General features: G+C 38.6%; 92 protein-coding genes, 1 tRNA gene, 5 pseudogenes and 1 other annotated feature (2 of these 99 cut by a window edge). Of the genes and pseudogenes, 53 read left to right on the top strand and 45 right to left on the bottom strand.

Translation table 11 applies throughout. The features are described from left to right. The 8 genes and pseudogenes from NG743_RS03575 to purC all read right to left on the bottom strand — a co-directional run. On the bottom strand, window positions 1-643 hold the 5' portion of the coding sequence (locus NG743_RS03575) for a DNA cytosine methyltransferase (RefSeq protein WP_257121530.1). Its footprint begins 659 nt before the window's first position; only the first 643 of its 1302 coding nucleotides appear in the window; it begins with the start codon at window positions 641-643; its stop codon lies off the left edge, out of view. Next, a pseudogene (locus NG743_RS03570) lies at window positions 643-1436 on the bottom strand (DUF4351 domain-containing protein). Before NG743_RS03570 ends, NG743_RS03575 begins: the two are co-directional and overlap by 1 nt. 130 nt (window positions 1437-1566) lie before the next feature. After that, complete coding sequence (gene lpxB, locus NG743_RS03565) at window positions 1567-2733, bottom strand: lipid-A-disaccharide synthase (protein WP_027404826.1); 1167 nt, start codon at window positions 2731-2733, stop codon at window positions 1567-1569. Between the two features lie 212 nt (window positions 2734-2945). Next, window positions 2946-3764: an acyl-ACP--UDP-N-acetylglucosamine O-acyltransferase gene (lpxA, locus tag NG743_RS03560; protein WP_027404827.1), complete on the bottom strand. Its 819-nt coding sequence runs from the start codon at window positions 3762-3764 to the stop codon at window positions 2946-2948. A gap of 132 nt (window positions 3765-3896) precedes the next feature. Next, the gene (gene fabZ, locus NG743_RS03555) at window positions 3897-4406 is read right to left on the bottom strand and encodes a 3-hydroxyacyl-ACP dehydratase FabZ (protein ID WP_027404828.1); all 510 of its coding nucleotides are present in this window, start codon (window positions 4404-4406) and stop codon (window positions 3897-3899) included. A 163-nt stretch (window positions 4407-4569) separates the two neighbouring features. Next, window positions 4570-5418, bottom strand: a complete 849-nt coding sequence (gene lpxC / locus NG743_RS03550) for a UDP-3-O-acyl-N-acetylglucosamine deacetylase (protein ID WP_257121529.1) — start codon at window positions 5416-5418, stop codon at window positions 4570-4572. A 166-nt stretch (window positions 5419-5584) separates the two neighbouring features. Next, window positions 5585-7924 (bottom strand): BamA/TamA family outer membrane protein, encoded by a 2340-nt coding sequence (locus NG743_RS03545; RefSeq protein WP_257121528.1) that lies wholly within the window; start codon window positions 7922-7924, stop codon window positions 5585-5587. 51 nt (window positions 7925-7975) lie between these two features. Further along, window positions 7976-8719, bottom strand: coding sequence for a phosphoribosylaminoimidazolesuccinocarboxamide synthase (gene purC, locus NG743_RS03540; protein WP_027404831.1), 744 nt, complete (start codon window positions 8717-8719; stop codon window positions 7976-7978). Between the two features lie 200 nt (window positions 8720-8919). Between purC and metH the strand changes: the two genes are divergently transcribed. The 3 genes from metH (at window position 8920) to NG743_RS03525 (ending at window position 13746) form a co-directional block, all read left to right on the top strand. Beyond that, on the top strand, window positions 8920-12462 hold the full coding sequence (gene metH, locus NG743_RS03535) for a methionine synthase (RefSeq protein ID WP_257121527.1): 3543 nt from the start codon (window positions 8920-8922) through the stop codon (window positions 12460-12462). Between the two features lie 260 nt (window positions 12463-12722). Beyond that, complete coding sequence (locus NG743_RS03530) at window positions 12723-13361, top strand: transaldolase family protein (protein ID WP_027404834.1); 639 nt, start codon at window positions 12723-12725, stop codon at window positions 13359-13361. A 130-nt stretch (window positions 13362-13491) separates the two neighbouring features. Continuing rightward, window positions 13492-13746 carry a hypothetical protein gene (locus NG743_RS03525; RefSeq protein ID WP_257121526.1) on the top strand — a complete coding sequence of 85 codons (255 nt, stop codon included), beginning with the start codon at window positions 13492-13494 and terminating at the stop codon, window positions 13744-13746. Window positions 13747-14336: 590 nt separating this feature from the next. Here NG743_RS03525 and NG743_RS03520 read toward each other — a convergent pair. Further along, entirely contained in the window at window positions 14337-15050 is a 714-nt protein-coding gene (locus NG743_RS03520) for a rubrerythrin family protein (RefSeq protein ID WP_027404836.1), read from the bottom strand. Window positions 15051-15213: 163 nt separating this feature from the next. Between NG743_RS03520 and NG743_RS03515 the strand changes: the two genes are divergently transcribed. Further along, complete coding sequence (locus NG743_RS03515) at window positions 15214-16599, top strand: aldehyde dehydrogenase (RefSeq protein ID WP_027404837.1); 1386 nt, start codon at window positions 15214-15216, stop codon at window positions 16597-16599. Window positions 16600-17017: 418 nt separating this feature from the next. Here the strand turns inward: NG743_RS03515 and rpmF are convergent, their stop codons facing one another. Both rpmF and NG743_RS03505 read right to left on the bottom strand, forming a co-directional pair. After that, entirely contained in the window at window positions 17018-17194 is a 177-nt protein-coding gene (gene rpmF, locus NG743_RS03510) for a 50S ribosomal protein L32 (RefSeq protein WP_027404838.1), read from the bottom strand. A 234-nt stretch (window positions 17195-17428) separates the two neighbouring features. After that, window positions 17429-17875, bottom strand: a complete 447-nt coding sequence (locus tag NG743_RS03505) for a hypothetical protein (protein ID WP_027404839.1) — start codon at window positions 17873-17875, stop codon at window positions 17429-17431. Window positions 17876-18162: 287 nt separating this feature from the next. Between NG743_RS03505 and NG743_RS03500 the strand changes: the two genes are divergently transcribed. Further along, entirely contained in the window at window positions 18163-20010 is a 1848-nt protein-coding gene (locus tag NG743_RS03500; protein ID WP_257122115.1) for a caspase family protein, read from the top strand. A 64-nt stretch (window positions 20011-20074) separates the two neighbouring features. Here NG743_RS03500 and NG743_RS03495 read toward each other — a convergent pair whose 3' ends face one another. Continuing rightward, on the bottom strand, window positions 20075-20452 hold the full coding sequence (locus tag NG743_RS03495) for a Mo-dependent nitrogenase C-terminal domain-containing protein (RefSeq protein WP_027404841.1): 378 nt from the start codon (window positions 20450-20452) through the stop codon (window positions 20075-20077). Between the two features lie 1693 nt (window positions 20453-22145). Between NG743_RS03495 and NG743_RS03490 the strand changes: the two genes are divergently transcribed. After that, a complete protein-coding gene (locus NG743_RS03490) occupies window positions 22146-23192 on the top strand; it encodes a PstS family phosphate ABC transporter substrate-binding protein (protein ID WP_257121525.1) in 1047 nt (348 codons plus the stop codon). Between the two features lie 593 nt (window positions 23193-23785). Continuing rightward, window positions 23786-24400: an FkbM family methyltransferase gene (locus tag NG743_RS03485; protein WP_051424460.1), complete on the top strand. Its 615-nt coding sequence runs from the start codon at window positions 23786-23788 to the stop codon at window positions 24398-24400. 485 nt (window positions 24401-24885) lie between these two features. Here the strand turns inward: NG743_RS03485 and NG743_RS03480 are convergent, their stop codons facing one another. The 3 genes from NG743_RS03480 to NG743_RS03470 all read right to left on the bottom strand — a co-directional run bounded on the left by NG743_RS03480 (window position 24886) and on the right by NG743_RS03470 (window position 28870). Continuing rightward, entirely contained in the window at window positions 24886-26652 is a 1767-nt protein-coding gene (locus NG743_RS03480; RefSeq protein WP_027404845.1) for a ribonuclease J, read from the bottom strand. A gap of 208 nt (window positions 26653-26860) precedes the next feature. Then, window positions 26861-27763: a 4-hydroxy-tetrahydrodipicolinate synthase gene (dapA, locus tag NG743_RS03475; RefSeq protein ID WP_027404846.1), complete on the bottom strand. Its 903-nt coding sequence runs from the start codon at window positions 27761-27763 to the stop codon at window positions 26861-26863. A gap of 93 nt (window positions 27764-27856) precedes the next feature. Then, complete coding sequence (locus tag NG743_RS03470) at window positions 27857-28870, bottom strand: aspartate-semialdehyde dehydrogenase (protein ID WP_193964408.1); 1014 nt, start codon at window positions 28868-28870, stop codon at window positions 27857-27859. 1137 nt (window positions 28871-30007) lie between these two features. On the opposite strand from NG743_RS03470, the gene tig reads away from it, so the two are divergent. The 7 genes from tig (at window position 30008) to NG743_RS03430 (ending at window position 39607) form a co-directional block, all read left to right on the top strand. Further along, window positions 30008-31405 carry a trigger factor gene (tig, locus tag NG743_RS03465; protein WP_027404848.1) on the top strand — a complete coding sequence of 466 codons (1398 nt, stop codon included), beginning with the start codon at window positions 30008-30010 and terminating at the stop codon, window positions 31403-31405. 379 nt (window positions 31406-31784) lie between these two features. Beyond that, window positions 31785-32462, top strand: a complete 678-nt coding sequence (gene clpP, locus NG743_RS03455; protein ID WP_027404850.1) for an ATP-dependent Clp endopeptidase proteolytic subunit ClpP — start codon at window positions 31785-31787, stop codon at window positions 32460-32462. A gap of 30 nt (window positions 32463-32492) precedes the next feature. Beyond that, window positions 32493-33836: an ATP-dependent protease ATP-binding subunit ClpX gene (gene clpX, locus NG743_RS03450; protein WP_027404851.1), complete on the top strand. Its 1344-nt coding sequence runs from the start codon at window positions 32493-32495 to the stop codon at window positions 33834-33836. 90 nt (window positions 33837-33926) lie between these two features. Next, window positions 33927-34766 carry an alpha/beta fold hydrolase gene (locus tag NG743_RS03445; protein ID WP_257121524.1) on the top strand — a complete coding sequence of 280 codons (840 nt, stop codon included), beginning with the start codon at window positions 33927-33929 and terminating at the stop codon, window positions 34764-34766. A gap of 339 nt (window positions 34767-35105) precedes the next feature. After that, window positions 35106-35555 carry a DUF29 domain-containing protein gene (locus NG743_RS03440; RefSeq protein ID WP_027404853.1) on the top strand — a complete coding sequence of 150 codons (450 nt, stop codon included), beginning with the start codon at window positions 35106-35108 and terminating at the stop codon, window positions 35553-35555. A gap of 37 nt (window positions 35556-35592) precedes the next feature. Then, window positions 35593-36039: a DUF29 domain-containing protein gene (locus NG743_RS03435; RefSeq protein WP_027404854.1), complete on the top strand. Its 447-nt coding sequence runs from the start codon at window positions 35593-35595 to the stop codon at window positions 36037-36039. Between the two features lie 91 nt (window positions 36040-36130). Further along, window positions 36131-39607 carry an Eco57I restriction-modification methylase domain-containing protein gene (locus NG743_RS03430; protein ID WP_257121523.1) on the top strand — a complete coding sequence of 1159 codons (3477 nt, stop codon included), beginning with the start codon at window positions 36131-36133 and terminating at the stop codon, window positions 39605-39607. Between the two features lie 89 nt (window positions 39608-39696). Here NG743_RS03430 and NG743_RS03425 read toward each other — a convergent pair whose 3' ends face one another. Together NG743_RS03425 and NG743_RS03420 are read right to left on the bottom strand one after the other, a co-directional pair. Next, complete coding sequence (locus NG743_RS03425) at window positions 39697-40047, bottom strand: type II toxin-antitoxin system RelE family toxin (protein WP_257121522.1); 351 nt, start codon at window positions 40045-40047, stop codon at window positions 39697-39699. After that, window positions 40037-40279 carry a type II toxin-antitoxin system RelN family antitoxin gene (locus tag NG743_RS03420; RefSeq protein WP_027404857.1) on the bottom strand — a complete coding sequence of 81 codons (243 nt, stop codon included), beginning with the start codon at window positions 40277-40279 and terminating at the stop codon, window positions 40037-40039. Before NG743_RS03420 ends, NG743_RS03425 begins: the two co-directional genes overlap by 11 nt. 172 nt (window positions 40280-40451) lie before the next feature. Here NG743_RS03420 and NG743_RS03415 point away from each other — a divergent pair, with 172 nt between their 5' ends. From NG743_RS03415 to NG743_RS03405, 3 genes are all read left to right on the top strand, one after another. Next, a complete protein-coding gene (locus tag NG743_RS03415) occupies window positions 40452-41354 on the top strand; it encodes an Rpn family recombination-promoting nuclease/putative transposase (protein WP_027404858.1) in 903 nt (300 codons plus the stop codon). 284 nt (window positions 41355-41638) lie between these two features. Next, window positions 41639-41929, top strand: coding sequence for a nucleotidyltransferase family protein (locus NG743_RS03410; protein ID WP_193896423.1), 291 nt, complete (start codon window positions 41639-41641; stop codon window positions 41927-41929). 57 nt (window positions 41930-41986) lie between these two features. Continuing rightward, window positions 41987-45400: a helicase-related protein gene (locus tag NG743_RS03405; RefSeq protein ID WP_257121521.1), complete on the top strand. Its 3414-nt coding sequence runs from the start codon at window positions 41987-41989 to the stop codon at window positions 45398-45400. Here NG743_RS03405 and NG743_RS03400 read toward each other — a convergent pair. Further along, a complete protein-coding gene (locus NG743_RS03400) occupies window positions 45397-46383 on the bottom strand; it encodes a GntR family transcriptional regulator (protein WP_027404861.1) in 987 nt (328 codons plus the stop codon). The genes NG743_RS03405 and NG743_RS03400 overlap by 4 nt on opposite strands. Before the next feature lie 266 nt (window positions 46384-46649). Here NG743_RS03400 and NG743_RS03395 point away from each other — a divergent pair, with 266 nt between their 5' ends. The 3 genes from NG743_RS03395 to NG743_RS03385 all read left to right on the top strand — a co-directional run bounded on the left by NG743_RS03395 (window position 46650) and on the right by NG743_RS03385 (window position 51473). Then, entirely contained in the window at window positions 46650-47417 is a 768-nt protein-coding gene (locus tag NG743_RS03395) for a dienelactone hydrolase family protein (protein WP_193964640.1), read from the top strand. A 341-nt stretch (window positions 47418-47758) separates the two neighbouring features. After that, entirely contained in the window at window positions 47759-48661 is a 903-nt protein-coding gene (locus NG743_RS03390) for a S1 RNA-binding domain-containing protein (RefSeq protein ID WP_027404863.1), read from the top strand. Window positions 48662-49229: 568 nt separating this feature from the next. Continuing rightward, window positions 49230-51473 carry an FdhF/YdeP family oxidoreductase gene (locus NG743_RS03385; protein ID WP_257121520.1) on the top strand — a complete coding sequence of 748 codons (2244 nt, stop codon included), beginning with the start codon at window positions 49230-49232 and terminating at the stop codon, window positions 51471-51473. A 551-nt stretch (window positions 51474-52024) separates the two neighbouring features. Here the strand turns inward: NG743_RS03385 and NG743_RS03380 are convergent. Next, complete coding sequence (locus NG743_RS03380; RefSeq protein ID WP_027404865.1) at window positions 52025-53089, bottom strand: mannose-1-phosphate guanylyltransferase; 1065 nt, start codon at window positions 53087-53089, stop codon at window positions 52025-52027. Window positions 53090-53433: 344 nt separating this feature from the next. Here NG743_RS03380 and NG743_RS03375 point away from each other — a divergent pair, with 344 nt between their 5' ends. From NG743_RS03375 to NG743_RS03335, 9 genes and pseudogenes are all read left to right on the top strand, one after another. Next, a complete protein-coding gene (locus NG743_RS03375; protein ID WP_027404866.1) occupies window positions 53434-54939 on the top strand; it encodes an LCP family protein in 1506 nt (501 codons plus the stop codon). An 86-nt stretch (window positions 54940-55025) separates the two neighbouring features. Continuing rightward, a complete protein-coding gene (locus tag NG743_RS03370; RefSeq protein WP_027404867.1) occupies window positions 55026-55532 on the top strand; it encodes a pentapeptide repeat-containing protein in 507 nt (168 codons plus the stop codon). 49 nt (window positions 55533-55581) lie between these two features. Beyond that, window positions 55582-57186, top strand: coding sequence for a murein biosynthesis integral membrane protein MurJ (murJ, locus tag NG743_RS03365; RefSeq protein WP_257121519.1), 1605 nt, complete (start codon window positions 55582-55584; stop codon window positions 57184-57186). Window positions 57187-57574: 388 nt separating this feature from the next. Further along, window positions 57575-58924 (top strand): magnesium transporter, encoded by a 1350-nt coding sequence (gene mgtE / locus NG743_RS03360; protein ID WP_027404869.1) that lies wholly within the window; start codon window positions 57575-57577, stop codon window positions 58922-58924. Window positions 58925-59016: 92 nt separating this feature from the next. Next, window positions 59017-60022, top strand: a pseudogene (locus NG743_RS03355) (aspartate carbamoyltransferase catalytic subunit). A gap of 517 nt (window positions 60023-60539) precedes the next feature. After that, window positions 60540-61448, top strand: coding sequence for a hypothetical protein (locus tag NG743_RS03350; protein ID WP_051424461.1), 909 nt, complete (start codon window positions 60540-60542; stop codon window positions 61446-61448). A gap of 77 nt (window positions 61449-61525) precedes the next feature. Next, on the top strand, window positions 61526-62518 hold the full coding sequence (locus tag NG743_RS03345) for a pentapeptide repeat-containing protein (RefSeq protein ID WP_027404872.1): 993 nt from the start codon (window positions 61526-61528) through the stop codon (window positions 62516-62518). A 103-nt stretch (window positions 62519-62621) separates the two neighbouring features. Further along, window positions 62622-63347, top strand: a complete 726-nt coding sequence (locus NG743_RS03340) for a hypothetical protein (RefSeq protein ID WP_027404873.1) — start codon at window positions 62622-62624, stop codon at window positions 63345-63347. A gap of 129 nt (window positions 63348-63476) precedes the next feature. Next, window positions 63477-64997, top strand: a complete 1521-nt coding sequence (locus NG743_RS03335; protein WP_027404874.1) for a bifunctional ADP-dependent NAD(P)H-hydrate dehydratase/NAD(P)H-hydrate epimerase — start codon at window positions 63477-63479, stop codon at window positions 64995-64997. 130 nt (window positions 64998-65127) lie between these two features. On the opposite strand, the gene rplL is transcribed toward NG743_RS03335, so the two are convergent. After that, complete coding sequence (rplL, locus tag NG743_RS03330) at window positions 65128-65517, bottom strand: 50S ribosomal protein L7/L12 (protein ID WP_027404875.1); 390 nt, start codon at window positions 65515-65517, stop codon at window positions 65128-65130. Window positions 65518-65603: 86 nt separating this feature from the next. Further along, window positions 65604-66155 (bottom strand): 50S ribosomal protein L10, encoded by a 552-nt coding sequence (gene rplJ / locus NG743_RS03325; protein WP_193964095.1) that lies wholly within the window; start codon window positions 66153-66155, stop codon window positions 65604-65606. Between the two features lie 16 nt (window positions 66156-66171). On the opposite strand from rplJ, the gene NG743_RS03320 reads away from it, so the two are divergent. Next, entirely contained in the window at window positions 66172-66654 is a 483-nt protein-coding gene (locus NG743_RS03320; RefSeq protein ID WP_257121518.1) for a hypothetical protein, read from the top strand. Then, window positions 66599-66766: a sequence feature (ribosomal protein L10 leader region), on the bottom strand. Its footprint overlaps the gene before it by 56 nt. A gap of 109 nt (window positions 66767-66875) precedes the next feature. On the opposite strand, the gene rplA is transcribed toward NG743_RS03320, so the two are convergent. The 6 genes from rplA to rplS all read right to left on the bottom strand — a co-directional run bounded on the left by rplA (window position 66876) and on the right by rplS (window position 69768). Further along, window positions 66876-67592, bottom strand: coding sequence for a 50S ribosomal protein L1 (gene rplA / locus NG743_RS03315; RefSeq protein WP_027404877.1), 717 nt, complete (start codon window positions 67590-67592; stop codon window positions 66876-66878). 124 nt (window positions 67593-67716) lie between these two features. Next, complete coding sequence (rplK, locus tag NG743_RS03310; protein ID WP_027404878.1) at window positions 67717-68142, bottom strand: 50S ribosomal protein L11; 426 nt, start codon at window positions 68140-68142, stop codon at window positions 67717-67719. A 6-nt stretch (window positions 68143-68148) separates the two neighbouring features. Continuing rightward, window positions 68149-68781 (bottom strand): transcription termination/antitermination protein NusG, encoded by a 633-nt coding sequence (gene nusG / locus NG743_RS03305; RefSeq protein WP_027404879.1) that lies wholly within the window; start codon window positions 68779-68781, stop codon window positions 68149-68151. Continuing rightward, the gene (gene secE, locus NG743_RS03300) at window positions 68781-69002 is read right to left on the bottom strand and encodes a preprotein translocase subunit SecE (protein ID WP_015078220.1); all 222 of its coding nucleotides are present in this window, start codon (window positions 69000-69002) and stop codon (window positions 68781-68783) included. Before secE ends, nusG begins: the two co-directional genes overlap by 1 nt. 181 nt (window positions 69003-69183) lie before the next feature. Beyond that, window positions 69184-69256 (bottom strand) — tRNA-Trp (locus NG743_RS03295). A 149-nt stretch (window positions 69257-69405) separates the two neighbouring features. Continuing rightward, window positions 69406-69768: a 50S ribosomal protein L19 gene (gene rplS / locus NG743_RS03290; protein WP_027404880.1), complete on the bottom strand. Its 363-nt coding sequence runs from the start codon at window positions 69766-69768 to the stop codon at window positions 69406-69408. Window positions 69769-69995: 227 nt separating this feature from the next. On the opposite strand from rplS, the gene hflX reads away from it, so the two are divergent. Both hflX and NG743_RS03280 read left to right on the top strand, forming a co-directional pair. Further along, complete coding sequence (gene hflX, locus NG743_RS03285) at window positions 69996-71732, top strand: GTPase HflX (RefSeq protein ID WP_027404881.1); 1737 nt, start codon at window positions 69996-69998, stop codon at window positions 71730-71732. A gap of 281 nt (window positions 71733-72013) precedes the next feature. Then, the gene (locus tag NG743_RS03280) at window positions 72014-72583 is read left to right on the top strand and encodes a Uma2 family endonuclease (protein WP_027404882.1); all 570 of its coding nucleotides are present in this window, start codon (window positions 72014-72016) and stop codon (window positions 72581-72583) included. 533 nt (window positions 72584-73116) lie between these two features. Here NG743_RS03280 and NG743_RS03275 read toward each other — a convergent pair. The 5 genes and pseudogenes from NG743_RS03275 to NG743_RS03255 all read right to left on the bottom strand — a co-directional run bounded on the left by NG743_RS03275 (window position 73117) and on the right by NG743_RS03255 (window position 79783). Next, window positions 73117-73314: a hypothetical protein gene (locus NG743_RS03275; RefSeq protein ID WP_027404883.1), complete on the bottom strand. Its 198-nt coding sequence runs from the start codon at window positions 73312-73314 to the stop codon at window positions 73117-73119. A 223-nt stretch (window positions 73315-73537) separates the two neighbouring features. Further along, the gene (locus NG743_RS03270) at window positions 73538-74746 is read right to left on the bottom strand and encodes a NupC/NupG family nucleoside CNT transporter (RefSeq protein WP_027404884.1); all 1209 of its coding nucleotides are present in this window, start codon (window positions 74744-74746) and stop codon (window positions 73538-73540) included. Window positions 74747-75304: 558 nt separating this feature from the next. Next, window positions 75305-76993: a serine/threonine-protein kinase gene (locus NG743_RS03265; RefSeq protein ID WP_257121517.1), complete on the bottom strand. Its 1689-nt coding sequence runs from the start codon at window positions 76991-76993 to the stop codon at window positions 75305-75307. Window positions 76994-77143: 150 nt separating this feature from the next. Then, window positions 77144-78484, bottom strand: a pseudogene (locus tag NG743_RS03260) (universal stress protein); the annotation flags it as partial. Window positions 78485-78664: 180 nt separating this feature from the next. Further along, a complete protein-coding gene (locus tag NG743_RS03255; RefSeq protein ID WP_257121020.1) occupies window positions 78665-79783 on the bottom strand; it encodes an RNA-guided endonuclease InsQ/TnpB family protein in 1119 nt (372 codons plus the stop codon). A 61-nt stretch (window positions 79784-79844) separates the two neighbouring features. Between NG743_RS03255 and NG743_RS03250 the strand changes: the two genes are divergently transcribed. Then, complete coding sequence (locus NG743_RS03250) at window positions 79845-80012, top strand: hypothetical protein (RefSeq protein ID WP_168465365.1); 168 nt, start codon at window positions 79845-79847, stop codon at window positions 80010-80012. Window positions 80013-80054: 42 nt separating this feature from the next. Here NG743_RS03250 and NG743_RS03245 read toward each other — a convergent pair. Together NG743_RS03245 and NG743_RS03240 are read right to left on the bottom strand one after the other, a co-directional pair. Next, a pseudogene (locus NG743_RS03245) lies at window positions 80055-80825 on the bottom strand (cation:proton antiporter); the annotation flags it as partial. Between the two features lie 220 nt (window positions 80826-81045). Continuing rightward, window positions 81046-82650, bottom strand: a complete 1605-nt coding sequence (locus tag NG743_RS03240) for a peptide ligase PGM1-related protein (RefSeq protein ID WP_027404887.1) — start codon at window positions 82648-82650, stop codon at window positions 81046-81048. Window positions 82651-83011: 361 nt separating this feature from the next. Here NG743_RS03240 and NG743_RS03235 point away from each other — a divergent pair, with 361 nt between their 5' ends. The 8 genes from NG743_RS03235 to coaBC all read left to right on the top strand — a co-directional run bounded on the left by NG743_RS03235 (window position 83012) and on the right by coaBC (window position 88810). Continuing rightward, window positions 83012-83638 carry an alpha/beta hydrolase gene (locus tag NG743_RS03235; RefSeq protein WP_027404888.1) on the top strand — a complete coding sequence of 209 codons (627 nt, stop codon included), beginning with the start codon at window positions 83012-83014 and terminating at the stop codon, window positions 83636-83638. A gap of 504 nt (window positions 83639-84142) precedes the next feature. After that, window positions 84143-84355 carry a protein IsiD gene (gene isiD, locus NG743_RS03230; protein ID WP_027404889.1) on the top strand — a complete coding sequence of 71 codons (213 nt, stop codon included), beginning with the start codon at window positions 84143-84145 and terminating at the stop codon, window positions 84353-84355. Between the two features lie 248 nt (window positions 84356-84603). Then, window positions 84604-85248: a DUF262 domain-containing protein gene (locus tag NG743_RS03225; RefSeq protein WP_257121516.1), complete on the top strand. Its 645-nt coding sequence runs from the start codon at window positions 84604-84606 to the stop codon at window positions 85246-85248. A 3-nt stretch (window positions 85249-85251) separates the two neighbouring features. Continuing rightward, window positions 85252-85701, top strand: a complete 450-nt coding sequence (locus tag NG743_RS03220) for a hypothetical protein (protein WP_257121515.1) — start codon at window positions 85252-85254, stop codon at window positions 85699-85701. Then, window positions 85695-85937 carry an AAA family ATPase gene (locus NG743_RS26650; protein WP_306459825.1) on the top strand — a complete coding sequence of 81 codons (243 nt, stop codon included), beginning with the start codon at window positions 85695-85697 and terminating at the stop codon, window positions 85935-85937. Before NG743_RS03220 ends, NG743_RS26650 begins: the two co-directional genes overlap by 7 nt. An 81-nt stretch (window positions 85938-86018) precedes the next feature. After that, window positions 86019-86813: an AAA family ATPase gene (locus NG743_RS03215; RefSeq protein ID WP_306459824.1), complete on the top strand. Its 795-nt coding sequence runs from the start codon at window positions 86019-86021 to the stop codon at window positions 86811-86813. Beyond that, entirely contained in the window at window positions 86814-87599 is a 786-nt protein-coding gene (locus NG743_RS03210; protein ID WP_257121514.1) for a hypothetical protein, read from the top strand. Further along, window positions 87599-88810: a bifunctional phosphopantothenoylcysteine decarboxylase/phosphopantothenate--cysteine ligase CoaBC gene (gene coaBC, locus NG743_RS03205; RefSeq protein ID WP_257121513.1), complete on the top strand. Its 1212-nt coding sequence runs from the start codon at window positions 87599-87601 to the stop codon at window positions 88808-88810. Before NG743_RS03210 ends, coaBC begins: the two co-directional genes overlap by 1 nt. A 38-nt stretch (window positions 88811-88848) precedes the next feature. Here coaBC and NG743_RS03200 read toward each other — a convergent pair whose 3' ends face one another. Further along, the gene (locus NG743_RS03200) at window positions 88849-89271 is read right to left on the bottom strand and encodes a PIN domain-containing protein (RefSeq protein ID WP_027404894.1); all 423 of its coding nucleotides are present in this window, start codon (window positions 89269-89271) and stop codon (window positions 88849-88851) included. Window positions 89272-89273: 2 nt separating this feature from the next. Beyond that, window positions 89274-89534 (bottom strand): type II toxin-antitoxin system Phd/YefM family antitoxin, encoded by a 261-nt coding sequence (locus tag NG743_RS03195; protein WP_027404895.1) that lies wholly within the window; start codon window positions 89532-89534, stop codon window positions 89274-89276. Between the two features lie 207 nt (window positions 89535-89741). On the opposite strand from NG743_RS03195, the gene NG743_RS03190 reads away from it, so the two are divergent. Together NG743_RS03190 and NG743_RS03185 are read left to right on the top strand one after the other, a co-directional pair. Continuing rightward, the gene (locus NG743_RS03190) at window positions 89742-90449 is read left to right on the top strand and encodes a hypothetical protein (RefSeq protein ID WP_027404896.1); all 708 of its coding nucleotides are present in this window, start codon (window positions 89742-89744) and stop codon (window positions 90447-90449) included. A gap of 51 nt (window positions 90450-90500) precedes the next feature. Next, entirely contained in the window at window positions 90501-90875 is a 375-nt protein-coding gene (locus tag NG743_RS03185; RefSeq protein WP_027404897.1) for a hypothetical protein, read from the top strand. Window positions 90876-91111: 236 nt separating this feature from the next. Here the strand turns inward: NG743_RS03185 and NG743_RS03180 are convergent, their stop codons facing one another. After that, window positions 91112-92293 carry a hypothetical protein gene (locus NG743_RS03180; RefSeq protein ID WP_027404898.1) on the bottom strand — a complete coding sequence of 394 codons (1182 nt, stop codon included), beginning with the start codon at window positions 92291-92293 and terminating at the stop codon, window positions 91112-91114. Further along, window positions 92290-92793 carry a DUF4365 domain-containing protein gene (locus tag NG743_RS03175; RefSeq protein WP_193963622.1) on the bottom strand — a complete coding sequence of 168 codons (504 nt, stop codon included), beginning with the start codon at window positions 92791-92793 and terminating at the stop codon, window positions 92290-92292. Before NG743_RS03175 ends, NG743_RS03180 begins: the two co-directional genes overlap by 4 nt. A 358-nt stretch (window positions 92794-93151) precedes the next feature. Between NG743_RS03175 and NG743_RS03170 the strand changes: the two genes are divergently transcribed. Next, a complete protein-coding gene (locus NG743_RS03170; RefSeq protein ID WP_027404900.1) occupies window positions 93152-94369 on the top strand; it encodes a glycoside hydrolase family 10-like protein in 1218 nt (405 codons plus the stop codon). Between the two features lie 181 nt (window positions 94370-94550). Here the strand turns inward: NG743_RS03170 and NG743_RS03165 are convergent, their stop codons facing one another. After that, window positions 94551-96029 (bottom strand): site-2 protease family protein, encoded by a 1479-nt coding sequence (locus NG743_RS03165; RefSeq protein WP_027404901.1) that lies wholly within the window; start codon window positions 96027-96029, stop codon window positions 94551-94553. Window positions 96030-96346: 317 nt separating this feature from the next. Here NG743_RS03165 and purH point away from each other — a divergent pair, with 317 nt between their 5' ends. The 3 genes from purH (at window position 96347) to rppB (ending at window position 100602) form a co-directional block, all read left to right on the top strand. Beyond that, window positions 96347-97870, top strand: coding sequence for a bifunctional phosphoribosylaminoimidazolecarboxamide formyltransferase/IMP cyclohydrolase (gene purH, locus NG743_RS03160; RefSeq protein WP_257121512.1), 1524 nt, complete (start codon window positions 96347-96349; stop codon window positions 97868-97870). A gap of 635 nt (window positions 97871-98505) precedes the next feature. Continuing rightward, entirely contained in the window at window positions 98506-99192 is a 687-nt protein-coding gene (gene rppA / locus NG743_RS03155; RefSeq protein WP_027404903.1) for a two-component system response regulator RppA, read from the top strand. Window positions 99193-99216: 24 nt separating this feature from the next. After that, entirely contained in the window at window positions 99217-100602 is a 1386-nt protein-coding gene (rppB, locus tag NG743_RS03150) for a two-component system sensor histidine kinase RppB (protein ID WP_257121511.1), read from the top strand. Here the strand turns inward: rppB and NG743_RS03145 are convergent. The 5 genes and pseudogenes from NG743_RS03145 to NG743_RS03125 form a co-directional block, all read right to left on the bottom strand. Continuing rightward, entirely contained in the window at window positions 100562-101863 is a 1302-nt protein-coding gene (locus NG743_RS03145) for a hypothetical protein (RefSeq protein WP_257121510.1), read from the bottom strand. The two genes, rppB and NG743_RS03145, sit on opposite strands and share 41 nt — an antisense overlap. A 115-nt stretch (window positions 101864-101978) precedes the next feature. Further along, the gene (locus tag NG743_RS03140; protein WP_257121509.1) at window positions 101979-103070 is read right to left on the bottom strand and encodes a PLP-dependent cysteine synthase family protein; all 1092 of its coding nucleotides are present in this window, start codon (window positions 103068-103070) and stop codon (window positions 101979-101981) included. 353 nt (window positions 103071-103423) lie between these two features. Then, complete coding sequence (locus NG743_RS03135) at window positions 103424-103708, bottom strand: RNA-guided endonuclease InsQ/TnpB family protein (protein WP_257121508.1); 285 nt, start codon at window positions 103706-103708, stop codon at window positions 103424-103426. Between the two features lie 112 nt (window positions 103709-103820). Next, window positions 103821-105367: pseudogene (locus NG743_RS03130) on the bottom strand (group II intron reverse transcriptase/maturase). A gap of 535 nt (window positions 105368-105902) precedes the next feature. Continuing rightward, window positions 105903-106727, bottom strand: coding sequence for an RNA-guided endonuclease InsQ/TnpB family protein (locus tag NG743_RS03125; RefSeq protein WP_257121507.1), 825 nt, complete (start codon window positions 106725-106727; stop codon window positions 105903-105905). Between the two features lie 53 nt (window positions 106728-106780). Between NG743_RS03125 and NG743_RS03120 the strand changes: the two genes are divergently transcribed. After that, window positions 106781-106969, top strand: coding sequence for a hypothetical protein (locus NG743_RS03120; protein WP_306459806.1), 189 nt, complete (start codon window positions 106781-106783; stop codon window positions 106967-106969). A 717-nt stretch (window positions 106970-107686) separates the two neighbouring features. Here the strand turns inward: NG743_RS03120 and NG743_RS03115 are convergent. Further along, window positions 107687-108067: a hypothetical protein gene (locus tag NG743_RS03115; RefSeq protein ID WP_027404907.1), complete on the bottom strand. Its 381-nt coding sequence runs from the start codon at window positions 108065-108067 to the stop codon at window positions 107687-107689. A 696-nt stretch (window positions 108068-108763) separates the two neighbouring features. Between NG743_RS03115 and NG743_RS03110 the strand changes: the two genes are divergently transcribed. From NG743_RS03110 to NG743_RS03090, 5 genes are all read left to right on the top strand, one after another. Continuing rightward, complete coding sequence (locus NG743_RS03110) at window positions 108764-109243, top strand: YbjN domain-containing protein (RefSeq protein WP_027404908.1); 480 nt, start codon at window positions 108764-108766, stop codon at window positions 109241-109243. A gap of 35 nt (window positions 109244-109278) precedes the next feature. Continuing rightward, window positions 109279-110004 carry a lipoate--protein ligase family protein gene (locus NG743_RS03105; protein ID WP_257121506.1) on the top strand — a complete coding sequence of 242 codons (726 nt, stop codon included), beginning with the start codon at window positions 109279-109281 and terminating at the stop codon, window positions 110002-110004. A 624-nt stretch (window positions 110005-110628) separates the two neighbouring features. After that, window positions 110629-111477 carry a transcription factor RcaD gene (locus NG743_RS03100; RefSeq protein WP_257121505.1) on the top strand — a complete coding sequence of 283 codons (849 nt, stop codon included), beginning with the start codon at window positions 110629-110631 and terminating at the stop codon, window positions 111475-111477. Between the two features lie 58 nt (window positions 111478-111535). Beyond that, window positions 111536-113644 carry an ATP-binding protein gene (locus tag NG743_RS03095; protein WP_193962175.1) on the top strand — a complete coding sequence of 703 codons (2109 nt, stop codon included), beginning with the start codon at window positions 111536-111538 and terminating at the stop codon, window positions 113642-113644. Between the two features lie 31 nt (window positions 113645-113675). After that, window positions 113676-115343 carry the 5' portion of a DNA translocase FtsK gene (locus tag NG743_RS03090; RefSeq protein WP_257121504.1) on the top strand. Its footprint extends 1062 nt past the window's final position, so only the first 1668 of its 2730 coding nucleotides appear in the window; its start codon is at window positions 113676-113678; the stop codon falls past the right edge of the window.

The following is a 115343-nucleotide window of genomic DNA, read 5'->3' as shown; positions in this document are numbered from 1 at the left end:
CTTGTAATGCTTCCCAAACTGTAGGAGTTATGACTAATTTAGTTTCGGAAGATTGATTAGATTTTGCTGGGAATGTGATTTTTTCTGGATATTTAGGTAATTCTAAATCTTCACGCGCACCTAGTAAAAATAACCTTTCTCGATTTTGGGGTACTCCATAATTAGCTGCATTTAAAACTTGGTAATTTGCATTAACTTGATAACCACTTTCGGAAAATTGACTAATGATTTCAGCAATAAATTCTTTGTGTTTCCCAACTGTCATTCCTTTGACATTTTCCAGCACAAAAAACTTGGGTTGTAATTCTACAACTAATCTAATAAAATGGAAAACTAAAGAGTTTCTTGGATCATCAAAAGAACGTTTTCCCATTAATGAGAAACCTTGACAGGGTGGACCACCAAATACTACATCAATTTCTTGATTAGCAATTTGAGAACTATTCCGAATTTCCTTCCCTGTTGTTTCTTCCACACTTTTGCATAACACAGTCCAAAAGGGAAAGTTAAATTGATGAATTGCACAATGAATTGGATCTATTTCCACAGATGCTAGGACATCAAAACCAGCTTGTTCAAAGCCTAAAGTCATGCCACCTGCGCCTGCAAATAAATCAACTGCAATTGGTCGTTTTTTGGTCATTATTTAGTTATGATTAAGTTTACAGATTGCAGCCAATTTTCTAAATCTTCAATTGAAGTAAAATCTAACAAAGCTTCTCCAAGTTCTTCAAGTTTCTCAATAGATAATGCTTGGACTCTTTGAATTAATGATGATTCAATTTCACCAATTCGACGATTTAGTTGACGGATAATTAGACGTTGTTCTCCTTCTTTTTTAGCTAGTTCCCTATCTTCTGTTTGTGAACTTTGATTGATTCTTAAATTCTGCTGGAGGTTATAAAGTAGCTCTAATGTAATTTTTACATAAGGCTGATTTGATGGTAACGCAACTAATTCATCAATTGCTTGTTTTTGTACTGTTCCTCGTCCTAGAAGTCTTAACCATAGGGTTTCTTGAGTCTGTGGTAATTGATGAATGACAATAATTGCTGTGCGTAAAGATTGTGGTAAATAGTATATTCCTGGTAGGGAATCTGGTTTGGCTGCACCATCAAATCCTGATAGCAGGTTTTTTGATGCTGTGGGTGTGAGAATCCGTAATTTGGGAATCTGGGTTTCTATGATCTTGGTTTGATTGCGTTTTGCTTCCCGTTGGAATGCACCTCTCACTTCTAGTAATTTTAACAGACAATCACATATTTCTTCCTTTGATGCTGGGTTGCGGTATGGTTCAAATATAGCGGGTGTTGTGGCTAATTTTCCCAGTAATCCTCATGATTCTAAATTGGCGTTTTGTTCTTAAATTTTTCTGTTCAACTACTTAGTTCTTCTAGGTAATCTTTTGCGAATTGGTCATAGATAAAACGAGTCATTTTAATTAAGAGACTTCCAATCAAAAAAATATCCCAAAATTTCTTGTGGTGCGGGCATCTTGCCCGCTAATCATTAAGGACGGGCAGGATGCCCATCCCACAAAATTGGATCATTTTTTTGTGGAGTTCTCTAAATGTACATTTCTAGTATTTCTTTAGCTGTCCGATCGCACACTCCCAATTCTCCCAAACAATGGCGCATTTCTTGATAAGCTGTGAAAGTTTGTTGTCTTTTTTCAGGATTTAACAACAATTCCATTGCTGCTTTGGTAATATTCTCGGCTGTGGCTTGTTCTTGCAAGAATTCTGGGACAATTTCCCGCATGACAACTAAATTGACTGGAGAAGCAAAAGGAATTGAACCTTTAAGAATATGACGCGCAATCCAAGCTGTAAGAGGATGAAGCCGATAAACTACAACTTGGGGGACATTTAATAATGCTAGTTCTAAATTGACTGTTCCTGACTTATTAATAGCAAAATCAGCCGCCGCTAAAATATCTTGAACGCCTTGTTGTTGACTTGATACTATTGTAGCTTTTAACCCATATTCTTGAATTGCGGCTGTAATTGGTTCTCTAAATGTTTCCAAGGATAGAGGAATCCAAAAATGGACATTTGGTAGTTTAGATTGAATATTTTGGGCGGCTTGAAAAATTATTGGTAGAAGATATTTTAATTCTTGATGACGGGAAGCTGGTAAAAGAGCGATCGCTATTTCTTCTACTTTAACTCCTAATTTCTCCCTCGCAGTTGTCCGACTAGGCGCATTTGCCATTCTATCAATTAAAGGATGTCCTACCCAAGAAACATTTGCCCCATTTTGTTGATAATATCGGGCTTCTTCCGGGAAAATTGCTAATAGTTTATCTGTAAAACCAACAATGCGGTTAGTATTCTGAAAACTCATAGACCATACCCACTCTTGAGGAGCGATATAATAAGCCACAGGCACATCAGGCAAATTTTCCTTCATGAATGTACCAATGCCCAAATTTGGACCCATATAGTCAATAAGGACGACTAAATCCGGGGGATTTTTCTTCAAGTGAGCGATCGCTTGTCGTTGTACTCTTAAAGTAGGAATAACATAAGGTAAAGACTCAATCAAACCCATTGAACCAATACCGCTGGTATTACCCAAAATTTTCGCCCCAGCTTCCGCCATTTTATCCCCACCCAAGGCAATAATTTCTAATGTCAACCCCGCAGCAACAGCTTGGCGTTGAAGTGCCTTAATTAATAGCGAACCCTGTAGATCTCCAGAAACTTCGCCAGTGCTAATAAATATTCGCATTTTAAAACTTTAGATTTTAGATTTTTACGTCCTTTCCCACCCCCTTCCCAGTGGAAGATTACCTATTTTTTTCTTCTTCTTTTCTTCTTCTTTTCTTCCTTCGTTGCCTTCGCTTCTTCGTGGTTAATTTCATCTATATTCTGCCGACAAAAACAGAGTAACTAGTAAACTTTGAGGACGGGAAAACCCCGCCCCTACATCTGACTGACTATTCATTCTTCATCACTGACGGATTTTTTACCTTTTCCGGGAATTAAACCTCGTCTTCCCGACATTTGGGAAAGTAACAAGAAACGGCGAAGATGTTTTAATTCTTCTGTATCTCCTAAATTTTCCAACTCCTGCAAAGCATCTTTAAATAAAAACTCAGAACGATAGAGAAGACGGAAAGCCTTTTTAATTAATTGAAAGTCACTCGCAGGCATTCCCGAACGTTTTAATCCTACCAAATTGAGCGATCGCACTTTTGCCGGATTTCCCTCCACCAACATATAAGGAGGCACATCTCTATCAATGCGTGTCATTCCTCCCACCATTGACATCCCCCCAATATGGACAAACTGATGTACACCTAAAACGCCGCTGAGTCTAGCCCGCGATTCAATATGTACATGACCTGCTAACGCCACAGAATTAGCAATAATGACAGAATCTTCAAGCACGCAATTATGACCTACATGAACATAAGCCATCAATAAATTGCCATTGCCGATTACTGTTGCTTCACCCCTGCCAGTAGCGCGATTAATCGTCACATACTCACGAATAGAATTATTATTGCCAATTTTTACCCAAGTAGGTTCTCCCACATACTTGAGATCCTGCGGCTGCATACCGATAGCTGCACCGGGGAAAATCTGATTTCCCGTACCAATTTCACAAGGTCCCTCCAGAACAGCATGAGCGCCAATTACAGTGTCTGCGCCAACTCTGACATTCTCTCCAATCACAGCATAAGCACCGACTTGCACTGTTGGGTGGAGTTCCGCACTAGTATGTATGACAGCAGTCGGATGAATAAGTGTTTTCAACATATCTTTAACTATGATTTTTTTGATTTTTTTGATTAAGATGATTATGGAAATCGCATGATCTTCAACTATGATTCTTTTGATTTAGATCATCATGGCAATCACATTAATCAAATAAATCATAGTTAGGATTTAACTAATCAAAGAAAACATTAGTTCCCCTTCAGCGGCTAGTTTTCCGTCAACTTCCGCTCGTCCTTGCATTTTCCCAAAACGACGCTGTTTTACCCACAACAGTTCCACCGTCATCACCAGTTGATCCCCAGGAACAATTTGCCGACGAAAACGGACTTTATCAATACCAGCAAATACAAACAGTCCTCCTTTGGATTCCGGCATTTGCGTCATCACAATGCCCCCAACTTGTGCCATTGCTTCAATAATTAACACACCGGGCATAAGCGATCGCCCCGGAAAATGCCCTTGAAATTGGGGTTCATTAAAAGTAACATTTTTAATACCCACAGCCTTTTTACCAGGTACATAATCAATAATCCGATCTACCAGTAAAAATGGATAGCGATGGGGCAAAAGTTCCTGAATTTCCTCAATAGTCAAGGTAGTTTTAATTGTCTGTGTATTGACATTATCCTCACTTGATGTATTCACTTCCTGGGAATTAGGTTCGGTAATAGTGGACATTAGTTGTAAGTTATTTGAATGATTAGACACTAGAAATAGGTATAGCAGGGAACAGGGAACAGAGAACAGGGAACAGGAAATAGAAATAAAAGTATAAATATTATCTTACTTTTTGATTACTGTTCCTCCTTTCCTCTCGGAAACTGCTATCAATTCAGGTATTTTAGAACAACTCTAAAATTTTTCGTGCTAGTTGAATATGTAAATTATGACTAGCTTTGTACGCCAAAAAGTGAGCAACAGGGAAAGTTCCCAGTAAACTTAGATCTCCTACTAGATCCAAAATTTTATGACGGACTGGTTCATTTGCAAATCGTAATGGGGGATTTAGCCAACCTTGAACCCCACAAACCAGAGCATTATCCAAACTCCCACCTTTAATTAATCCCGACCTTTGCAGATATTCAATTTGATCCTGTAACCCAAAAGTCCGTGCTGGTGCAATTTCCACCGCAAAATCCGCAGCAGACTTTTCCAAACAGGTCATTAATAACCAACTGTGCCATTGATTACCAATTGCCGCCAAATTAAAATCTATCCCATAGCTAAATCGAGTTTCCGGTGCAGGTAGAGCGCAAACAAAAGCATCACCTTCATAAATCCAAATCGGTTCAGTAATCACAACAGGTGCGGGTAAATTATTCGCCATTTGGGCTACTATTCCCACCTCAGCAATTCTTTCACACCAAATCCGCGCCGAACCATCTAAAAGTGGCACTTCCGGTCCATCAATTTCAATTCTGGCGTTATCCACCCCCATAGCCGCCAAAGCTGCCAGTAAATGCTCCACAGTGCGAACACAGACCTCATCCTTACCCAATTGAGTAGAAAGCACAGTCTTACTCACAGCCGCAACCTGAGCAGGAATCATAGGTGAATTTGGTAAATCTACCCGCACAAAAAAGCGGTTACTTCCCGGTAGCGCAGGTAATATTCTCACCTGAGTATTGACACCACTATGCAAACCCACACCAGTCTCAATAATTTCCCCGCCTAACGTATATTGTTGCATTCCCCAACAATCCCCATATTGTAGTTACTATTGCTTATTATTAAGGCACAGGAGTCAGAAGGTAGGGGCGCAGGGCCTGCGCCCAAAAAAGATTCAGAAGTCAAGAGTAAAATTCTTAGCCACCGACAACCGACAACTGACAACTGACAACCGACAACTGACCAATTTAAAATCTTTCTCCAATCCCAAAATTGATCCGACTATCACCTTCATCAGTGACACCATAATCTATACGAATTGGTCCAAGTGGAGATTGCACCCGCAAACCTACACCATAGCCATAGCCATTACCATTTTTCTTTAACAATTGTGCAGATTGGGTACTACTTCCCAAATCGCTACCATAATCAAAAAATAGTGCGCCACTGACCACAGAGAACACAGGGAAGCGATATTCAACCGCAGCTTGGATATACTTACTACCCGTACCTAATCTGCCTTCGTCATAACCCCGAACCGAGTTACTACCACCCAGAGTAAAGGCTTCATAGGGAGGCACATCCCCAAATATAGTTCCGCCTTGGAGGTTAAATGCTAAAGTTTGCGGTTTTTTGCTAAAGCTAATCAATTTAATTGGTAGATACTGACTATAGTTACCTCGTAACCTAGTCATAAAAATACTACCTGAACCTATAGGTACAGATTGATCAACTCCAAAGCTGAGGAAAGAACCTTTTGTGGGTTGTAAGGCATTATTGCGGAGATCCCTTTGTGCGCCCAGCTTGAATAGTAATAAATCATCTTCCCCAGAAGACGAGAGGGTGAGGGGAATTTTACCACTGATGATTTTACCATTATCATCAAATATTGCCCCTTCCTTCCTTAAATTGCCGTCAGCATCACGACCAGAAACCCGTTGATACTGTAGTCCCGCAGAAGCCAGCCACTCGGAATTTTTGAAAGGATTGGCAGAAAGGGGACGAGTAAAGGTAACACCACCACCTAACCGGGTAATCCGAGGGCGATCTTGTTGATTTGTATCCGTAATATTATCAGGATTAAAGGTTTCAATGTTATTATCTTTGCCTTCAAAAATCAGAGAAATAGAACGACGACGGAAAATATTGGCTGTATATGAAGTTCGATAAAGATCACCACCAATCCAAGGATCAGTAAAGCGGAGGTCAAATAGTAGTTCTCGTTCTCCTAACTGTACCTCTGTCCCTAATTTTTGGTTTCTTCCTCCCAAGTTTTGCTGCTGATAGCTGACAGTTCCAAATAGACCACTGGCAGAACTGATACCCGCCCCGGCAGCAATAGAACCGCTGGTACGTTCAGTGACATTGACTAGGACATTTACTTTGCTGGGGTCAGTACCAGGGGCAAGGGATATAGGTTCAGTATCTGGTGGTTCAAACAATCCTAATCCATATACCCGTGCTAAGTCTCTCTGCACTGTATTGCGATTGAATACCGTTCCTGGCTTTAATTCTAATTCTCGCGTCACAACATAATCCTTTGTCCGTCCCCGAATTGGGTTGCCTTTGTCGTCTACGTCCTCACCATCTTTGTTACGGAATCGGACTTTCACGCTTTCTACAACCCCTTCAGCGACTTGGAGGGTAACAACTCCATTGTCTGAGACTTTGGGTGCGCCAATTAAGTTGGCTAGTACATAACCTTGATCTTGATAGCGCTTAGTTAATTGCTTGATGCCTTCACTTAATTCCCGCAAGTTGAGAATTTTGCCATATTGATTACTAAATATTTCGTTGGCTGTCCCAGCAGGAAGGACAGAGGCTACAGCCGTGCCAGGATTTGCTTCTAACTCTACTTTAGAGAGGACGGGATTGGGAGTAACAATAAAACTGACTCGCACACCAAGAGGGGTATCTTCTGGAAATGCTTGGACGTTGGAGAAAAACCCAGTTCTAAAAATTGCACTAATATCTTCTTGGAGTTGGGAACGGGTTGTTGTTTGTCCAGCTTGGGTACGAATTACTTTATAAACTTCGGTTTCTAGTTCGGGGGTGATTTGTCCTGTTTCTGATTTAATTGCTACCTCTGACACCAGTACACGGGCTTCCGTTGCTTCTGGACTAGATTCAGCCGCAGGAGGTTGGGTCGGGGGAGTTACTGTGGGTTGTGGTGTAACTTCAGATTCCGTCTTGATTGTTGAGGGAGTTGAGTTTTTTTGAGTAGGTGTAGCCGCAGGGGGTTGAGTAGTACCTGGTTGGGGGACTTGTGCGGTAATGGGAACTATTGTGGTTTTTGGCACAATAACAGATGCTTTGTTTACTGCTGCCGAATTGGCTGTGATCACTTTGACAATGGGCGAAAATTGGTTAGATTCTTTTTCTCCAACTAAGGCATGGGATGTCAGATTTTCACTAGCATCACTTTTAACAGGATGCTGCTTTTCTGGCTGGTTTGTTTCTGCTGTCAAAACTTCTGTGGTCTGTGGGTGACTATCAGTAGCTTGGGCGTTTGCTTTGACAGAAATTGCTAAAGGGACTGTAATGGCTACCATAGCCATTAATCCGGGTGTTAAATGTTTTTTAATCATATTTCTCTTCACTACCACACACCATTATTTGTTAATCACTGGAAAAATTACTTACTCGGTTTTATAACTTTCTACCACTTTTAATACTCTCTGTAAAACCTCCTGATAGGCATTTTCTACGTTTCCTAAGTCACGACGAAAACGGTCTTTATCCATAACTCGACGGTTAGTATCGGTTTCAGCTATGTCCCATAAACGACAGGTATCAGGACTAATTTCGTCAGCTAATAATACTTGCTGTTGGGAATCTACGCCAAATTCAAGTTTGAAGTCCACTAAGGTAATTTGACACTTTTCCCAAAACTGTTGCAGAAATTCGTTGATTTTCAAGGCAAGATGGCTAATTTGAGCAACTTGTTCCGGTGTGGCTAATTCTAGAAGAAATAGGCGATCGCTTGTCAGTAGAGGATCACCTAGACTATCATCTTTATAATAGAATTCCACCAAAGGCTGTGATAAAACAGTTCCCAGTGCTAACCCAGTTTGCTGACACAGGCTACCAGCCGCAATATTTCTGACCACCACTTCTAAGGGGATAATTTTTACAGCCTTGACTCTCATCAAATTGGGGGCTGGACTATCAATAAAATGAGTTTTAATCCCCTGCATTGCCAATTGTTGGAATAGTTGACTAGAAATACTACAGTTAATCATGCCCTTGTTTTCAATGCTGCCTCGTTTTTGAGCATTAAAGGCTGTAGCATCATCTTTAAAATCAGCCAACAAAATCTCTGGATCATCTGTAGCGTAAAGAATTTTAGCTTTGCCTTCGTAAAGTTTAGAATTAACAGACATGGTAGTAGATACTGTTTTCGGTAATGGACTGCTGAAATCTGAAAGTTTCACTATTTTATCTTTGGTTAATCAATTGTGGTTCTTGAGTAAGATCACATCACTGGATAATACGCAACAATTGAAGCTAGACTACCTCAGTTTGTAAACGGATAATAAATTAAGTCTAGTATTACAAAAATAACTTTATTCTTTCACACCATATGACCCATCCTTTTCTCAAACACCTCTATAGTCCAGAACGTCCCGTTATCGTCTTTGACGGCGCAATGGGAACCAACCTGCAAACCCAAAACCTTACCGCTGAAGATTTTGGAGGCGCACAATATGAAGGTTGTAACGAGTATTTAGTTCACAGCAAACCCGAAGCCGTCGCCAAAGTTCACCGTGATTTCCTCGCCGCTGGCGCTGATGTCATTGAAACTGATACCTTTGGCTCTATGTCCATCGTTCTCGCCGAATACGACCTAGCAGACCAAGCTTACTATCTCACGAAAAAAGCCGCCGAACTTGCCAAAAGTGTAGCTGCGGAATTTTCCACTCCCGAAAAGCCCCGATTTGTAGCTGGTTCTATTGGTCCAACAACTAAACTCCCAACTTTGGGACATATTGACTTCGACACCATGAAAGCCTCTTTTGCGGAACAAGCAGAAGCCTTATTTGATGGTGGTGTGGATTTATTCCTTGTGGAAACCTGCCAAGACGTACTGCAAATTAAAGCCGCACTGAATGGAATTGAGGAAGTTTTTGCCAAAAAAGGGGAAAGACGAGCCTTAATGGTCTCTGTAACTATGGAAAGCATGGGAACAATGCTGGTAGGGACAGAAATCAACGCCGTAGTTACTATTCTCGAATCTTATCCCATTGATATTCTTGGCTTAAATTGTGCCACAGGTCCCGACTTGATGAAACCACACATCAAGTATTTATCAGAACATTCCCCATTCGTAGTTTCCTGTATTCCCAATGCTGGTTTACCGGAAAACGTCGGCGGTCAAGCACATTACAAACTTACGCCCGTAGAATTACGCATGGCGTTAATGCACTTTATCGAAGATTTAGGTGTCCAAGTGATTGGGGGTTGCTGTGGGACACGACCAGCACATATTCAACAATTGGCGGAAATTGCTAAAGAGTTAAAACCAAAAGTTAGACAACCAAGTTTAGAACCAGCAGCCGCATCAATTTATACTACTCAACCTTACGAGCAAGAGAATTCTTTCTTGATTGTGGGTGAACGTCTCAACGCCAGTGGTTCTAAAAAATGCCGTGACTTACTCAACGCTGAAGACTGGGATGGTTTAGTCTCAATGGCACGGAATCAGGTGAAAGAAGGCGCACATATCCTGGATGTGAACGTTGATTATGTGGGACGTGACGGCGTGCGGGATATGCACGAGTTAGTTTCTCGTATCGTCAATAATGTGACATTACCATTAATGCTCGATTCCACCGAATGGGAAAAAATGGAAGCCGGGTTAAAGGTAGCTGGTGGTAAGTGTTTACTCAATTCTACCAACTACGAAGATGGCGAACCACGATTTTTGAAAGTCCTAGAATTGGCGAAAAAGTACGGTGCTGGTGTGATTATTGGCACAATTGATGAAGATGGTATGGCGCGGACAGCAGAGAAAAAATTTCAAATTGCCCAACGGGCTTACCGTCAAGCCGTAGAATATGGGATTGCGCCGACAGAAATATTCTTTGATACATTAGCCCTCCCTATTTCTACAGGGATTGAAGAAGATCGGGAAAATGGCAAAGCCACAATAGAATCCATTCGCCGCATTCGCCAAGAATTGCCGGGATGTCATGTCATGTTAGGTGTTTCCAATATCTCCTTTGGCTTAAATCCCGCCTCGCGCATGGTCTTAAACTCGATGTTTTTGCATGAAGCCATGCAGGCGGGCATGGATGCAGCAATTGTCAGCGCGAATAAAATTTTACCCCTGGCTAAAATCGAACCTCAACATCAAGAAGTTTGTCGGCAATTAATTTATGATGAACGCAAATTTGATGGTAATGTCTGCGTTTATGATCCTTTGGGAGAATTAACCACAATTTTTGCCGGAGTCAAAACCAAACGCAATACAGGAATTGATGCCAGTTTACCAATTGAAGAACGTTTGAAACGGCATATTATTGACGGTGAACGCATTGGTTTAGAAACCCAATTAACAAAAGCTTTAGAACAATATCCTCCCTTACAAATCATCAATACTTTCTTATTAGACGGAATGAAAGTTGTCGGTGAATTGTTCGGTTCTGGACAAATGCAATTACCTTTTGTCTTACAATCTGCCGAAACCATGAAAACTGCGGTTGCTTATTTAGAACCGTTTATGGAAAAGTCGGAATCTGGCAATAATGCCAAGGGAACTTTTGTGATTGCCACTGTCAAAGGTGATGTTCACGATATTGGTAAAAACCTTGTAGATATCATTTTATCTAATAATGGTTACAAGGTAATTAACCTGGGAATTAAGCAATCTGTAGAAAACATTATTCAAGCTTACGAACAGTATCAACCTGATTGTATTGCCATGAGTGGATTGTTAGTAAAATCTACCGCTTTCATGAAAGAGAATTTACAAACTTTTAATGAAAAGGGAATTACTGTGCCAGTAATTTTAGGTGGTGCAGCTTTAACTCCTAAATTTGTAAATCAAGATTGCCAAGGTACTTACAAGGGTAAGGTTGTCTATGGTAAAGATGCCTTTTCTGATTTACATTTCATGGATAAGTTAATGCCCGCAAAAACAGCAGGTAATTGGGATAATTTCCAGGGATTTTTGGATGAAGTTCCCGAAAATGGACATCAATCTGTTGAGGCAAAGGGCAGGCAAGATGCCCACTCCACAAAGGAGAATGCTGATATTAAAAAGGAGGTTGATACTCGGCGTTCTCAGGTTGTAGCTGTAGATATTGAACGTCCACAACCACCTTTTTGGGGAACGCAGTTTTTACAACCTGATGATATTTCTTTGGAGGAATTATTCTGGTATTTGGATTTGCAAGCTTTGGTCGCTGGACAATGGCAATTTCGTAAACCCAAGGAACAATCTAAGGAGGAATATCAGGGGTTTTTAGCCCAGCAGGTTTACCCAGTTTTAGAAGAATGGAAACAGCGAATTATTGAGGAGAATTTATTACATCCTCAAGTGATTTATGGCTATTTTCCTTGTCAATCTGAGGGGAATAGTTTATTGATTTATGAAACGAACCACAGAGGCGCAGAGGGCGCAGAGGTAAGAGCTAGTTTTGAGTTTCCGCGTCAGAGGTCTTTGAATAGGTTATGTATTGCGGATTTCTTTGCACCCAAAGAATCGGGAATTATTGATGTTTTCCCCATGCAAGCGGTGACTGTGGGGGAAATAGCAACGGAGTTTGCCCAAAAGCTATTTGCGAATAATCAATACACTGATTATCTGTATTTTCATGGTATGGCTGTCCAGGTTGCGGAAGCTTTGGCAGAATGGACTCACGCTAGAATCCGCCGGGAGCTAGGTTTTGGTGATTCTGAACCGGACAATATTCGGGATATGTTGGCGCAGCGTTATCAAGGTTCTCGGTATAGTTTCGGCTATCCAGCTTGTCCGAATATTCAAGATCAGTTTAAGCAGTTGGAGTTGTTGGGGGTTGATAGGATGAAGATGCACATGGATGAAAGTGAGCAATTGTATCCTGAACAGTCGACAACGGCGATTATTACCTATCACCCTGCGGCTAAGTATTTCACGGCTTAATCTATCCCTCAGAATACAATTCTGGGACTAAGTAGTGAGACAGAATTAATTACACAATGTTATTGCGTAAGCGTTGCGTGGCGTTAGCCATAGGGAACTAAGTGAAATGAAGCAATCGCCAGGGTTGTGATTGCTTCCCTTCCCTCGCAATGACTGTAAATATTTTTGTCCAATTACTTATGTCCGTTGGGCAATAGCAGATTAGAAAACATTGTTGAGGTGCTGTAAAGTAATCCAGGTAGGCATTTATCAGGATGATCATGGCGCTTTATTTAGATTCAGCTATTGCCGCAGAAGCCGAAATTGTTAAACATTGGGGTTGGGTGAAAGGTATTACCACCAACCCCACATTATTAGCGCAAGCTAACACCCCACCGGCAACCACCCTCAAAACCTTAGTTTCCTTAACTTCCGGTCCTGTATACTACCAACTCCTAGCTTCAGATCAGGAGAAAATGATCGCCGAAGGGAGAAAAGCCTTTGAAATTATTGGTTCTCAAACCATCTTGAAAATTCCCGCTACACCGCTAGGATTTGAGGTGGTAGCTACCCTTTCTTCGGAAATTACCTGTTCCGTCACTGGTATTTACAGCCCCGCACAAGCCGCTGTAGCCAGGGAAGCGGGGGCAAAAATTGCGATCGCCTATGTGAATCGGGCAGAACGCTTGCTAGGAGACGGTATTGCCTTAGTCCGCGATATGTCCAGTATCCTCAAAGGCAGTGATGTGGAAATTTTAGCAGCTAGTATCAAGTCACCAGCGGAAGCAGCCGCATCTCTCCAAGCCGGTGCAAATCATCTCACCCTACCCTTAACAATGTTGCAAGCGATCGCTACCCATGAATTTTCCCATCAAACCGTGATTGATTTTGCGGCTGGAGGAATTGGTTTAACAGTTTAACTTGATCTCACCTCAATCCTATATAGATAAGACTGTTAGTGAATCAATGCAGGGTTTCACCCCTCATCCTGAAACCCTGCATTTTGCATAATTAGAATACTTAAAAATCGGGTTTATAGTCATAGATACAATGCCTTTAAAGCCGGTGAAATCAAGCTATGTCAAGGATGATGGGTGTGACCCCCTATTAATTATTCTCGAAAAATGCAGGTTAAAAACTGTTGGAGATGAACAAATAAAAAAAATAAAAATAAATGCCAAATTGGCAACCACGATGAAATTATCCAGGCTAAATTATATTAGACAAGCAAAAAACAAGAGGGTTGTTAAAAAGCTGAATCAATTAACAAAAGACTCTTGTAGCGGTTGTCTAAAAAATAAATAGAATTAGTATTTGCTGCATAGGAATACCTGCTAAGTATAGACGTTATCGTTAACCTGCAAATTACCCCCCTAATTAGCGGTTCTCGTCTATATGAATAAAGTTCCTAATCGCTTCAGCAGCAAATGGTAGAGTGGGAGAGAAAGGCGCTTGGTAATGCCTCCTCCCACTCTCTTTTTTTTGGGTACTTTTTACCGATTTCTTAAGAATTAAGTAGGTTGGCGTTGAAAATTGTCGTTATAAGTAATTGGACAAAAATATTTACAGTCATTGCGAGCGAAGGGAAGCAATCACAACCCTTGGAATTGCTTCATTTCACTTAGGAACTTCCAATTAAAAAAATACCCAAAAATTTCTTGTGCTGCGGGACGAATTGCCCGCTAATCATCAAGGACGGGCAGGATGCCCATCCCACAAAATTGGGTAATTTATTTTTTGGTGTTCCCTAAATTCACGCCAGACAACAAGCCAGTTTTACCCCTGATTTCTGGCATACAGTACCCACTAGATAACTCCCTCTTCTATATTTTATACATTACTAGAGAAGAGGGAGCATCAATAGATGATGGGGAATTTACTTAGATTGATTTTTGTTAAGCGGCAACTTTTTCCTCAAGGGGTTTAAAAGTTTTCTTGGTTGCACCGCAAATAGGACAATGCCAATCTTCAGGAATATCTGCAAATGCTGTACCTGGTAAAATTCCTGAATCTGGATCACCTGTTACAGGATCATAAATCATGCTGCATTGTCTACAGATCCATTTTTGAGTTTGCGGATTTTCACTAGCAACTCTAGTTACAGCGTCTCCACCGTTCAAGACTTCTAAGGCTTCAGTATAGCGATCTGCGTGATAATTTTCAATGAATTTAAGCAACCCAAATCGGTGGGCGGCAGCACGAAATGTGTTAGCGTGATCACTAGATTCTTGAGCTTGTTGGAGAAATTCTGTTACTGCGGGATGATCTCGATCATGTTCAGCCGCAGCAGCGAATTCAGGATACATGGTTGTGTATTCATAGGTTTCACCTGCGATCGCTAAACATAAACAACGAGAGATGATTTCCCGTTTTTGTTCATCAGTTAAAGCTGTTGCATCTTGAACAACAAGTTCTGGATGTAATAATTCAAAATGTGCAAAAGCGTGTTCGGTTTCTTGATCTGCTGTTTCCTTAAAGAGTTTTGCTAAATCGGAAAACCCTAGTTTACGTGCAACGGCTGCAAAAAATAGGTATTTACGATTAGCCATTGATTCCCCACCAAAGGCTGATTCTAAATTTTGTAGTGTAGTAAAGTTGGATAAATCCATAATTTGCGAATCTCGATGAGAGGTTGTTGCCTAATATTAAAACACATTCGTAAGAATTCAGAAGTTCATAACGAAGCATGAAGGATGAAGAACATTTTTCTTCTATCTTCCCCGGTCTCTGTTGCCTGAATCCTTACACACATTCTTTAAGATTTAATTAACAATGATTACTAACGAATTACCAAAACACGCTGAGATTATTGCTAAACAACGGCAGTTTTTCCAAAGTAGTAAAACGAAAGATGTTACTTTTCGGATTGCCCAACTCAAAGTCCTTAAACAGTTAGTAATTGAGAATAAAGCAGCAATTATTCAGGCATTAAAAGCTGATTTAAATAAACCAGAATTTGAGAGTTATGCTACGGAAATCGGTGTTAATAAAGAAATTGATTATGCCATCAAACATATCAATACTTGGACAAAACCCAAAAAAGCAGCCGTTCCTTTAGATTTATTTCCATACTCGGCTAAAATATGTCCAGAACCCTTAGGAGTAGTTTTAATTATTGGACCTTGGAATTATCCATTTCAGTTAATTATCTCACCTTTGGTTGGGGCGATCGCTGCGGGAAATTGTACTATTATTAAACCTTCAGAACTCGCACCGCGGACTTCGGATTTAATTACAAAACTTATTCATAAATACTTTTCTCCAGAATATATTACAGTTGTCCCTGGTGCAGTGGAAACGAGTCAAAAGTTACTAGCAGAAAAATTTGATCACATCTTTTTTACTGGTGGTACAGCCATTGGTAAAATAGTTATGGAAGCTGCTGCCAAACATCTCACTCCGGTAACTTTGGAATTGGGTGGAAAAAGTCCTTGCATCATTGATACGGACATTAATCTAGAACATACCGTCAAACGCATTATTTGGGGTAAATTTATTAATGCTGGACAAACTTGTATTGCCCCGGATTATTTGTTGGTAGATACGAAAATTAAACCAAATTTAGTCAATGCTTTGCAGAAATGTCTGCAAGAATTTTATGGGGAAAATCCAGCTAACAGTGCCGATTATGCCAGAATTATTCATCAAAAACATTTTGACAGATTAGCAAATTTACTCAAGTGTGGTGAAGTGATTATGGGGGGAGAAACTAAACCTGAAGAACTTTATATTGCCCCCACGCTTCTGGAAAATGTTTCTTTAACAGATCCGGTAATGCAAGAGGAGATTTTTGGACCGATTTTACCAATTATTGAATATACAGATATCAATGAAGCTATTACTTTAATTAACTCTAGACCAAAACCCCTGGCTTTATATTTATTTTCCCAAAACAAAAACCTGCAAAAACGGATTTTACAGGAAACATCATCTGGGGGAGTATGTATTAATGACACAGTAATGCAGGTTGCTGTTTCTTCTTTACCATTTGGGGGTGTGGGTGATAGTGGGATGGGTAGCTATCACGGTAAAGCTGGTTTTGATACCTTTTCCCATTACAAAAGTGTCTTACAAAACTCATTTCCTTTGGATATAAATTGGCGATACGCACCCTATCTAGGTAAATTATCGCTGTTGAAAAAAATTATTGGTATTTAATAAAAATTCAGTAGGGGCGCAGGGCCTGCGCCCAGTCACTCATACGCCCAGGAGTCAGTCGAACGGCTTAATTATTTGATCCTCCATGTAGGGATCTAGCACTGCTCATTGGTGTCAACTTAAGCTCAAATCCCTACCACATCTATTTCCTAGTCTCTGACTAGGAATGCGGTTGATGAGGCTCTGCCTCTAATATCATTGAAGGCAGAGCCTTCTAGAATTCATTCCCAGTCAGAGACTGGGAATGAGATGACTTGAGTTCTTTGCGGGATAGAGGTTTTACGTTAAGTTGACACCATTAAGCACTGCTAAACCCTTACGCATTGGGGTTTTCAGTAATCTTGTAAAAATTCAAATCTCAGCCGTCACGAGTATAAATTTATTCTAACTCCTGAATTGGAGACTACTGAATTTTTCTCTAAGATTCTTCTGTTTCTTCTGCCTCAATTGCTGGATAGACGAAGTTAGAACGACCACTTAAAATGGATTTACCAAGGGAGATAGCTTTTTGCGCTTCAACAGCAGCTTTGTGTCTCCAGGTGGCGCGGCGTTTATCTCGTTTAGATTTTGATGTTTTCTTCTTAGGAACAGCCATGACAGCGGTATATCGTGATTCTTGACAACCTTCCTATTGTAAGCGATTAATTGACTTTTGACCGGGAATTTTGGATTTTAGAGTTTAGATTTTAGATTAAACAAGTTGGCATGGGTTCCCGTTCCTTGAGAACGGAAAAGTCTTAAATCCCAAATCCCAAATTTTCCAACTCTACACGTGGAGTCAATCCAAAATCGAGTGACTTGGGCAAAAGCGGTACGGGAGTATGTCACTCTACTGATCAATTAACAGTAATAAGCGGGCTGTTTTAAAATAAGTTGTCCAATTTTGGGGATCTGGCAGTTTTTGCCATTGAGGGCGACTGACTTCTAATGATAAGATTGGTGCGATCGCTCCCCGATTTTGTGCTGAAATAATAACAGATACTTCTGTCACCAAAATATCTTGGTCAAAGCTCCGTTGAGTTGCGGCTCTAGCGGTAAATTCTGCCCTTCGTAGCACGGTTTCGTAGCTTTCCTCTGGTAAACGGTCTATCAGCAAATCTACTCTAGCTGTGTAAGCTTGGACAGTCTGCGGAGCGATCGCTTCTGTCGTTAACCATAAAGGAACTGCTAATAACAGCCAGACTCCACTATGAATAATCTGGATTTTTTTGCCAACTTGGCTAATAATTGAAAAGGGGATCACTGAAAATGATTGTATTGCATCAATCCTGAACATAATCTTCTATCTCCTAAATGACAGGTCATGGAAATCGAGTGCGAGTATTTTACGATTATTTATGTTGTATCCACCTAATTTCAGCAATAGGTGAAAATTCATTAAACTATAGCAACGGACAAGGTGCAAAAGGACATTAATTGGCAATGAACCGCTGTCTACAAGAGGGTTTTACTCGGTGACTCGGTGACTCCTGCTATATAAGAAATAAGTTAGCTTTGTGCTTAACACTCCGTGCTAACGGCAATTTTCAGCAAACAACAAACAAACAACTGACTCATAGCGGGATGGTAAATTACTGGGCGATCGCCATCGGCATTGATCAATATCAATTCTTTCAACCTCTCAGTTGCGCTCAAGCCGATGCTGAGGCAATTAAGGATTTTTTGGTAACACAAGCAGGGTTTCTCCCCGAAAAATGCCTGTTAATGACAAATACCTCGCCCCCCATAGGAGAACAATCCTCCTATCCAACAAAAGAAAATATCCTCTTGTTGCTAGAAGAATTAGCAGCCACACTTTGGCAGCCAGGGGACTACCTATGGTTGTTCTTTAGCGGCTATGGGGTTAACCACAAAGAACAAGATTATTTAATGCCAGTCGCCGGCAATCCCGATCAAGTTCCCGAAACTGGTATAGAAGTGCGATCGCTCATGCAGAGTCTACAGGTTAGCGGACTCAACATCTTACTCATCTTGGATATTAACCGCGCTTTTGGGACTCAAGCAGATGCCCCCGTAGGACAAGAAATTATCGAATTAGCCCAAGAACTACAAATGGGCGCAATTATTTCCTGTCAACCCGAGGAATTTGCCCATGAAAGCACGGAATTAGGTCATGGTTTTTTCACAGCAGCATTATTAGAAGCTTTAGGTTCTGGACAAGGATACAACTTTGCTGATTTAGCTGCCTATGTAAGTTATCTTACCCCCAAACTTTGTCAACACCACTGGCGACCAGTCCAAAACCCCATGACTGTCATTCCCTCTCCAGAGCCAGCTATTTTACCCACGTTGACACTAGATGAAAACTCAGAAGCACTAATTTTCCCAGCCGAAAGTTTTGCTATCACCCGCACCGCACCCCCCATAGAAAATAGCACCTTTAGCAGCATAAACAGGGCTTGGTGGACAGAAAATGCCTCAGTCGAGACCACTTTAAGCCCCACAACAACCGAGGCAAATTTAGTCCCCCCACTCATATCAAAGTCACTTGTTAGCAACAATCACACCTTAACAACTTCCCCACAATCCCCGCCCAGTGGCAGATTTATTCCCGCTCTTACCACAGCCAATACCTATACTTCCCTGCGATCTGAACCACCAATTTGGCAACAATTTATCATCTGGGGTGGTGGTACTATGGTGATAGTAGGGCTAATCGCTACATTTTTACTCCGTAATCACGAGAGTTTTCGGTTTAAAAATTTCTCAAAAACAGTATCTAGTAATCAGACTAGCAAACTGCAATTTCCCCAAATATTTAAAACTTCTCAAAATCCTAGTAAGGCCCAAATTAGTGCCAATACAGACTCTAAAAAACGCAATCAAGCGATTTTAGAGCTAGAAAAAATGTTGCTTGTCCCCACACAACCGAATCATTTAAGCATTGCGATCGCTAAAGCCCAGAGAATTCCCCCGGATGCACCACTATACGCCAAATCCCAGGAAAATATTCAGGTCTGGTGCCAAATGATTTTGGCATTAGCACAGGCACAAGCTCAACAAAAAAAATATCCAGCCGCCATCACAATTGCCAAGTTAATCACCACAAAAGATCCGCTTTATTCCCAATCTCAAACAGTCATTCAAAAATGGCAACTAGAAGCCAAGCAATACGTAAGTAATAAAACTCTCTTAGATGCAGCTAAAAATTTAATTATTCCTGAACAAGCATCAACCTATAATCGCGCCATCGAAGTTGCTAAAAAAATCCAAAAAGGACAACCTGGATTTGAAATTGCCCAAACATTAATTAATGAATGGAGTGAGAAAATTTTAGATTTAGCCAAAATCCGTGCCACTCAAGGAGATTTTCAAGCTGCTGTCGCCACCGCCGCATTAGTTCCACAAGTAACAATTGCCTACGAAGATGCTCAGGATGCTATCCAAAAGTGGCAACAGCAAAAGAATTAGTCAGTTGTCATTGGTCATTGGTCATTGGTCAAACTATTACCCATTACCCATTACCCATTACCCATTAGCAATACTGAGAAATGTCTTCGCCACAGGTATCAGCTAGATAGCACATTGCTTTAAATCGCAAACCTACTACTTCTTCGTATAAAGGATTAAGTTTACACATTGGCGGAATATGAAACAGTGTTTTACCAAATACTTTGACATCACGCTCAAATGGACACTGAGCCGGAATGTATTTACAGAGACGATGAGCTAATAGGCGATCGCGCACCTGAATATTATCCAACCAATTACGCAAAGGACGTAAAAAGTCCCAAGCCGGCTGGGCTGCAACATGGTGTAACGGAGTCATATTAGCTTCACTAGCGTCTACTGGATGTAGAGAAATCCAACTTGCTAGAAAAATGTTTTTGTTAGTATTTTTAGATACATTCATGGTAATTCCTCTTTTGTTGTGAGGGTATTCACCTCATTGATGAATATGTAATATGACAAGAACCTAAACCGAAAAACAGGATTATTACAGAAATTCTGTAAAAAGTCTAATTAACTGCTTCCTATGGTTGAATTTATTATGTTAATAAGTCACTCTGACCATAATTTCCCAAAAAGCAATACTGCGTTCATTCAATTTCATTAGCAACTTGGCACAGTTAAAATTTTAGTGAAGACATCTGCCTTTGGGTGTGATTTCTGTTAACTGCAACAAAACTTATTATAGCAATAATTATCAATAAATAGGATCAGGAAAAATACTCTCAAACAGCAAACTTTAGACAGTAATTTTTGCTAAATTTGCCATTTACAGCGCATTATCTTTAACCTAACCAGGTTTAGCTCTCAGTTACATCCCGTACCTATGGATAAACCGTACCACTATTGCCTTAGTCGGTGCTGCTGTGTTGATAGCTTTGGGTGTCCTGAATTTGCAGGAAGCGTGGTATTCCATAGATGCCAACATCATCGTATTTTTGTATTGTATTTTTGTTAAGTATGATGGTGATTAACGCCAACCTATCCTATGTCGGCTTTTTCCACAAAGCACCGACATCACTACTGAGATGTAACCGTAGTCCTCTAAGCTTATTGATAGTTATCACTTTCGGCTCTGGTACCTTCTTTGCTTTCTCAATGACACCATATACCTAACTTTTACACCCCTCACTTTAAGTCTAACTCTATCTTTAGGCTTAAATCCCATTCCCTAGAACTTTTGCGTATTCTTGCTACAGAGACAGTAAATTAAAGAATAACACTTTTATAATTACTTACTAAGTAGGTGAACACAATAAAACCAAACTGTGTAAAGAAACGTAAAATCGCCCAAACCCTCTTCACTCTTGCCTCTTGCCTGGTTACTGAGCGAAGTCGAAGTATTGTCTTTTGCCTTGCCATAACGACAATTTTCAACGCCAACCTACTTAGTATCTAAACTCCAGTCAATATCGGTACTTTGATATCTATCTTTAGATGGATTGACATTGATCTTAGTTTTTGCGTGCTTCAACTTTATACCATTTTAAAGAATTTTTTCTGAAATTGGCTGTTTTTGCTGTTGCTTTTATTTGGGAATGTGATTATTATTCAAAAACGAATCATACTTCTTTAGGGGATGTTTAAAAAGGTTAGTTATTTTTTTACATAAGCCTACAACCCAGTTATGCTATCACTTCCAAAATTGTTATTAACGAAATTTACTTAACTTCGTTAAATTCGCACATACTGAATTACTGATCTGATAAGATAAGTAGTGAGACAGAATTAATTACACAATGTCATTGCGTTAGCGCAGCGTGGCGTTAGCCATATGAAACGAAGTGAAATCAAGCAATCGCCAGGGTTGTGATTGCTTCCCTTCCCTCGCAATGACTGTAAATATTTTTGTCCAATTACTTGTAACTTGGAAACAACGAAACAACGTTATCCCATTGGAGAATGTTTTAAAAGTTTTATTCCGTAATTTTCATCATATTTTTACCCCCCTTTCCCCTTATGAAGGGGGAAAAAAGAAAAACCAGTTCCCTCCCCTTCACAAGGGGAGGGTTAGGGAGGGGTAGAACATTTGATACACCAATCATGACTTTTCAAACACCCTCTTAGTAAAATTAGCATCTACCAAAACCAGCGCCATGAAAATTGTCACCAAAAATCTTTTACAACCAATATTTTCTCTAACTTTCCTTGTAGGACTCTCCGCACTGGTATCATCATGTCAACCGTCCCAACCAAATGAGACAACAGCAGCTATTAAAATTGATGGTTCAGACACTGTTTACCCTATTACCCAAGAAGTCAGCAATGATTATAACTTCCAGAAAAATAATGGTAAATCACCTTCAGTAAAAGCAATTGAACTTAATTCTTCAGGTACTAGTAGCGGGTTTAAAAAGTTTTGTTTGGGAGAGACAGATATTAACAATGCTTCTCGACCAATTCATACTCACGAAATAAAGAAATGTACTCAAAATAACGTGACATTCCTTGAATTACCCATTGGTTTTGATGCAATAACAATAGTAGTTAACTCTGAAAATAATTGGGCGCAGGATATAACTTTGGCAGAACTCAAAAAAATCTGGGAACCATCAGCCGAAGGTAAAATTACTACATGGAATCAGATTCGTTCCACTTGGCCGAATAAACCCTTAAACCTTTTTGGTCCTGATAAAGATTCAGGCACTTTTGACTATTTTACAGAAATTGCCGTAGGACAAGAAGGGACTATTCGTAAGGACTATAAAGCTGATAAAAATTACAAAATCATAGAGAGCAAAGTTAGCAGTGATATCAACGCCTTAGCTTTCATTCCCTACAGCTATTACAACTCTAGCAAAGATACATTGAAAGCCCTATCTGTAGATAGCGGTACTGGTGCAGTGATGCCTTCGCGGACAAGTGTGAAATGGGGAAAATACCGACCACTTTCTCGTCCACTGTTTATATATGTCAGCTATAAATCTCTTCGGCAAAAACCAGATATGAGAGAATTTTTAGAATTATACATGGATAAAGCACCTGAGTTTGTCAGTGCTATTGGGGATGTACCCTTAACAGATCACGCTTACAAATTAAATAAGATCCATTTTAACAAAGGTAAAGTCGGCACTGTTTTTGAGGGTAAATCTCAATTTAATTTAAGTCTAGAACAGGTCTTGCAAAAACAAGCTAAGTTCTAAGGAATTTGACCCTCTCCGCGTCTTTAGATGCGAAGCTCCCAACACTACCGCGTTCCTCTTGTGGCTTCAACTCCTACAGCATTAATTTGGGGATGCCCGCCCCTATTTTTCGCCAGATAAAATTAAAAAAGATAGATTTGTTACTGTCAGATGATAGAATAGAACATCAATATTTGTATTCCGTATAAGTAATTGGACAAAAATATTTACAGTCATTGCGAGGGAAGGGAAGCAATCACAACCCTTGGAATTGCTTCATTTCACTTCGTTCCATATGGCTAACGCCACGCTGCGCTAACGCCATGACATTGTGTAATTAATTCTGTCTCACTACTTAAGGGAACACCAAAAAATAAATTACCCAATTTCGTGGGATGGGCATCCTTGCCCGTCCTTGATGATTAGCGGGCAATTCGTCCCGCACCACAAGAAATTTTTGGGTATTTTTTTAGTTGGAAGTCCCTAAGTTCAATTTCGTCACAATAATGGAGATTCGTACAATGAATTGGCATAAGTTTAGATACAATATCAGACGGATGTTTCATAAATATAACTATGACCTTGTCAGGCATCCAATAGCTGATCTAGCCTTTATGTCATACGGAATCAATAAAGTTTTTGATGTTGGTGCTAATGTAGGTCAGTATGCTGAACGGCAAATATCACTAGGCTATACAGGTCAAATCATATCATTTGAACCGATTTCATCAGTTTTTACTAAGCTAGAAAAAAATGCCCGTAGTTATACTAAGTGGAAAGTTTTAAACTGTGGACTTGGCAATTACGATGGAGAGGCTGTAATTAACATTTCTAAAAGTTCTGTATTCAGTTCGCTTTTGAAACCAACTCCATTTCTCAGTCAAATGTATCCTAATTCAGTATCTACAGTCCAAGAGAAAATTAAGATACATAAATTTGATTCACTTTTTAACGAATATTATCAACCGGGAGATAAAGTTTTTCTAAAAATTGATACAGAAGGTTACGAAAAAGATGTTTTAGCAGGTGCAATAAACTCACTTGAATATATATCAGGACTTCAATTAGAGCTATCTTTTAAGGAGCATTATCAAGGTGAATTATTATTTATGAATATGGTTAATTTTTTATTAGAAAAAGGATTTACATTGGTAGCATTAACGCCCCTTTATCATAATTTAAAAAGTGGCAATATATTAAAAGCCGACGGTATATTTTGGCGTTTATAATCCCATAGCATTGATTGACTGTCTTGTTAAGTAGGTTGGTGTTGAAAATTGTCCTTATGGCAAGGCAAGAGGCAAGAGTGAAGAAGGTTTGGGCGATTTTACGTTCCTTTACACAGTTTGGTTTTAAGTAGTGAGACAGAATTAATTACACAATGTCATTGGGAATGGAACGAAGTAAAATGAAGCAATCGCCGGCGTTGCTGAATTGAGGTATGAAATTCCCAAATTGAACCTTTAAAACTCAAACCTCAGTGCGTCTACTCTTCGAGATCACGAAGCGTGATTGCGCCTTTGCGTGAGACTAAAATTCATACCCTTAATCAGCAACGCCCAATCGCCAGGGTTGTGATTGCTTCCCTTCGCTCGCAATGACTGTAAATATTTTTGTCCAATTACTTATTGTGTTCACCTACTTAACTCTCAAAAAAGACGCAAAGATGCTGAATAACACCTTTGCGCCTCTGCGCCTCTGCGTGAGCTAACTATTAAGAAGCCACCGCAGTAGAACGAGTACGTCGTCTTCTACCATCAGAAACCTTCACAGCAGGTTCTTCAGGAACTTGCATCAACAACGTCAAAGAAGGTTGACATTGCAACTCTCTCCGCATAGAACGCGCCAACTCACGCTCTAAGGTTTCCTGCAATCCACCCCAATCTGTATCAGCGGGTTGTCCTTCTACGGGAGAAAACTCTGTCCAGCGAACGCTGAGAATTTCTTCAATGCGTTGTTGTACCCATTTTTGTAAGAGCGATCGCTCGATGCTTGTCACAACACCCTGCATATGAATTTCCGTTTTTGCCATTAGCTTACCACTCCAATCAATAGCAGCAGCAATAGTCACAGTCCCTTCAGAAGCCATGCGTTGGCGTTCTTGCAACACCTTAGAACTCACCATACCAGAACTAGAAGTATCCACCAATTCAATCCCCGCTGGGACTTTTCCAGCAACACGGATAGAATCTTCCGTTAACTCGATGACATCCCCATTTTGGATAATCACCATATTTTCTGCTGGAATCCCCATACTTTGAGCAGTTTCCGAATGCTTCACCAACATCCGATGTTCACCGTGAAATGGCACAAAGAACTTAGGACGAGTTAAAGCAATCATCAGCTTTTGTTCTTCTTGACAGCCGTGGCCAGAAACGTGAATCCCTTTATCCCGTCCATAGACCACTTTTGCCCCCTGAATCATCAATTTATCAATGGTGTTCACCACAGCAATTGTGTTACCAGGAATGGGGTTAGCGGAGAAGAGAACCGTATCTCCTTGGCGAATTTTGATATGGGGATGTTCTTTATTGGCAATTCTTGTCATCGCCGCCATTGTTTCACCCTGAGAGCCAGTGGTTAAAATCAGCACTCTCTCATCTGGCATACCCCGAACCGTATGCAATGGTTGAAATAGGCTATCTTCACACTTGATATAACCTAAATTCCGAGCATGGGCGATTAAATTCAGCATGGAACGCCCAACGATTGTCACCACACGATTATGTTTTCTTGCTAGTTGCAAAATCATGTTGATGCGATGGACGCTAGAAGAAAAGGTGGTGACAAATAAACGTCCAGTAGCGTGAGAAAATTCTCGGTCAAGGTTAGGAAAAACAGCCCGTTCGGAAGGTGTAAATCCTGGCAATTCTGCATTGGTAGAATCACTCAGTAGGCAAAGTACGCCTTTTTCACCATGTTCTGCCAGACGTTGTAAATCGAACTTTTCACCATCTACAGGAGTATGATCAATTTTAAAATCTCCTGTGTGGATAACTACGCCCAATGGTGTATGAATAGCAACGGTAAAGCTATCAGCAATGGAATGGGTGTTACGGATATATTCGACAAAGAAATGTTTACCAATTCTCACCACATCACGGGGGAGGACTGTTCTTAGTTCTGTGCGATCGCGTACCCCTGCTTCTTCTAGTTTACCCTCTAGCATTGCCATTGCTAGTCTAGGTCCATGAATCACCGGAATATCAAATTGCTTCAAGTGAAAGGCAATTCCCCCGATATGGTCTTCGTGACCATGAGTAACGATCATGCCCTTAATCTTGTGGCGATTTTCTCGTAGATAAGTTGTATCTGGCAATACAATATTTACCCCGTGCATGGCTTCTGTGGGAAAGGCTAATCCTGCATCTAACAGGATAATTTCGTCCTCATACTCAAAAACGCAAGTATTTTTACCTATTTCGTGTAACCCGCCCAAAGGAATGATTTTCAGAGCGAGATTAGATTCGTTTTTAGACATTTTCTCCTGGAGATTTTGTTAGTTGTGAATCAGTTGATAGTTCGGTTTCTTGTATGAAAGAAAAGACCAAATTTTCTGTTTAAATTCAGCTTCTATAAAGTCCTATTTGATTTCGTTGACATCAAACTGAATAATTTTTATATTGTTCAGTTGTAGCACAAGTGTTAAGACGATAATCTAGTCACCATTTGTACACATTATTTATAAATCACTCACCTATTGGGGCTGAGATTAAATTCAGCTTTTGCATTACTGACTCTAATTTTTTCGATACATCCGTATCAGCTTCATATAAGGGTAGACGAGTTGAACCTACTTCCCAACCTTGCAGTTTGAGTGCTTCTTTGACAGGAATGGGATTTGTAGTTAAAAATAGAGCTTTAAACAATGGAAACAATTGCAAATGAATGTCAGTAGCAAGTTGAGTATTTCCCGCTTTCCATGCTTGAATCATTTTTTGGATGTGATTACCCACTAAATGAGAAGCTACACTGACTATCCCTTGAGATCCTATGGCTAACATTGGTAAAGTTAAAGAATCATCTCCAGCGTAAATCTGAAATTCTTTGGGTGTCAAGCGACGGATTTCACTCACTTGATCTAAGTTACCACTGGCTTCTTTAATGGCGACAATGTTATCAATTTCCGCTAATCTTACCACTGTTTCGGAACTGAGGTTTTGTCCCGTGCGCCCAGGAATGTTATACAACATCATTGGCAGGTCAGGACAGGACTGGGCTATTGCCTGAAAGTGTTTGTATAATCCAGCCTGTGGCGGTTTGTTGTAATAGGGAACTACTTGTAAAGAACCATGTACTCCTATTTTAGCTGCTTTTTGGGTGGCGGCGATCGCTTCTTTGGTGTCATTAGAACCAGAACCAGCAATTACTTTAGCTTTACCGGATACAGTTTGCAATACCTCAACAAATAATTGATATTCTTCGTCCCAAGTCAGGGTTGGAGATTCGCCTGTTGTTCCACATACTACTATTGCATCTGTACCGTTGTTAACTAGATAATCTGCTAGTTTGGCAACTACATCATAATTAATACTACCGTCTGTCTTAAACGGCGTAATCATAGCAGTTACAATTGTTCCAAAATCTCCCACACTCTTTTCTCTCCTAATTTGTTAGTTGTCAGTTGTTGATTATCTAATGATTCATGACAGATGACTGAATTTAAACTTATACTGTAGTCAATTTTAGTAAATTTTTTCTACTAATAATTCAGCAATTTGCACTGCATTTAAAGCTGCACCTTTACGGATTTGGTCGCCGCATAGCCACAAGTCTAAACCACAAGCATGAGAAATATCCTGGCGAATTCTTCCCACCAAAACCTCATCTTTACCACTAGCATCTATAGGCATCGGAAAATAATTTGCTTGCCAATCTTCTACTAATTTCACCCCAGGGGATGTTCTTAAAATTTCTCTAGCCTCATCTGGATCAAAAGGTGTTTCAAATTCTAGATTAATGGCTTCAGAATGGGCGCGGAGTACGGGAACCCGTACACAGGTCGCGGTAATCCTGATTTCTTGATTACCAAAGATCTTGCGGGTTTCGTTCACCATTTTCATTTCTTCCTCACAATATCCCCAAGTTGTCATGGGAGAATTATGGGTAAATAAATTAAATGCCAATGGGTAAGGTAAAATCTCCGCTACTGGTTGCTTTCCTTGTAGTATAGCGTTACTTTGGATTTTTACTTCCTCCATTGCCTTCGCGCCAGCCCCACTAGCTGATTGATAGGTAGCAGCGACAATCCTTTTCACTGGTTTAACTTGATGTAATGGCCAAACTGCCAAGGACATGAGAATTGTCGTACAGTTGGGATTGGCAATAATTCCTTGGTGAGTGAATGCGGCTTGGGGATTTACCTCTGGAACTACCAAAGGGACATCCGGGTTCATGCGAAAGGCACTGGAATTATCAATTACCACTGCTCCTTTTTCTACCGCTACACTCGCCCAAGTTTTGGAGATGCTGCCCCCAGCACTAGCTAAGACTATATCTAGGCTTGCCAAACTGCGATCGCTCACCGCCTCAATTTGGATCTCTTCCCCCTTGAATCTGAGTGTTTTTCCCGCACTGCGTGGCGATGCCAACAATTTTAATTCAGCCAAGGGAAAATTTCGACTTTCTAGTAATTCCAGCAACTCAGTACCTACAGCACCAGTTGCTCCCAAAATAGCTACACGATAGGACTTAGACAAACTCGACTCCTCCTTTAAGAGGTAACTAGCACTTTTTTTAGGACAACTTAAAAAATCAAATGTTTCTGTTGTTCCTGTCAACAGCAGATTTTCAATAGTAAAATTTGCATATTCTCGTGATTATATCCCAATTTTTGATGACTATTGAGAGATTTGAGACTTTGTTGCTTACAGCGGTCTCCGCTCTTATGAGTTACATCCTAGCCCCCTCATCGCTTGCGGGGAGGGGGTTGGGGGTGGGGTTCTTGTACCTCATAACACCAGGAAGTGCTGTATATTGCAGTTAAAATTAATTTATATCGCACTCTACAGCTATGGAAGTCATAGCAAATCAAATTGTCATAAGAATACTCAGTAAGCGGGAAACTCAGTGTCTTCAAACCTGAGAGGGAAGCGACTCGTGCGGTTTTAACCCCCTTAAATATTTTCTCATTACCGCCTTGGAGTTGGCAAATTCGGGGTACTCTTGTGATGTACTTTCAACGGGACAATTACCGATTCAAATTTCCCAACTCTGTACGCATAATGTTTTGCTCCGAAGAGCCTCCCTTTCGGGGTGATGTTAGCCTCGTCAATGTTTTAAGAGCTTTTTAGACTTGCAACACTGTTTCAGTGACTTTAAAACTGTTTAATTGCAAATGACAGAGCAGGGAACTAGCTTCGCATTCCGGGGTGTCGTGACTCAAAAAACGTAGTCAGTGAAGACTTAGACTGGTCAGTACAGTTTGCAATTTCTTACAAGCTCATTCCCTTTAGGGCTGAGTTACTGACACTACATTATCGTATAATATCCCATTATACAGCAAACTGCAAAAAAGAAAACCAAGGGCAATTAACATTTGGGTATTTGCTAGAAGCCCTGCCTGTAAAGTTATGTTACCGGAACTAGGGCTGCTATGTTGAAAGAATATCATAAAGTGTTCAGTCCTTTACTTTTTGCAGTAAAATGGATCTCTGCTGAAAGACATTCACACGCATTTGTGTCTGAATGATATCTATTCAGAATATGATCGTGTTTCGTCAACAGCGAGTGAACTTAGGTCGGGATAACCGATCCTATACCCCGTAGAAGTAAATGTCTAGACTTGTCTAGTATTTAGATAGCAGATTAAAATACCAGAAAAATAGAAACAACGCATGAAAGTTACCCAGGAAAAACTTCCCGCCAGTCAAATTGGTTTACAAATAGAAATTACACCGGAAATTACCAAACAAAAATACGAGCAAGCTATTAGAAAATTAACTAATACCGCAAATATTCCTGGGTTTCGCAAAGGCAAAGTCCCCCGGCAAATATTAATACAACGTATTGGTAATCTTCGCGTCAAAGCAACCGCCCTAGAAGAAATGCTGCAAGAAGGCATTGACCAAGCAATTAAACAAGAAGCAATTAGCGCTCTTGGTCAGCCCCAACTAAGTTCTTCCTTTGATGATTTAATTGTCAATTATGAACCAGGAAAACCCCTGACCTTTACCGCTTCTGTGGATGTCTTCCCAGAAGTCAAGTTAAACCAATACACTGGTTTAGAAGTTAAAGCGGAGGAAATCAAGTATGATCCTACCCAAGTAGATACAGTTATTGAAGCGCAAAGAGAAAAATCAGCAACTTTAGTTCCTGTAGAAGGACGTGCTGCCCAAATTGGTGATATGGCAGTGATTGACTTTAAGGGTGTAATTGCCAAAACTGAAGGGGATGATCCTGACAGTGAACCCAAACCAATTCCCGGTGGAGAAGGAACTGATTTTCAAGTTGAGTTACAAGAAGATAAGTTTATTCCCGGTTTTGTCTTGGGTATAGTGGGCATGAACCCTGGAGAAACCAAAGAAGTATCTGCTCAATTCCCAGATCCTTATGGTAACGAAGAGTTATCTGGTAAAGTAGCTTTGTTTACTATTACCCTCAAAGAAATTAAAACCAAAGAACTACCCGAATTGGACGACGATTTTGCCCAATCAGTCAGCGACTTCGAGACCTTAGAAGAATTGCGGGCATCCTTAGAAGAACGGTATCAAAAAGAAGCCGCAGATAAAACCAAAGAAAATCAGCAAGAAGCGTTAGTCAAAGAACTACTCAACCATGTCGAAATAGATTTGCCGACAACACTGATTGATCAAGAAATTGATGCTATGCTGTCACAGACGGCAATGAAGTTGTCCGAGCAAGGAATAGATGTCAAAAAGCTATTCACCCAAGAAATTATTCCCCAATTACGTGATAGATCCAAGCCTGAAGCTATAGAACGTCTCAAACGGACGCTATCTTTACAAGAAATTGGCAAACGTGAATCTATTGAAGTGGCAACGGTAGAAGTGCAAGCTAGAGTCGCCCTATTGATGGCAGAATATCCTGATCAAGATTTGGATGAAAATAGATTGCGTGGAGTGGTTAAAGAAGAACTTCTAACCAAAAAAATCCTTGATTGGTTGCTAGAACGTTCATCTGTGGAACTAGTAGCGGAAGGTTCTCTAAGTGCGGCGGAACCAGCCGAAAGCACTGAAGCACTTCAGGAAGCAGAAACCAGTAATCCTGAGTAATGGGTAATGGGTAATTGGTAACGGGTAATTGGTAATGGGTAATTGGTAATGGGTAATTGGTAATTGGTAATTGGTAATTGGTAGTTAGGAAATATCTACCCCCAACTCCCCAACTCCCCCAACTCCCCCTACCTCCCCTACTCCCCTCACCCCCCCAACTCCCCCACTCCCCCAACTCCCCCTACCTCCCCCACTCCCCCAACTCCCCCTACCTCCCCCACTCCCCCCACTCCCCCCACTCCCCCAACTCCCCCTACCTCCCCCACTCCCCCACTCCCCCAACTCCCCACCTCTTACTCCCACCTCCTGAATTCTGCCACATAGGGCATAATAGTTAACAGTTCACAATTTCATGCCATTTATTTTTAAATATTCTAGTATGCTTGTATCGCAGTCGGGAAATTACCCAATCACCAGCTTGAGTCCTATTGGTACTAGTGGCAGTTCTAGCAGCCCTAGTAATATCGTGCCAATGGTGGTAGAACAGTCTGGGATGGGAGAAAGGGCATTTGATATCTACTCCCGCCTACTGCGCGAGCGGATTATTTTTTTGGGAACACCCATAGATGATGTTGTAGCTAATTCCATTGTTGCCCAATTGCTTTTCCTCGATTCTGAAGATGCGGAAAAGGATATTCAATTGTACATTAATTCTCCGGGTGGCTCTGTCTACGCGGGTATGGCAATCTATGATACAATTCAACAAATACGTCCCGATGTTGTGACTATCTGTTTTGGTCTGGCAGCGAGCATGGGGGCTTTTTTATTAACATCTGGAACTGCTGGAAAGCGGATGTCTTTACCTGACTCCCGGATTATGATTCACCAACCCCTGGGTGGCGCTCAAGGACAAGCTATTGACATTGAAATTCAAGCGCGAGAAATTCTTTACATTAAGGGCGAATTAAATCAACTAATGGCCAAGCATACTGGTCAACCCTTGGAGAGAATTGAGGCTGATACCGAGCGCGACTTTTTCATGTCAGCAGAAGAGGCGAAGAATTATGGTTTGATCGATCAGGTCATTTCTAGACAAAATCTTCCCACAGCAGGGTAAATCGTCGTCATTCTGAAATAAGAGGCTGATATGTCTAAGTACGACTCCCATTTAAAATGTTCATTTTGTGGCAAGTCTCAAGAGCAGGTACGTAAATTAATCGCAGGTCCGGGAGTCTACATCTGCGATGAGTGCGTTGACTTGTGTAATGAAATCCTCGATGAGGAATTGTTGGATACTAGTGCTGCGGCTGCATCACAACCGGCGCAAAAGTCAGAACCAACTGAAAAACGTCGTACCAGTTCGTCTAATATCTCGTTTAATCAAATCCCTAAACCGAGAGAGATTAAAAATTATTTAGACGAACACGTTATCGGCCAAGATGAAGCCAAAAAGGTGCTATCTGTGGCTGTTTACAACCATTATAAGCGATTGGCTATTCTTCAGTCTAAGGTTAATGCCAAGGCTGGGACAGATGATGCCATCGAACTACAAAAGTCCAATATTTTACTGATTGGACCAACTGGTTGCGGTAAGACTCTATTGGCGCAAACTCTGGCGAAAATCCTGGATGTTCCCTTTGCTGTTGCTGATGCTACAACCCTGACGGAAGCTGGGTATGTGGGTGAGGATGTGGAAAATATCCTGTTGCGTCTGTTGCAGGTGGCAGATTTGGATGTGGAGGAGGCTCAACGGGGTATTATCTACATTGATGAAATTGATAAAATCGCCCGGAAGAGTGAAAATCCCTCAATTACCAGAGATGTTTCTGGGGAAGGGGTACAGCAAGCTTTATTGAAAATGTTGGAGGGGACTATTGCTAATGTTCCACCCCAGGGCGGACGTAAGCACCCATATCAAGATTGTATCCAAATTGATACGAGCAATATTTTGTTTGTCTGTGGTGGCGCTTTTGTCGGTTTAGAAAAAGTTGTAGATCAGAGAGTTGGGAAAAAGTCAATTGGCTTTGTGCAACCAGGTGATGTGCAAACTAAGGAAAAACGGGCTGCTGATACCTTACGTCATCTGCAACCAGATGATTTGGTGAAATTTGGCATGATTCCTGAGTTTATTGGTCGGATTCCCATGGTGGCTGTGGTTGATCCTTTGGATGAGGATGCGCTGATGGCAATTCTGACTGAACCACAGAGTGCTTTGGTGAAACAGTACCAAAAACTGCTGAATATGGATAATGTCCAGTTGGATTTTAAACCAGAGGCGTTAAAGGCGATCGCTCAAGAGGCTTATCGGCGCAAAACTGGAGCGCGGGCTTTACGCGGTATTGTGGAAGAGTTGATGCTGGATGTAATGTATGAGTTACCCTCTCGCAAGGATGTGACTCGCTGTACAATTACTAAGGAAATGGTGGAAAAACGTTCTACTGCTGAACTGATAGTACATCCTTCTTCTTTACCTAAACCAGAGTCGGCTTAAAAGTCATTAGTCACTAGTCATTAGTCATTTGGATTTTGACTCTTGACTCTTGATTTTTTAATTTTTAATTCTTAGTTTTTAATTGTGACAATGACTTATATAAATGTTCGGGGTGTAGACCATTATTACGAGTGGATGAAAAAACCATCAAATGTTATGAAACCGGTGATGGTTTTTTTGCATGGTTGGGCTGGTTCAGCGAGATATTGGCAAAGTACGGCTGAGGCTTTATTAGATAATTTTGATTGTTTATTATATGATTTACGGGGTTTTGGTCGTTCTCAATGTCAACCCCAAAATAACGGGAATTTAAGTTATGAATTAACAGAATACGCAGAAGATTTGGCGGTTTTATTAAATGAGTTAAATCTTGATCGTGTTTATGTTAATGCCCATTCTATGGGTGCTTCTATTGCGACTTTATTTTTTAATCGTTATCCCGAAAAAGTTGCCAAGGGAATTTTAACTTGTAGCGGTATTTTTGAATATGATGAAAAAGCTTTTTCTGCTTTTCATAAATTTGGTGGTTATGTGGTGAAATTCCGCCCGCAGTGGTTAAGTAAAATTCCTTTGGCTGATAAAATGTTTATGGCTAGATTTTTACATCGTCCTATTCCTAAAGCGGAAAGTCAGGCTTTTTTAGAAGATTTTGTTAATGCCCATTATGAAGCGGCTTTAGGGACTATCTATACTTCTGTGAGTAAGGAACAAGCGGAAACAATGCCGGAAGAATTTGCAAAATTAACTATACCAACTTTGCTGATTGCTGGGGAACATGACATTATTATTCCAGCTAAATTGGGGAAAACGGCGGCGGCTTTAAGTGATAAGGTTCAATTAAATATTATTCCCAATACGGCGCATTTTCCGATGTTGGAAGACTCAGAAACTTATTTAGCAATAGTCAAAGAGTTTTTAAGTTGTTCGTAATTGGTAGAATCAGATCGAATCAGATCCCCGACTTCTCTAAGAAGTCGGGGATCTTTATTTATATGTGTGTTATTTTAGAGTCAGAGAAAGAACAATGTCCTTATTCGCTGGAACAATTGTTAGATATTGATTATTTACCTACAGCAAATTGTCATCAAACCCGGAACAAGAACTCCACCCCCAACCCCCTCCAGTATCAAAAGCTTATCCTTTTCTTCCCCCCGCTGCGGGGGGATTGAGGGAGGTGCGATGAGGGGGCTAAGATGTACCTTATATGATTGGAAATCGCTGTAACTGAGTTAGAGAAATAATTAAATAAATAAATTAGGAGGTAAAAATATGAATGTTTTGACTAATTTACAGCAACTCTATGAAACAGATGATTATTTATGGTTATTAGAAACTATTAATTTATTGAAACAAGGTCGTTTTAATGAGGTGGATTTAGAGAATTTAATTGAGGAGTTGGAAGATTTGGGAAGTGAAAAGAAAAATGCGGTTGAAAGTCTTTTAGAACAAGTTATTAGACATTTATTATTATTGCAATATTGGATAGAAGAAAATGAAACAAATCGTTATCATTGGCAAGCTGAAATCGTCAGTTTTAGAAACCAACTTAAACGACGTTTAACTGGTAATTTGCGTAATCATTTAGCTAAAGAAATGCTAAATCTTTATGCTGATGCTTTGAAATATGTGCAGATCAAAACTAAATTTAAAGTTAATTTTCCCGCAGAATGTCCTTATTCGCTGGAACAATTGTTAGATATTGATTATTTACCTAATTGAGTTAAAGAAACAATTAAAGAAGTTAGGAGGTAAAAATATGAATGTTTTGACTAATTTACAGCAACTCTATGAAACAGATGATTATTTATGGTTATTAGCAACTATTGATTTATTGAAACAAGGTCGTTTTGATGAGGTGGATTTAGAGAATTTAATTGAGGAGTTGGAAGACTTGGGAAGTGAAAAGAAAAATGCAGTTAAAAGTCTATTAGAACAAGTGATTAGACATCTTTTATTACTACAATTTTGGACAGAGGAATCTGAAAGAAATTATTATCATTGGCAGTCGGAAATTTTAGGTTTCCGTTATCAACTTGAGGATAGATTAACAACGAATTTACGTAATTATCTAGCTAATGAGATGGATAATATTTATAATCGGGCTTTGAAATATGTGCAGATAAAAACTAAGTTTAAAGTTGATTTTCCCGCAGAATGTCCTTATACTCTTGAACAATTGTTAGATATTGATTATTTAGGTTAATAGAAATCCAGAAATCCAGGGAATAAATTCCCTGTCTCATAGCTAAAGTCGGTTAAAACCGACTGTTTTACATATACCAGGAGTGCATTTTATGAAGTTCAATCGCAATCAAGTTAAAACATATCTCCAATCATCTGATTTTACATCTTTATTTATTGAAGAGTTGGGTTGGGATTATGCAGATGGTTCTCCTCTTTATTTAACTGTAGATGAGGAAAATTATACTATAGAAGCTGCTGCCCAAAAACGCGGAATGATGGTTTATCATTGTGTGTCTGATAATGGCATTTTACCCAATTCTAAAGTTAGAAAAAAGATTGATACGGAAGTTACAAGTTATAGTCAAGAACATTTAATTATTTATACTGATAAAAAGCAAGAAAAGCAGGTTTGGCAATGGGTAAAAAGAGAATCTGCAAATAAAACTAAAGCCAAGGAAACTACTTTTAATATTACTCAATCTGGAGAGTTATTAACTCAAAAGTTAGAATCTTTATTTATTGATTTTGCTGAGGAAGAAAATTTAACTTTAACTGATGTTACTCAACGCACTCAAAAGGCTTTTGATATTGAAAAGATTACTAAAAAGTTTTTTGATGATTTCCAGTTGGAACATCGGAAATTTGTTACCTTTATTAAAGGTATAGATAATATCAAAGATGCTAATTGGTATGCTTCGGTGATTTTGAATCGGTTGATGTTTATTTATTTTCTCCAGAAAAAGGGGTTTTTAGATCATGGAAATCCTGATTATTTACAAGATAAGTTGAAGGTTAGTCAAACCAAAGGTGAAGATTTATATTATCAAGAGTTTTTACAGACTTTGTTTTTTGATGGTTTTGGTAAAGCTGAAAAGTTCCGTAAAGATGGAACTGCGGCTTTAATTGGTAGAATTAAATATATTAATGGTGGTTTATTTTTACCCCATATTATTGAAGAGAAATATCGCGGAAAAATTAGAATTAGTGATGGTGGTTTTGAGGATATATTTAAGTTATTTTCTGGTTATACTTGGCATTTAGATGATACTCCCAGTGGTAAGGATGATGAAATTAATCCTGATGTTTTAGGGTATATTTTTGAGAAGTATATTAACCAAAAGGAGTTTGGTGCTTATTATACTAAACCGGAAATTACTAATTATCTTTGTGAACGGACTATTAATAAGTTTATTAGTGAGAAGATTGGTAATGTACCCTCGTTCCCATGCTCTGCGTGGGAATGTGAACCCAGAGGCTCTGCCTCGAAAATAGAGGAGGTAGAACCTCTAAGAGGGCATTCCCAGTCTGGAGACTGGGAACGAGAAAAACGAGAAAATAATCAATTGTGTCAGCAATTATTAGATGAGATTTTACCTCAGCTTTCAATTTTAGATCCTGCTTGTGGTAGTGGGGCTTTTTTGGTAGCTGCTTTACAACATTTAATTAAGATTTATACTGCCATTTTTGACTTTATTCAAGTTTCGGGAAATGAGTCAAATCAAGCTAGATTAAGTAAGATTAAACAAGATCATCCTTCTTTGGATTATTATATCAAAAAGCGGGTAATTACTGACAATCTCTATGGTGTGGATATCATGGAGGAAGCGGTGGAAATTGCCAAGTTACGGTTATTTTTAAGTTTAGTTGCTTCTGCGAAAACTGTTGATGATTTAGAACCTTTACCTAATGTTGATTTTAACATTATGGCAGGTAATTCTTTAATTGGGTTGATTCGGGTTGATGATAAACGTTTTGATATTGTGGGAAACCCTGATATTTTACAACAATTAAAAGCCCAGGATTATCAAACTATTTTAAATGAGAAAAATGAAAGTATTAAGATGTATAAGGAACACGCTTTTATTGTGGGGAAGGTTGAAGATACGGAACAAGAAGATCGTTTACAATTTTTGAGACATCATATTAATGATGTTAACCGGGAATCTTTGGTTAAGTTAAATCAATTGTTGTTAGATGAGTTTGGGAATTTAAAGATTAAATATGAGGAGGTGCAGTTAAAGGGGAAAGCTAGTAAACGGGTTTTAAATATGGCTGATATGAAAGCATTAAAACCTTTTCATTGGGGTTATCATTTTGATCAAATTATTGCTAGGGGTGGTTTTGATATTATTTTAGGTAATCCTCCTTGGGAGATTTTTAAACCGCAAGCTAAGGAGTTTTTTGCGGAATATAGTGATTTAGTGACTAAGAATAAGATGGACATTAAGACTTTTGAGAAGGAACAAAAGCAGTTATTAGAAAATCCTGAAGTTGCTACTGCTTGGTTAAAATATCAAAGTCAATATCCTCATGTGAGTTTATATTTTAGAAGTGCTGAACAATATCTTAATCAGATTTCTGTGGTTAATGGGAAGAAACAGGGAACTGATATTAATTTATATAAGTTGTTTGTGGAACAATGTGTTAATTTACTTTCTCCACATGGTGAATGTGGTTTAGTGATTCCTAGCGGGATTTATACAGATTTGGGAACTAAGCAACTCCGAGAAATGTTGTTTTCACAAACTAATATCACTGGTTTATTCTGTTTTGAAAATAAAAAGGCTATTTTTGAAGGAGTGCATAAAAGTTTTAAGTTTGTGGTTTTGACTTTTGAAAATGGTAATCAAACTTTATCTTTTCCTGCTAGGTTTATGCGTCATGATGTGGGAGAGTTGAATAGTTTTCCTGATGATGATTGTCTTCATATTTCTGTGGATTTAATTAAACAGTTATCTCCTGATTCTATTTCGGTTATGGAGTTTAAATCTGATTTAGATATTTTCATAGCTGAAAAAATGAGTCAGTTTCCTTTGTTGGGGGAGGAAATCCAGGATAAATGGAATGTTAAACTAACACAAGAACTGCACATGACAAATGATAGTTATTTATTTCATAAAGAATATCAGGAAGGATTAGTACCTCTGATTCAAGGAAATATGTTTCATCAATTCAATTATAATTTTGCAGAACCTAAATATTGGATTGAGTTAAGTGAAGGAAGAAAAAAACTTTTAGGTAAAAATGAAGACAATAAGCAAAAACTTTCCTATCAAGATTATCGTTTAGTTCATAGAAGAATTGCAAGCAGTACAAATGAGCGTAGTTTAATTGCTTGTGTATTACATAAAAATAGATTTTGTGCTGATACAGCCCAGAGTATCAAAAATTTATTACCTTACAATGTTACTTTATTCTTAACAGGAGTTTTTAATTCTTTTGTTGTAGATTATGAAATTCGTAAAAGAATTACATCTCATTTAGATATGCACTTTATGTATAGCTTAACTATTCCCAGATTAACAGAAAAAGACCCATTTTTTCAAGAAATAGTAGAACGTGCAGCCAAACTCATCTGTACAACACCAGAATATGATGAATTAGCGAAAGAAGTAGGTTTAGGAAGTCATAAAAACGGAATTACAGACGAGAGAGAAAGGGGGAAAATCCGCGCGGAATTAGATGGAATAATTGCCCATTTATATGGATTAACAGAAACAGAATTTAGTCATATATTGAGTACCTTTCCCATTGTTGCAGAAACCGTGAAAGATGCAGCTTTAAATGCTTATCGGGATATGGTTTGATGGTTGGTTAATAACGTTAACGTAGGGGTTTAGCAATGTGCTAAACCCCTACAATATATAATAAAAACGGATGAGGATTAAAACTAAGATCATGCTTGAAACAGTTCTATAACTGACTTAATTTCATCCATTGTTACATCTGTTTGTTCCAGTTTAGAATAAATTAACAGTAAAAGGACATTTGTAGGTGATTCAATTTGATAAATAATTCGATAACCACTACTTTTCCCTTTTTGAATGTCACTGTTGCGAACTCTTACCTTCAAAACTGTATACCCTGTTCCTGAAATTTGATCACCTAAGAAATTACCACTTTGTAATTCTTCAATTATTGGTTGAATATCATTACGAATGTGGCGATATTTTTTTGACAAACTGCGTATTTTTTGTTTAAAATTATCGGTAAAATTAACGATAACAAATGGTGTTTCACTCAACATCAATACCTTCCCAAAGTTCTGAAATTGGATGAACTTTACCTGCTTTAGCTTCTTGTAATGAGGTTTTCAAACTTTCTAAAACAGCTTCTTTTGATTCATTATCTTCATCTAATTCATCTTCAATAAACAAAACAATTAATTTAACCCGACTTGGTTTATTAACCATTAAAGGAGTTTCTAAAGAGATGTTACCATTTTCGTCAATTTTGGCCATTATTTCTTGGGCTATCATATTCACTCACCTGTAATTACTACAACTATTTTACTATATTATAGTAAACATTGATCAAGATCCCCGACTTCTGTTTTAATTGTGTCAATAAATCATAAATTGTATGGTGCATCAGATTGCATAAATCCTGTTAGAATAAAATAGTAACTACATCCTAGAAAATATTTATGTTATGCGTCGAGACACAATCTTTTACAAACTATTTCAACAATATCCATCTTTATTATTTCAACTGTTGGAAAATCCTCCAGAAAATGCCGATAGTTATAGATTTGATTCTGTAGCAATTAAAGAACCAAAATTTGAAATTGACGGAGTATTTTTACCACCAGAAAATGAAAATCCAGGAATTGTATATTTCTGTGAGGTGCAATTTCAAAAAGATGAAATATTGTATGAAAGAGTAGTAGCTGAATCTTCCTTATATTTCTATCGTAATCGGGCTAGATTTAGTGATTGGGAAGCAGTAATAATTTATCCATCTCGTAATATCGAACAAAGCAATATTTATCCACTGCGGGCATTTTTGAACAGTGATCAAGTACATAGAGTATACTTAGATGAATTGGGGGATATTCATCAATTACCAACATGGGTAGGAGTGATGATATTAACTACCTTAGAAGAAAGTCAAGCACCAGAAGTAGCCAGGTATTTATTAACAAAAACTAAGGAAGAAATACCATCATCATCAAATAGCGTCATAATAGAAATGATCACAACTATCATGATGTACAAGTTTGAAAATCTCAACCGTCAAGAGGTAGAATCTATGTTAGGAATCACACTCAAACAAACACGAGTTTATCAAGAAATTAAAGAAGAAGGAAGAGAAGAAGGACTAGAACAAGGATTAGAACAAGGATTAAAAGCAGGAAGAAAAGAAGGACTAGAAGAAGCAACTTTTAATTTAGTTATGAGACTTTTGAGTAAACGATTTGGTAAAATATCCCCAAAAATACGTGGTTCTATTTCTAATTTATCTTTACCTGTTTTAGAAGATTTAAGTGAAGATTTATTAGACTTTAAAACTGTGAATGATTTACAAATTTGGTTGGAAAAAGTTGAAGATTAATATCTAATATTCCCGACTTCTGTTTTAATTGTGTTAATAGATGATAAATTAATGATAGAAGTTGGGAATCTGATATTATGTATTATGTTATAATATTCAAATCAGCAACAGGAGTAAAAACCATGACTGTTAAACAATTGATTTATGCAGAAATTGACAAAATACCAGAAGATAAACCTGAATAAGTTTATCAATTAATTAAGGAATTTATAGATAAAAACAAAAGTGAAAAAAGGGATATTATCTAAGTTGAAAGAAATAAAAAATCTTTAAGGAGTTAAAAAATGAAACGAGAAAAACTGATCACTTTTTTAAAAGATCATGCGGTAGAGATTCGAGGTTATGGTGTAAAATCTCTCGGTTTATTTGGTTCGGTAGCAAGAGATGAAGCGACGGCTAAAAGTGATGTTGATTTATTAGTGGAGTTTGAGGGAAAAGTAACATTTGACTGCTATATGGATTTAAAATTTTTTCTGGAGGATAGTTTAGGATGTTCGGTAGATGTAGTTAGCAAGAAGATGTTAAAGCCTCAAATTAGAAATGTGGTGGAAACAGAGGTAATTTATGTCTCGTAGTCTCAGATTGTATTTTGAGGACATTTTTCAAAAAGAATTTGGTAATTAATAAAAACTATGCCTCGGATTTTTGATAATATTAATGATCAACTATTACCTATACTTAAAAAAAGCCTCCAATCTGCAAATAGGGCTGATTTTTGTGTCGGTTATTTTAACTTGCGAGGATGGAAATTAATACAGGAGGAAATTGAACAATTTACCGGCGGAGAAAATAATAGTTGTCGGTTATTAATTGGAATGCAAAAACTTCCCAAAGATGAACTTCAGGAACTATTAGGTTTAGGAATATCCCAAAAACCCATAGATAGAAATAAATCTTTTCAATTGCAAAAACGCATAGTTCAGGAATTTCGCCAACAATTAATGATTGGAAAACCTAATAATGCTGATGAATTGGGTTTAAAAAGACTTAAATCACAATTAAAAGCTAAAAAAGTAGTTGTGAAACTCTATTTACGTCATCCCCTCCACGCGAAATTATATTTAGTTCCGCAAAATCATGCTAATTTACCTGCAATCGGTTTTTTAGGGAGTAGTAATTTAACCTTTTCAGGATTATCAGCACAGGGAGAATTGAATGTAGATATTTTAGATCATGATGCTACCCATAAATTACAAACTTGGTTTAATGAACGTTGGGAAGATAATTTTTGTTTAGATATTTCTGAACAATTAGCAGAAATTATAGATGAAAGTTGGGCTACAGACAAGTTAATTGATCCTTATTATGTGTATCTAAAAATGGCTTATCATCTCTCTCAAGAAGCGCGAGATGGTTTAAGTCAATATCAAATACCTTCAGACTTTCAATTATTTCCTTTTCAAGCAGCAGCAGTGAAAATAGCCGCGCATTATGTGAACCGTCGCGGTGGGGTGATGATTGGGGATGTGGTAGGATTAGGAAAGACTTTAGTGGGAACAGCTATAGCGAAAATTATTGAAGAAGAACTGGGAATTAGTACCCTGATTATTTGTCCTAAAAATCTCGTTTCTATGTGGGAAAAATATCGAGAAGAATATGGTTTAAGAGGTGCAGTAATTTCTATTAGTCAAGTTAGTAAAATATTACCCACAATTCCCGCGCGTTTTCGCTTAGTCTTAATAGATGAAAGTCATAATTTAAGAAATCGAGATGGACAACGTTACGCAGCTATTAAAGAATATATAGAACAAAGCGAAAGTCGGTGTATTTTACTGACTGCAACTCCTTATAATAAAAGCTATTTTGACTTATCTGCACAGTTACGGTTATTCGTTCCTGAATCCAAAGATTTAGGAATCAAACCCGAACATTTAATCAGGGAATTGGGGAATGAAATGGAGTTTAAACGCAAACATCCCCAAACCGATATGAGAACTTTAGCAGCATTTGAAAAAAGCGAATATTTTGAAGATTGGCAACAATTAATGAATCGTTATATGATTAGGAGAACTCGCAGTTTTATTAAAAATAATTATGCTGATACAGATCCTTTAAATGGACGTAAATATTTACAATTTACTGATGGTACTCGTTCTTATTTTCCCGTGCGGATTCCTAAAACTGCGAAATTTACGATTAATAATGATGATAATTATGGAAAATTATATGCTAGTGAAGTTGTCGAAATTATTAATTCTCTATCTTTACCCCGTTACGGTTTGGGAAATTACACTTTAGATAAATATAAACAACCTCCCACAGCAACAGAACAACAAATTTTAAATGGTTTATCTCGCGCAGGAAGACGGTTAATGGGTTTTTGTCGCACGAATTTATTTAAAAGATTAGAAAGTAGTGGAACTGCTTTTTTAGAGTCTTTAGAACGTCATGTTTTACGGAATTATGTTTATCTTTATGCGTTAGAAAATAAGTTAGATATTCCTATTGGTACACAGGATGCAGAATTTTTAGATACTTGTAATAATGATGAAGATGCTGATACGGTTAATTCTACAGCTTTAGATTTTGAAATAGCTGATGATGAAAATGATGAAGGTGATGAAATTAGTTTTGCAAGTTTAACCAGTAAAGATACAGAATATAAACGTCAAGCAAAAGCTATTTATGAACTTTATCAAAGCAAATATCAAAAACGGTTTAAATGGTTAAATTCTCGATTATTTAATGCTGAATTAAAAAAACATTTACGGGAAGATGCTTTATCATTATTGAAATTATTAAATAACTGTGGAGAATGGAATTATCAACAAGATCAAAAATTTCAAACTTTGCAAAAATTAGTCACACAAACTCATCCAAATGAGAAAATATTGATTTTTACTCAATTTGCAGATACAGCGCGTTATTTACAAGAGTCTTTGGAAAAAGAGAATATTCCTCAAGCTACTTTAGTCACAGGAAAAATAAATGATCCGACAATATTAGCATATCGTTTTAGTCCAGAAAGTAATAAACAAAATATTGCCATAGAACAACAAATTAGAATTTTAATTGCTACCGATGTTTTAAGTGAGGGTCAAAATTTACAAGATTGTCGGATTATTATTAATTATGATTTACCTTGGGCAATTATTCGTTTAATTCAAAGAACGGGAAGAGTAGATAGAATTGGCCAAAAAGCCTCAGAAATTCTCTGCTATTCCTTTTTACCTGCGGAAGGAGTCGAGGAATTAATCAATCTACGCGGAAGATTAGGGGAAAGATTACAAGAAAATGCTAATGTGGTGGGAACAGATGAAACATTTTTTGAAGATACCCTTTCCTATCAAGAAATTGTTGATCTTTATCATGAAAAGTCTGGTATTTTAGATGAAGCAGAAGATGGAGAGGTTGACCTAACATCGGAAGCTTTTCAAATTTGGAAAAATGCCATAGATGCTGATCCTGATTTAGAGAAGATTATTAAAAATCTGCCTAATGTTATCTATTCTACCCGCGAATATCAAGGAACAAATTTAGATCCTGAAGGTGTATTAATGTATCTTCGCACTGCTGATGGTACAGATGCTTTAGCTTGGATAAATAGGGAAGGAGAAAGTGTAACTCAATCGCAAATGCGAATTTTGAGAATGGCTAGATGTAACCGGAATACACCCCCTTTAGAAAAGCATCCCAAACATCATGAAATTGTCTCGCAAGGGGCTGATTTGGTATTGGAACAGCATAAAACAACTAGAGGACAATTAGGAAGCTCTAAAGGCGCAAGATATCGAACATATTATAGATTAGATGCTTATATTAAGAAGACAGAAACCCCATTATTTTCATCGTTATTTTCATTAGGTGAAGATTGGCAAACTTTGAAAAAGGCGGTTGAAGAAATCTATCTTTATCCATTAAAAGAAACGACGATTGTTAAACTTAATCGGCAGTTGAAAAGTGGGATTAGTGATGAACAATTAGCCACAATGATTATTTCTTTACGTGATAATAATTCTTTGTGTGTGATTCATCCTGAAGACGGACAACAGGAAGCGCAAATTATTTGTTCATTAGGGTTATTTTCGGGACAACTGACAACTTAAATTAGTCCTAATTCCCGTTTTAGTAAGTTGATGGACTGTGTACCGATGTAGTTTTCACAGCGAATCAGTTTGGGTGGACGGATGAGGTCTTCTAGGACTGTTTGTATAGCTGCTTGGGTTGTGGCATAGCTGACTTGATCTGTACAAAATATTATTTCTGAGCGTTTAACGATCGCGTGTAGTTTATAAGCATCCTTTGGTTGAGCAGTCATGACTAATATTTCGTCTCCTCGTAAACCGTGGAGAATGACTTCTGTGGCTCTGAGAATACCAGGACTGAGGCTAACTATACCAATACAACTGGATTTGGGTAGGCTTTTCACGACAGTCATTTCTTTGCCATAGTCGTGAATATCTAGGGGAATCACGCGAACTGCTTTGGGTGCAGCGATCGCTTCCACTTCTCCGATAAAATAACGACTGGTGACTAATGTGGCTGAAGTGGTTTGGTCTAATACTCCAATCAGTTGTTCCATTGCGACTAGCTGGAGGGGGATTTGCAGGGATTCTTCTAACTCATCAACCATTAATTCCCCAGCCCCAATATCTTGAGATGGTGTCACCACTAATACTCTGGCACTACAACGCAAGCGCCAGTCAACTTCTGCTAAAAATAGTTCTCGTGATTGATTCAGAGAACAACCTTGACCCAGTAACTCATCTAGGGCTTGTTGCACCACCTTATAGGCTTGAGGATTTTGTTTGAGCATGGGAGACTGGGATCTGCTTCCGCCTTCATGACCTTGAGGGCGGACATAGATGCCTGAACCTGCTAAACTTTCGACAAATCCTTCTTCCTCCAATTGGCGGTAAACTTTACTAATGGTGTTGCGATGTAATCCAGTTTGCATGGCTAAAGCCCTGGTACTGGGTAGTTTATATGCAGGTGAATATTGCCCAGAGGCGATCGCAAATCTGATCTGATTAAACAGTTGATTAGATGCAGGAATTTCACTATCTGGCTGAATACGGAATTGAATCATTACCAATTCTGCTCCATAAGACTTATACAAATAGCCATAATTTACCTGTTAAATATATGATTAATGGGTTAGTTTGCTATGGAAAATATTATCACAGAAGAATACACCAAATCAGAAGGTAAGGGTCAAAATGAATGTAAGTCCGATCAGCAGTAAATGAATCGTAATTCACAACGCCATTAGTGGTTACTAATTGCTGATAGATATAACTATTATTAACTTGTGCTTCGTACCTCTTACCTATTTCCCTAATCACAACTTATATTATGACAGAGTCAGCAATACAGACTACAACAATTCAAATTCCTCAAGACAATTTGCAAATAGCCGCCTATTTAGCTCAACCAACTGCACCAGGTTCTTATCCGGGAATTGTCGTTCTCCAGGAGATTTTTGGGGTTAACGCCCATATTCGGGATGTTACCGAACGGATTGCTAAACTAGGATATGTGGCGATCGCTCCAGCACTGTTTCAACGTCAAGCCCCTGGATTTGAAACTGGTTACACGCCGGAAGCTGTGGAAATAGGCAAAAAATACGCTTGGTCACAAACCACAGCATCAGAACTTTTAAGCGATATTCAAGCAGCCATTAACTACTTAAAAACTTTACCCAATGTTAACCCAGATGAATTTGGTTGTATTGGCTTTTGTTTTGGTGGTCACGTCGCCTATTTAGCTGCTACACTCTCTGATATTAAAGCCACTGCTTCCTTTTACGGTGCGGGGATCACTACTCGTACTCCCGGAGGTGGAAATCCCAGTATTACCCGGACATCAGCAATTAAAGGCACTATCTACACCTTTTTTGGTGAGGAAGATGCGAGTATTCCTCCAGAAGAGGTAGACGAGATTGCCGCCGAACTTGCAAAATATCACATTTCTCATCGTCTGTTTCGTTACGATGGATCTGGGCATGGATTTTTTTGTGACCGTCGTGCCAGTTATAATTCTAAAGCTGCGGCGGATGCTTGGGAGCAAGTCCAACAACTTTTTGGACAACTAGTAGTCTGTCAACCCGAAAATGATGGGTGAAGGCAAGTAGGGGGTAGGGGAGGTGGGGGAGGTAGGGGAGGTGGGGGAGGTAGGGGAGGTAGGGGAGGTAGGGGAGGTGGGGGAGGTAGGGGAGGGAAGAACAGAAGTTTTTTCCGATCATTACCCGTCAAAATAAATTTGACGAGCTACTAGTACCACAGGGCGGAACTCAAAAGTCAATACTTCGACAAGCTCAGTAACCAGTTAAAAGTCAAAACTAAGACATTATAGGCTTTTTAACGATTTAGAATAGTTGGTTTATTTCCGCCAATCTGTACTAGCCCAACCACTGACCACTGACCACTGACAACTAAACAAATAACAATTTATCTTCAAACGTCATGAATTCCGAATCTAAACTTTCTCAAACAGCCAACTCGTCTTTTTCAATGGATGATTTTGCCAAAGCCTTGGAAAAACACGATTACCAATTTCAAAAAGGACAAGTTGTTCGTGGTAAAGTTTTCCAAGTTGACCACGACGGCGCTTATGTTGATATTGGTGGGAAATCCTCCGCGTTTCTTCCCCAAGAAGAGGCTTCCTTGAGAGCAGTAGCTGATTTGTCGGAAGTATTACCGATGAATGAGGAACTAGAGTTTTTGATTATTCGGGATCAGGATGCTGAAGGTCAAGTTACCATTTCCCGCAAGCAATTGGAAGTGAAACAAATTTGGGAAAAACTGTTAGAAATGCAGGAGAATTCCCAAAGTGTGCAAGTACGGGTAACAGGTGTCAATAAAGGTGGTGTCACTGTTGATCTTCTAGGTGTCCGGGGTTTTATTCCGCGATCGCACATCGCCGAACGTGATAACCTAGAAGCACTCAAAGGTCAAACTCTCACCGTAGGCTTTTTAGAAATCAATCGGGAAACCAATAAACTCGTTCTCTCTCAACGTTTAGCCGCTCGTTCTAGCAACTTCAGTTTATTAGAAATCGGTCAATTAATCGAAGGAAAAATTACTGGCATCAAACCTTTTGGTGTATTCGTAGATTTTAACGGTGTCAGCGCCTTACTACACATCAAACAAGTGAGCCAAAAATTCATTGACTCTTTAGAAAAAGTCTTTCAAATTGGTCAACCAATTAAGGCTGTAATTATTGATTTAGATGAAGGTAAAGGTCGAGTTGCTATTTCTACCAGAATCCTAGAAAACTTCCCCGGTGAAGTCGTAGAAAACTTTGCAGAAGTCATGAACTCCGCCGAAGCTCGTGCTAATCGTGCAGCTAATAAAACGGCTGAATAGGTAATTGCTAATTGACCCAGATCCCCGACTTCTTGCAGGAATTTATCATTGGACATCTCCGAAAATTAAATATGCGTGACATGAAACCCCTGTAGAGACGTTCCATGGAACGTCTCTACAATCTTTACCGGAGATGTCTATTGATTAACACAATCAAAAAAGAAGTCGGGGATATTAAGTAGGTTAGCATTGAAAATCGTCGTTATGGCAAGGCAAGAGGCAAGAGGCAAGAGGATGTTTTAAAAGTAGTATTCCGTAATTTTCATCACGTTGCTACCCCCTTTCCCCTTGTAAAGGGAGGGGTAAAAAATATTTGATACATCAACCATAACTTTTCAAACACCCTCTTAGTCCCGAAGAAGTCATTAAAGCATATAATCAACTTCATAGCACGGAATTTACTATAGAGAATATTGTCAATTGAACGCAGATAAACGCAGATAAACGCAGATAAAGAGGGATGAATTAATTAATGGATTTCATGTTTCTGTGCAGCTTTATAAAAATTGGTATAAGCTAAATATTAAAAAATCGGTCTGTAAAAAAATAAGATAGGAAACTCCTATTTATGAATAATTTACCCGAAAACAAATCTAATTCCCAATCCGGTGGCGGTTTACCTGTAATCCAATATTGGCTAGAAAAAACTCTCTCACCCCAAGGATTACAATTATGGCAAACTCTCAATCATAAAAGTGCCTGTTTATCCTGTGCTTGGGGTACAGGTGGACAAAAAGGAGGGTTTGTTAATGAAGCAGGAGAATACTTACAACGTTGTGCTAAAAGTGTAGAAGCCATTGCTGCGGAATTGCAACCAGGAATTAAATCAGATTTTTTTCAAAAATATCATATTAATGAATTACAACAACTGACCTCTCAAGAATGCGATGATTTAGGTAGACTGACTTATCCTCTCATCCTCAAATCAGGTTCATCTCATTATCAACGCATTAGCTGGGAAGAAGTTTATCAAATCGCCACAACAGCCTTTCAACAACCAGCAGAAAAAATTGCTAGTTATAGTTCTGGACGTTCTTCCAATGAAGCTGCATATTTATTACAATTGTTAATGCGATCGCTTGGTAGTAATAATCTAGCAGATTGTTCAGATTTATGTCACGTCCCCTCAACCATCGGCTTAAAAAAAGTTTTCGGTTCAGGCACATCAATGGTAAGTTTAGAAGGCTTACAACATAGTGATTGTCTAGTTTTAATTGGTTCTAACGCACCTGCAAATCATCCCCGCTTAATGAACGAATTGATCAAATTGCGAGCAAGAGGCGGTAAAGTAATTATTATTAACCCCCAAATAGAAATCGGTTTAGTCAAATTTGCCTCGCCAGCATTTCCCATCAAATCATTACTCACAGGTGGTTCAGATATCTCTTCTTTATATTTACAACCCATTCCTGGTAGTGATGTCGCATTATTTGTCGGGTTGCAAAAATCCCTCATTGCCCAAAATTTAATCAAAATAGAATATCTCCAATCCTACACCCAAAACTGGCAACAAATTTTAGATTATGCAGAAAATATATCCTGGGATCATATCACTAAAACCTGCGGATTATCCCAAGAAGAAATTACAGCCACAGCTTATATCATTGGTAAATCAGAAAGTGTAGTATTTGCTTGGGCTATGGGCATAACTCAACAAGCCAACGGCGTAGAAAATGTTTTTAGTATAGCAAATACGGCTTTAATTACAGGTAACGCCGGTAAAATTGGCGCGGGAACAATGCCCATTCGAGGACATTCTAACGTGCAAGGATTTGGTTCAATGGGTGTAACCATCAATTTGCGAGAAGAAATCAAACAAGCACTATCTAAGCTGTTAGGAAAACCCCTCAATGAAACTCCTGGTTATCATACCCGTGATTTAATAGCAGCAGCAGAATTAGGAAAGATCAATACACTCTTTTGTTTGGGGGGGAATTTGTATGCAGCTAACCCAGACTTACAACAAGCAAAACAGGCTTTATTACAAATAGAAACCATTTTTTATGTAGCGACAAAACCGAATCTAGGACATTTTCATGGATTAGGAAAACAGCAAACTTTAATATTACCTGTTTTCAATCGGTTTGAAAATCCCCATAGGACTACAACAGAATCAGGTAATAATTTTGTGAGGTTAAATGATGCAGGTAAAAGTCATTTACGCCCAGGTAATTCTGATTTAATTTCTGAAGTAGAACTAATTACAGAAATTGCCCATCGTCTACATGATGAAAATCCGATTAATTGGCGTAAATTACAAGATACTATTTATGTTAGAGAATTAATTGCTAAAACCATTCCTGGCTATGAAAAAATAGGTGAAATTGATCAAACTCAGGCAGAATTTACCATTGCCGGGCGGATTTTTGATGAACCTAAATTTCCCACTTTTAATGGTAAAGCGCAGATGTTTGTTACCCCTTTACCACAATTAACTTTACCGCATAAATCAACTTTTGGGGTTGAGGAAAATCAGCCAGGAATTGTAGTCATATTGGGAACAGGACGCAGCTATGGACAACATAACACGGTAGTTTATCGCAGTGAAGATAAATATCGCAAAATGCCCCATCGTTATTGTATTTTAATGAATAGTCTGGATGTACAAAAAGCAGGATTTCAGGAACATCAACAAGTTACAGTTAAAGGAAATGCAGGGGAATTAGAAAATATTGAAATTATTTGTGGTGCAATTCGTGAAGGGGTAGCTTTTATGTTTTATCCTGAAGCTAACGTTTTATTTAAAGCAGATATTGACCCCAAAAGTGGGATACCTGCTTATAAAAGAGTTCCAGTTTTTGTTTATCAATAAAATCTCAATAAAATCTCGTTCCCAGTCTCCAGTTAAGTAATTGGACAAAAATATTTACAGTCATTGCGAGCGAAGCGAAGCAATCACAACCCTTGGAATTGCTTCATTTTACTTCGTTCCATATGGCTAACGCCACGCCACGCTTACGCAATGACATTTTGTAATTAATTCTGTCCCACTACTTACAGCAAATTGTCATCAAACCCGGAACAAGAACCCCACCCCCAACCCCCTCCAGTATCAAAAGCTTATCCTTTTCTTCCCCCCGCGGCGGGGGGATTTAGGGGGGTGCGATGAGGGGGCTAAGATGTACATCATAAGATTGGAAATCGCTGTAAGAGTTCCCTGCCCTCACAGACAACTTTTTCAGCAAACCCCAAGTATGAATTCACGAGTCTTTGACTCCACCTGACAAAAAAGTGGAGTCTTCGGAAATTTATGCCAAAAAAGGCTCAAATCCGTTATTTGATATATACTGTCACAAAATACTATTAACAGTCTAGTTATAATAAACAGCAAGACTTTGAGCCATCTACCAAGGGGTTTAAATTTTACAACAAGCCTGTAAATCGCTGATCATTTTGCAGAATTTTCAAAATCTGCTTAATTTCTTGGGTGCGGTCTTTCTTCACTACCAGAGTAACATTGCGATCGCGCACAATCACCACATCCTCTAAACCAATCGTGACAATGACATCATCAGCATTGGAGGCATAAACGATCGCTCCCTGAGTATCCAAACCCACATGAGTAGCAAGTTCTAGATTAGGATTATCATCCTGCTTCAGCAAGCGTTCAATAGCATTCCAGTCACCCAGATCATCCCAACCAAATGCTACTGGCAAAACATAAGCTAGACTGGTTTTTTCCATTAAAGCATAATCTATACTTTTCTTAGGTAACTGGGGATAAATATCAACACCATGTTGTTCCAAAGGTTTCATAATTTCCGGTGCATGGGTGCGTAATTCTGACAAAACAACACCGGCTCGAAAAACGAACATCCCGCTATTCCAGCTAAACCGTCCCGTTGACAAAAAAGTTTCCGCCGTTTCCCGGTCGGGCTTTTCAGTAAATCGGTTTACATGATACGCTGGCAACTCATTAAAACTACCTATTTTTTCGCCTTGTTCAATATAACCATAGGCAGTTGATGGAAAATTAGGTTTAATACCCAAAGTCACAATCGCTGCTTTCTTAGTCGCCAAATCCTTAGCAGCCGCTAAAGTTTCGGCAAATAGCTCCGGGTCAGCAATCCAGTGGTCAGCAGGAAAAAAGCCAATAATAGCATCTTCCCCGTAACGCTTTTTAATTTCTAAACTTGTCCAAGCAACAGCAGCAGCAGTGTCTCGACCCTGGGACTCAATTAGTAAATTCGACTCTGGCAAATCAGGAAGTTGTTCTCGCACCCCTTGAGCAATGGGACTAGAAGTAATCACCCACAAATTTTCCCAACCACCAGCCAGAACTAATAATCTATCAGCAGTTGCTTGTAGTAAACTTCTTGAGCTACCATCAAGGCTTAAAAATTGCTTAGGTCGGTCTAGTCGGCTCAAAGGCCAAAAACGCTCACCTTTACCACCCGCCAGAATCACAGGAAAAAATAAATTATTCATATCGGTATACATCGGTAATTCAGAACAATATACAGCAGAATTCACCGAGTCAGGAGTCACCAGGTCAGGAGTCGCCAGGTAAAAATGGCTTTGTGTATAGGTTTCAACTTAGATTTCGTACCTCCTAACCCCGCCACCTGCTGTATCTGATGTAAATGTTTACGTATTCACTTTGCGATGATCTTCACTGATGAATTTTTCTGGTTGAGTATGTTGTAATTATCACTGATTGAAACTGTGAGGAAATTTCACAAAATCTAAAATTTCCACAGCGAGTTTTAACTCGCAATATTTGTAGCTTGTATTAACATACCTTTAAGGAGTGGTTGAGTGGGGAGAAAATTATGATTAAACAAATTCAATGGTCAGAAAATCAGGTAGTACCTCAACAAGTCCCAACCTCAGAACCGGAGGTAAAACAGCCACCGGTTCAAATGTTGGAAAATCAGGTAGCAACCCAACCAGCACCAGCCCCAACTTCGTCGGTGAACCCAAAATCATCAGTCAACTCTTCTCGGAACGTCCTTGAATCCCCTGGCACTATTCCCAACGAACTCTATGACCGTCTAGGCTTAACAGTTCCCCGCTGGTTATTGTGGGTCTTAACAATTGTTTTAGGGATAATTCTATCTGGATTACTAGCATCAAGTTTGGCACTATGGACTCCCCTCTGGAGCAATCTCGACCAAGGGAAAGATGATGAATTCAGTCCTAATAAACAAGACCAAATCAAAGTACCTGGGGACTTATGGACTAAACTTTCTCAGTACAAACTATCAAAACCCATGAATATTTTAATTATGGGCATTGAACCAGTTACTGGTACTGTAGACGGTTCACCAGAAAGTTTTGCTGGTAAAAGCGACACCATGATGTTAGTGCGGCTCAATCCCAGTGATAAATCTATTCGCCTACTGTCAATTCCCAGAGGGACAATGATAGCCATTCCCGAACAGGGATTAACGAAGGTATCGGAAGCTAACGCCAAAGGTGGCCCAGTTTTAGCCGCCAGAGTAGTTAGTCGGAGTTTAGGTAATGCTCCCATAGATAGGTATATCCGCATTTCTACTAGCGGTTTTCGGGAATTAGTGGAACAGTTAGGTGGTGTGGATGTATTTGTCCCTCAAGCCATGAATTATCAAGATCAGGCTAGTGGCTTTGCTGTGAATTTAGTTAGCGGTTGGCAAAATCTCAACGGTGAACAGGCAGAACAGTTTGCCCGTTTTCATGAAGAAGGTAAAGGAGATTTACCCAGAGTCCAGCGACAACAAGCACTAATAAATGCTTTAATGCAACGACTCAACAGTCCCACTGTTCTACCCAGGTTGCCCCAATTAACTCGCAGCATGAGAAAGTATTTTGATACCAACCTGAAAATGGAAGAAATGATGGCATTAGCGAATTTTTCCGTCAATGTAGACCGGGATAATTTCCAAATGTCCATGTTACCTGGTACATTTAGCAAATTCAGTCAAGATGCCAATAGCTATTGGTTAAACATGACTGGACAACAAACTTTATTAAATGATTATGTTGGGGTAGATATAACTGGCATTAAATCAGATACCAGACCGGTTTCTATTCAAAGAATTGCCGTGCAAAATACTACTAACCAACCCCAGTTAACGGAAAAAGTAGTTACCTATCTTAAACAGAAAGGTTTTACTAATGTTTACATAGTTCCCGACTGGCCAGATACTCAACGCCAAACTCAGATTATTGTCCAAAAGGGCAGCCGACAACCAGGAATTGACTTGCGACAAGTTTTAGGTTTAGGACAAATCGAAGTTTCTGGCAATGGTGATTTGGAATCTGACCTCACAATTCGCATTGGTAAGGATTGGAAATAGGTAATAGGTAATAGGTAATAGGTAATTGGTAATATTTACTCTTGCCTCTTGCCTCTTGCCTCTTGCCTTCTACAAATTTAAAATTTATGAACAAGATTTTTTGCCGATTTTTGAGTTTAATATTGGTTTCTATTTTGGCAGGATTCTCGGTAATTACGAATCCTCAACCAGCTTTTGCTCAAATTAACACCATTAATTACAATAATGCCAGTTTGGAAAACCGTGACTTTTCCTATACTGATTTAGTTGGGGGAACTTTTGTGGCAGCGGAAATGCGGGGAACAAATTTCCAAGGTGCAAATTTAACTAACGCAATTTTTACCAAAGGCGTTTTATTAAAAGCAAATTTAGAAGCTGCAAATTTAACAGGGGCTTTGGTTGATCGTGTTACCTTGGATAGTGCTAATCTAAGAAACGCTATTTTCACAGAAGCAACTTTAACCCGTAGCCGTTTTTATGATGCTGATATCACTGGTGCTGATTTTACAGACGCACTTATTGACCGTTATCAAGTATCCTTACTCTGTCAAAGGGCGGATGGTGTGAATCCTGTAACTGGTGTTTCTACAAGAGAGAGTTTGGGTTGTCGGTAAAAAATTGACAACTGACAACTAACAACTGACAACGGACTAATAAATATTCGTGACACAACAAGATCAAAAACCTGCTCGTTCCTTCGCTGGCATTGCTGGTATTGTTGCCGCAGCAACATTAATTAGTAAAGTGTTTGGTTTAATTAGGCAGCAAATAATCGCTGCGGCTTTTGGTGTAGGTGCAGCAGCTACAGCTTATAGTTATGCCTATATTATCCCTGGTTTTCTTTTAATCTTACTTGGTGGTGTCAACGGACCTTTACATAGTGCCATTGTCAGTGTTTTGGCTAAACATAAAAAAGAGGAAGCTGCACCGATAGTAGAAACAATCACAACTCTTGTGGGTGGGTTGTTATTAGTGGTGACATTTGCTCAGATTTTCTGCGCTGAGTATATTGTTGATTTTGTGGGTCATGGCTTAGAAGCAACTACAAGAGCGATCGCTATCCGTCAAATCCAAATCATGGCACCCTTAGCATTATTTGCTGGTTTAATTGGGATTGGGTTTGGAACTTTAAATGCAGCTAATCAATATTGGTTATTATCAATTAGTCCATTATTATCTAGTATTACTGTTATTATCGGTATTGCTATTTTAGGGTTACAACACGGTAAAGAAATTATTCGTCCCGAATATGCTTTAATCGGTGGCATAGTATTAGCTTGGGGAACTTTAGCAGGGGGAATTCTCCAATGGTTAGTACAGCTAATTGTGCAATGGCGGTTAGGACTAGGAACATTACGCCTGAGATTTGATTTCAAATCCCCCGGTGTGCAAGAAGTAATTAAAATCATGACTCCAGCGACAATATCATCAGGAATGATGCCAATAAATGTCGCTACTGATCTTTATTTTGCTAGTCCTATTGTTGGTGCAGCGGCAGGTTTTAACTATGCTAATCTTTTAGTCCAAACTCCATTAGGAATTATTTCTAATATTATTTTACTGCCTTTATTACCGACATTTGCCAAACTTTCCCACCCAGACAATTGGCCAGAACTAAAATTGCGTATTCGGCAAGGACTTTTATTAACTGCCGTTACCATGCTACCTTTAGGGGCATTAACGGTATCCTTATCTGTGCCAATTGTCCAGATAGTTTATCAACGGGGAGCATTTAAACAAGAAGCAACTCAGTTAGTGTCTTCTCTATTAATTGCCTATGGAATTGGGATGTTTGTCTATCTAGGGCGTGATGTTTTAGTTAGAGTATTTTATGCTTTAGGTGATGGACAAACACCTTTTAAAATTAGTATATTTAATATTGTTCTTAATGCTGTATTAGATTTAATATTAGTTGAACCTTTTGGTGCGCCTGGATTAGTTTTAGCTACAGTTGGAGTTAATTGTAGTTCCATGTTGATGTTGTTATTTTTGCTCAATCGCAAACTTAATGGCTTACCCTGGCAAGAATGGTGTGTACCAATTTTGGGGTTAACGGTTGGGAGTATAATTGCAGGTTTAGCCAGTTTTGGAACTTTGGTTGCTTCCCGACAGGTGTTAGGTAAACCAGATTTAATTAATTTACTAATAGAATTATCCATATCTGCTTTTGTGGGAATTGGAGTATTTGCGATAATTGCTTCTAGAATGAATATTCCCGAAGTGAATATTTTTGTAATCAAGATGCAACAAAAGTTTTTGAAGAAATAAGGGACTGACAATTAAAAAAATATCCCAATCTGTATTATAGATGTAGGGGTTTAGCAGTGCTAAACCCTTACTTATTTGCTACTCCCTAAATCAAACGCTAATGCACTCTACAATTATTGGATAATTTATTTTTTGGGAAATTTTCACCCATAATTTACATTAACGGCTTGTGTCAGTTACCAGTTATGCTTAGAATGTCATTTAGCATCTATCGGAAAACTGGATTCCGAGCTAAAATCTTTAATTAGCGGTGCTATTTTTAGTTTTCACGTTGATATTCAATTTTACGAGAGGTTATGGACAAAAGTCCAACAGATGGCAGTAGTATCCTCCTCTAAGCTGGCGAGACAGTCTCCCAGCGCGGGGGAGACTTTAGGAGATTTCTATTATGCTTACACAGGAAATTCGCAAGTCCTTAGATATTGCTGACTTAAATCAGCTTAAATGTGACTTGAATTGTTTACAGCCAGTAGATGTGGGTGAGTATATCACTCAATTGCCCGAAAAACAAAGAGCGATCGCCTTCCGATTACTCAACAAAGATCAAGCCATAGATGTCTTTGAGTATTTACCCACAGAAGTACAGGAAGACTTGATTAACTCCCTCCACGATGCCCAGGTAGTAGACCTCGTTGAAGAAATGAGTCCTGATGAACGGGCATATTTATTTGATGAACTACCAGCAGGAGTAGTCAAACGCTTATTACAACAACTCAGTCCCGAACAAAGACAAGCTACAGCCACAATTCTCGGCTATCCAGAAGGGACTGCGGGGCGGGTAATGACAACGGAATATGTTCGCTTGCGACGAGGTTTAACTGTTGGTGAAGCCCTCAGTAAAATCCGCTTGCAAGATCAGGATAAGGAAACAATTTACTATGCCTATGTCACTGATGATAATCGCAAATTAGTTAGTGTTGTTTCTTTGCGTCAGCTATTATTTACCTTTCCCGATGTCTTAATTAAAGATATTGCCAGCTCCCACGTTGTCAAAGTTAGGACAGAAACCTCTCAGGAAGAAGTCGCTCGTATTATGCAGCGATACGATTTAATCGCTATACCTGTGGTTGATAGAGAAGATAGATTAGTCGGTATTATTACAATTGATGATGTCGTAGATATTTTAGAAGAAGAAGCTACAGAAGATATCCAAAAATTGGCAGGGGTAAGTGGTGATGAAGAAGCCTTATCTCCCGCACATATTACTATTCGGAAACGGTTGCCTTGGTTATTGGGGATTATGGGATTATATATTGGTGCTGCCAGTGCGATCGCTCCTTTTCAACAAGTCATCGCCGCTGTACCCGTTCTCGCCGTGATCATGCCCATATTTTCTAACACAGGGGGGACTGTAGGTATACAAGCCCTGACTGTCACTATTCGCGGTTTAGGTGTAGGAGAAGTCACACCCGAAGATACTGGTAAAATTCTCCGCAAAGAACTTTTAGCTGGGTTAGGAACAGCCGTAGCTTTAGGGCTGACAATGGTTGCCCTTTCCCTAATTTGGGCTAAACCCCAAGAAAGATGGGTAGCTTTAATAGCTGGGGCAGTTATGGCTACTAATACAATGGTAGCGGTGACTTTAGGAACCTTGCTACCAATGGGTTTAAAGCATTTAAAACTAGATCCAGCCTTAATGAGTGGTCCGTTAGTGACAACAATGCTAGATACCATCGGATTTTTAACCTTCCTCAGTATGATTTCTATCGCCTTAAAGGTATTCCATTTAGAAAGTTAATCGGTTGGTAATTGGTAATTGGTAATTATGCTTTTTTCGTCATTACCAATAAACAATTATCTAAAATCTAAAATCTAAAATCTAAAATCCCAATGTCTACTACTACCTGGAATCGTCATCACATTCTTACACTCGCTGACTTCACAACCGCTGAATATAACGCCGTTTTACAAACTGCGGCTTCTTTTCAAGAGGTACTATCACGACGGACAAAGAAAGTCCCCACATTACAGGGACAGGTAGTAGCAAATTTATTTTTTGAACCCTCTACCCGCACCCGCAGTAGTTTTGAAATTGCGGCTAAAAGGCTAAGTGCAGATACTCTCAACTTTGCCGCAGCTACATCTTCCATGACCAAAGGTGAAACAATTCTTGACACCGCCAAGACTTATTTAGCAATGGGAACTGATATTATGGTAGTCCGCCATAAGGATGCAGGAGTGCCACAAGCGAATCGCTCAAGAAATGGATCGTCTAGGTGTAAAAGTTAGCGTCCTCAATGCCGGTGATGGACAACATGAACATCCATCCCAAGGATTACTAGATTTATTCACAATTTGTAGTTTAATTGACCCTGCACAACCCAAAATTGAATCATTGCAAGGTAAAAAAATTGCTATTGTTGGCGATATCTTACATTCTCGCGTAGCCCGTTCTAATATTTGGAGTCTCATCGCTAGTGGTGCCGAAGTTCACTTAGCTGCACCTCCCACATTATTACCTAAATTCTTTGCAGAATACTTAGGATGTCCAGCAGACTCTAGCCGATTATTTACCCATTGGCAACTAGAACCAGCTTTAGAAAATGCCGATTTTGTGATGACATTGCGTTTACAAAAAGAACGGATGACAGCCCATCTATTACCTAGTTTACGAGAATATCATCAACTATTCGGCATTACTCGCACCAAGTTAAAACTTTGTCAACCTAACGTTAAAGTATTGCATCCAGGTCCAGTAAATCGGGGTGTAGAAATTAGTTCTGATTTAATGGATGATCCCGAATTTAGCTTAATTCAATCTCAGGTAACTAGCGGTGTCGCAGTGCGGATGGCACTTTTGTACTTTATCGGTAGTGGTAGTGGTAGAGTTAATTAATCATGATGCCATAGCACTTGCATGATTGAAAATCATACTTGGTTACGAGAATTTATTTAAATAAAAATATTGATTGGCTAAAAATAAAAGTATAAAATTGAATTTTATTAAATCGTTAAATGATAAATAGTGAAATTTTATAGACTTTTCCCTTTCATTTTTATCTAAGTAATTAGACAAAAATATTTACAGTCATTGCGAGGGAAGGGAAGCAATCACAACCCTTGCGAACTGCTTGCAGCAGTGCTAGTTCCCTCTGGGACGCTCCACAAACGCTATTGCTTCATTTCACTTCGTTTCATATAGCTAACGCCACGCGACACTTACGCAATAATATTGTATAATTAATTCTGTCTCACTACTTACAGCACTTCCCGATGCGATGAGGTACAAGAACCCCACCCCCAACCCCCTCCAGTATCAAAAGCTTATCCTTTTCTATCCAACAGTGTGCTAGTACAGCTATAATTTATAACTATTCCTGCTATTGAATACTTGTACTGGAGATATCCCGATCATGACCCTATCTAGTTTTGATGAAATAGTGAAATTCTTAGAACAGCATGAAAACTCAAAACGAATTAAGAAATTAATATTCTTCGCTTGTAAAAATGAGTGGGAAAATGATCAAGATACCCTAGATAGATTTAAATTAGAAGAATTAATTCAAGAATTATCTAGTTTAAATCCCACAATAAATCACTTAACCGCAAATTTATCTATTGCTGTTAAAAGTCTCAGTAAACCAAAACAATATTCTATAATTGCCAGTATCATTATCAAAGAATTACAAAAATTATATCCAACCTCTGATCAGCAGACAGGAATAATATTAAATCAAGTTAATGAAGAAGATACAGGCATAATATTGAATCAATCTGACCACAATATTTCTATATTTTATCATAGTGAAAAAACATCATTAAATCCATCAACTGTATCTTCAAGCATTTCAACAAAATATCAATATGATCAATTTGATTTGCGGCAAAACTTGATGAAATATACTAGCCCATTAAGGGCAAAAATAATTTTATTTTCCGCACTTGATAAAAAATTTACTTTCAATGAAGAAGACTGGTTGAAACTAAAATCTGAAGAACTGGATAGTTTATTGCAGAAATTATTTGATTCTTGTCCAACTATCGGAGAACTTGAATCTAAAATTAACAGTACAGTTATCTCTTTAGGGAACCTAGATAAAAATAATCAAGCATCTGGTGTAATCATCAGGGTCATGCGTACCTTGTATGGTAATATGCCAGTTGATACCAAGTCACATAAACCGCCTAATAGTTATTTACCTGAAAGAACTAAACCACCTACTAATCCTAATTATCAACCTGTACACACTCAAGCTGATGATTTAGATGATTCTGATGACAATGGCAGTAATACCTGTCAAATTACAATACCGCCTACTTGAAATATACTCAATCACAAAGAATCAAACCTATTTTTGATTTTGGAAACCTTTATCACAATAATTGAGAGATATCTATTATGGATGCCAAAGAACTTCTGAACCGATATGCAAATGGAGAAACAAAATTTATCAACGCAAACTTAAATAACATAAATCTATTTGATGCAGATTTAATTGGTATAAATTTAAATCAGGCAAATTTGCGTAACTCTATCCTAACTTTTAGCTATCTAAGTCAAGCTATTCTCAATAATGCCAATCTAATTTGTGCAAATCTTCGTGGTGTAAACCTAACTCAAGCACAGTTACAAAATGCCAACTTACATGATGCTGACTTGCATGGTGCAACGTTGCAGGGGGCTGATTTGCGTAATGCTAATTTAACTTTGGCACATCTACTAGATGCTAACTTAATGAATGCTGATTTGCGCGGTGCTGATTTGAGTGGTGCTAACCTTACAGGTGCTTGTCTTCGCGGTGCTAACCTGCGAGAAGAAAAAAGAGCCTATTATGCTAATCTCTTAGGTGCTAACCTCCATAAAGCTGACTTACGCAGTGCTAATTTAACTGGTGCAAACTTAGCTAAGGTAAATCTAAGTGGTGCTAATTTAAGTGAAGCCACGCTGCGTAGTGTAGATTTGAGTGGTGCTAACCTGAGCGGAGCTATCTTACAAAATACCACTTTAACTGAGACTAATCTAGAAGGCTGTAATTTGAATGGTGCTAATCTGACAAATGCTAGACTGGCAAAAGCGAATTTGACTGAAGCAGAATTAATAGGTGCTAACTTGCAGGGTGCAATCATGCCAGAAGCTATCCTAATCAAAGCCAAGCTCAACCAAGCAAACCTCAGTTTTGCTAGACTGAGTAAAGTTAACTTTAGTCGAGCTAATCTCCGCGAAGCTGATCTAACTGAAGCAGAATTAGTATATGCTTGTTTAGCAATGACGGACTTTACCGATGCTAATTTAACCAAGGTAAATCTACTCGGTGCAGAAATTAGTACGACAAATCTCACAGGTGCAAATTTGTTTAAAGCGATTATGCCTGACGGAACAATTGGCTACTAAAAATCAATAAATTCATGAGTAATCTCACCGCTTTAATGCTCTTTCAAATTATTCTACAATATTGGAATTAAACTCAAAACTTTTGCAAAAACTGGTAACAAATATGCCTATTTTAAGAGTTGGTCGTTTTACCTCTTTACCCGTATTTTCTTTGCTGATAAGTGGAAGTTGGATGTTTCTCGGTGAATATAGTTGGGTTCAAGCTCAAATACCTAATAATATTCCCATATTAGCCCAAGGAACACTTCCATACCCCCAAGACATATCCATTGACCAACAGCCATCATCGCAGTTACCATCAGTCAAATTATATCAATCTCAAGGTATACAATATAGTCAATATAATCAAGGATTTGATCGGTATTTTGTTTATGTTGACAGTAATAATTCTCAAGTTTTACAGCGAGTTCGGCAAATTGAAACTAATGCCTATATTCGCAATTATAATGGACGTAAGGTTATCCAATCTGGCGTTTTTAATGGACAATCTAATGCTCAACAACGAGTAAGAGAATTGGAATTGAATGGTATTCCTGGCGCAAAAATTGTTGATTCTGATAATATAGAATTATCTAATACCCAAAATTATCAACAAGAAAACAGAAATTCATATTATGTAGTTATTCCCAGTAATTCTAATAGATTAATTTCTTTAGGGACAGAAATTCGCCAAAGAGTTAGTATTAATATTAATGTATTTAGGAGAAGTCAGCCATTGGGATCGCACATAGCTGTAGGACCATTTAGCGATCGCTTGGAAGCAGAACAATGGAATAACTATTTGAAAAATTCAGGTTACGGCAATGCCAGGGTCTATTATGGCAAATAAGTCTGAACTATGATTTTTGTGATGAAGATGATTAGTTTCCTTAACCGATAAATTAATTATCTTCATCAAAATAATCAAACAAATCATAGTTCAGACTTTTTATGAAAAATGACAACTAACAACTGACCAATGACTAAAGAAAAATTTATTGTTACCGCAAGCCAAATGCGGGAAATTGAAGCCAGAATATTTACAGCAGGAATGCCTGTAGCTGCTTTAATGGAAAAAGTAGGAGGACTAATTTTCCAACGCTTACAGGCTATTATTTCCCCAGGAAAATGTGTAGGAATTTTAGTCGGACCCGGTCATAATGGAGGAGATGCCTTAGTAGTAGCTCGTGAATTGCATTTTCGCGGTTATCAAGTTTGGATTTATCAACCTTTTTCTAAATTAAAAGAATTAACTTCTCAACATTTCCAATATACACAAAGTTTAAAAATCCCCTGTTATCAAGAAATTTCCCAATTACCAAGTTATGATTTTTTAATTGATGGTTTATTTGGCTTTGGTTTAGAAAGAGAAATTACTGATTCTATCGCTGCGGCAGTTAATTATTTTAATAACAAAAATCAACCCATTATTAGTATTGATATACCTTCAGGTTTACATACAGATACAGGGGAAGTTTTAGGAACAGCTATCCAGGCAACTTATACATTTTGCTTGGGTTTATGGAAACAAGGTTTATTACAAGAACAAGCATTACCTTATATTGGTCAAGCCGAATTAATTGATTTTGATATTCCCCTAGCAGATATTCAGGCTGTAATCGGTGATATTCCCAAAATCAAACGCATTACACAAACAACGGCATTATCCACCTTACCTTTACCCCGTCCCCTCATTACTCACAAATACAAACAAGGACATTTATTATTAATTTGTGGTTCTCGACGTTATGCCGGTGGAGCGATTTTAACAGGTTTGGGTGCGCGAGCTTCTGGTGTGGGAATGCTATCTATTGCTGTTCCAGAATCCTTAAAAATGTTGTTAGTTTCCCAGTTACCAGAAGCCTTAATTATTGGTTGTCCTGAAACAGAAACAGGAGCGATCGCTAGTGTACAATTACCAGAAAATATAGATTTAAATTCATTTACTGCGATCGCTTGCGGACCCGGTTTAACCAAAGACAATATATCTATTATTCCCGAAATAATTCAATGCGAATGTCCCCTAATTCTTGATGCTGATGCCTTAAATATTTTAGCACAAATAGGCACTATCCCCCGCCTAAAACAGCGAAAATCAGCCACCGTTCTCACACCCCATACAGGAGAATTTAAGCGGTTATTTCCGAATATTGACCACACAGACCGAATCAAAGCCATCCAAACAGCAGCCCAAGAAAGTGGTGCTATAGTCCTATTAAAAGGAGCAAGAACAGCCATATCTAATCCCCAAGGTAATGTTTGGATAAATCCTGAAAGTACCCCAGCCTTAGCGCGTGGAGGCAGTGGTGATGTATTGACTGGTTTATTAGGGGGACTATTAGCGCAAATTATGAATAAAGAAATTCTTATAGAAGATATAGTCGCAACTGCCGCTTGGTGGCATTCCCAAGCAGGAATATTAGCAGCACAAACAAGAACAGAATTAGGAGTTGATGCCTTTACACTCACACAATATTTAATGCCAGTTTTGAAAAAATAATAATTGAGTAATGGGTAATGGGTAATGGGTAATGGGTAATGGGTAATGGGTAATGGGTAATGGGTAATGGGTAATGGGTAATGGGTAAAAAATTCTTCCCAATTACCCATTACCAATCACCTAATAACAATTACTTAACTGTTACCTTACCACCAGCTTCTTCAATCCGCTTCTTGATATCCTCAGCAGCGTCCTTAGTTACAGCTTCTTTAACAGCTTTAGGAGCAGCTTCTACCAAGTCCTTAGCTTCTTTCAGACCTAGACCAGTGATTTCACGAACGATTTTCAAGACAGCAATCTTCTTATCAGCAGGTACAGAATCCAGAATTGCATCAAATTCGGTCTTCTCTTCTACTACTTCAGCAGCAGCAGCACCAGGAGCAGCCATCATCATCATGCCACCACCAGTAGCAGCAGCACTAACACCAAAAGCTTCTTCGATTTGCTTAACCAATTCAGAAGCTTCTAATAAGGTCAAAGATTTCAATTGTTCTAAAATTTGTTCGGTTGCAGCAGACATGGATATAACTCCTAAAGAATGTATGATTTGTTAGTTTTTAGTTATCTAGTTGTCATTGGTCAGTAGTTAATTTTTACTGACTACAACTAACTTTCGGTAGCACTTTCAGAACTATCGCTATTTTCTTTTTCAGCAACAGCTTGCAAAGCGCGAGCCAAGGAACTGGGAACTTCGTTGATACCAACAGCCAGCTTGGTAGCCACACCGTTGATAGCTCCAGCAATTTGAGCCATGAGTTGTTCCTTAGAAGGCAAGTCTCCTAGAGCCTTGACATCAGCTTCACTCAGGACACGACCTTCCATCACACCGCCGCGAATTTCTGTTTTCTTGGTGGCTTTTTGGAATGCTTGGTAAGCTTTAATCGCAGATAAATCTTCTTTAACTAGCAGAAATGCAGAAGAACCATTCAGTAATTCTGACATTGGCTGCCATTGTTCCTGATCCTTAATCGCAATACCCATAAAGGTGTTTTTTGTCACCTTACAGATAGCACCACTAGGACGGAGTTGCCGACGCAAATCGGTGATTTCAGCAACAGTTAACCCCTGATAATCAATTACCAGTGCTAAAGTTGATACACTCAAACTTTCTTTGAGATCAGCTACTATCTCTTTCTTGTTTTCTAACGTTCTTCCCATACTTGTCTCACCTCCAATGTCAGTTGTCAGTGGTCAGTTGTTAGTTGTCAGTTCTTACTCTATTTTCTGTCACCTGTCACCTGTCACCTGTCACCTGTCACCTGTCACCTGTCACCTGTCACCTGTCACCTGTCACCTGTCACCTGTCACCTGTCACCTGTCACCTGTCACCTGTCACCTGTCACCTGTCACCTGTCACCTGTCACCTGTCACCTGTCACCTGTCACCTGTCACCTGTCACCTGTCACCTGTCACCTGTCACCTGTCACCTGTCACCTGTCACCTGTCACCTGTCACCTGTCACCTGTCACCTGTCACCTGTCACCTGTCACCTGTCACCTGTCACCTGTCACCTGTCACCTGTCACCTGTCACCTGTCACCTGTCACCTGTCACCTGTCACCTGTCACCTGTCACCTGTTACCTGTTACCCTTTGGTGACTTACCGAAAACAATTAACCCCAGCTAACTTAGCCAGGGTTTCAAAGTGGTATTTTTAATCCCGTAGTTATTCCGCTTTTGCGGCTTAAACTCTAGGTAGTTAAAATTACAACCTCGGCAGGATATTAAGCTATTAGCACCTGCTGTCTCCGGCTTTATTAAATTTTGGATTTTGGATTTCGGATTTTGGATTTGAAATTAAAGCTTGATAACGAAACAAAAAATTCAATTATCTATCTAGCAACTATAAAATCTAAAATCTAAAATCTAAAATCTAAAATTATGCAGCGTCAGTTAGTTTTAACTCTCGTAGGGCGCTAATGTCAATAGCAATTGATGGTCCCATTGTCGAGGATATGTACAATGACCGCCAATAACGACCCTTAGCACCTGAAGGACGGTTACGGTCAATTGACTCTTGTAATGCCTTCAGGTTGATCAATAAATCTTCAGGTGAAAAAGCAGTCTTACCAAACATAACATGGACAATCCCAGTCCGATCAGCCCGATATTCTAATTTACCAGCTTTGAACTCAGCGATCGCACTAGCAACATCAAATGTCACTGTTCCCCCCTTGGGTGAAGGCATCAAACCCCGTGGACCTAATAATTTACCCAGCTTTGCTACCTGTGGCATCACATCCGGCGTAGCAATCAGCTTATCAAAGTCCATCATGCCTTTCTGAATATCTTCAATGAGTTCTTCAGAACCAGCAATATCAGCACCAGCGTTAGTTGCTTCTGTGACTTTTTCACCTCTGGCGATAACTGCTACCCGGATAATTTGTCCTGTTCCCTTGGGTAGTGCTACCGTTGTCCGCAATTGTTGATCTGTATATTTAGGGTCAATTCCTAAACGGATATGAGCTTCAGCAGCTTCAGGAAACTTAGCAGTTGCCGTTTCTTTTAACAGAGCTAATGCTTCTAAGGGTGTATAATCCTTATCTTCTACCTTTTCCAGCAACGCCTGTAAGCGGCGTGATACTTTTTTTGCCATTTTTTTCTCCTGGGGTCATCTCGAAGTTGTACTTCTCCCCCGATATGATTTTGTTATTAGTCAGTTGTCAGTTGTCAGTGGTTATTTTTTTATTTACTGTCACCTGTCACCTGTTCCCTGTCACCTAATCTGTGACTGTTACGCCCATGTTTTTAGCAGTTCCTTCCACAATATTCATGGCTGCATCAATATCATTGGCGTTGAGGTCGGGAAGTTTAGTTTGAGCAATTTCGCGTAATTGCGTTCTGCTAATGCTACCAACTTTCTTTTTGTTGGGTTCATTTGAGCCTCTTTCAATCTTCGCTGCCTTGCGAATCAACACTGATGCTGGTGGAGTTTTGAGGACAAACGTAAAACTTCTATCTTCATAGACAGAAATTTCTACAGGTATAACCATCCCAGCTTGGTCTGCTGTTTTGGCATTGTACTCTTTGCAGAACATCATGATGTTAACACCATGTTGACCCAACGCAGGACCAACTGGCGGTGCTGGGTTGGCTTTCCCAGCATTCAGGGCCAACTTAATGACCGCTACTACTTTCTTCGCCATTTGTATTTAGCTCTGTTTTTTAACCTGATTAAATTCCAATTCTACTGGTGTATCTCTTCCAAAGATCGAGAGTAGAGCTTTTAGTTTACTCCGTTCTGGGGAAACTTCAATCACCTCACCTTCAAAATCCTTAAATGGACCAGAAAGCACAACTATCTTATCACCTGAAGCCATATCAATTTTGACTACAGGCTCTTGTTCCAAGGCTTGTTTGAATATGCGTTCAACTTCCGAAGGATTTAGGGGAACTGGCTTAACGTGACCACGACCTCTACCGCTACCACGCTTTTGCTCTGCACCCACAAAGTTAATCACATGAGAGGTGTTTCTTACCACTTGCCATGTATCATCACTCATTACCATTCGGACTAGCACATAACCAGGGAAAACCTTTTCTTCTGAAGGTAGCCGTTTACCATCCTTACGGATTTTCACCGTTGGGGTGTGGGGAATTTCCACTTGGATGATTTTGTCAGCCACATCAAAAGTTTGGATACGTTGCTCTAAATTTGTCTTTACCCGTTTCTCACAGCCAGAGGCTACTTGCACTGCATACCAGCGTGCTTCTTTCATCGCTGTTAAGAGTGTTTCCTCTAACTGCAACTCGGAGTTGCGTGGTTCGTCTGTTGCAGAAGTCATCAGAACACCTGTTTTGCTGCCCAAGCGAACAATCCATCGACCAGATATATCAAAGATGCGGAGAGTGTAACCATTAATAGTACAGCGGCTGATTCACTTACCAACTGTTTCCGACTGGGCCAAATCACTTTCTCAAGTTCTTCCTTTGTACCCTGGAAAAAATTGTTTAAGTTAAACCCATTTTCGGTTTCTGGCATTTCTGCTTCATTTTTTTTGGCCACAGTCGTTATACCCCCGTTTCTTAAATAGCCTAACCTTGTGATTTTCAAGGTTTACAGCTTCAGTCTCAATAATCTCGTAATAAGAAAGCTACATTTTAAAAAAATTATACCCGAAATAATTGACGTTTTCCGCTGTTTCGGCAGTGACGTTATTGCTTCGGGCAATATTTTTCTTTTTGAGCGCGCCCTGGAGGACTTGAACCCCCGACATCAGGTTTTGGAGACCTGCGTTCTACCAACTGAACTAAGAGCGCACAAGCTTTTCTTTTTACAGTCATTGCGCCGAACTTTCTTAGTTTAACGCAATTTCGATTTCAATTGTAACCTATTTTTTTTCTTTTGGCAAGTTAGCGGCGGATGCCGCTTGCAGACTGGGTTTTGTCTATTAATTCACCATTGAGAATCACAAAGGGCGGTCGAATCTTTGTTTAATGCGGGTTGCCTTGCCGACTAGTTTACGTAGGTAGTACAGTTTAGCACGTCTAACTTTACCACGACGCAATACTTTAATACTTTCAACTAGGGGAGAATGAAGCAAAAATACTCGTTCTACACCCACACCTTGGAAAACTTTACGGACTGTGATAGTTTCGTTGATGCCGCCATTGCGTCTAGCTATGACTACACCTTCGTAAGGTTGTACACGGAATTTAGTGCCTTCCTGAATTTTAACTCCGACTTTGACTGTATCACCAACATAGATGTCGGGTAAATCAGATTTCATCTGTTCCGCTTCAATTGAGCGAATAATCTCTTGCGCGTTCATTACTTTTATGTTTTTTGAAAAACTCACAATCGTTAATTATAAATCTATAATCGCCTGAGAGTCTAGAAATTTCCCTCATTATAAATAAAAACTACTCACAAATTCAAAATGAAGAATTAAAAAACTCTTGCCTGTTCCCTGTTCCCTGTTCCCTGTTCCCTGTTCCCTGTTGTAAAATAGACAGTGTAAGGATTCAGGGGGAACCAGGTAACTGGTCATAAACGCCTATAGAGACTATCTTTGGCAATGTTCAAGGTTTGAAGTCCAGCCAGCTAAAACAACTCCAGCGGCTGTACCACCAGCGGATATCAGGTGATTTTATTACTACAACTGATTTTGCTCAACGTCTGGCAGCAGTCAGTACGGAAATTAATCAACCTGTTTGTGTTTACATTAATCGTCGCGGACAGGTAATTCGGGTTGGTGTCGGTACTCCGCGTCAAACTCAAATTCCGCCCCTAGAACTGCCCCGCTACGGAGCAGAACGTCTCAGCGGTATTCGTTGTTTATCTACCAATCTCAAGTCAGAACCACCAAGTGAGTCAGCCTTAACGGCCATGGCTTTACAAAGATTAGATGCTTTAGTAGTTTTAAATATTACTGGGGGAGGATTCACAAAGCGTGGTGGTGGTGCAACCGGGTATGTGAAAGAAGCTTATTTAGCGCATCTAGTAGCCAATAGCAGACAGTTAGTGGCGACGCAATCCTCTGGTACTAGTATTTCAGATGCGGGGATATATTCCCACATCTCACCACCTCTGAGTTTAGATGATTTAGCCGACCAGGATTTTCTGGACTTGGTGGAAAGTTTAGAAGAGGAATTTAGTCGGGAGTATGTAGCTCAAGAAGTAGATGCTGATCATGATCGGGTGGTAATTGTGGGGGTATTAACAGAAAATATCACTCCGCAACAATTCCAAGACATCATCATAGAATTGACTCGATTAGTGGATACAGCTGGAGGTGTTGTCTTACAAACCTTACAACAAAAGCGATCGCGGATTCATCCCCAAACGGTGATTGGTGAGGGTAAAGTCCAAGAAGTGGCGATCGCTGTGCAAACTCTAGGTGCTAATTTAGTAGTATTTGATCGTGATCTTTCCCGTTCCCAAGTCCGCAATTTAGAAGCGCAAATTGGTGTTAGAGTAGTTGACCGCACCGAAGTAATTTTAGATATCTTTGCCCAACGCGCTCAATCTGGTGCAGGTAAGTTACAGGTCGAACTGGCACAGTTAGGGTATATGCTACCACGACTCACTGGCAAAGGTGAGGGTATGTCCAGATTAGGAGGTGGTATTGGCACAAGAGGTCCAGGTGAAACCAAGCTAGAAACAGAACGCCGCTCTATTCAAAAGCGAATTTCTCAACTGCAACACGAAGTTAATCAATTACAAGCTCATCGTTGTCGCTTACGTCAACGACGACAAGATAGACAAGTTCCCTCGGTGGCTTTGGTGGGTTATACCAATGCTGGTAAATCTACCTTACTTAACGCTCTTACCAACGCAGAAGTATACACTGCTGACCAATTGTTTGCCACCCTTGACCCGACAACACGGCGGTTAATGCTTCCTCATGCGGAAACCGGCGCACCCCAGGAAACTTTGATGACGGATACTGTGGGGTTTATCCATGAGTTACCCGCATCTTTGATGGATGCTTTTCGGGCAACATTGGAAGAGGTGACAGAAGCAGATGCTTTACTGCATTTAGTGGATTTATCTCATCCTGCTTGGTTAAGTCATATTCGCTCAGTTAGGGATATACTGGCGCAAATGCCGATTACACCAGGACCTGCGTTAGTGGCTTTTAATAAAATTGATCAAGTTAGTAGTGAAACACTGGCTTTAGCCAGAGAAGAGTTTCCCTTAGCCGTGTTTATTTCTGCTAGTCAGCGGTTAGGACTGGAAACCCTGCGTCAGCGTCTATCTTTATTGATCCAGTACGCTGTTGGTGATGATTAATGATTTTCAGATCCCCGACTTCTTGAAGAAGTCGGGGATTTCTCGTTCCCATACTCTGTATGGGAATGAATTTTAGAAGGCTCTGCCTTCAATGATAGCAGAGGCAGAGCCTCTTGAGGGCATTCCCAGTCAAAGACTGGGAACGAGATAATAACTCAACTATTTGGGTAATATTTTAGATAAAAACTTGTTCAATATTATTGATAATAATGTCAATGATTCAACAATATATCCAGTTTTGCTAGAATCATGATTACTTCAATGTAATTGCTTACAAGATGATGATTACTACTGTTGAGCGTCGTTATAGTTTAGATGAATATCGCGCCATTGAAGAAAAAGCTGAAGAACGCAGTGAATATCGTGATGGGGAAATTGTGCCAATGTCGGGAGGATCACTCAATCATAGCCGTATAGGGGGCAATATTTTTGCATTTCTCAAGTTTATTCTGCGTGATAGTAAATGTGAGCCAATTAATAGTGATTTGAGGTTATGGATTCCTGAATATAAACGCGGAGTATATCCAGATGTAATGGTTTTTGCAGATGAACCGCAACTAAATGAAAACCGCAATGATGAAGTTTTAAATCCCATTTTAATTGTAGAAGTATTATCACCTTCAACCGCAGATTATGACCGACAAAGCAAGTTTCGGATGTATCGTTCAATTAGCAGTTTTTGTGAATATTTATTAGTTGAACAAGATGAAATTTTTATAGAAAAATATAGTAAACAGTCTCAAGGTTGGTTATTGAGTGATTTTAATAATTTAGAAAAATCCATTTCTTTGGAGTCTGTTGGGGTTGATTTACCGATATCGGAAATTTATCGCGGTGTTGTTTTTGGATAAGGTTAATGAGCGTTACACATTCACAAAAACCATATTCCTTGTTGGTGTCAACTTAGGCTAAAAATGGCTTATCTGTTGGCTTCCACACCCGTCAGGGAATAAATTCCCTGTCTCATAGCTCAAGTCCGTTTTAACGGACTAATAAATTTTCCTAATCTTTAGTCATCTTCAGATGACTTTTGCTAAGTAATTGGACAAAAATATTTACAGTCATTGCGAGGGAAGGGAAGCAATCACAACCCTTGCGATTGCTTCATTTCACTTCGTTCCATTTGCAATGAAATTGTGTAATTAATTCTGTCCCATTACTTATTAGACTGGGAATTTATTCCCAGGCGGGCTATGGGTTTTGCGTTAAGTTGACACCAATGAAGCTCTTGCTTTGTCCCTAGCATACTTGTCTGTTGACGATCAATATAATCATCAATCAAAGTCTAAAACAACCTCTTTATCTCGTTCCCATACTCTTCTCATTTTCTCGTTCCCATACTCTTCTCATTTTCTCGTTCCCATACTCTGTATGGGAATGAATTTTAGAAGGCTCTGCCCTCAATGGTAGCAGAGGCAGAGGCTCTTGAGGGCATTCCCAGTCGGAGGCTGGGAACGAGGTTATCTATCGGATAACAAGCAAAAGCACCTAATACCATAACACCAGCGGCTGCTAAAACATAACGTCTGCCCAAACTTACCCCATAACGTCGTTGCAGAAAATTGGTTGTGACAGAATTCATCCTTTTACCTCAATTACTCCAGATTTTCAGGTGTCTATTGCAAAAGACGTTGCTAATCTACTAATTGTTCACTATCTCATCCACGATTCATAAATTCTCAATTGTTACAGTTTTGGTAACAAATGTTCCCTGTTCCCGGTGGTGGGGTTCTTGTACCTCCATAAGAATGGGGTAGGCACGGGGGGCGCTACCCCTACAGCAAATCCTGTAATTCCAATTATTTCTAAATCAAAATTCCCGCAATTCCCGCAGTAATAAAACCGGCCAATAATCCGCCAATCATAGTCCTTAAACCCATACGGGCTAAGTCTTGTTGACGGTTGGGTGCTATTCCTGTGATCCCACCAATAGTAATGCCAATTGAGCCAATATTAGCAAAATTACATAAGGCATAGGTAGTAATAATAGCTGAACGTTGAGAAATTTCTTGTTTCTTAATCAGTTCTCCTAAATCCAAATAGGCGATAAATTCATTAAGAATCGTCTTTTTACCTAATAATGCTCCAACTTGTCCACAGTCAGCCCAAGGTATACCCATTAACCAGGCTACGGGAAACATAATTAAAGATAACATCCCTTCTAAGGATAATTGCGGATAACCTGCCAACGTTCCCAACCAACTTAAACTAGCATTCACAGCAGCTAATAAACTCAAAAAAGCAATTATTATTACCCCAACATTAACTGCTAATTTTACCCCATCAATTGCCCCAGATGTGGCTGCATCAAGAACATTAACATAATTACTTTTGATGTCTATATTAACTTTTTCCGTAGTTTCCGATACTTCTGTTTCTGGATACATTATTTTTGATACTATCAATGCAACAGGAGAAGTCATAAAAAAAGCAGCAATTAAATGTTCTGGTGGAATCCCAAAGGACAAATAAGCACCTAGTACACCCCCAGCAATGGTAGCAAAACCACCAGTCATGACAGCGTGCAATTCAGATTTTGTCATATTTGCTATGTAAGGCTTGACCATGAGTGCTGCCTCTGTTGGTCCCAAGAAGATATTGCCCGCACAGGACAAAGATTCAGAACCTGATGTTTTCATGGTTTTCATCATGAACCATGCTAGGGCATTGACAACTCTTTGCAAAATGCCATAGTAATAAAGAATACTGATAAATGATGAGAAAAAGATAATTGTGGGGAGAATTTGAAAAGCAAACAGATGATCTTTGAAGTTTTCACCAAAGACGAATTTTGCACCAACATCAGAAAAAGCTAAAAAGTTACCAACGATATTTCCCAAGGATTTAAATAAGTTCAAACCCCAAGTGGTTTTGAGAATGACTATAGCTAAAATAAATTCCCACCCTAACCCCCAAGCAACTGTACGCCAACGCACGGCTTGACGATTCACGGACAGGGCGTAGCATATACCGATGAAAACACAAATGCCTAAAAATGAAATAGTGCGTTCCATGTTCAATGTTTCAATATTTTCTGCAAATAAGCTTCAGAGTAACTTAATTTCAGGTAAGTAATTGGACAAAAATATTTACAGTCATTGCGAGGGAAGGGAAGCAATCACAACCCTGGCGATTGCTTCATTTCACTTCGTTCCATATGGCTAACGCCACGCCACGTTTACGCAATGACATTGTGTAATTAATTCTGTCTCACTACTTATTAAGTTCCACATTGGCTGAGTTGCGCGGTGTTTTTTGCTAGAATGCTGCTAATTTTATTAAAATGACAGTATATTTGCTGGTTTAATCAGTCTTAAATATGAAGGAATAATTAAAAATATACAAAACTTAAATAAATTGTTATTACAGAACTATGCAAATGGGAATAAAGAGTGTATATTGGTTTCAACTTCAGTATACCGAAACATTTATAGTCTACCAATTATGGGATGCCCCCAGTTCACAACTCAAATGAACTGGGGGTATCTGTGTTTTTGGGAACAGGGGAAAAATTTTCTTCTTCTTCCTGCTTCTTCCTGAATGGGCGTAAGCCCTGCGCCCCTACCTTCTCCTTATCGCCAACCTAACCAGCGTAAGCAAGGGACAATTAGGTAATGGCTTATACTCAGGGAAAAGCTGATTAAAATACTCACTAAACTAAAAAAACCTATGGGTGAAAATATATCCAGCCCTTGTGGTTGACTGGAAAAATGGAATAAATGTAGTCCTAACCCTAAACGTACGAGAATGGCTATGAGGTTGGAACTTCCTAAACCTGCAATGACAGCGTAGGCGATTTGATGACTGCGAAGACCTAAACCAAGGGTTAATAGGGGAAGTGAGATTAAAATCCATGTGACTAAGCTTTCCGCCGGATTCGGTGTGGTGATGAATTGACAAGCTATCCAGCCTAAACTGTAGCCAATTAAGCCCATTAAGGCTGTGATGAGAAACCGCCGCTTTTGCCCAAAACAGCCTGATAAGGTTAATCCCCAACCTGTTCCCAAACCTGCAAAACCATATAGGATAGTTTCTGCGGCTATATAAGGTTGTTTTTCGACTAATGTGGGGAATTGATAGGCTAGTAATTCTAGCCAGCGATCGCCTAAACTGGTATGGTAAGCCAGGACAAAACCAATTATAGTCCCGATTCCCGCGCAGATACTTGTCAGTATCATTACCCAAACAGTCGCCAAACAGGCGGATAAAAATTTGTATATTCCCTGAATTATCAATAAAGTAGTATTACTTATAGCTTGAGTAAATTCAGTGATTGATTGGACAACAGATTTACCCGGACTGCTGAATAAACCTGGCTGTGAAGATGACGAGGCGATACTTAGTAAGCGTTTATGAATAATAGCTGTATTAGCTGGACGTAATCGCACATCATCTTCTACCATTTCATCAATTAAATCCGCTAAATCTGGGTTAATTTGCCGATAATTACGCCAACGCAATTTTCCAGTTAAACTATCTTCCAATTCGGATGGATATTTGGCGGTAAGTAGTTGAATCATCGTCCGTCCTAAAGCATAAAAATCTGCGGCTGGTCCAACATTACCGCCGCGAATTTGTTCCTGGGGACTATAACCGGAAGAGTATAAGCGTGTAGATGTGGAGTGTGATCGCAAAACTGACCCACTAAATTGTTTAGCACCACCAAAATCAATTAGCACTAATTGATCACTTTTGGCAGGAGATACTGGTGTGGAAGTCCGTAACATCAAATTAGAAGGTTTTATATCTCGGTGAATAATTTGGCGTTTATGTAATTCCTGTAAAATCAACACGGCTTGAATAAACCAACCGAGTACCAAATCTTCGGAACAACCTTGAGGAGAATTTATTACCACTTCCTCTAAAGTGTAGCCATTGATTTTTTCCATCACCAAACAAGGTAATTGATGGGGTTTAGGATTAATTAAGTTAACTTGAAAATACCCATTAGCATCAACTTTAGGCACGCCAGAATTGCGGAAACTACTTAAAACTTCCGCTTCTTGAATAAATAATTCCAGCGCCTTGGGTGAAGTTTCAACTAGCACCTTTAGCACTTTTTCTGTCTGTGTCTTTTCATCCCAAATTGTGTAAATTTGGGCAAATCCCCCCGCACCGAGAGGTTTAAGAGAGAAATAGCGATCTAACAGATGCAGCGGTGCGCCACAACTGTTACAGAATTTGTTTCCCCAAGGTTGAGGGTAAGGACGTTGACAATGGGGATTTATGCAGTGAACCGCACTCTGAGTTATCTGGGTCAAAACCACGAAAATACAAAGGCTGGATCGATTTTAGCGTCTATTTCACTTTAGTTCTAGATATTCGTCTAAATAACTCTAACTGGCCATTGCCATTAGTCTTTGTCCCAAATATCGAGCCTTTTTTTGGGTCAGAGGAGGGAATTACAGGTATTATTGAGGTTCTCCCAGCATGACAATCGAACATTTCAAATTGTTAATCACTTGGGTTGTCACTTCACTAACGGCTAATCCTCCAGCGGTGCGATAGCGGACAGAACGCAAAACCACTAAGTCAAATGCCTGCGCTTGCTCAATAATGACTTTGGCAATATCATCACCAACAATTGTTAAAATATTTGTATTGACTTGTAAGTTGCCTTGATTAGCAATATCAGACAATTGAGATGTGAAATGTGTAACCTGCTCATCAGGTATTAAGCGTTGGCTGGGACTGCGGTAGGCATCGTTCACGTGCAAAAGCACAACCTCAGCTTGATTAGCATCAGCTAAAATTTGGGCAAATCTGATAGTCCCAATAGTCACCCTCATTAAGTCACCAACAGGAACAAGAATGCGTCTGATTTCTGTCGGACTTTTTAACAGGCGTGTTACCGCTACCGGACAATGAGAAGACCAGAAAACCTTATCAATGAGACTACCAAATAAACGGGCGCGGAAATTCCTGGTATTTCCCCAACCCATTATCACTAAACTAGCATTATGTTCCCGACTGGCGTGACTAATCCCCAAAGCCACATTATCATCAATCCGAATTGTCGGTGATGCTTGGACGTTAAATTCTTGACTAATTTCGGAAGCCAACCTCAATCTTTCCTGACTTTGTGCTAGTGCCGTTACTAATTGTGGATCATCCATATTCAGATGGGCTTTAGTAATAGCTAAAGGCATAATCTGTCCAGATTCATGACGGGCTATAAGTGCTGCCATTTCCAGCAGATAACGTTGCGTCAGCGGGTTATAAATGGGAACTACAACAATAAATGGCGGGTAATCTTGTTGCAAACGGTTGTCTGCTGTCTCTATTTGCTCTTGAGATTCCCACCACACCGATAAACTATCTGTTTTCCATTCCGTAGACGGGACGACTTGTAAAGACCGAGCAACCCTAGCTGTAATTATCGGACCCATGATAGCCGTCACCAACATCAGGACAATAACACTATTTAAGACACCCTCATTGATTAGCCTCTCACCAGCAGGATTTACGGATTGATAGGCAACTAATGTGGCTGCGAGTGTGGCTGCTACCTGCGGTAGCGATAATGACCACATTGTCAGCATCTCTGAATTGTTATAGCGATAAAATGTTTTAGCTAGAAAGGCCGCCACAAATTTACTGCTAATCAGTGCCACAACAATTGCCACAGTTAAAGTAATTGAACTGAGAGTTTTGATAAACGCAGGTATATCAATTAGTAATCCCATGTCCACAAAGAAACAAGGGATAAACAGAACACTACCCACAAACTCTACCTTTTCTTTAACGGGGCTATTCCGTTCTATAAAACTTACCCAAAATTACCAAAGTCTAGACACATCTGGACAGCGATAATCTTAGTGTTTATTTCCTGCTTCATCGTGGTCTTAGAATGACTTCTAAGAGGTTTTTCCACTCGACAGACAATCTCGGTAGAACTTACCGTTTCTGACCGTAGTTCCTAAAAAGAACCGCTACGCTACAGGGATAAAAATATCCACAAACCATCGGTCAATATTCTTAGCTGCGTTGAGGTCACGATCCTCTCTATGTCCACAATCAGGACAAACATAAACGCGGCTTTTTAATGGCATTTTATGACGATGATTACCGCAGTTAGAGCATATTTGCGAACTAGGAAAGAATCTATCTACAAGGATTAATTCACTGCCAAACTTCTCAGTTTTGTACTCTAATTGCCTTTGAAATTCATACATCCCACAATCTGCAATTGCACCTGCTAATTTGTGGTTCTTCAAAAATGCCTTAACGTGCAAATCTTCTATCTTAATTATGCTGTGGTTTTTAGCTAGATAGTAGGTTAATTTGTGAATAGAATCCTTGCGAATATTAGAAACTTTGGCGTGTAATTTAGCTAATTTTCTCACAGCTTTTTTACGGTTATTAGAGCCTTTAATTTTCCTGCTCACACTACGCTGTAAACGTTTCATGCGTTTACTCATCCGGCGGTAGGCTTTGGGGTTTTTGAATACTTCACCATTACTGCAAACTGCTAATTCTTTGATACCAATGTCAACGCCAATGGTCGGTCTGTCTGCAAGTATAGGAGGTTTTTCAACTTCGTATTTAACAGAAATAAACCATTTATCAGCCTGTCTAGAAATCACGCAATTATGAGTTACTGTAATCGGTAAAGGTTCTGCTAAACCTACCCAGCCGATTGACGGTAATTTAATTCTTTTACCATCGTTTTTAATTAACGGTTTCGCCTTAGTCCCTGACTCTAAATAAAAAGAATCGTGCTGTCCTTTTTTCTTGAATCGGGGTTGTTTCGATGTTTTGGAAAAACACCTATCCCATGCTTGGCGTAAGTCAGTTAACGCCTTTTGTGGGACATTTTTGTTAACTTCGTAATACCAAGCGTGTTCAGATTTAACCTCGGCGACTAACTTTTTATGCAAGTCAATCGCTGAGGGTAATTTAAGTTTTTCGCCTTCTTTTTGAGCAGCTAAAATATCCTTGATTTGAGCATTTGCCCAGTTATAGGCGTGTCTAGCTACTCCAGATGCTTTACGAAAAGCTGTAACCTGTCCGTTATTTGGAATTAATGCGGTTTTGAATGATAAAAGCATTGATTCGACCTTCAATGTTGTGTTATGATATCTAGTATATCAGATATATTAAGATTTGGCAATGCCTCGGATTAAATTTAAGCCACAAAATCAAGTAGCCTCCGATAAATCACCCTTGCAATTTAAGGTTTTACCTGGAGTCAGGGAAAAAATTAAAACCGTCCCTGATTGGCAGCAACGGTTGAGGGATTTTGTTGATCAACTTCTTGAAGACTTGGACAAACAGTAATATATGGATAGTTATGGGTAGAAATTATCAAGCTGCTTCTACCCCCAAAACGCCATTGACTGCTAAACCTGCCAGGAATGCACCAACAATTTTTTCAATCCCAATCGCTTGCGCTCCTACAGATGCCAAAAATAAGGCCAGCAAGATAAACAAAAATTGATTACTCTCTTCCTCTCCAGTGCGGCGGAAAAACTCTTTTCCTACCTTATTAAACCCAAATAAGATCACAACTGAATAAATTGCTAGTCCACCCAATAAAGTAAATAATTTAAAAGCTGTGAAATCTCCTCCATGAATACCTACACAAATTGCCAGTAATAACAATGCACCTGTATCAGTAAAAATCGTTGCCCCAATTGTCACTGTGACTGCTTCATTGCCGATAACTCCCAACCGACTGATAATTGGATATGCCAAGAGAGTATGAGAAGCCAGTAAAGAACCAATCAAAACAGAAGAATTCCAGCTAAAATTGAATAAACGTCCGGTAATAATCCCCGCAATTAAAGGCATTAAAAAAGTCAGGAAGCCAAAACCCATTGAGCGATTTTTAGTTTGGCGAAATTGTTCAATATCAATCTCTAAACCTGCTACAAACATCAAATAAACTTTACCAATATCTGAAAGCAGTTTTATAGTTTCCGATTTAGGGTTGAGGAGATTGAGTCCATTTTGACCCAGTAATACGCCTGCTATTAGTAAACCCACCAATCCAGGTAATTTTAGTCTCTCAAATAGCGGGGGAACAATAAAAATAGCTATAAGGAGAATTGTGAAAGAAATGATTGGTTCATTGAGAAAATCTACTGGCATTTTTCATAAAATAATATTTATATCTATGATAATACAAATCTTATGAACATAAACACAGTATATTATAATAGTTTGCTATCTTCCTCCCTGCTCTATCTCCGGGTATAACTGTTTCCTACCGGAGATGATATCCTGACATCAGAATTTTGTGAATATTCCTGATGCTTGATTGATAGAGGAATAGAGCATCAGGAATATCAAGCTGAATTTTATATTTGATTTAACAACTATATCCATCCCCAGTCATGGGAAAATTATAATCAGTAAAGATAGCATGATTATTATGATCACCGCTGGTTTCTTGATCAAGAACCTCAATAACTTTATTATAAATTTCTTCCGCTTCTTGGGGTGAATCACCAATACTGGTTAATCCTAATTTACCAAATTGGGAAAGACAACCCATGAGATGAAAAACTGTACCTGTTTCTGTGCCGCTATCAAAATGTAACCTGTGGTGAGCGATAATATCCATTAAATCATTAGGTAATAATCCCTGATAATTAGATTTTTGTAAATTATCTGTGGCAATATAATATTTAGGTCTGCCTTGTTGACTATAAAATAATCCAGTGGATAAATCATAACGACCATTAGTTAATAATTTCAACGTCATAAATGGATGGGTTGTTCCTCCTTTGCGAAGGTTAATTTCAATGGCTTGAATATCCCATTTACCATCACCTTTGTCAACAGTGACAAAATCAACGGCAAATCTTTCTAAAGCTCCTTTTTCCGCTAATTTATTTCCAACTCTTAAACCTAATTCCTGTAATTCACAGCGATAATTTGCATCCGCAGGAAAGCGACAACCTATATAAATTTGTCCGTCAGGTCCGCCTAAAATTTGGTCATGGGTAGAAATAATTTCCACTTCTCCATTAGGTGTGATTCTGCCTTGGACACTGGGTGAATATTTGATTTCTCCTTCGATAAAAGCTTCCACTATTGCCCCCAATTCAGGAATGCGTCGAGAAAAATTCGCCCAGGTTTCTTGTAAAGATTGAAAACGTAAATGCAGGAAGCGATCGCTAATTGCTGTTACTCTTTGACTATGATCAGCTTTTCCCGGTGCAACATCCATTATTTCCCGTAGATCTAACAGTGCATTCCCTTCCCCAGAAAAACCTTCATTCAACTTAATTACCATTCTTTGTAATGTCGGTTGACGTTCCCACAAATCAGCCGCAGCATTTGCTAAGTCTTCGCAATTCCTGACTAACTCGCTACCGTCAGGAAGTGGGACATTACTTTCTTGAAAAATCTGTCTACTACCGCTCTTTGTTCCCCAAATTTGCAAATCTGGTGCAGCAGCATATAAAGGTACACCCAACTTTAAAGATAATTGCGCTTCCCAAAAAGTGGAATTATAACATACTATGAAAGCTTTATCTAGTCGCAAAGCTTTGTGAATTCTTTCTAATAACCGAGGCCGTTCTAATATTTTTTGACTGAGGGGTTTTAAAGAAGCATCATAGGCAGAAAGTAATAATAAGCGATGACGAGCATGAGAAAAAGGAATGCCCGGAAGTAGTTGCAGATAATAATCAATAATACTGGGATGCAGTGGCATTGATGTCACATAAATTAATCTAGTCCGGGGATTTCTTAACCGCATTAATGAAAAAAGTAATCTTTCTTCATAATGCTCACATCCTTCTATCTTGAGTAATTCTCCTTGATCGATACTCAAAGAAGGAACAATTAAAATATCTGCTTCACTATTGTCGAATAATTCGCTAGTTTGCCAGCGATCGCGTAATGTTAATTGTAAATTACGAAATTTATCAATTTCTTGTAAATCATCAATATTTAATGTGACCATATCCCCATCCCCATATTATTTTTTTATTTTACTTCCCTATTTAATATATACCCCAAGGGAGAGTGTAAATTAAGATGAAGCTGCATAGAATAAAATTTCGGGATTTATTGACCGCAGATGAACGCAGATAGAGACGGAATTCATGGATTTCATAATTCTGTGTAACCTCACATAAAATTGGTATTAAACTTTGCGCCTTTGCTTCTTGGCGCAAAGCATAATTCATGCTGTCATTATGCAATATCACTGTGTAAATACGGCAAAATATAAAAACTTCCAGAAGAACGAAAAAAGTTAGGAAATGTGTACTGGATTAAGACGCGGTATACTGTATCTGCATTAATTCTTAACTCAATTACCTATGACTCAAACATTAGACTTCATCAGAGTTTCTCCACCAGCAGGAAAAACACCAGATGCTTTAATCGTCACTTTACATGGTTGGGGTGCAAATGCCCAAGATGTTACATCTTTGATCCCTTATGTCAATTTACCTGATTACGAATTTCTCCTCCCCAATGCTCCCTATCCTTATCCTTATGCTGACACGGGTAAGGCATGGTATGACCTGCGGACAGAAAATATGTATGATGGATTAACCCAAAGTAAACAATTACTGATAGATTGGTTGCTCTCTTTAGAAAGTAATACGGGTGTACCGTTATCACGCACAATTTTGAGCGGATTTTCTCAAGGTGGGGCAATGACTTTAGATGTAGGATTAAGCTTACCCTTGGCTGGGTTGGTAGTGATAAGTGGCTATCTACATCCTGACGTAGCAACGCTGAATCAAGGCAATTTTCCGCCGACATTAATCATGCACGGTACAAGGGATGAAGTAGTCCCCCTGCAAGCAGCGATTAAGTCGAGAGAAATGGCACAATCTCTAGGCGTAGCTGTGGAATATCATGAATTCGCCACGGGACATGAAATTAATTTACAAATGTTAGAAGTGCTACGAACTTTTGTTCTTAACACAATTGGTTAGGTTTAGTTACAAAAATTTTCCAAATTCTGGTAAAAATCACAAGAATTTTTACAAATTTCATGCTCGTTAATGAGTAAGATAGAACAGGTGAAAGCAACTCCACCCTAAGCTGAATGTAAGCGCTGCGAAAGGGAGGGGCAAGCATTGTCAGTAACCCAGCCCTAAAGGGACTGAGCTTGCAAGAGAAATCAAACAAGCTGTACTGACCAGACCACCTAGAAATAGGTAGCCGTTATTTGAGTCACGACACCCCGGAATGCGAAGCTAGTTCCCTGCTCTGTCGCTTGTGATTAAACAGTTCTAAGGTCACTGGAACAGTGTTGCAAGCAAAACAAGCTCTTATAACTGGTCGAAGCTAACATTACCCCAGAAATGGGAGTTAGTTTTTCAGGTTTCCAATCAAAAAACCTGACTAAAATTTAAGATTCAATGCGGTTAAAACCGCCCGTGTCGCTTCCCTCTCAGCCCTAAAGGGACTGAGTTTCCCGCATACCGCGAGGTCTTATGAAAACTCTAAGCATTTCCAAAACAGAAATTTCTGCTATGACGACAACAGAGGTAAGGGATTTGGCTACACGTCTGGAACTAGATAATTATAGTAATGCTTTTGAGGGTTTGAATGATTGGCATCTACTGCGGGCGATCGCTTTTCAGCGTCCAGAGTTAGTTGAAGCCTATATCCACCTCTTAGATTTAGAAGCTTACGACGAAGCCTAAAGATTGTAGGGAAAAATTCAGGAGTCGCTCAGGGTTTAGCCATGCTAAATCCTGATTTTGCTTGCATAATTTAATTTAGATGCGTTTTGCCTCAATAGCGAATTTAATAAAAGTTCTACTACTCAGTGAGATTACTGTTCATAAGTCGTTGAAAATTCTATTCAATCAACGCCCAGATAATTTGTTTGGTATTATGATTTAATGATATCTAATTCTGCCTAAGTAAATTTTTAGTAGCATTTGTCATAATGGAAACAAATAAACTCAATAATCAACAGATGGAATTAATAGATCAAGATGATGATGAAAATTTAGAACCCTTTGACCCAACACAGATTAGGGTTAAAACTAAACCTATGACAATGGATCTCCTACTTAAAAGAATTGAATATGATGAAATTGATTTAGCTCCTGACTTTCAACGCCAATCTGATATTTGGACACCTAAAGCCAAAAGTCGCTTAATTGAATCTCTTTTAATTAAAATTCCACTTCCAGCGTTTTATATAGATGCTACTGATGATAATAAATGGATTATTATAGATGGTTTACAAAGAATCAGCACATTCAAAAGTTTTATTCTAGATAAAACTCTTAAATTAACTGGATTACAATTTCTAACAGATTTAGAAAAAAATAAATATGATGATTTACCTCGTCATTATCACAGACGAATAGATGAAACAGAATTAACAGTTTATTTAATTGAACCAGGAACTCCTTCAGAAGTAAAATATAATATTTTTCAAAGAATTAACACCGGAGGATTACCTCTTAATCCTCAAGAACTTCGTCAAGCAATGAACCCCGGACAAGCAATAAAAATTCTTAAAGAATTTGCTAACTTACCAGAGTTTGAGAAAGTAACAAATTTAAGTAAAAGAAAAAAATAACGGATGGATGACCATGAATTTATACTTGGTTTTATGGCTTTTACATTAAATAATTATGGAGATTATCCAGTACGAAAAGGGCGTAATTATTTCTTACATGAAGGTATGAAACAATTAAATAAAATAGACTCTAATTTGATCAAAGAAATAAAAAATAATTTTATTATAGGAATGAAAGCAGCGTATAATATTTTTGAAGATTCTGCTTTTCGGAAAGCTGAAAAATCACCAGTTAATAAATCTCTTTTTGAAGCATGGTCAGTTACTTTAAGTCAATTAAATTCTCAAGAAATTGAAAAATTAATTAACAACAAGGAACTGTTGAAAGAGAAATTTAGACGAAAAATGGAAGATGATATTGATTTTCTTAAATCTGTATCTCAAGCTGCTAGTAAGGTTCAATATCGGTTTGAACAAATTGATCAAATAGTTCAAGAGGTTTTATCATGCTAAGTTCTTTGACTTTAAAAAATTTTAAACCATTTGAAAATCAATCTTTTTCTTTAAAGCCATTAACTCTACTGACTGGCTTAAATAGCACTGGTAAATCGTCTGTGTTGCAATCTCTATTACTATTACGTCAATCTTGTTTGCGGGATGATTTATTAGATAGGGTAGGTTTAGTATTAAACGGTGATTTAGTATCTATAGGTACTGGAAAAGATGCACTTTTCAAGAGAGCTAAATAGGATGTAATAACTTTTGAAATTGGCATGAATAATGATATTAAAGGTACTTGGATTTTTGATTGTGATCGTCAATCAGATATAATGCGACTATCTACACCAATGTGGCTAGAAATCGATCTAGCAATTGATGCAGAAATTGATAATTCAAGTCTGTTTACAGATAAATTCCATTACTTAAAAGCAGAAAGAGTAGCACCTAGAAATTATTTCCAAATGTCTGATTTTCAAGTCAGACAACATCAACAGATTGGAAGTCAAGGAGAATTTACTGCTCATTTCTTATCTATAAATGAATATGCAAAAATTCCACATCATCAACTATCACATCCATCAGCACAGTCTGATAGTTTAAAAAGTCAAGTTGAAGCCTGGTTAGGAGAAATTAGTCCTGGAACAAGAATTGATATAGGATTACATTCAGCAATGGATTTAGTAAATTTACAATGTTCCTATGAAGACAATAATTCTTATCGTCTAACTAATGTAGGTTTCGGAATTATCTACATTCTACCGATTATTGTGGCTATATTGTCTGCTGCTTCAGATACATTGATTTTGTTAGAAAATCCAGAAGCTCATCTTCATCCTAGAGGACAATCTAAAATGGGAGAATTAATTGCATTAGCAGCAAGTTGTGGTATTCAAATAATCTTAGAAACTCATAGCGATCATGTTTTAAATGGTATTCGTAAAGCAGTAAAATATAAGAAACTTGATGCGGATAAAGTACAAATTAACTACTTTGAAAGATATTTAAAAAAAGGACAACCAACAACAGATATCATTACACCTCGAATTTATCCAGATGGAGGAATTGATAAATGGCCGGATGGTTTTTTTGATCAAGCTGAGAAGGATTTAATGGAGTTATTATAAATGCACTTTTTGATTAATGAGCTTGCTTTTATTGCACAAGCTACCAATGATTATGAAGCTGATGAATTAATGAAAAATATTTTAGAAATTATTCAAGAAATCAGTGTTCTTCAAAATGGTGATCCTATCCAAACTCATAGTAGTTTTTATTCTCAAAAATTATCTTCAAATTTAACATTACAGGAATGGTTTTCTACTAAAATTAAATCGCAAAAAACGAATCAACAAACAATAGCAAAGATTTTACTTAGACTTTTAAGGAACGGTCCGTTTGTGGATTTACAAAATTTATTAAATGATTGTAAATGTCACTATCAAAAACAAGATGTTTCATCGAGTTCATTAGCAGGTGCTGCTCAACTTCAAGGAATATTAATTAGTTTACAAAATAATCCTGATTTTATTCAAGAAAATATTGAAGTTGAATTTCAAGAAGGTACAAGTTCGCTAGAAAATAGAAGCATAAAAAATTTAACTGAAATTAAACAAGCTAGAAAAATATATCCTCGTTATAAACTTCATTCTAAACATGATCCTAAAGGATATTGGGAAAATGCTACTCCTATGAATTTAACAGATAAAGAAGCTCAAAAAGTTTTAAATATTTCTGTGGGGAATAGTAATGAAAATAGTGAAAAACGTTATGGATTTCATAAAGAAACAGATCAATTCTATGTGTTTCATTCAGATAATACTTTTGATGAACAGGGTTATCCTACCAATCATGGATTTCCGATTACTGAAAATCAAGTTCCTCCTAAAATACTAATTAAAATAAAGAGATAATGCCATCATCTATAAATCCCCAATCAAAAAGAGTCCTAATTGCTATAGGCGGTGGTATCGCCGCCTATAAAGTTTGTGAATTGGTTTCTACACTGTTTAAGTCTGGGCTAGAAGTGCGAGTTATTCTCACTAAATCTGCTCAAAAATTTATTACTCCTTTAACTTTAGCCACTCTATCCCGTCATCAAGCTTATATAGATGATGATTTTTGGCAACCAATTTATGCTCGTCCATTACATATTGAGTTGGGTGAATGGGCTGATTTGATTGTGATTGCGCCTTTAACTGCTAATACTTTAGCTAAGTTAGCTTATGGTATGGCAGATAATTTACTAACAAATACAGTCCTCGCTTCTACCTGTCCCGTATTGTTAGCACCAGCCATGAATACGGATATGTGGGAACAGGTGGCGGTACAAAGAAATTGGCGGCAGCTATTGACAGATAGTAGATTTTATGGTATGGAAACTGGTTCTGGTTTATTGGCGTGCGATCGCATTGGTGCTGGTAGAATGGCAGAAGCGGCAGAAATATTTGTTTATATTCAATCTTTATTACACACCCAAGGAAACAGAGATTTAGCTGGGAAGCAGGTTTTAATCAGTGCTGGGGGAACACGAGAATATTTAGATCCGGTGCGATTTATTGGCAATCCCTCAACTGGTAAAATGGGTTTAGCATTGGCACAGGCAGCACTGCACAGAGGCGCAAAAGTAATATTAGTCCATTGTCCGGCGAGTTGGAATGTACCTTTGGGAGTAGAAGCAATTGCGGTTGTCAGTGCGGAGGAAATGCAGCAGGTGATGTTCAACCATTTAGCCAATGCAGATATCATTATCATGTCAGCCGCAGTTGCAGATGTAAAGCCTAGAGATTATAGTAGCGAAAAATTGCCCAAGCGATCGCTTCCCGAAAATCTGCCTCTAGCAGCAGTACCGGATATAGTCGCTGAACTGGGAAATCGCAAACAACCCCATCAATATTTAATTGGTTTTGCAGCACAAACGGGGGATATTATTACTCCAGCGCGGGAGAAATTGCAAAGGAAGAAATTAGATGCAATTGTCGCAAATCCTATTGATAAGGTTGATAGTGGTTTTGGGAGTGATCATAATCAAGCTGTGTTTTTAGATAAGCAAGGAAGAGAGGTAGAAATTCCAGCTTGTTCTAAGTTGGAAATGGCGCATTATTTGTTTGATTTTGTTGTTTAAGGGAATAAAATTATATCGTTATTTCTGCAACTACAGAATTAATTACTACCTAAATAAATCTCTACATTTCGAGTGTTCCATGTAGCAATCCCAATTCCAAAAAAATCTTGATCTTCCGTCCATATTGGACAATTTAAAGATAGAGAAAGAGCAACTATTGTCCAGTCTTTGATATCTCTTTCTTGTATTCGCCGTTTAGCATCATACTCATATTCGCTATAAATTTCGTCAGCTATTGGTATGACTACCTTTGTTAGTTTCTCTATAGCATTTAAAAATGGATCTAATGGAAGATTCCGTTTTTGTAAAATTTTGGGTAAATGCTCGTTTAACTCATCATAGCAACAAGCGGGAGTAACAAAACTACAGTTATAATTGTATTTGTCTAATAAGTTGGGAACACGTTCTGCTAATACTGCGCGAATGAGAATATTAGTATCTAAAACAATTAACTTTCTCATCGTTATATTGTACTTTCTCTAGCATTCTGGAAATCAGCCAATAATTCATCTTCACTAATACCTCTTGTTTCCAGCAATTGTTGGATTTTTTGGACTGCTGCTTGTAAAGCCATTAAATCTTGTTTTTGAGGAGTAGGTTGTGTTGGTATATAGTAACCTATTGGGACTCCATGAGAAGTAATTGCGATTGGTTCAGATGTTTGTTGTGTGTACTTATGTAAATTGGCACGAAATTCTTTGATTCCTACAGATTGGATGTCCATAATAGTGAATTGACAAATTGTGTACACTTAAGTACACTATAACATGAATTTTGAATTATTGATAATAATCAAGCGGTGTTTTTAGATAGAAAAGGAAGAGAGGTAGAAATTCCGGCTTGTTCTAAATTGGAAATGGCGCATTATTTGTTTGATTTTGTTGTTTAATGGAATAAAATCACATTTTTATTTTTACTAGGATTTTTGAATATGACTGTGCATTTACCTGAAATTGGTATTACTGGTTGTGAAAGAGCAAAATCATTAATTGAAGAATTCCCTCAAAACATTGTTGGTAGTTTTTGGGTAATGTGTAGTTATGGGTTTGATTTTGATAGAGAAGAAATTCCTGATTGGTGGATTAATCTTGATTCAGCACAAGATATTATTGATGTTTTTGAAGAAGGTTATTTTGATGGAGGGCATAACTGTCCTGTATACTTAGGATTTTGTATTGTTGTTATTGCAGAACCATCAAATCCTGCTCATTTATCCTATGTAATTGAACATCTGAGAATGTTTGAATATGAGGGCATTAGTTTATTAAGAATAATGTCCCGTTATAATATATCTACTATTGTAGAACTTCGTTATCCTAATGACTTTTTAAGCCATCGTTATCCTACTTATAAATATCTTACAGAAACACTAAATAATTCGTCTACACAAACAGTATCTAATTGGTCTACTGAGGTATGGGAAGATTACTGTAACTACTTGATGTCTATTGATGGTCAATGGATATTTCACAACTATTGTAAAAAAATAAATTCTGTGAAAGATGAAGTCCAATCTACTGTTAAAAAAGGTACTCAACCTCTAGTTTTAACAGAAGGAGAAACTGACCCAGTTTATATTAAAACAGCATTAGAATTGCTAGGAGAAAAGGAAATTTTAGCACAAGTTGATATTGAATAGGTAGGAATTTATATAGGTAAAGGAAAAAGTATAAATACTGGTGATGGTGGTTTGAAAAATACCAGAGATGTTCTGATTTCTAACCCTAAATTCTTAACTAGAAAAGTATTATTAATTTATGACTGTGATACTGATAAATCTAATGAAGATCATGAATTATTGAAAATCAGAAAAATACCTCAACAAAAGAATCGAAAAGTCAAAAAAGGTATTGAAAATCTATTTCCTGATCATTTATTTACAGAAGAATTTTATTTACCAAAAACCAAATATGGTGATTATGGAGAAGAAAACCAAATTCAAGAATTTCAAAAAATGAAATTTTGTAAATGGATTTGTGAACAAAGAAAACAGGCTGATGATTTTGTTTATTTTAAGATAATTATTGATTTTATCAAAGATTGTTTAGGAACAGTTACTTATTAAATTTCATCATTCGGGCGATTAGAAATCGTGGCTACACGGGTAAAATCCACCTTCGTGGGTAAAATACTTGATTCTCTATTAGTCCATGAAGATGGACTTCTCTCGTGTAGTAGCGTTTGCCCTTGACGTTGCGGAGCAATATTATATTGGCCTTTATCTTTTTTCAAAAAAATTAATCAATGTAAAAATTAAGACACTAAAATCAGAGAAGGTTGAGGTTTTAATGACTTTATCTCTTATTTTCTTAATATAGAAAATTTCTGTACTTCCCTCACAATTAATTGTTCATTTTCTTCTATCAAACTACCATTGCATATTATTGGAAGTTGATCTAAATTAGCTTGAATTGCTATTAGATAATCTTGACGATTAACTTCAATAACAACCTCTTCTTCTCTATTTTCTATCATAGTTATAACAATAACTTTTGCTTTTTCATCTCCACCAAACCATTCAAGCTTAATTACTAACCCTGTAATTGCTGAACGGAATAGTAATTTCTGAGAAGATAAAGGTAATATAAGCGTATCTTGTTGGGTAATTTTTTTGTTTCTACCCAAATTAGCTGTGCGAGACTTCAGTTTGTTCTTAACCTCTGTAATAACAGGTAAAATTTGTTTATTTAATTTTATCTCTAAAGGAAAATTAGATGTACGTTCTATTATTTTAGAACCTGTTAAATTAAAACTCAAATTCGGTTCAGTTGCAGTATTTATCATCCGTGATAACGCATCACATAAATTAGCACTCACACCCTCTTCTATTGCTTTATCTAAAACATTTTCTCTTTCAGAAAGCTTTTGTTCAGGAGCTAAACTAATAATATTCAAAGCTTGAAATAGAGTTTTAGTAACTTTTCTTTCAAAGCAATCTTCAGATTGATAATTGTCTACTTGTAATGGAGAAATAATAGTGAGAACATAACTTCCTTCTTTAGTATGACCCAGACGCAATTTTTGCATATAGTCAGTTACTTCACTAAATGAACCTTTAAAATAAGGTCTAGGTTCTACAGCAGACGAAGCCGCAGACCACATCAGCTTTTTCGCTGATTCAAATAATTGAATTCCTTGAGATATAGGAATACTCCCATTGATAATTGCTGAATGATTCACTGAAATTTGTATAATCTCTGCTAATGGAGTTTTAAGATTATTTATTATTTCTAACTGAGAACGATGTTCTACAATTTCCAGATTTTGCAAAACTTCCATCATTCGAGTGGTAAAATCTCGAAAATCAGGATTTAGAGGTAATAGAATTTCAACATTTTCTCCCTGACCTACTTCTAATGTCCAAATAGATGCAATATCGTTTATTTGGCTTTTTTGTTGCCAACCTTGAGTTCTTAAATAGCCAGCAACTTCTAAGGGATTTATAGATTTAATAATATCAATATCTTGTATAGTTGCTTTCATGGAGTGCCACCATTTGAGATTATTTGCATCAAACTTTCTAGAGCTTCTACATTGAATATTTTATCTCTTGATAAACGCACTGATTTACTTTCTTGACCAGTAGGTAATTCCTCTTCTCCTCTCAGTGATGTCCAATAAGCACAATGTTTCATAATTAATTGTTCTTCACACTGGTGCAACCAGCTATTTATATCATCAGCTAAAACAACTATTACTAAAATACGGGGAACATAAACATTAGTATATCTTAAATCGTCATAGTTTTTTCTAGATAAAGGATAACTTATACTTTCAGCACCAACGATATTCCTTCTAAAAGGGGCTTTTAACTGTATTTCTAGGCGAGGTGAGCGAAAAGTTCCCATACCTCCTTTGGCTGCAATGCCCAAATCAATGCTGTCATCATCTACTTCTGGTTTATAAATACTATATCCTGAAACAGCCGTAATAACACGAATATAAGCGTTGCCAAATTGCTCTTGACACTGAGTAATATGCATGGAGATTCAATGAAATAATCAGGGTTTCAGGCTGTGAAGGAGATAATAACTAAATTCTGTTCAATTTTCTGCACAGTCGTTTATTGTACCCTTAATATTTGAGCTTTTTCTATTCCTTCTTCAAACCCTTGTACAAACGCTTTCTGATAGTGCATTAAGTAATTGGACAAAAATATTTACAGTCATTGCGAGCGAAGGGAAGCAATCACAACCCTTGGAATTGCTTCATTTCACTTTGTTCCATATGGCTAACGCCACGCAACGCTTACGCAATAATATTGTGTAATTAATTCTGTCTCACTACTTACACGACAAAGCATAATACAGTAAATTCAACTACCCAAAAATAGGATAACCAATGAAAAAAATATTTCTAAAATGGCAACGTCAAACTAGAAAACTGGGATTTTTAGCAGCTATGATGGCCGTGATTATGGTTGCTTTCATGATGCTATCATTCCCCCTAAATGCTCAAATTCCTAAATCCACAGAATTACGGGGAGTATGGTTAACAAATATTGATAGTGACGTTTTATTTGAGAAAGAACGGTTAAAACAAAGTTTACGAACATTACATCAACTCAACTTTAATACCGTTTATCCCGCCGTCTGGAATTGGGGATATACACTTTATCCTAGCAAAATCGCCGCCAAAGTCATTGGTAAATCAGTTGACCCTACCCCCGGACTCCAAAAGCGAGATATGCTCAAAGAGATAGTCACCGAGGGACATAAACAAAGTTTAACAGTAATTCCCTGGTTTGAATTTGGCTTTATGGCACCTGCTGATTCACTTCTCGCTAAAAATCGTCCTACTTGGTTAACAAATCGTAGAAATGGTACAAAAATAGTCAAAGAAGGCATACATAACCGAGTTTGGTTAAATCCCTTTCGTCCCGAAGTGCAAGAATTTATTCAAGATTTGATAGTAGAAATAGTCAAAAACTATGACCTTGATGGGATTCAATTTGATGACCATTTCGGCTTACCATCAGAACTAGGATATGATGCCTATACCACAGCATTATACAAAAAAGAACACCAAGGTAAACTTCCGCCCACAAACGCCAAAGATCCAGAATGGGTAAGTTGGAGAGCCAACAAAATCACCGATTTCATGAAGCGGGTATTTACAGCAATTAAAGCTAATAAAAAAGATTGTATCGTTTCCGTTGCTCCTAATCCCCAGCGTTTTTCCTACGAATACTTCCTAGCGGATTGGCAGAAATGGGAAAGAATGGGAATAGTTGAAGACCTAGTTTTACAAATTTATCGTAATGATTTAAACGTCTTTATCAGCGAGTTAGAATATCCAGAAGTAAAACTAGCCCAAACTCATATTCCCGTCAGTATTGGCATTTTAAGTGGTTTAAAAAATCGCCCAGTCCCAATGGAACAAATCAAAACCCAAATAGAAAAAGTACGAGAGCGAAAATTTGCCGGCGTTTCCTTCTTCTTCTACGAAACCCTCTGGAACATGAGCCAAGAAAACCCCCAACAACGCCAACAAACATGGCAAAAAATCTTCCCCACACCCAGCAATTACCCTAACCTATTAGCAAATTGGAAACCCTAGAAAATTGCTAATTGATAATATCTCGTTCCCAGTCTCCGACTGGGAATGCTATTAAGAGGCTCTGCCTCTTTTTTCATTGAAGGCAGAGCCTTCTGTAATTCTTTCCCACACAGAGTATGGGAACGAGATAATTGTAATTCATTTCCACACAGAGTATGGGAACGAGATAATTCTTCTATTCCTAACTACCGATACCCAAACGCCCAGCCAAAGCCGGAGTTAAAGGTAAAAGAGTAGCAATCATCAAAAACAAAGCCAAAAGACATAAAGCCGCCCTAGCATCATCTGGTTCACTGATTTCATTCAAACTGGGGCGCTCTAAATCGCGTTGTAAAAACAAAATCACAATTGCCCAATACATCGCCAAAGGATTACCTAATGATACGATAGCCAGTAAAACTATCGTGGCAAAAGTGGTTCTCCCTGCGGTTTTGCGTCCATAAATCGCTTGGACAATTCGCCCCCCGTCTAGTTGTCCAGCGGGCATTAAATTCAACGCAGTGATAACTAATCCCAACCAACCAATAACCACTAAAGGATGAATATTCACCACCGGAGACTGTAAAGCCGAACCCAGGACAACCCGTGCCAAACTACCGACTAAAATCGAACCTTGGAAAAACTGATTGGGTAATTGGAATAAACTCCCTGGGTGAGAAAGTAGCAACCCTATCACCAGTAATAACAAAGAAGTAATCCCCCCAAAAGCGGGTCCTGCCAAAGCAATATCAAATAAGGCTTTACGGCTAGGGACAAGGGATTCAAACCTAGTAATTGCCCCAAAAGAACCAATTTGCACCGCTGGTAAAAAGAACGGCCAACTTAATTTAACTTGGTGACGACGCGCCAATAACCAATGTCCAACTTCGTGAGAGATCAAAATTACCGATAAACCCAAAGCAATAGGTAAAGCTTCTGCAAAGCGTTCAGGATTACTAAATAAATCGAAATTCTGTAATATACCTCCCACTTCCAAGCTTGTGGCGATAGTTGCTATAAACAAAATCACTGCAAAAGCTTTTTGTGCTAACTGGGCGCGTTGGGGGTCTGTGCGGCTAGGGAGAATAATTATGACAGGTTTTCCGTCAGTATTTTCTACCAAAAATAGGCGATATTTATCTTCTAAGCGTTCCTGTAAACTTTTTGTCAGTCGGTTATGAACGGCTTCTGGTTCTCCCCGCAAGTTGCCTTTAAAAACCACTCCTTCTTGGTAGGGAATAGTTTCTGTGGCAAAAAATGTGTCAATGCCGAAGATGCCTCTAATCAGGCTTAAATCTGCTTCGGGTATGGGCGTTGGTTCTAATTGTAGTTCTGGGAGGACTATAACGGAACTGTCTTTATCGCCTTGGGCTGCAAGTCGCTCTGTTGCCCGTTGCTTGAGAATAGCATCTTGACCGGCTTCCCGTAATTTTCTGCCGAGGAAAATATACAATCCAGCGGAAGCTACCACCAAGAACAAGATACCAACAATATTGATATAAATCCCAGCGGCAAATAATCCAAAGAACAAAAGCCAGGGAGTCATTAAGACAACTGATTGTAACCAGGCTAGGATGCCTAGTTTACCAAAAGGTCTGGCACGATAAAAGCCCCAGCCTAAAATGCCGGACGCTATCAGCACAATGGCTGCAATTATAGGAGTTTCCGATGAAGTAAACATCTCTAAACCTTTGCTATTGAGACCGAAGCTAGTACAAGTCCGGTTTTCTATACACTACTAATCATAACTTTGTTTGGATTCTGCCCGAATTATCCAGTTTTCTGAGGTTAAAGCCCTAATTATTTTAGATGATTTTTATGTGAGGCGGCACAGAATCATCAAATTCATTCATCCGCGTTTATCTGCGTTCATCTGCGTTTAATTATCTTATAAATCTGATTCCATGCAGTTTCATCTTAATTTGGTATGAACTTTTAACACCCTTTCGGTAAAATGTTCTTCTGTTTGCAATTTAGTCCAAAGGAATTTAGGGAATTATGGCGCGTTTAGCCCTGCTGAGTGTATCTAATAAAACTGGTGTAATTGATTTAGCCCGGAGTTTGGTTGAAGAATTTGGCTTTGATATCATCAGCAGTGGGGGAACAGCCAAAACCCTGAAAGATGCGGGAATACCAGTTACTAAGGTTTCTGATTATACGGGTTCACCGGAAATTTTAGGGGGTCGGGTGAAAACTCTTCATCCTCGCATTCATGGGGGGATTTTAGCACGGCGAGATGTGGACCAAGATGTCACAGATTTGGAAAATAATCAAATTCGTCCCATTGATTTAGTCGTTGTTAATCTTTATCCTTTTGCGGAAACCATTGCTAAACCAGGTGTTACCTTAGCTGACGCGGTGGAACAAATTGATATTGGTGGTCCGGCTATGTTAAGGGCTTCTTCCAAAAATTACGCCCATTTGACGGTATTATGTGATCCTGCCCAATATGGTGAGTATTTGCAAGAATTACGCCAAAATGGAGCAGCATCTTTAGAGTTTCGCCAAAAATGCGCTTTAAAGGGATTTTTGCACACTGCTAGTTATGATAATGCCATAGCATCTTATTTAGCTGGCACACAAGCACAAGAATTTACCATTTCCGGTACACAACTCCAATCTTTGCGTTATGGAGAAAATCCTCACCAACCCGCAGCATGGTATCAAACGGGAAGTGAAGCTACAGGTTGGGCAGCAGCGACAAAACTGCAAGGTAAGGAACTCAGTTATAATAATTTGGTAGATTTGGAAGCTGCACGGCGGATAATTGCTGAATTTACAACCAGTGCTGCGGCGACAATTATCAAACATACTAATCCCTGTGGAACTGCGGAAGCAGACACAATTTTTGACGCTTATCAAAAAGCCTTTAATGCTGATTCTATCTCGGCTTTTGGGGGAATTGTGGCTTTAAACCGTCCTATTGATGCGGCGACAGCGACGGAATTAACGAAGACGTTTTTAGAGTGCGTGGTTGCTCCTGGTTGTGACGAGGAAGCTCAGGAAATTTTAACTAAAAAAGGCAATGTCCGCGTTTTGATTTTACCAGATTTGCTGACTGGACCAAAGGAAACTGTGAAAGCTGTAGCTGGTGGGTTTTTAGTCCAATCTGCTGATGATATCATTGCTGATCCTAGTCAATGGCAAGTTGTCACTGAACGTCAACCTACTCCCTGGGAGTTAGCAGAATTACTGTTTGCTTGGAAAGTTTGTAAGCACGTTAAATCTAATGCTATCGTCATTGCGAGCGATCGCACAACTTTAGGTGTCGGGGCTGGACAAATGAACCGTGTCGGTTCGACAAAAATCGCTCTCGAACAAGCCGGAGAAAAAGCCCAAGGGGCATTCCTCGCTAGTGACGGCTTCTTCCCCTTCGATGATACCGTCAAAGCAGCCGCAGCAGCCGGAATTACTGCCATTGTCCAACCCGGAGGCAGTCTCAAGGATAAGGATTCTATCAAAGCCGCTAATGAACTCGGTTTATTAATGGTTCTCACTGGTGTACGGCACTTTTTGCATTAGGTAATGGGTAATGGGTAATGGGTCATTGGTAATTGGTCATTGGTCATTGGTAAAAACCTTATTGCCTATTGCCTATTGCCTGTTCCCTGTTCCCTGTTCCCTGTTCCCTATTCCCTATTCCCTGTTCCCTATTCCCTGTTCCAAGCAATTTCTAAAATTGTTGTCTAAGGTACTTGCCATTTTCAGAAAAGGGTGATAAATTATATTTGTGTGTGAGGAGCAAGTTTAAAAAACGTCTGGGGTGGAAACACGGCAACACTCCCAGACGTTTTTTAATGGGACTAAAAATTTTCTGACAATAAATATACTCAAAACGTCTAAAATCTGGACTTTTTTATGATATAAAAAACAAGTTCAAAGCCTCTCCAATTATAAAAGCTGCTCCTTTTCCCTCCCTTGTAGGGGAGGGTCAGGGAGGGGTTTGGAGAGGGGTTCTATATTTGGTTAAACTATAAACCGTTTTCAGTATAATCAACAACTAACTAGAAATATTCCGTAAAACACCTTTAATTTTTACTTGTACTGAATTAAAATGAAACCGCATAGAATAGGATTTTAAGAATAATTAAACGCAGATAAACGCAGATAAACGCGGATGATAATTACTCTGTGCAGTCCTACATATAATTATTATTATGCGGTTATTATTAGTTGAAGATGAATATGATTTAGGAAGTGGTATTCATAATGCTCTTATTCAACGCGATTATATAGTAGATTGGGTGGAAGATGGAGAGACTGCTTGGGATTATTTGCAGACAATACCCCAAAGATATGAAATTGCCATTTTAGATTGGATGTTACCAAAGTTGTCAGGATTGGAATTGTGTAAAAGATTAAGGGCGCAAAAAAATCAGTTACCAATTATGTTATTAACAGCTAGAGATAGCATGAATGATCGTGTTACGGGTTTAGATGCAGGTGCAGATGATTACCTAGTGAAACCCTTTGGTATGGAAGAATTATTGGCGCGGGTAAGAGCATTACAAAGAAGATTACCAAATTTTCAACCACCGCAGTTACAAATAGGTTCTTTAATTTTAGATTATAGTAATTTTTCAGTTGTGAATTTAGCAGTGGAAAATTCTTCACCAATTATCCTCACAGCTAAAGAATTTCAACTTTTAGAATATTTCATGCAACATCCTCAACAAATACTAACTCATGAACAAATTCGCGCTAGATTGTGGGATTTTGAAAGTGATACTGTGAGTAATGTTGTTGCTGCACAAGTGAGATTATTAAGACGCAAATTATCAGAATGTGGTTTTTCTAAAGCAATTGAAACTATCCGAGGTTTTGGTTATCGTTTTTGTGGATAGTGCAAAGATAAGAATATTAATTAAATGAACCACGAAGCAGCGAAGGACACGAAGGAAGAAAGGAAGAAGATAGGTAAAATCCAAGGTTGGATACCTAATAATTCACTCTTTAATCATTCTCGGTTTAAATTAGCGATTACCTATGCTGGTGTGATGGGATCAACTTTGTTACTATGTGGTTGCATCGCTCACAGTGTCATGGTACAAGCTTTTACTCGCACAGTTGATCGAGAATTGGAAGTTTTTGGTAAGGTTTTTGAGGATAAATTAAAAGCAGAGTTAAAAATTCCTGGGAAACTTTCTATTCCTACTCAAAAATCTTTACCAGGACTTTGTTTAAAACAACAATCTTGTTTACCCATTCAATCAGAATCAGACTTACTGAATTTATTAGCAGAAGGATATTATCTCAGATTTTTAACAGTATCAGGAGAAGCTATTGCGGCTATTGGTAATAATCCCGATGAATTTCCTGCTAATATTCACCTCAATCATTCTTATGATATCAAAAATCGTCATGGTGAACTATATCATTTACATTTAATGCCCTTAAAAATCAACAATAATCAATTATGGGGATATTTACAAGTTGGACGAACTGTACAACGATTAAATGATTATATGAATAGTTTACATTGGTTATTAGGATTGGGTATTCCCTCTTCTATGATCATTATTGGTGGTGCAGGTTGGTGGTTAGCAGGTTTAGCTATGCAGCCAATTGAAAAATCATATCAACAATTACAACAATTTACCGCTGACGCAGCACATGAATTAAGAACTCCTATTACATCTTTACAAACAATTATCGAAACAAATTCAATTAACCCAGAAACTCAAAAAGCATTGAAGAGACAAATTAAAAGATTAGTAACATTAACACAGGATTTGTTATTATTATCTAGATTAGAAACTGGATTACAAGAAGCTAAGTTACAGCAAATTTGTTTGAATGATTTAGTTGCAGATGTAGAAGAGGAATTAATGCCAATGGCTATGGATGCACAAGTTTTATTATCTAGTCATATTCCTGATCAATCTGATTTTTATATTCACGGTAATGAAAGTCAAATTTATCGAATGTTGTTGAATTTAGTTGGTAATGCCATTAAATACACTCCTGAATCTGGGGAAGTAAATATTCATCTGACAACTAATGATCATCAAGGTGTAATTACTATTAAAGATACAGGTATTGGTATTTCTAATTCTGATCTTCCCCACATCTTTGAGCGCTTTTATCGAGTTAATGCAGATCGTTCTCGCAATACTGGTGGTTCGGGATTAGGTTTAGCTATTACTTTGGCTATTGTCCAAACTCACAAAGGTAAATTAGAAGTACAAAGTCATGTAAATAAGGGCAGTACATTTACTGTGATTTTGCCACTCGTTTCCAAAGTAAACAAGTAACTTCAACTAACATAGATGTAATCATAGCCATAGCGGCGGCCATTGCCCCATTCATGCCCTTGTTAATAGCAAAACTGGTAATTATTAATAAAGTCCCTGTTCCTAACCATGTTGATAGATTAACATGACCTGTGCGGTTTTCACTAACTAAAAAACCCTGAATTGCATTTTGTAAAGCTACAAATAATGGCACAATTGTACAGATTAAAAGTACAGGTTTGATGCTGTTAGCTAAGATAATATCATTACCAATGAAACTTTGAACGATGCGATCGCCTATTGGTGTTACACTCATCAATAATAGTAAGCTAGAACAAGCAGCACCCACACTGATAGCAAAACTCAGCAATTGGCGATCGCTCACTTGATGACGATATTTAATCACCATTTGCTGTACCATCCGGGTAGAATTGGCAATTACCAGAACCAGTCCCCAAGCCGCAGACCAAGCAGCAATAGCAATTGTCGAATCTTCAGCGCGGGCAAGAATGCTAATTAATATCGCCCTTCCGCCCCAAACCACCATCATAGAATTAGCTAAAGGTAAATAGAACTTCCACACCTGTGCTAAGTTACGGGGTAAATTAGGTTGTTCTATTTGTGGCGGTAAAGTTGCACCAGAAAGCCGAGCAAAAATTGTTACAGCTATTGCTTCGACAACCACCCCACTGATGAGGGCAAATCCAGCAAGTACACCCCCAGATATGGGGAAGAAAAATCCACCCGTGAGGACTAATGCTAATGTAAATAACCTGAAAATACTGGCTTTTGCCACAGCGCGAGACTGACCATGATAAATTAATAACCCTTGAAAATAACGCCGCCAGGCGATCGCAAATGGCCAACCACCCATTAATAATAATACTTGACTAACTGTAGCCAACATTGCAGATGGTATGCCCAACAGACTCACACCCACAAAATTAAATATCATTGGTAGTCCCAACAAACTCAATAAACAAGTCAGTCCCGCACCTACAAATAATGTAAACCGCCATAATGCCTTACGTGAACCTTCAGAACCAGCTAAAGCATTAGCAGCGTGCAGAATCATAATAATCGGACTTTCAAAAAATATCGCCAAAGATTTAGCAATACCTACAGCCGCTAAGTTAATTTGAGCATCAGGAAGATGAGCCAATGTAGTGGTCATCATCGGATCACCACAGGCCATAGTCACATCACTGAGGGACAAAGGCAAAAATTCCCGCCATAAACTCCCTAAACTAACTGGTTGAGATTGGGGTTCTTGTAACTTCATATCATTTCCAACTAATGAGTGATAATAACGCTATTTTGACAAAAAAGCGCAAAATCCAGATTTCAACCTTTTAGTCTTTGCGCCTTTGCGCCTTTGCGTGAGATAATTATCTTTATCACTCCTGACTCCTACCGACAATATCCAATGGTACAGGTAGAAGATTAGCAATTGCTTCTGTGAGATGGGAATGTTCAAGGATGTTAATTCCTTGTGCTGTAAGCCAATCAGCATTGTAAACTGTTTCCAGGTAGCGATCGCCCCGATCAGGATTAAGTAGTAACATAGTTTGAGGCTGAGTAAATCTTTGAGTATCTGCTAAAGCTGCGGCCACAATTGCACCAGTGGAAGCACCTAAAAGCATACCTTCCTGTTTAGCCAAAGCATGACAAACAGAAAACGCCAAAGCATCATCCACGCTATAAGCCGCATCTAACACCTGTGGGTCAAAATTGGGGGGAACGAAAGATAAACCCAGTCCAGTCATCTTGTAGGGGTGTCTGGGAGTACCAAAAATTGCTGATCCTGCCACATCTACACCAATAATTCTGGTTTGGGGATAATACTTTTTAAAGTAGCGACTAATACCACCTAATTGTCCGGCTGTGCTAACTCCAATAACAATAGCATCCGGCGCACCACCAAAAGCTTCTTCAATTTCCCGCGCCGTCCAAAGTTCATGGGCATCAGTATTACTAGGATTTTTATGTTGACAAGGATACCAAGAATCAGGAATATTTGCGGCTAATTCCTGAGCCTTTGTCATTCTTGCTACCTGCATCGAACCTTGAGCATCAGCCGCACTTAAAGGCACTTCTACCAATTCTGCACCGTAGGCTGTAAGCATTCTTCGCATGGTGACAGGGGTTTTGGCATCAATCACAATCATTACCCTGTAACCCTTAGTAGCGCCCACAATTGCTAACCCAATACCAAAGTTACCAGAACTAGATTCAATAATTGTCCCACCTGCTCGCAATAAACCCTGTTTTTCGGCTTCATTCACCAGATAAGCCGCATTTTTTTCTTTAATACTACCACCAGGATTACAAGATTCTAGTTTTAAATATAAATGATGTTGTTGACAACTTGGGTGAACTCGATTTAATCGGACAATAGGAACTTTACCTAGTGCGTCCGTCACCGTTGCCAATAGGGGTGATTTTGGCAAGTTGGTTCTGAAGGTTGGGTTTGGAGAGTAAGTAAGCATTGTGATTAGCTCGATACTGTTCATCTCACAAGATGCCAACCCCAGATGAAATAAAGGTGAAATTATCAATGTGAACTACCTACACTTCCCTTGCGGGTAAGTATAGGCTTCCTACCCATTTAACAGCTTTTTGCTCTTCGAGAACAACAAGACTTATGTTAAGGCGATAGGCTGACCCGTTCTATAAAACTTACCCAAAATTACCAAAATCTAGACACATCTGGACAGCGATAATTTTGGTGTTTACTTTCTGCTTCATCGTGGTCTTAGAATGACTTCTAAGAGGTTTTTCCACTCGACAGACAATCTCGGTAGAACTTACCGTTTCTGACCGTAGTTCCTAAAAGGAACCGCTACGCTACAGGGATAAAAATATCCACAAACCATCGGTCAATATTCTTAGCTGCGTTGAGGTCACGATCCTCTGTATGTCCACAATCAGGACAAACATAAACGCGGCTTTTTAATGGCATTTTATGACGATGATTACCGCAGTTAGAGCATATTTGCGAACTGGGGAAGAACCTATCCACAAGGATTAATTCACTCCCGAACTTCTCGGTTTTATACTCTAACTGTCGTTTGAACTCATACATCCCACAATCGGCGATAGCACCCGCTAATTTGTGGTTCTTCAAAAATGCCTTAACGTGCAAATCCTCTAGGTAGAGTCGAGGAGGGATATTATTCCCTGCCCCTCTCTGTTAAATCTGGGCGTGCAACTTTCACTGCACCCAGCTTCCGATGTTCTTAGCTTTCGCTTTTGCTGATATGAATATAATCGTGGCAGCTTTCATGAATTGCTAGAAGGTTTTTAGGTTTACCATTCTTATGGTTTCCATCTATATGATGTAAATGTACCTTCTCATCACTGAGCATTTTTAAACCACAATGACCACATTTATGGCTTTGCCGTTTGAGGGCTTTAGAGGTATGGTTGTCATAGAGCTTGCTGTTACGCTCGCTCCAATAACTCAAATCTCCGTCATAGGGTGATTTCTCACCTTTAACGTTGATGTATTTGTTTTCGGAGTAAGGAACTGATGGAAACGCTTTATCTAGTAATTCCTTGCTAGTGTAGCGATTCTGTTTGGTTTCCTTGTTGAATACCCTGTAAGCTCTGTGTTGAATGTGGAATAACGAGTTGCGTGACCCTTTCATCTTACAAAAGCGGTGGTAGTTCCTCCAACCTCTAACTACAGGGGCTAATTTCTCAGCCTTAGTGATAGCACCATAATTCGAGTTGTTGACGATGTGTTTTACTTTCTTGCGAAAAGCTTTGAAGTTATCCACTGATGGAACGCATTTAAACTTCCCGTTTTTCTGGACTTTAAAGTGCCAGCCGAGGAAATCAAACCCACCTGTCGCGGCGGTTAGCTTGGTCTTTTTCTCACTGACTTTCATTCCCCGCTCTGCTAAGAACTGACTGATTTTGTCAAGTATAACGGTAGCATCGTCTTGAGGTCTAAGTATTATCACCATGTCATCCGCATATCGGACTGATGGTTCTATTACGTTGTTTCCGGCATCTTTATATCTGTGGATACTTTCGATGCCGTTTAAGGCGATGTTAGCTAATAGTGGACTTACTACCCCGCCTTGAGGTGTTCCCTGTTCTGGGAATTGAGGGTTAACTCCGGCTTTGAGACAGCGGAATATTCCCTGTCTTATGCTATAAGGAGCGATGAGTCTATCCATGATGGCGGTGTGGTTTATCCTGTCGAAGCATTTTTCGATATCGAGTTCTATAACTCGTTTATCTATTCCTTTTCGTGTAGAGCATAGGTTGTTGTACAGGTATTTCTGTGCGTCATGCGCTGAACGACCCGTCCTAAACCCATAGCTCCTGGCGTGGAAAGTTGCAACGCGCAAGCTGGTTCTAATGCGTATTTGACAAGGCATTGGTAAGCTCTGTCTGCAATAGTGGGGATTTTCAGCATCCTCATAGTACCGTCCTTTTTGGGGATTGGTATTTCTCTTAGTTCCTGGTGTTTCCAGTTGCTAACAGATGCTTTTAGCAGTTCATTAAGCTCGAAGCGTTCCTTAAAGGTAAGGGACTTTTTGCCATCAATTCCTGCGGTCTTTTTCCCAGCGTTTAGCTGTGATACTTGACGAATAGCCAGTAATCTTGCTGCGGTTGATTTCAGAATCAGCTTCTGTAGTGACTGCGCTTTCCGCTTATCTCCAACTTGAACCGCTTTATACACGCGTCTTTGTAGGCGGAATAGGTTACGGCGGAATTTCTTCCAGGGCAACGTCTTCCAAGATTCACTAGAGTTTTCTCTGTGTCCAATCATGCTCTGCTCCAATTTGTGTATTCTGAACACCTCAGACCAATTACGGTCTGTCCTACCCGAATTGAAGGGATTCCGCTGCTCGTCCAGCCTACTTATGGGGTTCGACCGCCCCTAGACCTTCAATCCGTTTTTATTCGTTCCCTCGGTTGATTAATAGTTCCGTTAGGTGTAGCCATTTCAACCACTGGATTCCCTGGACTCTGACCGCTATTTAAAAAAGATGCGGCGGGATTTCGCTCCAGTGAAGTCAGGTTTTTGAGTTGTGTCCTGCTTGCGTGTAGGTTGCTTTTCTAGGCTCTGTTTCACCGTGGGAACTCCCCATTAACGCCAAGTGTCACCCCACAACGGATGTCTGATTGCGTCCTGTTCCTAGCTTCGACCTCCCGAAATCGAGTCGGGTCATCGTAGGCAGATAGGGAGTCATACCTGAGTCTGGTAGATGGGACTTTCACCCATATCAGACCGAGAGTTCAACCTTTCTCCTTAATTGGGTTAGGTTGGTTAGTTTATGTACGGACTGATTACCGTGATTCAACTAACAACGAATCGCACTCTTTATCACGCTGTGGTTTTTAGCTAGATAGTAGGTTAATTTGTGTATGGAATCCTTGCGAATATTAGAAACTTTGGCGTGTAATTTAGCCAATTTTCTTACAGCTTTCTGGCGATTATTAGACCCCTTCACCTTTCGGCTAACGCTACGCTGTAAGCGTTTCATGCGTTTACTCATGCGGCGGTAGGCTTTAGGATTCTCGAATACTTCACCATTACTGCAAACGGCTAACTCTTTGATTCCAATGTCAACGCCGATGGTCGGTCTATCTGCAAGTATAGGAGGTTTTTCAATCTCGTACTTGACAGAAATAAACCATCTATCAGCTTGTCGGGAAATTACACAGTTATGAGTTGCGGTAATTGGTAAAGGTATGGCTAATCGTACCCAACCGATTGACGGTAATTTAATTCTTTTACCATCGTTTTTAATTAACGGTTTCGCCTTAGTCCCTGACTCTAAATAAAAAGAATCGTGCTGTCCTTTTTTCTTGAATCGGGGTTGTTTCGATGTTTTGGAAAAACACCTATCCCATGCTTGGCGTAAGTCAGTTAACGCCTTTTGTGGTACATTTTTGTTAACTTCGTAATACCAAGCGTGTTCAGATTTAACCTCGGCGACTAACTTTTTATGCAAGTCAATCGCTGATGGTAATTTAAGTTTTTCGCCTTCTTTGCGAGTAGCTAAAATATCTATAACTTGAGCATTTGCCCAGTTATAGGCGTGTCTAGCTACTCCAGAAGCCTTGCGAAAAGCTGTAATCTGTCGGTTATTTGGAATTAGTGCAGTTTTGAATGATAAAAGCATTGATTCGACCTTTCAATGTTATATTATAGTAAGTATACCAACGATTAAGGTTAATGTCAATGAGATTTGAGAAAAATAATAAACTTGGTGCTAAAAAAATCCTCAAAGCTGAGTTAGACGCTCAACCAATTTGTTTTAAAGGTCGGAAAGGGCAAAGGGAGAAAATTAAAACCGTCCCTGACTGGCCGCAACGGTTAAGGGATTTTGTTGATCAACTTATTGAAGACTTAGACAAACAGTAAGATAAGGATAGTTATGGGTAGAAATTATCTAGCTGTTTCTACCCCTCGTTCCAAAGGCAAAATCAAGGTTAATCAAAAAAATGATCATGTATCTAGCTTGGTTATCGCTATTCTCTCGCCTTGCCGAGATATTCAATTCATAACACAAATTTTGTGAATTCTCTCCATGTTTTCCTTCCTTGCTGTCGCGTTGGTCGGAAAATCGTCGTTAATTCACGCGCCATTCATCCCACGCGGCCCTATCGGGTCAGACGTGGGGCTTCTGTTGGTTAAGCTAAATCCGGCAAACCAAATGCTCGCTTCACTTGCAAAATATAGAATTCCCGAAATGTTCCGTTGATGATCTTATATTTTGGCATTTTGGCAGATAACCATTTTAGTTTCCAGCTTTAATGGAATATCAACAGGGTTAAAGAAAAAGTTGAGAAGTTATGGATGCGGGGATTACCCCACCGCTAGAGACTTCCATCCCAGATAATAAGCGATAGATGCAGTGCTGTCAAACTCACAAGAAATATTGCAATATTCAAATCATAGCCAAGCTACAGCTAACAGCTATTGAATAACAGTTGCCAAGAAAATTATATATTAATCAAACCGACTGATTGCCTAATGAACAAACGGAACTATCTAGTACAAAATTGCCATGTACGAGTAGAAATTCAGTTCAAAATAGTCAGATATTAGAAAAAGGATGAAAAATTAACAATTTAGTTTTTAATCACGAAGCATTTGGGAGATGATGGCATCAGCTTGTAGTCTTTTGTAAGTCAAGTAGACTAAGTTAGCTTCGTCTGATTGTCCACAAACATAGCAAGCTAGGCTCAGAGCATCTAATAACATTAATGTGGTAATGCCTTGTGATGCTAAAGATGATATATACTCAGAAACTCCTTTGGCACAGGTTTCTGCTGGCATCAGTACCAGTAGCAACCGTAAACAATCTGCTGATGCCATCATCCCATCTAATTCATGGGTCTGGGTGGCTAATTGAACAATACCCAGAACGATTTGATTAGGGGAAATACCTTCTTTTATGAGTAGGGTAAAGAAGGAAGTTAAATGACATGGGGTGCTGTGATCAAGCTTAATATTCATAGTGCTTATTAAAATCAGTGTAACAATAATCGCAGATTTTTTGGCTAATCCGGAAAAATCTCAAAAAAGTTTTTGGGGTTTTTTCGGTTTTTTACGTCAGATTCTAGAACCTCTCAACAGATAGCACCCTAATTTGTCAACTTGAGTTTCGATGAATTTGCGTACATTATGTAACTCACGATTTAACTCACAGTTCCGTATCCCTTGATGCTAAAAATAAGCAAATTGTTCCTTTTGCCTGATTTTTACATCTTGTGACGCTAAACTAGCGAGTAATTTTTGCGCTACACCAAAATAAACTGCTTTGGATTACCTATTTTAACTAAAATTAGTAGTTTATGTAACCGACAGCGGAAATTTAATGATGTAAGATGAACAAAATGGGCATTTAGTCTCGTTAATAAGACACAATAGATAATAAATCTACAAATCTTTACCTAAAGTTAAAGCCCAATGAAGGTAAACGTGACTTACATCTAATGGTTCTGGATGTGAAGCCCTGAAACCGGGAAAAAATAATTGAGAATTTAACCAAGTTTTTACTGCATAACAATAAGTCTAGCTTATGTCATAGTAATTGACATGGCTCCTATTCTGACATCTCGACTTGGGAAGACAGGTATGTTAGATGCTGGCATTTTTGGTAGCATAATAGTAGATTAAAGCAGTGACTATATTACTTAGAAAAAAATCTGTATGGCCAGCTACCTAGAAACCCCAACTCCAAATGAGTTACTGGATGAAGTTATTCAAGAAACCACAGCCCCAAATCATGTGGAAGTTATTGAAAATGTAATTGATACCCTGGCACAAGATCAAAGTGCAATGGTTAGTCATGGTTCTGAGGGGGAATATCTGTGGAAATTCCAATATGGCAGTGTAGAAGTATTTGTGCAGTTAACGGGAATTACTGATGAAGATACGATCACAGTTTGGGCTGCGGTGCTAAAGTTACCTGTACAAGATGAAGCCAGATTGACACGATATCTCTTAGAGTTAAATTGTGTAAGTACCTTTGAAGCCCGCTTTGGCATTATTGACCATCAGGTGGTGGTGATTTCTACCCGCACTTTAGCGGAGTTGTCACCAGGGGAAGTTTCCCGCATCATTACTATTGTTGCGACTATCGCTGATGATAATGATGAATATCTGCAATCTGAGTTTGGTGCAATTTAGGTTTCGATAATTTTAGTTGAGGGATGTGATATTTAATGCCTGATTCGCAGGTGTGGCGACTTATTCCCATTTTAGCAGCCGCTGGTGATGTTCAGATGGCTATAGACCGCTGGTTATTAGCACAACATGAGTCGGGACAACATCCGCCAACTTTGCGTTTTTATACTTGGTCGCCACCCGCAATTTCTTTGGGTTATCATCAACGTCAATATCCTGAATTTTGGCAAGGTTTGCGGTGGAAAGGGGAGAAATTAGATTTGGTGCGTCGTCCTACAGGTGGTAGGGCTGTTTTGCATCAAGGTGATTTAACTTACTCTGTGGTCACGTCTGGACTGAGGGGAAATCGTTTGGATGTGTATGGGCAGATTTGTGAGTTTTTGATTCAAGGATGGCGATCGCTCGATATAGAATTGTACTATGGTCAAGCTGGACGCGGTTATATTCACAATCCTAATTGTTTTGGAACAGCCACAGGTGCAGATTTAGTCTTAGCAAATGGTTCTAAACTGATTGGTAGCGCTCAATTACGGAAATGTGACGCAGTTCTTCAGCATGGGTCTATGCGGTTAAATCCAGATCCGGAGTTGTTTGCAAAGGTATTTAATCAAGAGTTTTTTCATCCTATCCAATTTCCCCAAACTATCAATCAAGAAACAATAATTAAGGCTTTAATAGCCGCAGCTTGTGATTGTTTTGGTATGGAAATAGAGGTAATACCTTTGTCTCAAGATGAGTGGAATTTGATTTTAGCAAGTTGTTGATTAGGGTAGGTTTTTAGGTGTTGCTGAGTAAAAGTATGATTTTATTATGCCTACGGCACGCTGCGCGAACACGCAGAGACGCTCCAGGCGCAGAGAGTAAGGGTTTGAGAGATGGAATTTTCGACTTTCATACCCCAATTCACCAACGCCGGTTTTTATTCTACTCTATAATTTTTTCTCACTCAGAGACGCGGAGGTGCAGAGAGAAATCAGGTCTATTTTAGTTTTTGTCTTTGGTATGATGTTTACTTTTTAGATTTTCATGTTTTATTTGCAGTTCATACCATTCGTTTAAACAGTATTCATTTTGTGATTGTTTTGGTATGGAAATAGAGGTAATACCTTATATGGTGGAATTCATTTAATATCTGTATAAAATTTTTCTAAAAAAGTCCAATGGATAGAATATCCAAGTCTTCCCAGTTTTTTCCTGTCATGGAAGCTTGTAGAAAAACTCTAGAAAAAATCCGTCTTTTATTTAGAAAGTAATCAGTGAAAACTTGGATAATATTTTGAGTTTTTAGTGAAAAATCGCTCTTATTAGAGTTAATATGGAAACTGTGTGTTATTTTTTTGTGATTCGCGCTAAAGTAGTCAAGTATCGAATACAGCAAGACTAACCGTATGGAAACGAAAGAGTTAAAGTTCATCTTAAAGCTGTTGGGATGTCCCAATTATCGTACTGGCTTGAGTTCTAGCACTTTTGATAGTTTTAAAGGTGAGAAAACCAAAATTTGTCGAGATTTGGGGGAACTGGAATATGTAGACTATTCCCGCGAAATTGCCACAGTCAAGATTTTACCTCCTGGTCAAGCACTACTGAAACTCGACTCGGCACAATTACCTATTGATGATAAAGAACTCAAGGTACTGGAGAAGATAGGTAAGAGTTCTGGAAAAATAGCCCCCAGTGAAATCAAAGTTTCATCGCTAAAATCAGATGAACGGGACGCAATCTTAAAAACCTTGAGTGAACGGGGGTTAATTGCTGCTGAAATCAAGATGAAAAGGGTTAAGGCTGAAGTTTGGTTAACGGAAAGAGGAATTGAAGTTTTGCGGGATGAATATAATCCCGAAGGAAAAGCAAATATAGACTTTAATTTGCTGGGTAATTATGTGCGGTTTTTACGGAAGAATTTGCGGTTTAAGTCAGAACAAGTTTCTACTCCTGATCATGTAGAATCACATTCTGATATTACTAGCAATATCAGTGATGAAGAAATTTTAGAGACTATCAAGAAATTAGATCGGGAATTGGGTACAGAGAATTATTTACCAATTTTTCATGTACGGCAAAAGTTACAACCGCCTTTATTACGAGATAATTTAGATCAGGCGTTATATCGGTTGCAAAAAAGTGACAAAATTGATTTTAGTACCTTACAAGAAGTCAGTGCTTATACACCAGAACAAATTGACGCGGGAATTCCTCAAAATATTGGTGGACAACTGTTCTTTATCATAGTCAATTAACAGGGTTTCCAATGTTTTTCATTTTTTCATCACTTCTTCCTCTCACCAATGTGTATCTATGACAGACATTAAGGACATTATTAAACGCGAGGTCAACCCTTTTGACGTGATTAATTTAAAGCCCACTAATTTTTGGGCTGAAGAACAAGATTCAAAACTCATGGTTGAGTCAATTCATCAAGAGACAATCATAGAAATTGAAGGTTTACTTGATTTAGTAGGTAAAGATCATCGTAGTCGTACAGCTTTATTAGCTGGTGAGTCTGGTTCTGGTAAAAGTTATTTATTAGGTCGGCTTAAACGTACTCTTAACCGAAAAGCCTTTTTCGCCTATATTCTCTGTAATTGGGCTGATAGTAGTAATATCTGGCGGCATATTTTACGTCACACCGTTGATAGTTTAATTCAAGTTCCTGAAGGGGAGAAAGAATCACAGTTAATGTTGTGGTTGAAAAGTTTAACCGCATTTACAAGAAGTGATATCAAGCAACGAATATTTAATGATAATTTTTGGGAAGCATTACAAAGTAATCGGCAAAAATTTATAAAACACCTCAAGGATAGTTATAAAAAAACAGGTATTTATAACCCTGATATGTTTTTTGGAGTGCTACATGATCTCGCAAATCCAGAATTATATGATTTAGCTTGTGAATGGCTGCGTGGTGATGATTTAAATGAAGATTCGATGCAAGAAATCAAGGTCAAAACTTGCATTGATACAGAAGATGCTGCAAAAAATATCTTAGCAAACTTTGGCAGAATTTCTACACAAACCCAACCGATTGTTTTATGTTTTGACAATTTAGATACTATGCCCCAGTTACCAGAAGGTTTTTTAGACATACAACCTTTTTTTAATGTCAACACCACAATTCATGGGGATAATTTAAAAAATTTCTTGGTGATAATTAGCGTTATTACAAACACATTAAAACGGCATTTTGATCGAATCCTCCCAGCAGATAAAGCCGGAATACATAAAATAATTGATTTAAAACGTATTACTATAGAACAGGCAGAAGCACTTTGGGCTTATCAACTTCAGCCATTACATCAACTAGCAAATCCTAGACCTGAATCTCCTATTTTTCCCCTAAATCGGGAAATGTTGGATAAGACCTCCCCTGGTGGTAAAACTATGCCTAGAAATACATTAGTTTTAGGTCGTGATGAATATCAAAAATATAAAGGTTCATTATTAGATGAAAAACCAAAGCCCGAACCAGTTACAATACAAATAAAGGTGACAACACCCAATGCAAAAACTGTTCCTAAACCTATAATTATTCTTCCAGCACCACCTCTAAATGATCAAGATACAATTCAAGCAGAATTTCAATTATTATGGCAGCACGAATATACAAAAAGCCAGGGGAAAATTACCAAGATTTCTTTGTTATCATCACCTGATTTAATTCAGATGTTGCAGCAGTCTATATCTACTTTAAAAATACAGGGAGTTAAGTCTAAACTTTTAAGCGGAAAATATGCTAGTTATTCCTTGAGTTATCAACATCCTACAAATCGGCAAAAATTGGGTATAGTTTGGACAGAAGACTCCAATATGACCAGTTTTTATCATGTAATGAATGCTTGTCAAATAGTAATTCAAAAAAATCTCTGTCAAACTATGCACTTAATCCGTGCTGGAGATTTAGGAAAACCAAATCTGGCTGGAAATCAACTCTATAGGCAGATTTTTACGAATACTAATCATGTTCATATTAAACCAAGTCTGTCTTCTATTCACTACTTAGCAACATATCAAAGTTTGGTAAATTCTGCCAAATCTCAAGAGTTAGTAATTGGTGGAAAAACGATTAATTTACAAAGACTAGAAACTTTAATTAATGAAGCTGAGATTTTACATAAATGTACTTTATTACAAGATTTAGGTATTGTTTCTAAACCAGATAAACCACCAACTACAAATGGAACCGGTAAAAAAGATTTAAGACCTGTTAAAGATTTCCTATTAAATCTAGTCAAAACTCAAGCATTTATGGGAGTAACTACTCTAATTTCACAAGCAGTTAGCCAATTTCCTGATGTGAAAGAAACTGATATTCAACATTTAATTGATCTATTATGTCAAGAAAAGAAAGTTAAGATTATGAACCCAAAAGCTAAATTACCAGATCGATTAATTTGTTTAATTGCTTAAATTCACTTGTTTTTTATAAAATGATCAGCCAATGCACTACCTGACAGAATCTTCTGAAATTTACAAGCAAATTTTCCAACTGTCCCTATCTAAAACTCTATGGATAGATACGGAAATTGCTGATTGGTATACTGATAAACCAAAATTAGCACTAATTCAGGTATTGGCTGATTATACAGACTTAACTGGTGAATTTGCTTATATTTTTGATGTTTTAGATAAACCTGATTTGGCTGCATATTTCATTAACCAAATCATGGTTAATTCCCAAATTGAGAAAGTTTTTCATAATGCTGGTTTTGATTTAAAATATCTAGGAAAAGAACTAGCAGAAAATGTGACCTGTACCTTCAAAATAGCTAGAAAAATCACCAAAGAAGTTTTACAAACTACCAACTTAAAACTAAAAACTCTAGCTGCTGAACTCTGCCATTTTTCTAATGTAGACGCAGAAGAAGGAAGCAGTGATTGGGGAAAACGTCCCCTGAGTCAAAAACAGTTAAAATATGCAGCAATGGATACAGTTTATCTCGCTGCTGTTCATCGTCGCTTACTGGAAATATCCAATCCTGCTGTTATCAGTCGTGTATTTAATATGGTAAATAATAAATCTGAAAACTCTTCTTTAACTCCCACTAAAGTTAGATTAGCTTTTGAGTGTCCGCGACTATTTTATCTAAATCACCATTTTAATAGTAAATCAATATTCTCTCCTAAATATACCCTTGGGGGTGTTGGTAATGTTTTCCACAAATTAGCGGATGATTTTATTAACTTACTGCTGATTGAACCCAGATTTAAAAGTTTATTCAATCCATCTGCAACACAATTAAGGATAGATGAAATTACGTTGGAAATTCAACAATTATTCTATCAAATTAAGTTCTTTCCCTATTTACAAAATGCAATTGCAAAAGACGCGAGTAAAGCACCTGTATTACTACAAGTTTGGCAAGGTTTACAAGGATTAATTAAAAAGTTTACTGAATTGTTAGTAATTAATCGTCGTTATTGTAGTGCGGAAACACTTATTTCTAATACTTTTATTTCTGAAGAACACAATTTAGAATATTACTTTGATTTACCGAATGGGACAAAACAATTAATTAGAGGTGAGTTTGATTGTCTGGTTTTTAATTTTGAACTTAAACGCCTTTGTATGGTGGAGTTTAAAACCTATCAATCTGTAGATTCATCAGCACAATTAGCACAAGTTTCTCTTTATAGTTATATGTTGTGGAAGCAGAAAAAAGCACCTGTTGATTCTGCTGTTTATTGTGTTTTACCAGAATTTAAAGAATACAAATATTCTTGGGAACAACTAGAAAATACAGTTCATCAATTAGTTCCCTATAAATTATTACAAATGCAACAATGGTTGAGTTGGGAATCTCCCAATCCTAACCCACCACCTGCGACAACTCAACCTCATTTATGTGAAATTTGCCCCCAACAACAAAAGTGTCAGACTTTTTTCGATGTTGAATCTAATGCACCGCCAAATAAAGTTATTCCAGATAATGACAATCCCAATTTTATAGCACCTTCCAAAAAACAAGAAGATACATCTGACTTTTCACATTATTTAGAAAACCCAACACGAAACCTAACCCCCCAACCCCCTTCCCTACGAGGGAAGGGGGAGAATTCAAAGCCTCTCTCCTTGCAGGAGAGAGGTTTGGAGAGAGGTTTTTCAGAT

The organism is Dolichospermum heterosporum TAC447 (genome assembly GCF_024584745.1).
GTDB classification, from domain to species: domain Bacteria; phylum Cyanobacteriota; class Cyanobacteriia; order Cyanobacteriales; family Nostocaceae; genus Dolichospermum; species Dolichospermum heterosporum.
This window is presented reverse-complemented; position numbering and strand designations above follow the sequence as displayed.

Coding starts and splice junctions, on each gene's coding strand:
- NG743_RS03220 (WP_257121515.1), top strand. CDS start 85,252: ATGGATGACCATGAATTTATACTTGGTTTTATGGCTTTTACATTAAAT.
- clpX (WP_027404851.1), top strand. CDS start 32,493: ATGTCTAAGTACGACTCCCATTTAAAATGTTCATTTTGTGGCAAGTCT.
- NG743_RS03345 (WP_027404872.1), top strand. CDS start 61,526: ATGGATGCCAAAGAACTTCTGAACCGATATGCAAATGGAGAAACAAAA.
- NG743_RS03115 (WP_027404907.1), bottom strand. CDS start 108,067: ATGAATATTAAGCTTGATCACAGCACCCCATGTCATTTAACTTCCTTC.
- NG743_RS03350 (WP_051424461.1), top strand. CDS start 60,540: ATGACCCTATCTAGTTTTGATGAAATAGTGAAATTCTTAGAACAGCAT.
- NG743_RS03520 (WP_027404836.1), bottom strand. CDS start 15,050: ATGGATTTATCCAACTTTACTACACTACAAAATTTAGAATCAGCCTTT.
- NG743_RS03255 (WP_257121020.1), bottom strand. CDS start 79,783: ATGCTTTTATCATTCAAAACCGCATTAATTCCAAATAACGGACAGGTT.
- NG743_RS03195 (WP_027404895.1), bottom strand. CDS start 89,534: ATGGACATCCAATCTGTAGGAATCAAAGAATTTCGTGCCAATTTACAT.
- NG743_RS03375 (WP_027404866.1), top strand. CDS start 53,434: ATGATTAAACAAATTCAATGGTCAGAAAATCAGGTAGTACCTCAACAA.
- rplL (WP_027404875.1), bottom strand. CDS start 65,517: ATGTCTGCTGCAACCGAACAAATTTTAGAACAATTGAAATCTTTGACC.
- NG743_RS03200 (WP_027404894.1), bottom strand. CDS start 89,271: ATGAGAAAGTTAATTGTTTTAGATACTAATATTCTCATTCGCGCAGTA.
- NG743_RS26650 (WP_306459825.1), top strand. CDS start 85,695: ATGCTAAGTTCTTTGACTTTAAAAAATTTTAAACCATTTGAAAATCAA.
- NG743_RS03110 (WP_027404908.1), top strand. CDS start 108,764: ATGGCCAGCTACCTAGAAACCCCAACTCCAAATGAGTTACTGGATGAA.
- NG743_RS03320 (WP_257121518.1), top strand. CDS start 66,172: ATGTCAGTTGTCAGTGGTCAGTTGTTAGTTGTCAGTTCTTACTCTATT.
- NG743_RS03270 (WP_027404884.1), bottom strand. CDS start 74,746: ATGGAACGCACTATTTCATTTTTAGGCATTTGTGTTTTCATCGGTATA.
- NG743_RS03425 (WP_257121522.1), bottom strand. CDS start 40,047: ATGTTGAGTGAAACACCATTTGTTATCGTTAATTTTACCGATAATTTT.
- NG743_RS03545 (WP_257121528.1), bottom strand. CDS start 7,924: ATGATTAAAAAACATTTAACACCCGGATTAATGGCTATGGTAGCCATT.
- NG743_RS03145 (WP_257121510.1), bottom strand. CDS start 101,863: ATGAAGTTACAAGAACCCCAATCTCAACCAGTTAGTTTAGGGAGTTTA.
- NG743_RS03240 (WP_027404887.1), bottom strand. CDS start 82,650: ATGGTCACATTAAATATTGATGATTTACAAGAAATTGATAAATTTCGT.
- rppA (WP_027404903.1), top strand. CDS start 98,506: ATGCGGTTATTATTAGTTGAAGATGAATATGATTTAGGAAGTGGTATT.
- rplJ (WP_193964095.1), bottom strand. CDS start 66,155: ATGGGAAGAACGTTAGAAAACAAGAAAGAGATAGTAGCTGATCTCAAA.
- rplS (WP_027404880.1), bottom strand. CDS start 69,768: ATGAACGCGCAAGAGATTATTCGCTCAATTGAAGCGGAACAGATGAAA.
- NG743_RS03415 (WP_027404858.1), top strand. CDS start 40,452: ATGCGTCGAGACACAATCTTTTACAAACTATTTCAACAATATCCATCT.
- NG743_RS03400 (WP_027404861.1), bottom strand. CDS start 46,383: ATGATTCAATTCCGTATTCAGCCAGATAGTGAAATTCCTGCATCTAAT.
- NG743_RS03485 (WP_051424460.1), top strand. CDS start 23,786: ATGTCATACGGAATCAATAAAGTTTTTGATGTTGGTGCTAATGTAGGT.
- isiD (WP_027404889.1), top strand. CDS start 84,143: ATGAAAACTCTAAGCATTTCCAAAACAGAAATTTCTGCTATGACGACA.
- purH (WP_257121512.1), top strand. CDS start 96,347: ATGGCGCGTTTAGCCCTGCTGAGTGTATCTAATAAAACTGGTGTAATT.
- NG743_RS03370 (WP_027404867.1), top strand. CDS start 55,026: ATGAACAAGATTTTTTGCCGATTTTTGAGTTTAATATTGGTTTCTATT.
- NG743_RS03275 (WP_027404883.1), bottom strand. CDS start 73,314: ATGAATTCTGTCACAACCAATTTTCTGCAACGACGTTATGGGGTAAGT.
- NG743_RS03405 (WP_257121521.1), top strand. CDS start 41,987: ATGCCTCGGATTTTTGATAATATTAATGATCAACTATTACCTATACTT.
- NG743_RS03210 (WP_257121514.1), top strand. CDS start 86,814: ATGCACTTTTTGATTAATGAGCTTGCTTTTATTGCACAAGCTACCAAT.
- NG743_RS03530 (WP_027404834.1), top strand. CDS start 12,723: ATGGCGCTTTATTTAGATTCAGCTATTGCCGCAGAAGCCGAAATTGTT.
- NG743_RS03340 (WP_027404873.1), top strand. CDS start 62,622: ATGCCTATTTTAAGAGTTGGTCGTTTTACCTCTTTACCCGTATTTTCT.
- tig (WP_027404848.1), top strand. CDS start 30,008: ATGAAAGTTACCCAGGAAAAACTTCCCGCCAGTCAAATTGGTTTACAA.
- NG743_RS03235 (WP_027404888.1), top strand. CDS start 83,012: ATGACTCAAACATTAGACTTCATCAGAGTTTCTCCACCAGCAGGAAAA.
- NG743_RS03095 (WP_193962175.1), top strand. CDS start 111,536: ATGACAGACATTAAGGACATTATTAAACGCGAGGTCAACCCTTTTGAC.
- NG743_RS03165 (WP_027404901.1), bottom strand. CDS start 96,029: ATGTTTACTTCATCGGAAACTCCTATAATTGCAGCCATTGTGCTGATA.
- NG743_RS03525 (WP_257121526.1), top strand. CDS start 13,492: ATGCCTTTAAAGCCGGTGAAATCAAGCTATGTCAAGGATGATGGGTGT.
- NG743_RS03215 (WP_306459824.1), top strand. CDS start 86,019: ATGCGACTATCTACACCAATGTGGCTAGAAATCGATCTAGCAATTGAT.
- clpP (WP_027404850.1), top strand. CDS start 31,785: ATGCTTGTATCGCAGTCGGGAAATTACCCAATCACCAGCTTGAGTCCT.
- NG743_RS03225 (WP_257121516.1), top strand. CDS start 84,604: ATGGAAACAAATAAACTCAATAATCAACAGATGGAATTAATAGATCAA.
- NG743_RS03505 (WP_027404839.1), bottom strand. CDS start 17,875: ATGTTCAGGATTGATGCAATACAATCATTTTCAGTGATCCCCTTTTCA.
- NG743_RS03120 (WP_306459806.1), top strand. CDS start 106,781: ATGTCAATGAGATTTGAGAAAAATAATAAACTTGGTGCTAAAAAAATC.
- nusG (WP_027404879.1), bottom strand. CDS start 68,781: ATGACTTCTGCAACAGACGAACCACGCAACTCCGAGTTGCAGTTAGAG.
- NG743_RS03420 (WP_027404857.1), bottom strand. CDS start 40,279: ATGATAGCCCAAGAAATAATGGCCAAAATTGACGAAAATGGTAACATC.
- NG743_RS03435 (WP_027404854.1), top strand. CDS start 35,593: ATGAATGTTTTGACTAATTTACAGCAACTCTATGAAACAGATGATTAT.
- rppB (WP_257121511.1), top strand. CDS start 99,217: ATGAACCACGAAGCAGCGAAGGACACGAAGGAAGAAAGGAAGAAGATA.
- lpxC (WP_257121529.1), bottom strand. CDS start 5,418: ATGCAACAATATACGTTAGGCGGGGAAATTATTGAGACTGGTGTGGGT.
- NG743_RS03125 (WP_257121507.1), bottom strand. CDS start 106,727: ATGCTTTTATCATTCAAAACTGCACTAATTCCAAATAACCGACAGATT.
- NG743_RS03445 (WP_257121524.1), top strand. CDS start 33,927: ATGACTTATATAAATGTTCGGGGTGTAGACCATTATTACGAGTGGATG.
- NG743_RS03385 (WP_257121520.1), top strand. CDS start 49,230: ATGAATAATTTACCCGAAAACAAATCTAATTCCCAATCCGGTGGCGGT.
- NG743_RS03430 (WP_257121523.1), top strand. CDS start 36,131: ATGAAGTTCAATCGCAATCAAGTTAAAACATATCTCCAATCATCTGAT.
- coaBC (WP_257121513.1), top strand. CDS start 87,599: ATGCCATCATCTATAAATCCCCAATCAAAAAGAGTCCTAATTGCTATA.
- rplA (WP_027404877.1), bottom strand. CDS start 67,592: ATGGCAAAAAAAGTATCACGCCGCTTACAGGCGTTGCTGGAAAAGGTA.
- fabZ (WP_027404828.1), bottom strand. CDS start 4,406: ATGTCCACTATTACCGAACCTAATTCCCAGGAAGTGAATACATCAAGT.
- NG743_RS03395 (WP_193964640.1), top strand. CDS start 46,650: ATGACAGAGTCAGCAATACAGACTACAACAATTCAAATTCCTCAAGAC.
- NG743_RS03140 (WP_257121509.1), bottom strand. CDS start 103,070: ATGCTTACTTACTCTCCAAACCCAACCTTCAGAACCAACTTGCCAAAA.
- NG743_RS03495 (WP_027404841.1), bottom strand. CDS start 20,452: ATGAATGTATCTAAAAATACTAACAAAAACATTTTTCTAGCAAGTTGG.
- NG743_RS03500 (WP_257122115.1), top strand. CDS start 18,163: ATGGTAAATTACTGGGCGATCGCCATCGGCATTGATCAATATCAATTC.
- NG743_RS03190 (WP_027404896.1), top strand. CDS start 89,742: ATGACTGTGCATTTACCTGAAATTGGTATTACTGGTTGTGAAAGAGCA.
- NG743_RS03170 (WP_027404900.1), top strand. CDS start 93,152: ATGAAAAAAATATTTCTAAAATGGCAACGTCAAACTAGAAAACTGGGA.
- NG743_RS03100 (WP_257121505.1), top strand. CDS start 110,629: ATGGAAACGAAAGAGTTAAAGTTCATCTTAAAGCTGTTGGGATGTCCC.
- NG743_RS03410 (WP_193896423.1), top strand. CDS start 41,639: ATGAAACGAGAAAAACTGATCACTTTTTTAAAAGATCATGCGGTAGAG.
- NG743_RS03280 (WP_027404882.1), top strand. CDS start 72,014: ATGATTACTACTGTTGAGCGTCGTTATAGTTTAGATGAATATCGCGCC.
- metH (WP_257121527.1), top strand. CDS start 8,920: ATGACCCATCCTTTTCTCAAACACCTCTATAGTCCAGAACGTCCCGTT.
- NG743_RS03480 (WP_027404845.1), bottom strand. CDS start 26,652: ATGTCTAAAAACGAATCTAATCTCGCTCTGAAAATCATTCCTTTGGGC.
- NG743_RS03380 (WP_027404865.1), bottom strand. CDS start 53,089: ATGAATAATTTATTTTTTCCTGTGATTCTGGCGGGTGGTAAAGGTGAG.
- NG743_RS03180 (WP_027404898.1), bottom strand. CDS start 92,293: ATGAAAGCAACTATACAAGATATTGATATTATTAAATCTATAAATCCC.
- NG743_RS03515 (WP_027404837.1), top strand. CDS start 15,214: ATGATTACTAACGAATTACCAAAACACGCTGAGATTATTGCTAAACAA.
- rplK (WP_027404878.1), bottom strand. CDS start 68,142: ATGGCGAAGAAAGTAGTAGCGGTCATTAAGTTGGCCCTGAATGCTGGG.
- NG743_RS03105 (WP_257121506.1), top strand. CDS start 109,279: ATGCCTGATTCGCAGGTGTGGCGACTTATTCCCATTTTAGCAGCCGCT.
- rpmF (WP_027404838.1), bottom strand. CDS start 17,194: ATGGCTGTTCCTAAGAAGAAAACATCAAAATCTAAACGAGATAAACGC.
- NG743_RS03335 (WP_027404874.1), top strand. CDS start 63,477: ATGACTAAAGAAAAATTTATTGTTACCGCAAGCCAAATGCGGGAAATT.
- NG743_RS03440 (WP_027404853.1), top strand. CDS start 35,106: ATGAATGTTTTGACTAATTTACAGCAACTCTATGAAACAGATGATTAT.
- NG743_RS03250 (WP_168465365.1), top strand. CDS start 79,845: ATGCCTCGGATTAAATTTAAGCCACAAAATCAAGTAGCCTCCGATAAA.
- NG743_RS03490 (WP_257121525.1), top strand. CDS start 22,146: ATGAAAATTGTCACCAAAAATCTTTTACAACCAATATTTTCTCTAACT.
- purC (WP_027404831.1), bottom strand. CDS start 8,719: ATGTCTGTTAATTCTAAACTTTACGAAGGCAAAGCTAAAATTCTTTAC.
- NG743_RS03390 (WP_027404863.1), top strand. CDS start 47,759: ATGAATTCCGAATCTAAACTTTCTCAAACAGCCAACTCGTCTTTTTCA.
- lpxB (WP_027404826.1), bottom strand. CDS start 2,733: ATGCGAATATTTATTAGCACTGGCGAAGTTTCTGGAGATCTACAGGGT.
- NG743_RS03175 (WP_193963622.1), bottom strand. CDS start 92,793: ATGCATATTACTCAGTGTCAAGAGCAATTTGGCAACGCTTATATTCGT.
- mgtE (WP_027404869.1), top strand. CDS start 57,575: ATGCTTACACAGGAAATTCGCAAGTCCTTAGATATTGCTGACTTAAAT.